130 protein-coding genes and 6 pseudogenes (1 of these 136 running past the window's edge) are annotated in these 115,343 nt (G+C 37.3%); 107 read left to right on the top strand and 29 right to left on the bottom strand.

Going from position 1 to position 115,343, the window contains the following annotated elements:
* The 49 genes and pseudogenes from QM923_RS03290 to QM923_RS03050 all read left to right on the top strand — a co-directional run.
* On the top strand, positions 1-108 hold the 3' portion of the coding sequence (locus QM923_RS03290; RefSeq protein WP_414290860.1) for a VRR-NUC domain-containing protein. 174 nt of this gene lie to the left of the window's left edge; the window shows 108 of its 282 coding nt (coding positions 175-282); its start codon lies beyond the left edge, outside the window; it ends in the stop codon at positions 106-108.
* On the top strand, positions 89-1,456 hold the full coding sequence (locus tag QM923_RS03285; RefSeq protein ID WP_414290859.1) for an SNF2-related protein: 1,368 nt from the start codon (positions 89-91) through the stop codon (positions 1,454-1,456). The genes QM923_RS03290 and QM923_RS03285 overlap by 20 nt, the downstream gene beginning before the upstream one ends.
* A gap of 1 nt (position 1,457) precedes the next feature.
* Positions 1,458-1,940 (top strand): hypothetical protein, encoded by a 483-nt coding sequence (locus QM923_RS03280; RefSeq protein WP_414290858.1) that lies wholly within the window; start codon positions 1,458-1,460, stop codon positions 1,938-1,940.
* Positions 1,941-2,136: 196 nt separating this feature from the next.
* Positions 2,137-2,364 carry a DUF7678 domain-containing protein gene (locus QM923_RS03275; RefSeq protein ID WP_006153903.1) on the top strand — a complete coding sequence of 76 codons (228 nt, stop codon included), beginning with the start codon at positions 2,137-2,139 and terminating at the stop codon, positions 2,362-2,364.
* 55 nt (positions 2,365-2,419) lie between these two features.
* Positions 2,420-2,614, top strand: coding sequence for a DUF6900 domain-containing protein (locus QM923_RS03270; protein ID WP_414290857.1), 195 nt, complete (start codon positions 2,420-2,422; stop codon positions 2,612-2,614).
* A 49-nt stretch (positions 2,615-2,663) separates the two neighbouring features.
* On the top strand, positions 2,664-3,701 hold the full coding sequence (gene metK / locus QM923_RS03265; protein ID WP_414290856.1) for a methionine adenosyltransferase: 1,038 nt from the start codon (positions 2,664-2,666) through the stop codon (positions 3,699-3,701).
* A 1-nt stretch (position 3,702) separates the two neighbouring features.
* Complete coding sequence (locus QM923_RS03260) at positions 3,703-4,068, top strand: HNH endonuclease (RefSeq protein ID WP_102210790.1); 366 nt, start codon at positions 3,703-3,705, stop codon at positions 4,066-4,068.
* A 262-nt stretch (positions 4,069-4,330) separates the two neighbouring features.
* Positions 4,331-4,762, top strand: a complete 432-nt coding sequence (locus tag QM923_RS03255; protein WP_414290855.1) for a helix-turn-helix domain-containing protein — start codon at positions 4,331-4,333, stop codon at positions 4,760-4,762.
* Between the two features lies 1 nt (position 4,763).
* The gene (locus tag QM923_RS03250) at positions 4,764-6,020 is read left to right on the top strand and encodes a site-specific DNA-methyltransferase (protein WP_414290854.1); all 1,257 of its coding nucleotides are present in this window, start codon (positions 4,764-4,766) and stop codon (positions 6,018-6,020) included.
* Positions 6,017-7,189, top strand: coding sequence for a DNA cytosine methyltransferase (locus QM923_RS03245; protein ID WP_061421035.1), 1,173 nt, complete (start codon positions 6,017-6,019; stop codon positions 7,187-7,189). Before QM923_RS03250 ends, QM923_RS03245 begins: the two co-directional genes overlap by 4 nt.
* 59 nt (positions 7,190-7,248) lie before the next feature.
* The gene (locus tag QM923_RS03240; protein WP_061421034.1) at positions 7,249-7,461 is read left to right on the top strand and encodes a DUF4314 domain-containing protein; all 213 of its coding nucleotides are present in this window, start codon (positions 7,249-7,251) and stop codon (positions 7,459-7,461) included.
* A gap of 2 nt (positions 7,462-7,463) precedes the next feature.
* Positions 7,464-7,694, top strand: a complete 231-nt coding sequence (locus QM923_RS03235; RefSeq protein WP_045615996.1) for a hypothetical protein — start codon at positions 7,464-7,466, stop codon at positions 7,692-7,694.
* Positions 7,695-7,738: 44 nt separating this feature from the next.
* The gene (locus QM923_RS03230; protein WP_414290853.1) at positions 7,739-8,212 is read left to right on the top strand and encodes a phage terminase small subunit P27 family; all 474 of its coding nucleotides are present in this window, start codon (positions 7,739-7,741) and stop codon (positions 8,210-8,212) included.
* Positions 8,209-9,801: a terminase large subunit gene (locus tag QM923_RS03225; RefSeq protein ID WP_414290852.1), complete on the top strand. Its 1,593-nt coding sequence runs from the start codon at positions 8,209-8,211 to the stop codon at positions 9,799-9,801. Before QM923_RS03230 ends, QM923_RS03225 begins: the two co-directional genes overlap by 4 nt.
* A gap of 65 nt (positions 9,802-9,866) precedes the next feature.
* The gene (gene relB / locus QM923_RS03220; RefSeq protein ID WP_045615998.1) at positions 9,867-10,160 is read left to right on the top strand and encodes a type II toxin-antitoxin system RelB/ParD family antitoxin; all 294 of its coding nucleotides are present in this window, start codon (positions 9,867-9,869) and stop codon (positions 10,158-10,160) included.
* On the top strand, positions 10,153-10,491 hold the full coding sequence (locus QM923_RS03215; protein ID WP_414291046.1) for a type II toxin-antitoxin system RelE/ParE family toxin: 339 nt from the start codon (positions 10,153-10,155) through the stop codon (positions 10,489-10,491). Before relB ends, QM923_RS03215 begins: the two co-directional genes overlap by 8 nt.
* Positions 10,492-10,560: 69 nt before the next feature.
* Entirely contained in the window at positions 10,561-11,847 is a 1,287-nt protein-coding gene (locus QM923_RS03210; RefSeq protein ID WP_414290851.1) for a phage portal protein, read from the top strand.
* On the top strand, positions 11,840-12,538 hold the full coding sequence (locus QM923_RS03205; RefSeq protein ID WP_195594102.1) for a head maturation protease, ClpP-related: 699 nt from the start codon (positions 11,840-11,842) through the stop codon (positions 12,536-12,538). Before QM923_RS03210 ends, QM923_RS03205 begins: the two co-directional genes overlap by 8 nt.
* Positions 12,539-12,556: 18 nt before the next feature.
* Positions 12,557-13,762: a phage major capsid protein gene (locus tag QM923_RS03200; RefSeq protein WP_414290850.1), complete on the top strand. Its 1,206-nt coding sequence runs from the start codon at positions 12,557-12,559 to the stop codon at positions 13,760-13,762.
* 2 nt (positions 13,763-13,764) lie between these two features.
* Complete coding sequence (locus tag QM923_RS03195) at positions 13,765-14,022, top strand: head-tail connector protein (RefSeq protein WP_049520291.1); 258 nt, start codon at positions 13,765-13,767, stop codon at positions 14,020-14,022.
* Positions 14,022-14,375, top strand: a complete 354-nt coding sequence (locus tag QM923_RS03190) for a phage head closure protein (protein WP_414290849.1) — start codon at positions 14,022-14,024, stop codon at positions 14,373-14,375. The genes QM923_RS03195 and QM923_RS03190 overlap by 1 nt, the downstream gene beginning before the upstream one ends.
* Positions 14,353-14,721: an HK97 gp10 family phage protein gene (locus QM923_RS03185; protein ID WP_045616005.1), complete on the top strand. Its 369-nt coding sequence runs from the start codon at positions 14,353-14,355 to the stop codon at positions 14,719-14,721. The genes QM923_RS03190 and QM923_RS03185 overlap by 23 nt, the downstream gene beginning before the upstream one ends.
* Before the next feature lie 7 nt (positions 14,722-14,728).
* Positions 14,729-15,055 (top strand): hypothetical protein, encoded by a 327-nt coding sequence (locus QM923_RS03180; RefSeq protein ID WP_000172711.1) that lies wholly within the window; start codon positions 14,729-14,731, stop codon positions 15,053-15,055.
* A gap of 2 nt (positions 15,056-15,057) precedes the next feature.
* A complete protein-coding gene (locus QM923_RS03175) occupies positions 15,058-15,627 on the top strand; it encodes a major tail protein (protein WP_045616007.1) in 570 nt (189 codons plus the stop codon).
* Between the two features lie 11 nt (positions 15,628-15,638).
* Positions 15,639-16,058: a hypothetical protein gene (locus QM923_RS03170; RefSeq protein ID WP_006153800.1), complete on the top strand. Its 420-nt coding sequence runs from the start codon at positions 15,639-15,641 to the stop codon at positions 16,056-16,058.
* 182 nt (positions 16,059-16,240) lie between these two features.
* Positions 16,241-19,294, top strand: a complete 3,054-nt coding sequence (locus tag QM923_RS03165; protein WP_414290848.1) for a phage tail tape measure protein — start codon at positions 16,241-16,243, stop codon at positions 19,292-19,294.
* Positions 19,291-20,013 (top strand): phage tail protein, encoded by a 723-nt coding sequence (locus tag QM923_RS03160; protein WP_049501427.1) that lies wholly within the window; start codon positions 19,291-19,293, stop codon positions 20,011-20,013. The genes QM923_RS03165 and QM923_RS03160 overlap by 4 nt, the downstream gene beginning before the upstream one ends.
* Positions 20,014-24,360 (top strand): phage tail spike protein, encoded by a 4,347-nt coding sequence (locus tag QM923_RS03155; protein ID WP_414290847.1) that lies wholly within the window; start codon positions 20,014-20,016, stop codon positions 24,358-24,360.
* On the top strand, positions 24,314-24,520 hold the full coding sequence (locus QM923_RS03150; protein WP_001090723.1) for a hypothetical protein: 207 nt from the start codon (positions 24,314-24,316) through the stop codon (positions 24,518-24,520). The genes QM923_RS03155 and QM923_RS03150 overlap by 47 nt, the downstream gene beginning before the upstream one ends.
* Positions 24,520-24,771 (top strand): hypothetical protein, encoded by a 252-nt coding sequence (locus tag QM923_RS03145; RefSeq protein WP_001162702.1) that lies wholly within the window; start codon positions 24,520-24,522, stop codon positions 24,769-24,771. Before QM923_RS03150 ends, QM923_RS03145 begins: the two co-directional genes overlap by 1 nt.
* Before the next feature lie 12 nt (positions 24,772-24,783).
* The gene (locus QM923_RS03140) at positions 24,784-25,212 is read left to right on the top strand and encodes a phage holin family protein (RefSeq protein ID WP_195916272.1); all 429 of its coding nucleotides are present in this window, start codon (positions 24,784-24,786) and stop codon (positions 25,210-25,212) included.
* Entirely contained in the window at positions 25,202-26,146 is a 945-nt protein-coding gene (locus tag QM923_RS03135; RefSeq protein WP_414290846.1) for an N-acetylmuramoyl-L-alanine amidase family protein, read from the top strand. The genes QM923_RS03140 and QM923_RS03135 overlap by 11 nt, the downstream gene beginning before the upstream one ends.
* Before the next feature lie 177 nt (positions 26,147-26,323).
* Complete coding sequence (locus tag QM923_RS03130; RefSeq protein WP_080980497.1) at positions 26,324-26,431, top strand: putative holin-like toxin; 108 nt, start codon at positions 26,324-26,326, stop codon at positions 26,429-26,431.
* Between the two features lie 348 nt (positions 26,432-26,779).
* Complete coding sequence (locus QM923_RS03125; protein ID WP_414290845.1) at positions 26,780-28,021, top strand: recombinase family protein; 1,242 nt, start codon at positions 26,780-26,782, stop codon at positions 28,019-28,021.
* Entirely contained in the window at positions 27,909-29,270 is a 1,362-nt protein-coding gene (locus QM923_RS03120; protein ID WP_462217785.1) for a recombinase family protein, read from the top strand. Before QM923_RS03125 ends, QM923_RS03120 begins: the two co-directional genes overlap by 113 nt.
* A gap of 96 nt (positions 29,271-29,366) precedes the next feature.
* A complete protein-coding gene (locus QM923_RS03115; protein WP_269796879.1) occupies positions 29,367-29,747 on the top strand; it encodes a hypothetical protein in 381 nt (126 codons plus the stop codon).
* Between the two features lie 45 nt (positions 29,748-29,792).
* The gene (locus QM923_RS03110; protein WP_269796880.1) at positions 29,793-30,416 is read left to right on the top strand and encodes a GTP pyrophosphokinase; all 624 of its coding nucleotides are present in this window, start codon (positions 29,793-29,795) and stop codon (positions 30,414-30,416) included.
* Between the two features lies 1 nt (position 30,417).
* A complete protein-coding gene (locus QM923_RS03105) occupies positions 30,418-31,095 on the top strand; it encodes a response regulator transcription factor (RefSeq protein WP_255777579.1) in 678 nt (225 codons plus the stop codon).
* A gap of 13 nt (positions 31,096-31,108) precedes the next feature.
* On the top strand, positions 31,109-32,332 hold the full coding sequence (locus QM923_RS03100) for a sensor histidine kinase (protein WP_414290844.1): 1,224 nt from the start codon (positions 31,109-31,111) through the stop codon (positions 32,330-32,332).
* A gap of 393 nt (positions 32,333-32,725) precedes the next feature.
* A pseudogene (locus tag QM923_RS03095) lies at positions 32,726-33,194 on the top strand (sensor histidine kinase); the annotation flags it as partial.
* Positions 33,195-33,311: 117 nt separating this feature from the next.
* Positions 33,312-34,433: pseudogene (locus QM923_RS03090) on the top strand (AI-2E family transporter).
* Positions 34,420-35,715, top strand: a complete 1,296-nt coding sequence (locus QM923_RS03085) for a hypothetical protein (protein ID WP_414290843.1) — start codon at positions 34,420-34,422, stop codon at positions 35,713-35,715. Before QM923_RS03090 ends, QM923_RS03085 begins: the two are co-directional and overlap by 14 nt.
* A gap of 4 nt (positions 35,716-35,719) precedes the next feature.
* A pseudogene (locus QM923_RS03080) lies at positions 35,720-35,818 on the top strand (tRNA-specific adenosine deaminase); the annotation flags it as partial.
* 765 nt (positions 35,819-36,583) lie between these two features.
* A complete protein-coding gene (gene aac(6') / locus QM923_RS03075) occupies positions 36,584-37,012 on the top strand; it encodes an aminoglycoside 6'-N-acetyltransferase (RefSeq protein WP_414290842.1) in 429 nt (142 codons plus the stop codon).
* Between the two features lie 57 nt (positions 37,013-37,069).
* Positions 37,070-37,192: pseudogene (locus QM923_RS03070) on the top strand (Type 1 glutamine amidotransferase-like domain-containing protein); the annotation flags it as partial.
* Between the two features lie 185 nt (positions 37,193-37,377).
* The gene (locus QM923_RS03065; protein WP_414290841.1) at positions 37,378-38,130 is read left to right on the top strand and encodes a CPBP family intramembrane glutamic endopeptidase; all 753 of its coding nucleotides are present in this window, start codon (positions 37,378-37,380) and stop codon (positions 38,128-38,130) included.
* 88 nt (positions 38,131-38,218) lie between these two features.
* Positions 38,219-38,710 carry a phosphoribosylanthranilate isomerase gene (locus tag QM923_RS03060; protein WP_225750355.1) on the top strand — a complete coding sequence of 164 codons (492 nt, stop codon included), beginning with the start codon at positions 38,219-38,221 and terminating at the stop codon, positions 38,708-38,710.
* A gap of 258 nt (positions 38,711-38,968) precedes the next feature.
* Positions 38,969-39,775, top strand: coding sequence for an alpha/beta hydrolase (locus QM923_RS03055; RefSeq protein ID WP_414290840.1), 807 nt, complete (start codon positions 38,969-38,971; stop codon positions 39,773-39,775).
* 11 nt (positions 39,776-39,786) lie between these two features.
* Positions 39,787-40,611 carry an ADP-ribosylglycohydrolase family protein gene (locus QM923_RS03050; protein ID WP_414290839.1) on the top strand — a complete coding sequence of 275 codons (825 nt, stop codon included), beginning with the start codon at positions 39,787-39,789 and terminating at the stop codon, positions 40,609-40,611.
* 226 nt (positions 40,612-40,837) lie between these two features.
* Here QM923_RS03050 and QM923_RS03045 read toward each other — a convergent pair whose 3' ends face one another.
* From QM923_RS03045 to QM923_RS03035, 3 genes are read right to left on the bottom strand one after another with little or no spacing between them, the layout of a single operon-like run.
* Positions 40,838-41,554, bottom strand: a complete 717-nt coding sequence (locus QM923_RS03045) for an ABC transporter permease (protein ID WP_414290838.1) — start codon at positions 41,552-41,554, stop codon at positions 40,838-40,840.
* Positions 41,551-42,366 (bottom strand): ABC transporter ATP-binding protein, encoded by an 816-nt coding sequence (locus QM923_RS03040; protein WP_414290837.1) that lies wholly within the window; start codon positions 42,364-42,366, stop codon positions 41,551-41,553. The genes QM923_RS03045 and QM923_RS03040 overlap by 4 nt, the downstream gene beginning before the upstream one ends.
* A gap of 2 nt (positions 42,367-42,368) precedes the next feature.
* Positions 42,369-43,166 carry a MerR family transcriptional regulator gene (locus tag QM923_RS03035; protein WP_414290836.1) on the bottom strand — a complete coding sequence of 266 codons (798 nt, stop codon included), beginning with the start codon at positions 43,164-43,166 and terminating at the stop codon, positions 42,369-42,371.
* A gap of 265 nt (positions 43,167-43,431) precedes the next feature.
* Here QM923_RS03035 and QM923_RS03030 point away from each other — a divergent pair, with 265 nt between their 5' ends.
* From QM923_RS03030 to QM923_RS02990, 9 genes are all read left to right on the top strand, one after another.
* Positions 43,432-43,929: a hypothetical protein gene (locus QM923_RS03030; RefSeq protein ID WP_414290835.1), complete on the top strand. Its 498-nt coding sequence runs from the start codon at positions 43,432-43,434 to the stop codon at positions 43,927-43,929.
* A gap of 126 nt (positions 43,930-44,055) precedes the next feature.
* Entirely contained in the window at positions 44,056-44,310 is a 255-nt protein-coding gene (locus tag QM923_RS03025) for a hypothetical protein (RefSeq protein ID WP_414274681.1), read from the top strand.
* 100 nt (positions 44,311-44,410) lie between these two features.
* Positions 44,411-44,977 carry a hypothetical protein gene (locus tag QM923_RS03020; protein WP_414290834.1) on the top strand — a complete coding sequence of 189 codons (567 nt, stop codon included), beginning with the start codon at positions 44,411-44,413 and terminating at the stop codon, positions 44,975-44,977.
* Between the two features lie 105 nt (positions 44,978-45,082).
* Entirely contained in the window at positions 45,083-45,325 is a 243-nt protein-coding gene (locus QM923_RS03015) for a phosphohydrolase (protein WP_414290833.1), read from the top strand.
* A gap of 258 nt (positions 45,326-45,583) precedes the next feature.
* Positions 45,584-45,970 carry a hypothetical protein gene (locus QM923_RS03010; protein ID WP_414290832.1) on the top strand — a complete coding sequence of 129 codons (387 nt, stop codon included), beginning with the start codon at positions 45,584-45,586 and terminating at the stop codon, positions 45,968-45,970.
* A 45-nt stretch (positions 45,971-46,015) separates the two neighbouring features.
* Positions 46,016-46,897: a diacylglycerol/lipid kinase family protein gene (locus tag QM923_RS03005; protein WP_414290831.1), complete on the top strand. Its 882-nt coding sequence runs from the start codon at positions 46,016-46,018 to the stop codon at positions 46,895-46,897.
* 55 nt (positions 46,898-46,952) lie between these two features.
* Positions 46,953-47,831 (top strand): DUF4300 family protein, encoded by an 879-nt coding sequence (locus tag QM923_RS03000; RefSeq protein WP_414290830.1) that lies wholly within the window; start codon positions 46,953-46,955, stop codon positions 47,829-47,831.
* Between the two features lie 13 nt (positions 47,832-47,844).
* Complete coding sequence (locus tag QM923_RS02995; protein ID WP_004252868.1) at positions 47,845-48,027, top strand: hypothetical protein; 183 nt, start codon at positions 47,845-47,847, stop codon at positions 48,025-48,027.
* Positions 48,028-48,031: 4 nt separating this feature from the next.
* Entirely contained in the window at positions 48,032-48,343 is a 312-nt protein-coding gene (locus QM923_RS02990) for a hypothetical protein (protein WP_414290829.1), read from the top strand.
* A 61-nt stretch (positions 48,344-48,404) separates the two neighbouring features.
* On the opposite strand, the gene QM923_RS02985 is transcribed toward QM923_RS02990, so the two are convergent.
* The gene (locus tag QM923_RS02985; protein ID WP_414290828.1) at positions 48,405-49,424 is read right to left on the bottom strand and encodes a hypothetical protein; all 1,020 of its coding nucleotides are present in this window, start codon (positions 49,422-49,424) and stop codon (positions 48,405-48,407) included.
* Positions 49,425-49,545: 121 nt separating this feature from the next.
* Here QM923_RS02985 and QM923_RS02980 point away from each other — a divergent pair.
* From QM923_RS02980 to QM923_RS09635, 26 genes and pseudogenes are all read left to right on the top strand, one after another.
* Positions 49,546-50,052: pseudogene (locus tag QM923_RS02980) on the top strand (YfbM family protein).
* Positions 50,053-50,100: 48 nt separating this feature from the next.
* Complete coding sequence (locus QM923_RS02975; RefSeq protein ID WP_414290827.1) at positions 50,101-50,505, top strand: hypothetical protein; 405 nt, start codon at positions 50,101-50,103, stop codon at positions 50,503-50,505.
* A gap of 132 nt (positions 50,506-50,637) precedes the next feature.
* Complete coding sequence (locus QM923_RS02970; RefSeq protein WP_414290826.1) at positions 50,638-51,489, top strand: CbrC family protein; 852 nt, start codon at positions 50,638-50,640, stop codon at positions 51,487-51,489.
* A gap of 18 nt (positions 51,490-51,507) precedes the next feature.
* Positions 51,508-51,990, top strand: a complete 483-nt coding sequence (locus QM923_RS02965) for a hypothetical protein (protein ID WP_414290825.1) — start codon at positions 51,508-51,510, stop codon at positions 51,988-51,990.
* 17 nt (positions 51,991-52,007) lie between these two features.
* Positions 52,008-52,562: a hypothetical protein gene (locus tag QM923_RS02960; RefSeq protein ID WP_414290824.1), complete on the top strand. Its 555-nt coding sequence runs from the start codon at positions 52,008-52,010 to the stop codon at positions 52,560-52,562.
* Between the two features lie 10 nt (positions 52,563-52,572).
* Positions 52,573-53,070 (top strand): hypothetical protein, encoded by a 498-nt coding sequence (locus QM923_RS02955; protein ID WP_414290823.1) that lies wholly within the window; start codon positions 52,573-52,575, stop codon positions 53,068-53,070.
* 48 nt (positions 53,071-53,118) lie between these two features.
* Complete coding sequence (locus tag QM923_RS02950; protein ID WP_414290822.1) at positions 53,119-53,913, top strand: DUF4261 domain-containing protein; 795 nt, start codon at positions 53,119-53,121, stop codon at positions 53,911-53,913.
* Positions 53,914-53,956: 43 nt separating this feature from the next.
* Entirely contained in the window at positions 53,957-54,424 is a 468-nt protein-coding gene (locus QM923_RS02945; protein ID WP_414290821.1) for a hypothetical protein, read from the top strand.
* Positions 54,417-55,433: a hypothetical protein gene (locus tag QM923_RS02940; RefSeq protein WP_414290820.1), complete on the top strand. Its 1,017-nt coding sequence runs from the start codon at positions 54,417-54,419 to the stop codon at positions 55,431-55,433. Before QM923_RS02945 ends, QM923_RS02940 begins: the two co-directional genes overlap by 8 nt.
* Before the next feature lie 595 nt (positions 55,434-56,028).
* Positions 56,029-57,483, top strand: coding sequence for an aminotransferase class I/II-fold pyridoxal phosphate-dependent enzyme (locus tag QM923_RS02935; protein ID WP_414290819.1), 1,455 nt, complete (start codon positions 56,029-56,031; stop codon positions 57,481-57,483).
* The gene (gene speE / locus QM923_RS02930) at positions 57,484-58,344 is read left to right on the top strand and encodes a polyamine aminopropyltransferase (RefSeq protein ID WP_178895034.1); all 861 of its coding nucleotides are present in this window, start codon (positions 57,484-57,486) and stop codon (positions 58,342-58,344) included.
* Positions 58,341-59,600 carry a saccharopine dehydrogenase family protein gene (locus QM923_RS02925; protein ID WP_074325005.1) on the top strand — a complete coding sequence of 420 codons (1,260 nt, stop codon included), beginning with the start codon at positions 58,341-58,343 and terminating at the stop codon, positions 59,598-59,600. Before speE ends, QM923_RS02925 begins: the two co-directional genes overlap by 4 nt.
* A complete protein-coding gene (gene nspC / locus QM923_RS02920) occupies positions 59,600-60,727 on the top strand; it encodes a carboxynorspermidine decarboxylase (protein WP_414290818.1) in 1,128 nt (375 codons plus the stop codon). Before QM923_RS02925 ends, nspC begins: the two co-directional genes overlap by 1 nt.
* On the top strand, positions 60,724-61,809 hold the full coding sequence (gene aguA, locus QM923_RS02915; protein WP_414290817.1) for an agmatine deiminase: 1,086 nt from the start codon (positions 60,724-60,726) through the stop codon (positions 61,807-61,809). The genes nspC and aguA overlap by 4 nt, the downstream gene beginning before the upstream one ends.
* 9 nt (positions 61,810-61,818) lie before the next feature.
* A complete protein-coding gene (gene aguB / locus QM923_RS02910) occupies positions 61,819-62,694 on the top strand; it encodes an N-carbamoylputrescine amidase (protein WP_414290816.1) in 876 nt (291 codons plus the stop codon).
* A 142-nt stretch (positions 62,695-62,836) separates the two neighbouring features.
* Entirely contained in the window at positions 62,837-64,294 is a 1,458-nt protein-coding gene (locus tag QM923_RS02905; protein WP_414290815.1) for a type I restriction-modification system subunit M, read from the top strand.
* Positions 64,295-64,306: 12 nt separating this feature from the next.
* Positions 64,307-64,867 (top strand): restriction endonuclease subunit S, encoded by a 561-nt coding sequence (locus tag QM923_RS02900; RefSeq protein WP_414290814.1) that lies wholly within the window; start codon positions 64,307-64,309, stop codon positions 64,865-64,867.
* Entirely contained in the window at positions 64,864-65,955 is a 1,092-nt protein-coding gene (locus QM923_RS02895; RefSeq protein WP_414290813.1) for a restriction endonuclease subunit S, read from the top strand. Before QM923_RS02900 ends, QM923_RS02895 begins: the two co-directional genes overlap by 4 nt.
* Before the next feature lie 59 nt (positions 65,956-66,014).
* On the top strand, positions 66,015-66,251 hold the full coding sequence (locus tag QM923_RS02890) for an AbrB/MazE/SpoVT family DNA-binding domain-containing protein (RefSeq protein ID WP_000260607.1): 237 nt from the start codon (positions 66,015-66,017) through the stop codon (positions 66,249-66,251).
* Positions 66,248-66,661, top strand: a complete 414-nt coding sequence (locus QM923_RS02885; protein WP_414290812.1) for a type II toxin-antitoxin system death-on-curing family toxin — start codon at positions 66,248-66,250, stop codon at positions 66,659-66,661. Before QM923_RS02890 ends, QM923_RS02885 begins: the two co-directional genes overlap by 4 nt.
* A gap of 114 nt (positions 66,662-66,775) precedes the next feature.
* Positions 66,776-67,741, top strand: coding sequence for a site-specific tyrosine recombinase/integron integrase (gene xerA, locus QM923_RS02880; protein ID WP_414290811.1), 966 nt, complete (start codon positions 66,776-66,778; stop codon positions 67,739-67,741).
* A gap of 22 nt (positions 67,742-67,763) precedes the next feature.
* Positions 67,764-68,357, top strand: a complete 594-nt coding sequence (locus QM923_RS02875; RefSeq protein WP_414290810.1) for a restriction endonuclease subunit S — start codon at positions 67,764-67,766, stop codon at positions 68,355-68,357.
* 28 nt (positions 68,358-68,385) lie between these two features.
* Entirely contained in the window at positions 68,386-71,736 is a 3,351-nt protein-coding gene (locus tag QM923_RS02870; RefSeq protein WP_414290809.1) for a DEAD/DEAH box helicase family protein, read from the top strand.
* A 19-nt stretch (positions 71,737-71,755) separates the two neighbouring features.
* Positions 71,756-72,532, top strand: a complete 777-nt coding sequence (locus QM923_RS02865; protein ID WP_414290808.1) for a nucleotidyltransferase domain-containing protein — start codon at positions 71,756-71,758, stop codon at positions 72,530-72,532.
* Positions 72,533-72,540: 8 nt separating this feature from the next.
* Positions 72,541-73,593, top strand: a complete 1,053-nt coding sequence (locus tag QM923_RS02860; protein ID WP_414290807.1) for a hypothetical protein — start codon at positions 72,541-72,543, stop codon at positions 73,591-73,593.
* A 17-nt stretch (positions 73,594-73,610) separates the two neighbouring features.
* Positions 73,611-73,727, top strand: a pseudogene (locus tag QM923_RS09635) (tetratricopeptide repeat protein); the annotation flags it as partial.
* A gap of 93 nt (positions 73,728-73,820) precedes the next feature.
* Here the strand turns inward: QM923_RS09635 and QM923_RS02855 are convergent.
* Genes QM923_RS02855 through QM923_RS02845 form a run of 3 tightly spaced genes read right to left on the bottom strand, consistent with a single transcriptional unit; the run spans position 73,821 to position 75,679 of the window.
* Positions 73,821-74,636 carry a TIGR03943 family putative permease subunit gene (locus tag QM923_RS02855; protein ID WP_414290806.1) on the bottom strand — a complete coding sequence of 272 codons (816 nt, stop codon included), beginning with the start codon at positions 74,634-74,636 and terminating at the stop codon, positions 73,821-73,823.
* Positions 74,633-75,538, bottom strand: coding sequence for a permease (locus QM923_RS02850; protein ID WP_414290805.1), 906 nt, complete (start codon positions 75,536-75,538; stop codon positions 74,633-74,635). Before QM923_RS02850 ends, QM923_RS02855 begins: the two co-directional genes overlap by 4 nt.
* Complete coding sequence (locus QM923_RS02845; RefSeq protein WP_414290804.1) at positions 75,539-75,679, bottom strand: SPJ_0845 family protein; 141 nt, start codon at positions 75,677-75,679, stop codon at positions 75,539-75,541.
* Positions 75,680-75,834: 155 nt separating this feature from the next.
* Here QM923_RS02845 and QM923_RS02840 point away from each other — a divergent pair, with 155 nt between their 5' ends.
* From QM923_RS02840 to QM923_RS02830, 3 genes are read left to right on the top strand one after another with little or no spacing between them, the layout of a single operon-like run.
* Entirely contained in the window at positions 75,835-77,964 is a 2,130-nt protein-coding gene (locus QM923_RS02840) for a Tex family protein (protein WP_414290803.1), read from the top strand.
* Positions 77,951-78,400 (top strand): SprT family protein, encoded by a 450-nt coding sequence (locus QM923_RS02835; protein WP_414291045.1) that lies wholly within the window; start codon positions 77,951-77,953, stop codon positions 78,398-78,400. The genes QM923_RS02840 and QM923_RS02835 overlap by 14 nt, the downstream gene beginning before the upstream one ends.
* Positions 78,401-78,460: 60 nt before the next feature.
* The gene (locus QM923_RS02830; RefSeq protein WP_414290802.1) at positions 78,461-78,733 is read left to right on the top strand and encodes a PspC domain-containing protein; all 273 of its coding nucleotides are present in this window, start codon (positions 78,461-78,463) and stop codon (positions 78,731-78,733) included.
* 55 nt (positions 78,734-78,788) lie between these two features.
* Here QM923_RS02830 and QM923_RS02825 read toward each other — a convergent pair whose 3' ends face one another.
* Positions 78,789-79,484: a VIT1/CCC1 transporter family protein gene (locus tag QM923_RS02825; protein WP_016465853.1), complete on the bottom strand. Its 696-nt coding sequence runs from the start codon at positions 79,482-79,484 to the stop codon at positions 78,789-78,791.
* A 188-nt stretch (positions 79,485-79,672) separates the two neighbouring features.
* Here QM923_RS02825 and QM923_RS02820 point away from each other — a divergent pair, with 188 nt between their 5' ends.
* Together QM923_RS02820 and radC are read left to right on the top strand one after the other, a co-directional pair.
* Entirely contained in the window at positions 79,673-80,953 is a 1,281-nt protein-coding gene (locus QM923_RS02820; RefSeq protein ID WP_414291044.1) for an O-acetylhomoserine aminocarboxypropyltransferase/cysteine synthase family protein, read from the top strand.
* 63 nt (positions 80,954-81,016) lie between these two features.
* Positions 81,017-81,697: a RadC family protein gene (gene radC, locus QM923_RS02815; protein WP_414290801.1), complete on the top strand. Its 681-nt coding sequence runs from the start codon at positions 81,017-81,019 to the stop codon at positions 81,695-81,697.
* 23 nt (positions 81,698-81,720) lie between these two features.
* Here the strand turns inward: radC and QM923_RS02810 are convergent, their stop codons facing one another.
* The 7 genes from QM923_RS02810 to QM923_RS02780 form a co-directional block, all read right to left on the bottom strand.
* The gene (locus tag QM923_RS02810) at positions 81,721-82,410 is read right to left on the bottom strand and encodes a gamma-glutamyl-gamma-aminobutyrate hydrolase family protein (RefSeq protein WP_414290800.1); all 690 of its coding nucleotides are present in this window, start codon (positions 82,408-82,410) and stop codon (positions 81,721-81,723) included.
* A 15-nt stretch (positions 82,411-82,425) separates the two neighbouring features.
* The gene (locus QM923_RS02805) at positions 82,426-83,067 is read right to left on the bottom strand and encodes a redox-sensing transcriptional repressor Rex (protein WP_004252929.1); all 642 of its coding nucleotides are present in this window, start codon (positions 83,065-83,067) and stop codon (positions 82,426-82,428) included.
* 87 nt (positions 83,068-83,154) lie between these two features.
* Entirely contained in the window at positions 83,155-83,364 is a 210-nt protein-coding gene (locus tag QM923_RS02800) for a DUF4649 family protein (RefSeq protein WP_414290799.1), read from the bottom strand.
* 9 nt (positions 83,365-83,373) lie between these two features.
* The gene (locus QM923_RS02795) at positions 83,374-83,721 is read right to left on the bottom strand and encodes a DUF1831 domain-containing protein (RefSeq protein ID WP_414257427.1); all 348 of its coding nucleotides are present in this window, start codon (positions 83,719-83,721) and stop codon (positions 83,374-83,376) included.
* A 5-nt stretch (positions 83,722-83,726) separates the two neighbouring features.
* On the bottom strand, positions 83,727-84,842 hold the full coding sequence (locus QM923_RS02790; RefSeq protein WP_414290798.1) for a cysteine desulfurase family protein: 1,116 nt from the start codon (positions 84,840-84,842) through the stop codon (positions 83,727-83,729).
* A 15-nt stretch (positions 84,843-84,857) separates the two neighbouring features.
* Positions 84,858-85,808: a ribose-phosphate diphosphokinase gene (locus QM923_RS02785; RefSeq protein ID WP_006148522.1), complete on the bottom strand. Its 951-nt coding sequence runs from the start codon at positions 85,806-85,808 to the stop codon at positions 84,858-84,860.
* A 122-nt stretch (positions 85,809-85,930) separates the two neighbouring features.
* On the bottom strand, positions 85,931-86,500 hold the full coding sequence (locus QM923_RS02780) for a CYTH domain-containing protein (protein WP_414290797.1): 570 nt from the start codon (positions 86,498-86,500) through the stop codon (positions 85,931-85,933).
* 133 nt (positions 86,501-86,633) lie between these two features.
* Between QM923_RS02780 and QM923_RS02775 the strand changes: the two genes are divergently transcribed.
* The 14 genes from QM923_RS02775 (at position 86,634) to QM923_RS02710 (ending at position 96,529) form a co-directional block, all read left to right on the top strand.
* Positions 86,634-87,305, top strand: coding sequence for a GTP pyrophosphokinase (locus QM923_RS02775; RefSeq protein WP_004252944.1), 672 nt, complete (start codon positions 86,634-86,636; stop codon positions 87,303-87,305).
* Entirely contained in the window at positions 87,289-88,107 is an 819-nt protein-coding gene (locus tag QM923_RS02770; protein ID WP_414290796.1) for an NAD kinase, read from the top strand. Before QM923_RS02775 ends, QM923_RS02770 begins: the two co-directional genes overlap by 17 nt.
* A complete protein-coding gene (locus QM923_RS02765) occupies positions 88,104-89,003 on the top strand; it encodes an RluA family pseudouridine synthase (RefSeq protein WP_414290795.1) in 900 nt (299 codons plus the stop codon). The genes QM923_RS02770 and QM923_RS02765 overlap by 4 nt, the downstream gene beginning before the upstream one ends.
* A 15-nt stretch (positions 89,004-89,018) precedes the next feature.
* Positions 89,019-89,993, top strand: a complete 975-nt coding sequence (gene pta, locus QM923_RS02760) for a phosphate acetyltransferase (protein ID WP_195184378.1) — start codon at positions 89,019-89,021, stop codon at positions 89,991-89,993.
* Between the two features lie 148 nt (positions 89,994-90,141).
* Positions 90,142-90,993: a ribosome biogenesis GTPase YlqF gene (gene ylqF / locus QM923_RS02755; RefSeq protein WP_414290794.1), complete on the top strand. Its 852-nt coding sequence runs from the start codon at positions 90,142-90,144 to the stop codon at positions 90,991-90,993.
* A complete protein-coding gene (locus QM923_RS02750; protein WP_414290793.1) occupies positions 90,980-91,759 on the top strand; it encodes a ribonuclease HII in 780 nt (259 codons plus the stop codon). The genes ylqF and QM923_RS02750 overlap by 14 nt, the downstream gene beginning before the upstream one ends.
* A 15-nt stretch (positions 91,760-91,774) precedes the next feature.
* The gene (locus tag QM923_RS02745) at positions 91,775-93,325 is read left to right on the top strand and encodes a ClC family H(+)/Cl(-) exchange transporter (RefSeq protein WP_414290792.1); all 1,551 of its coding nucleotides are present in this window, start codon (positions 91,775-91,777) and stop codon (positions 93,323-93,325) included.
* A 152-nt stretch (positions 93,326-93,477) separates the two neighbouring features.
* Positions 93,478-93,921 (top strand): hypothetical protein, encoded by a 444-nt coding sequence (locus QM923_RS02740; RefSeq protein WP_414290791.1) that lies wholly within the window; start codon positions 93,478-93,480, stop codon positions 93,919-93,921.
* A gap of 99 nt (positions 93,922-94,020) precedes the next feature.
* Positions 94,021-94,452: a hypothetical protein gene (locus QM923_RS02735; RefSeq protein ID WP_414290790.1), complete on the top strand. Its 432-nt coding sequence runs from the start codon at positions 94,021-94,023 to the stop codon at positions 94,450-94,452.
* Between the two features lie 100 nt (positions 94,453-94,552).
* Complete coding sequence (locus tag QM923_RS02730; protein ID WP_414291043.1) at positions 94,553-94,987, top strand: hypothetical protein; 435 nt, start codon at positions 94,553-94,555, stop codon at positions 94,985-94,987.
* Positions 94,987-95,262 carry a hypothetical protein gene (locus tag QM923_RS02725; protein ID WP_414290789.1) on the top strand — a complete coding sequence of 92 codons (276 nt, stop codon included), beginning with the start codon at positions 94,987-94,989 and terminating at the stop codon, positions 95,260-95,262. Before QM923_RS02730 ends, QM923_RS02725 begins: the two co-directional genes overlap by 1 nt.
* A 28-nt stretch (positions 95,263-95,290) precedes the next feature.
* Positions 95,291-95,716: a hypothetical protein gene (locus tag QM923_RS02720; RefSeq protein WP_414290788.1), complete on the top strand. Its 426-nt coding sequence runs from the start codon at positions 95,291-95,293 to the stop codon at positions 95,714-95,716.
* A 104-nt stretch (positions 95,717-95,820) separates the two neighbouring features.
* On the top strand, positions 95,821-96,255 hold the full coding sequence (locus QM923_RS02715; RefSeq protein ID WP_414290787.1) for a hypothetical protein: 435 nt from the start codon (positions 95,821-95,823) through the stop codon (positions 96,253-96,255).
* Positions 96,233-96,529 carry a hypothetical protein gene (locus tag QM923_RS02710; protein ID WP_414290786.1) on the top strand — a complete coding sequence of 99 codons (297 nt, stop codon included), beginning with the start codon at positions 96,233-96,235 and terminating at the stop codon, positions 96,527-96,529. The genes QM923_RS02715 and QM923_RS02710 overlap by 23 nt, the downstream gene beginning before the upstream one ends.
* A 769-nt stretch (positions 96,530-97,298) precedes the next feature.
* Here the strand turns inward: QM923_RS02710 and QM923_RS02705 are convergent.
* Positions 97,299-98,312: a hypothetical protein gene (locus tag QM923_RS02705; RefSeq protein WP_414290785.1), complete on the bottom strand. Its 1,014-nt coding sequence runs from the start codon at positions 98,310-98,312 to the stop codon at positions 97,299-97,301.
* Positions 98,313-98,631: 319 nt separating this feature from the next.
* On the opposite strand from QM923_RS02705, the gene QM923_RS02700 reads away from it, so the two are divergent.
* The 3 genes from QM923_RS02700 to xerS all read left to right on the top strand — a co-directional run bounded on the left by QM923_RS02700 (position 98,632) and on the right by xerS (position 100,403).
* The gene (locus tag QM923_RS02700; protein WP_414290784.1) at positions 98,632-98,820 is read left to right on the top strand and encodes a zinc-ribbon domain-containing protein; all 189 of its coding nucleotides are present in this window, start codon (positions 98,632-98,634) and stop codon (positions 98,818-98,820) included.
* 57 nt (positions 98,821-98,877) lie between these two features.
* Complete coding sequence (locus tag QM923_RS02695) at positions 98,878-99,045, top strand: zinc-ribbon domain-containing protein (protein WP_414290783.1); 168 nt, start codon at positions 98,878-98,880, stop codon at positions 99,043-99,045.
* 287 nt (positions 99,046-99,332) lie between these two features.
* The gene (gene xerS, locus QM923_RS02690; protein WP_414290782.1) at positions 99,333-100,403 is read left to right on the top strand and encodes a tyrosine recombinase XerS; all 1,071 of its coding nucleotides are present in this window, start codon (positions 99,333-99,335) and stop codon (positions 100,401-100,403) included.
* An 85-nt stretch (positions 100,404-100,488) separates the two neighbouring features.
* Here the strand turns inward: xerS and QM923_RS02685 are convergent, their stop codons facing one another.
* The 13 genes from QM923_RS02685 to pynA all read right to left on the bottom strand — a co-directional run bounded on the left by QM923_RS02685 (position 100,489) and on the right by pynA (position 113,256).
* Positions 100,489-101,136 (bottom strand): hypothetical protein, encoded by a 648-nt coding sequence (locus QM923_RS02685; protein WP_414290781.1) that lies wholly within the window; start codon positions 101,134-101,136, stop codon positions 100,489-100,491.
* Positions 101,137-101,245: 109 nt separating this feature from the next.
* Positions 101,246-102,235, bottom strand: coding sequence for a lipoate--protein ligase (locus tag QM923_RS02680; protein WP_006151770.1), 990 nt, complete (start codon positions 102,233-102,235; stop codon positions 101,246-101,248).
* A 58-nt stretch (positions 102,236-102,293) separates the two neighbouring features.
* Positions 102,294-103,997, bottom strand: coding sequence for a dihydrolipoyl dehydrogenase (gene lpdA / locus QM923_RS02675; RefSeq protein ID WP_414290780.1), 1,704 nt, complete (start codon positions 103,995-103,997; stop codon positions 102,294-102,296).
* A 38-nt stretch (positions 103,998-104,035) separates the two neighbouring features.
* Positions 104,036-105,079, bottom strand: coding sequence for a dihydrolipoamide acetyltransferase (locus QM923_RS02670; protein ID WP_414290779.1), 1,044 nt, complete (start codon positions 105,077-105,079; stop codon positions 104,036-104,038).
* Positions 105,080-105,402: 323 nt separating this feature from the next.
* On the bottom strand, positions 105,403-106,395 hold the full coding sequence (locus QM923_RS02665) for an alpha-ketoacid dehydrogenase subunit beta (RefSeq protein WP_006152177.1): 993 nt from the start codon (positions 106,393-106,395) through the stop codon (positions 105,403-105,405).
* Positions 106,396-106,411: 16 nt separating this feature from the next.
* A complete protein-coding gene (locus QM923_RS02660) occupies positions 106,412-107,380 on the bottom strand; it encodes a thiamine pyrophosphate-dependent dehydrogenase E1 component subunit alpha (RefSeq protein WP_414290778.1) in 969 nt (322 codons plus the stop codon).
* A gap of 181 nt (positions 107,381-107,561) precedes the next feature.
* Positions 107,562-108,902, bottom strand: a complete 1,341-nt coding sequence (locus QM923_RS02655) for an MATE family efflux transporter (protein WP_414290777.1) — start codon at positions 108,900-108,902, stop codon at positions 107,562-107,564.
* 43 nt (positions 108,903-108,945) lie between these two features.
* Complete coding sequence (locus tag QM923_RS02650) at positions 108,946-110,214, bottom strand: dihydroorotase (RefSeq protein ID WP_414290776.1); 1,269 nt, start codon at positions 110,212-110,214, stop codon at positions 108,946-108,948.
* 12 nt (positions 110,215-110,226) lie between these two features.
* Positions 110,227-110,691, bottom strand: coding sequence for an NUDIX hydrolase (locus tag QM923_RS02645; protein ID WP_001135775.1), 465 nt, complete (start codon positions 110,689-110,691; stop codon positions 110,227-110,229).
* A 9-nt stretch (positions 110,692-110,700) separates the two neighbouring features.
* On the bottom strand, positions 110,701-111,354 hold the full coding sequence (locus QM923_RS02640) for a uracil-DNA glycosylase (RefSeq protein WP_414290775.1): 654 nt from the start codon (positions 111,352-111,354) through the stop codon (positions 110,701-110,703).
* 13 nt (positions 111,355-111,367) lie between these two features.
* Complete coding sequence (locus tag QM923_RS02635; protein ID WP_414290774.1) at positions 111,368-112,123, bottom strand: DUF4336 domain-containing protein; 756 nt, start codon at positions 112,121-112,123, stop codon at positions 111,368-111,370.
* Positions 112,124-112,246: 123 nt separating this feature from the next.
* Positions 112,247-112,540, bottom strand: coding sequence for a hypothetical protein (locus QM923_RS02630; RefSeq protein ID WP_414291042.1), 294 nt, complete (start codon positions 112,538-112,540; stop codon positions 112,247-112,249).
* Positions 112,541-112,563: 23 nt separating this feature from the next.
* Positions 112,564-113,256: a pyrimidine 5'-nucleotidase PynA gene (gene pynA, locus QM923_RS02625; RefSeq protein ID WP_414290773.1), complete on the bottom strand. Its 693-nt coding sequence runs from the start codon at positions 113,254-113,256 to the stop codon at positions 112,564-112,566.
* 445 nt (positions 113,257-113,701) lie between these two features.
* On the opposite strand from pynA, the gene QM923_RS02620 reads away from it, so the two are divergent.
* On the top strand, positions 113,702-115,343 hold a 1,642-nt coding region (locus tag QM923_RS02620; protein WP_414290772.1), incomplete at its 3' end, for a glycoside hydrolase family 16 protein.

The following is a 115,343-nucleotide window of genomic DNA, read 5'->3' as shown; positions in this document are numbered from 1 at the left end:
TTACAAGTACTAAGGCATAAATTATTTCAAAGATTAGGGTTTAAAGTTCATGTTTTAGACAGAGTTGAAAAGATTGGAGAATTGTTAGATGAAATTGAAACTGCATGACTATCAAGAAGTCACCAAAGACTTCATCATAAAAAATCCTTATGCAGCAGTCATTTTAGACATGGGGATGGGAAAAACAGCTACAACCTTATCAGCTATTAATGAACTGATGTTTGATCGCTATGAAATTCATAAAGTACTGGTAATTGCTCCACTTAGAGTCGCAAATACAGTATGGAGTGACGAAATAGAGCAGTGGCAAGAACTGTCTCATTTGAGATATTCAAAAATTGTAGGCAGTCCCAAACAACGGCAAGAAGCACTCCATAAAGATGCGGATATCTACATCGTAAATCGTGAAAATATCCCTTGGTTAGTTGAACAGTGTCAGCCTCATTTCAAGTGGGATATGGTTATCATTGATGAATTAAGTTCATTTAAATCATGGCAATCAAAACGTTTTAAAGCTTTTATGGCAATGCGCCCTTACATGAAAAGAGTAGTAGGTTTAACAGGCACGCCGAGTTCCAACGGATTGATGGATTTGTTTGCGGAGTTTAAAGTCATTGATGGTGGTGTCCGTTTGGGACGTTTTATTGGAGAATATCGAAGTCGGTATTTTAGAGAGGGACGTAGAAATGGAAATGTCGTTTATGAATATATTCCAATGGACTATGCAGAGTGTCAGATCTTTGACAAGATTGATGACATTACAATTTCTATGAAAGCAATGGATTATCTACAAATGCCAACATTAATCTCAACGAAAAAATTAGTCCATCTCACAAAATCAGAAGCAAAAAGATATGAAGTGTTTAAAAAGGAATCAGTTCTCCCTGACTCAAACGAGATTGAAGTAACTGCAGCAAATGCTGCTAGTTTATCCAATAAACTGGTTCAAATGGCAAATGGTGCAGTTTATTCTGATGATCATAGAATTATCAAGTTACATGATCAAAAACTAGATGAACTTGAAGATATTATCGAAGCAGCAAATGGAGAACCTGTGTTGGTTGCTTATTGGTTCAAACATGATTTACTTCGTATTCAAGAACGATTGAACAAGCTTAGGATTCAAAGTACAGTTCTTAAAAGTGAAACTGATATTCATGAATGGAATAAAAGGAATATCTCTGTGGGTTTGCTACACCCAGCTAGTGCAGGACATGGTCTAAATTTACAAAAGGGAGGTCATCACTTAGTGTGGTTTGGGTTAACTTGGTCTCTTGAACTTTATCAACAAACCAATGCTCGACTTTGGCGACAAGGGCAACAATCAAACACAGTGATTATTCAGCATATTGTAACGGAAGGTACAATTGATGATGATATTCTAAAAGCTTTAACTGCTAAGGATGCACAACAATCACGTTTGATTGAAGCAGTAAAAGCACAAGTAGGAGGTTGATATGGATAAAGTAGACTACTATTTTCAACACTATCAAGATGCAAAAAGAGATTTAACAATTGCAAAGGACTTGATTGAAAACTATAAACCCATTTCAGAAGATGCTTTTCTCTATTCTCTTGCTACTAGACAGACAAATGAAGAACGTGTTAAAACGAGTAAAACTAATGTTAGGACAGAAAATATGGCTCTATCTTTTCATGATAAGTTCTTAGCAGAGGAAAGAGAATATCAGGAGTCGCTGTTTGAAAAGTACTGTCATTTAAAAACCGATCTCGATTTCTTTGAACTTGCTGTTTCTTCTGTTGATGAAATTATGAGGGATGTAGTAGTTGATTTAGTCTTAGTTGGATTGACATGGGATGAGTTACTACCTAAGCATAATGTTTCTAGAATGACAGTTAGTCGATATAGACAAAAAGCCTTAAAACAAGTAAAAGAATATTACCGTTTTGCTGGGAAAACCTTGAGTATAAATGGCTAATGATACTAGGGTGTTACTAAGGTGGTACTAAGGTGGTACTACCCTGTTACTAAGTTGTTACTAAGATGGTACTGCTTTTTAAAAATGACTGTGATATACTTAAGATGTCAAAAAAGATAGAAAATCGGCTAATTTCACTGGATAAAATTCTGGTTCTACGGTAATATACACCTAGAAAAATAAGAGGAGAATAACTATGTGGACCAGAGGTCAGATTCATTATCACGAACAAATAGTTGATTACATAGCAAAAGTCAGTGACCAACCTTCTGATGTAGGTATTGATTTAGGATGTGTATTCAAATTAGAGGTTGATGTTGCTGAAAATACTATCATTTCTTATGACAGAGGATGGGATATCTATCCAGAATCTGATGAACAAGAAGCTATTCTTGAAGTGATTTTGAAAACTTTAAAAGTTTAAAATATCTTTAAAATAATGCACAAATGACTGGATATATCCGGCTCTTAGAGGTAATATGGTTACAACAAAAAAGAAAGAGGATAAAGCCATGAAGAAAGAGGATATTTTAACAAAAATCGCAAAAAATAGAATTGGCGCTGAAACTCTAGAAACGAGAAATAGCGACAGCCTTGACTTTTATGACATCAGCGTTTGGGCATTGAAAGAAATGCTTGAACAAGCCTATGAAGCAGGTAGAAAAGCAAAATAAATAAACAGAGCCTTACCCAAATGGGAAGGCTTTTTTCGTGGAGGAAATAATGATTATTACGAGTGAACAAGTATCTAATGGCCATCCAGATAAAATTTGTGACCAGATTTCAGATGCAGTTCTAACAGTATGTTTAGAACAAGATAAGAATAGCAGGGTTGCAGTAGAAACTCTTATCAAAGATAATCATATAGTGGTTGCTGGTGAAATGAAAACAACAGCCTTATTTGATTTAAAAACTGTTGTTCGAAATGTCGTTAAACCACTAGGAATGGAAAATATCATTGTGACGAATCTTATCGGTTTACAAAGTGATGATATTTCTCAAGGTGTTGATACAGGTGGTGCTGGAGACCAAGGGATGATGTATGGCTATGCAACTGATGAAACTGACGAATGCTTACCACTTCCATACGTTTTAGCAACTCGTGTTCTTGAGAATCTTATGGAACTTCAGCATCCGATCTTAGGGAAAGACGCTAAGGCACAGGTTTCTTATGATTATGACAATAAAAGAATTACAACATTCTTAGTATCAATTCAGCATAGCGATGAAATGACAATTGAGAATTTAAGAGTAATTGTTAAAGAATCTATGATGAAAGTTGCTAAACGGTATAGACAAAACCTTGATTTTAATATTTTGGTGAATCCAACTGGTCGTTTCGTTCTTGGCGGTTCTTATGCAGATGCTGGAGTTACTGGAAGAAAAATTATCGCTGATACCTATGGTGGATTTGCGCATCATGGTGGTGGTGCATTTTCAGGAAAGGATCCAAGTAAGGTGGATCGCTCAGGAGCTTATATGGCGCGTAGGATTGCAAAAGACATCGTTCGTGAAGGATATGCTAAACGATGCGAAGTTCAATTAGCATACGCTATAGGAGTCGCAGAACCGGTTTCTATTCATGTAGAAACATTTGGAACAAGTAACTATACGAGCAAACAATTGGTAGGAATGATTAAAGAACGGTACGATTTAACACCGAAAGGGATTATCAAGGAGTTGGATCTTCTAAACGTAGACTACACTCAATCTACATGTTTTGGACATTTTACGAAACCAACTCTTCCTTGGGAGCAGTAAAATGCCACGTAGACCAAGAACTCCCTGCAAGCAGAATGGTTGTCCAAACCTTGTGACCTATGGAAACAGGTACTGCGATGACCACAAGACTAACCACGCACTTGATGCCAAGACAACCAAAGCTAAAGGTTACAATTCAAGGTGGAACAAAGCACGGATTCGTTACTTAAAGCTGAATCCCCTCTGTGTTTACTGTCAAAGAAATGGTCGACTGACCAAGGCGACAGTGGTTGACCATATCAGTCCCCACCGAGGTGACCAAGAACTCTTTTGGAATCAATCCAACTGGCAAGCTCTTTGTAAATCTTGTCATGATAGAAAGACCAAGACGACTGACAGATATGTGGAATATACCTATCGGTTTTAATATTGTAGATTCGTTCTAAAAGTATTTATTTTTTTCTCTCTGGGGTAGGGGGGATAAAATCTCTAAACCCTTGTCCGTAAAAGACCGACGCCCCCTTAAACGTAAAATTTCGCAAAATTGATAGGGTGGGATATAAAAATCAATTCAAAATAGTAAAGAATCCAGTAAGAATATAGAATTAAGTGAGTGTTATTTTCGTAAATTTGTTTAAATTTAGGTACGAAAATAACCTTATTTTTTAGTATAAAAGTGAGGAACAGGTATGAATAACTTTCAACGAGAACAAATTTGGTTACTTAGAAAAAATGGCTTAGGATACGGTGAAGTTGCTAAAGCAACTGGTCTATCTAAGGACTCTGTTAAGAAGTTTTGTAAAAGATATCCTGAGTTAAAGGGACAAGGGACATTACCGTATTTGATGGTTGAGAAACGAGTTCAAGATGGTACAAACTGTCCTCAATGTTTTCAACCTATGGTTCCTAATAAAACTGGACGACCGAAGAAATTTTGCTCAGATAGGTGCAGAATAAATTGGTGGAAAAATCATCAAGAGGAGCATGATAAGGAACAAACTGCATATGAAGAAATGACTTGCCAATGTTGTGGTAGGTCATTTTTATCTTATGCCAATCCCAATAGAAAGTATTGTAGCCATGCCTGCTACATACAGATAAGATTTTACAAAGGAGTCTAAAATGACGAACCAACCAACAATGGAAATAAAAGAACTTCCTCTGAAAGAATTAAAGCCTGCAGCTTATAATCCTCGAAAGAAACTGAAAAAAGGGGATAAAGAATATGAAAAAATTAAACAGTCGCTTCTTAAGTTTGGATATGTTGACCCTATTATTGTCAATGAAGATTTAACTGTAATTGGGGGTCATCAACGCTTGACAGTTCTTAAAGACTTAGACTATGAAACTGCTAAGTGCGTCATCGTTGATTTACCCAAAGAAGATGAGAAAGCATTGAACATTGCACTCAATAAGATTACAGGTCAATGGGATGAAGCTCTCTTAGCGGACTTACTTTTAGATTTACAGGAGTCTGATTTCAATCTAGACCTTACTGGTTTTGAGCCACCAGAGATTGATGACATCCTCTCAAATGTCCATGACAAGGAGTTGTCTGAAGATGAGTTTGATGTGGAAGAAGAATTGAAGAAACCTACGGTATCAAGACGTGGTGATGTTTGGCAGCTCGGAAAGCACCGAGTCATTTGTGGTGATTCCACCAAATCAGAAACCTACGACCAATTACTAGGTGATAAGAAAGCTAATTTAGTTGTAACAGATCCGCCTTATAACGTTGACGTTGAAGAGACAGCTGGGAAAATCCTAAATGATAATATGTCTGACAGAGACTTCTATCAGTTTCTCCTTTCTATGTTTACTCAAGTAGAAAATCACATGGAAGATGATGCGTCTATCTATGTTTTTCATGCAGATACGGAAGGACTCAACTTCCGTAAAGCTTTTAAAGATGCTGGTTTCTATTTGAGTGGGTGTTGTATCTGGAAAAAGAACTCACTTGTATTAGGTCGTAGCCCATATCAATGGCAACATGAACCTTGTTTATATGGGTGGAAGAAAAAAGGAAAGCATCAATGGTTTAGTGATCGGAAGCAAACTACCATTTGGGAATATGACCGTCCTAAGTCTAGTAAAGACCACCCAACCATGAAACCAATTCAACTTATGGCTTACCCTATTCAAAACTCTTCTATGCGTGGAACAATAGTTTTAGATCCATTTTTAGGTTCTGGTTCTACTTTAATAGCTGCAGATCAGACTGGACGTGTTTGTTATGGAATCGAGCTAGATGAAAAGTTTGTGGATGTCATTGTTAAACGCTATATAGAAGTTACAGGCGATACTGAAGTAACCGTACAACGTAATCATGAGGTTTTAACTTATAACCAAGTGTTAAAGGAGTTGGAGGAACAAGTATGACATTAACGTTTCTAGATTTCTTTTCCGGAGTTGGTGGCTTTCGACATGGGCTAGAATTAGCAGGAATGAAGTGTATAGGATTTTGCGAAAAAGATAAGTTTGCACGCAAATCTTATGAAGCAATGTATGATACGAAAGGAGAATGGTTTCATGACGATATCACAACAATCGATCCAACACGATTACCAAAAGCAGATCTCTGGTGTGCGGGAAGCCCTTGTCAAAATGTGTCTATCGCAGGGAAACGAGCCGGCCTATACGGTGAGCGAAGTGGACTCTTTTTTACATTTGTTGAACTCATCAAAAGCCAAAAAGAAGAAGATAAACCCGAATGGGTTCTCCTTGAAAATGTTAAAGGACTTTTATCAAGTGGTGGGGGAAGAGATTATCTCGACTATCTCTCTATCTTGGATGAATCAGGGTACGACCTTGAATGGCAAGTGTTCAACTCAAAAGATTACGGAGTACCACAAAATAGAGAACGCATCTATACTATTGGACATCTTAGAAGAAAAGGTCGACGAAAAGTACTACCTCTCAGTAGAGAAAGCAGTAGCCATCTTAAGCAACTTATAGGCGGTATGCAAAGCTACCGTGTCTATGACCCCAGTGGTATTGCAACAACACTTGTTGGAGAGGGTGGTGGACTAGGAGCTAAGACAGGTCTATATCTGATTGACCAATCGCTAACTGGACCAAAGTTAACTGAAGAAGCAAGATGTATAACTGCTCGTTATACTGCTGGTGCAACAAAGCGTACAGCAATGAACTCTGGAGTGCTTGAGATCCAACCAATTTTGACACAAGGTATCAAGGTTAGGAACGGAACAAAGCAAGGTTACCAATTGGCGGAGATCGGTGACTCAGTTGATCTTTCTTATCCAAGTTCATTAACGAGAAGGGGAAGAGTAGGGAGAGGAATAGCTCACAACCTTTCATGTAGCTGCCAGATGGGCGCAGTAGTTTGGAATGGTCGTGTTGTCAAAATTAGAAGGCTTACTCCAAAAGAGTGTTTTAGACTTCAAGGTTTCAGTGATGACTTATTTGAAAAGGCAAAAGCTGTAAATTCAGATGCACAACTTTATAAACAAGCAGGAAACGGAGTCACAGTACCAGTTGTTTATGCTATTGGTTGTGCTATATTATCTTCAAAATATCATCAAAAATAACTGGATAAAGATGAACTTTAGAGTTAATATGTACTAAAAGAAAGAGAAGAGGTTGTATTATGGATGGCTTAAAAGTCAAGACTTTGAAATCATTGTATCCAAATGGGACTCGAGTCAAATTACTCGAAATGGAGGATCCATTTGCACCACCTATAGGTACTCTCGGTACGGTAATTGGTGTTGATGATATTGGTTCAATTTTAGTAAGTTGGGATAATGGACAAAGTTTAAATGTACTTTACGGAATTGATAAAATAATGAAATTGGAATAGTTATGTGGGAAATGATAACTAGAGAATTCAATGGTCGGCACTATCATATTGAGTTTCTTAGGGAATATAGTACCTATGACCGACATATTGATGGCGCTTGGATAGCAATCCTAAAAATTAAACGAAATAAAGAAATAGTTTTTCATTATGAATATGGTAAAATCACTGACCGAATGGATGATTTTGATAAAATTATCTATCAAGAAATAGTGGATACATACAATAAATTATAATTTGGAACTCGATGTGAGTTCTTTTTATTTTAGGAGGTGAATTAGTGGCAATTAGAGGACGTAAACCGAAACCTACAAATTTAAAAGTTCTAGAAGGTAATCCTGGTAAACGGCCTCTCCCAACGAATGAAGTAAAACCTCAAAAGAAGGCTCCACGTTGCCCCCAGTGGCTTGAAGAAGATGCTAAGAGGGAATGGAAGCGGATGGGAAAAATATTGGAACAAATGGGATTACTGACGGAAATGGATATGACTGCATTTGCAGGTTATTGTCAAGCTTACGCACGGTGGAAAGAAGCAGAGGAGTTTTTATCAAAACATGGTTCTATCTTAAAGACACCAAATGGGTATTTACAGCAAGTTCCACAAGTTTCAATTAGTCAAACTAATTTAAAAATCATGCTGAAGTTTTGTGAACAATTTGGTCTAACCCCATCCGCTAGGAGTCGTTTAGCTACTATGGATTCAGAGGTTGGTAACGGTGACGAAATGGAAGATTTGTTGGGAGGTTTACTATGACTTTTCATTATGAACCAACTCCTTTTATGCTAGCTACATCACATTATGATAAAAGTAAGGCTGATAGAGCAGTGACTTTTATTCAAAACCTTTGTCATACTAAAGGAAAATGGGCAGGTCAGAAGTTTATACTTTTACCTTGGCAGGAACAGATAGTACGAGATTTATTTGGGATTGTTAAAGAAGATGGGAATCGTCAATTTCTAACTGCCTATATTGAAATTCCAAAAAAGAATGGGAAGAGTGAACTAGCAGCAGCAATCGCTCTTTATCTACTTTATGCAGATAATGAAGCCAGTGCAGAAGTTTATGGTGCTGCATGCGACCGAAATCAAGCCTCTATTGTATTCGATGTAGCAAAACAAATGGTACTAATGAGTCGACCTTTAGAGAAACGTTCAAAAATAATGGGTGCTACGAAACGAATTGTTAACTACTCTAATGCAGGTTTCTATCAAGTTTTATCCGCTGAGACTGGTACAAAACATGGTCTCAATGTTTCAGGACTCGTGTTTGACGAAATTCATGCGCAACCCAATCGCCACCTCTATGATGTCTTAACTAAAGGTTCAGGGGATGCACGAGAACAACCCTTATTTTTTATCATTACTACTGCAGGAACAGATAAGAATTCAATTTGTTACGAGTTACATACAAAAGCACTTGATATTTTAAACGACAGAAAGAAAGATACATCTTTTTATCCTGTCGTTTATGGTTTATCTGATGAAGAGGACTGGAATGACGAAAGTAACTGGTTAAAAGCTAATCCGTCATTAGGTCATACCATTGGCTTAGACCGTGTCAGAGAAGCATATAAACAAGCACTTGATAATCCTGCTGAAGAAAATGTATTCAAGCAACTACGGCTAAATATGTGGACAAATTCTACGGTTGCTTGGATTCCAGAACATGTATACGACAAAGGGGATGCACCAATCAATTTTGAAAGCTTGAAAGGTCGTGAGTGTTATGCAGGACTAGACTTGTCAAGTACATCCGACATCACAGCCTTTGTTTTAGTTTTTCCACCTAGGAATGAACTAGAAAATTACATCATTCTACCCTATTTCTGGTTACCAAAAGATACTCTTGAACTTCGTTGTCGTAGGGATCATGTTTTGTATGATGTATGGGAACGGCAAGGTTATCTAAAGACGACAGAGGGTAATGTTGTTCATTATGGCTTTATTGAGAAGTTCATTGAGGACTTATCAAAGCTATACAATATAAAAGAAATCGCCTATGACAGATGGAATGCAACACAAATGGTGCAGAATCTAGAAGATATGGGACTGACGATGATTCCTTTTGGTCAGGGGTACAAGGATATGAGTCCACCGTCAAAGGAATTATTCAAACTAATGATGGAAGGTCGCATCCAACATGGAGGACAACCAGTTCTAAAATGGATGTCGCAAAACGTAGTCATGAGACAAGACCCAGCAGGAAATATCAAGCCAGATAAGGAGAAATCAGTTGAAAAAATTGATGGAATTGTTGCTCTTATAATGGGGATTGATAGATGTATTCGACACCAAAACAATGATAGTAGTATCTATGATGAGCGAGGGATATTGAGCTTTTAGTTGAATTTTAAATATAAAGATGATACAATGTATTTACAAATCATCTTTACAAAGAGGTATTAATCATGGCAAGTACTCAACCTGTTAATTTTAGAGCAGATTCGACTTTTTACCAACAAACGAAAGAAATCTTAGCTGATGAAAAGTTAACCCTGTCAGATATTTTTAATGCTGCACTTCGTAAAATTGCGACAGGTGCGGTTGACCCTAAAGAGTTCGTATTTAGTGATTCACAAGAGACTCAATATCAGGTTGCTTTTGAAGATTTGAAAAAGGAAATCTTGTTGGGACATCAAGAAATTGAACAAGGTAAACTAACGTCTTTAGCAGATGTAAGAAAGGAATTTGGACTTGAATAATCATAAACGTTACCATGTTTCTCTTACGGATCAAGCTAAGAAAGACTTGAGAGAAATACATGATTATATTGTACTGAATTTTTACAGCCAACAATCTGCTGATAGTAAACTAGACCTTATTTTAACGGCACTAGAAACTTTAGAAACCTTTCCAGAAGCATGCCCTTTGGTATCGAGTCGAGGTTATGGTGAATTAACAGATGACGGAAAACGTTATCGATATATGCCAATTGAAAATTACTTAGCTTTTTATTATATCGACAAATATGAGGTTTATGTCTCAAGAATTTTAAATTCCAAGCAGAATTGGGCTAAGTTATTCTATAAGTAAATTCAATTTTAATTCGTAGAGCATCTCACAAATGAGGTGCTTTTATTGTACTCAAAAATGGAGGATTATATGGGATTTTTAGATTTTATTGGAAGAAAAAGATCACGAGATAAACCGCATAATAGCTATGAGGGACAGGACTTTTCCTATCTCTTTGGACGAACTTCTAGTGGTGAAAATGTAGATGAATTTAAAGCAATGCAGACTACAGCTGTTTATGCTTGTGTTAGAATATTAGCTGAAGCTGTCGCTTCTCTACCCATTCACATATACGAAAGAACGTCTAATGGGAGAGAGAAAAAATTTCAACATCCTCTATATTTCTTACTTCATGATGAACCAAATCCAGAGATGTCTTCTTTTGTCTTTCGAGAAACTTTGATGACTCATCTTTTAATATGGGGAAATGCATATATTCAAATCATAAGGGATAAGAGCGGTCAGGTTATCAGTTTGTATCCCTTATTACCAGATAAAATGTCAGTACACCGTGATGAAAATGGGAAACTTTACTACAAATATCAACGTCAGACCGAAGAAAATCCAAATTTCAAGGATAAAGGCAGTGTTATTTTAAAACAAGAAGATGTCCTTCACATTCCCGGACTTGGTTTTGATGGATTGATTGGCTATTCTCCCATAGCATTAGCAAAGAACGCAATTGGAATGACCTTGGCTACAGAGAATTACGGAGCATCATTCTTTAAAAATGGTGCGAATCCAGGTGGTGTATTGGAACATCCAGGAATTCTAAAAGACCCAAAAAGAGTACGTGATTCTTGGAATGCGGTTTATAACGGTGTCACAAATGCACATAAAGTTGCAGTTCTAGAAGAAGGAATGAAGTACACTCAAATAGGTATTCCTCCAGAAGAAGCGCAATTCTTACAGACTCGGAAGTTTCAAATTAATGAGATCGCACGTTTGTATAGAATACCACCACATATGATTGGTGATTTAGAAAAATCTTCATTTTCAAATATCGAGCAACAATCACTAGAATTTGTCAAATACACATTAGACCCTTGGGTAGTTCGTTTAGAACAGGCCTTCAAGAGGTCTCTTTTTTTACCTGAAGAAAAGAAGAAGTACTTTGTTAAGTTCAACGTAGATGGTTTATTACGTGGAGATTATCAAAGTCGTATGAGTGGGTATGCTATTGCAAGACAGAATGGCTGGCTATCTACAAATGATATTCGAGAACTTGAAGATTTAAATCTTTTAACAGATGAAGAAGGAGGAAACCTTTATTTGATTAACGGAAATATGACTAAATTAAAAGATGCTGGTGGTTTTATGACAAAACAGGCAATTGAACAACCTCAAGAAAAACCAAAGGAGGAAGAAGATGCGTAAATTTTGGAGTTTTTCAGACGAAGGGAATATTCGCACTCTTCGTATTGAAGGACAGATTGCTGATGAAACATGGTTTGGAGATGAAGTTACTCCACAACTCTTTAAAAATGATTTAAATGCAGGAAAAGGTGATATCACCCTCTGGATTAATAGTCCAGGGGGTGATGTTTTTGCTGCAGCACAAATCTATAACATGCTGATGGATTACAAGGGAAATGTGCATGTCATAATTGATGGTCTTGCCGCTAGTGCTGCCAGTGTCATTGCCATGGCTGGAACAACAGTATCCATGAGTCCTGTTGCAATGATGATGATTCACAATCCATGGACAATTGCACAAGGTGAAGCAAAGGATATGGAAAAGGTCATTGAAATGCTGGGGGAAATCAAAGAGTCTATTATGAATGCCTATGAGTTAAGAACAGGATTATCTAGGACAAAAATCTCACATTTAATGGATTCTGAATCATGGTTTAATGCGAGAAAAGCAGTTGAACTTGGCTTTGCGGACAAGATTTTATTCAGTAAAGATGAACCTAAAGAAGAACTAGAACTAAGCAGTTATTCATTTAGTAGAGCCACTGCGGATCATAACCTTGTTGTTAAACTTCAAGCCAAAATAGATAGCTACAAACCTTTATCAACGACTCCTCTCAATCAGTTAAGAAAACGATTAGATTTATTGAAATAATGAAAGGAAAACTAACCTATGTCTAAATTACTTGAATTAAAAGAAAAACGAAATCAAGCTTGGGAACAAGCAAAAACTTTCCTAGACTCAGTGCGAACTGAAGATGGTTTAGTCTCAGAAGAAGATTCTCAACGCTATGATGAAATGGAAAGTAAAATCAATCGCTATAATCAAGAAATTACTCGCTTAGAACGACAAGAAAAGATTGATTTAGAACTTGCTCAACCAACTTCTCAGGCTTTGACAAGACAGCCTACCACTGTCTTAAAAGATAGTGAGGTAGAAGATGAGAAGAAGGGAACTAAGTCTGATGTCTACTCCAAAACCTTTTGGACGAATGTCCGTAAGCGTAACTTCTTTGATGTTAAGGATGTTCTTCGTGTTGGAGAAGATACAGAGGGTGGCCATTTAGTACCTGATGAGTATGAGAAAAAACTAGTTCAAGGTCTTCAAGAAGAGAATTTCTTCCGAAGTCTAGCAACTGTCATTAAAACATCAAGTGGAGAGCGGAAGATTCCAGTTGTTACAGGGCACGGAACTGCGTCGTGGATGGATGAAAATGGACTTTATCCTGAAACTGATGAGACATTTGGTCAAGTAACACTCGATTCGCATAAGATTGGGACAGCTATTCGAATCTCAGAAGAATTGTTAAATGACTCAGTATTTGATTTAGAATCCTATATGACTAGTGAGTTTGCACGACGTATTGGTACAGAAGAAGAGAAATCATTCCTTATTGGAGATGGCTCAAAGAAACCAACAGGAATCTTTACGCAAGCAAATGTTACAGGTCCTACAACGACGACTAAAGACATTATGTTTGATGACATGATTGAATTGTATCATACTCTTCCTGCTCCGTATCGTAAAAATGCAGTATGGATTCTTCATGATACAACTGTTAAAGCAATCCGTAAACTGAAAGACAATAACGGAAATTATATTTGGCAACCGTCTACACAAGCTGGACAACCAGATTTAATTCTTAACCGTCCATACTATACATCTACCTTTGCACCCCTACCTGAACAGGGGAATAAAGCCATTGCATTTGGTGATTTCTCTTATTACTGGATTGCAGATCGCCAAGGACGTACTTTTAAACGTCTCAATGAACTTTATGCTAATAATGGTCAAATTGGTTTTCTTGCATCTCAACGTGTTGATGGGAAATTAGTATTACCAGAAGCAGTGAAAATTTTAACTGTGAAAGCAAAATAATCATGATAAGTCTAGAAGAGGCAAAACTTTACCTTAAGGTAGAAAACACAGATGAAGATGACTTGATTAGGCAATTGATTGATACGAGTAAAAAACTCTGTGAAGAAACATTAAGGCAGAATACTTACAGTGAGGTTCTAAGAATGGCAATCCTGTATGGGGTTGCCTATCTTTATGAACACCGTGAAACAGCTAATTATAAAGAGTTAAAACAAATGTTATATCACCTACTATTAGCTGATAGGAAGGATATCTTTTGATGAAAATTGCTCCGTTACGTGACCGTCTTACATTTGAAGTGCGTAAAATTGTGGTTGATGAAATTGGAAATGAATCTTCAGTTTGGAACACGGTTTTCCAAAGATGGTGTTCTAGTCGGCCATTGACCTTGGCAGAAAATGAGGGGAGTGTGTCTAAACTCCTTTATAACAAAATTCAATTTACACTAAGGTACGACAAAGCGGTACTAAATCTAAGTTCATTAAAAGCTCGGATAAGATACAGAGACGTCTACTTTACGATAGATTCAATTGATGGTGATAGCGTTCCTAGGCAATTGATTTATATTGTAGCAACTAAGGAGAATGACTATGAACAGGATAGGAATGGATGAGTTGGAAAAAGTAATTGATCAAGAGTTGGGTGATTACATTAAAGAGACGACATCTGCAATGCGAGAGGTAGTAGAAGAAGTAACAGACAGTGCTGTAGATACTTTAAAGATCTCTTCTCCACGAAAAACTGGTAAGTATGCACGAGGTTGGAAAAGCAAGTCAACAAGTGACAGTCCTACAGGCTTAACAAAAACCATTCATAACCGAACACCAGGCTTAACTCATCTCCTAGAAAATGGTCACGCTAAACAAAATGGTGGTCGAGTAGAAGGGCAAAAACATATTGAAATCGTTGAAAAAAGTGCCGTTAAGTCACTTGAAGATAGGCTGAGACAAAGATTGTGAGGATTTCATGACATTAAAAGATTTCTATAACATTTTAATAAAATCAAAGTTGCCAGTAGCTTATCATCATTTTGAAGAAGGAAGAAGTCCAGCACCACCATTTATTGTATATCTTGTTAAGGACTCAGAAAATGCTGGAGCTGATAATTGGAGCTATCATAAGACTCTTAATCTTCAAGTGGAACTCTATACCTTAAAGAAGGACTTAGAAATCGAAACTAAGATGGATGACTTATTCGATAGTCATTCAATTTTTTTTGACAAAGTAGAGACTTATATCTCAACTGAAAAACTCTATCAAATTACATATTACATTTCATTAAACGGAGGATAGTTATGACTGAAAAAAATAAAGTTACCTTTGGATTACAAGATGTTCATTGGGCAGAAGTTACAACTGAAGCTTCAAATGGCGCATTGACTTATGGGACGGTTGAACGATTACGAGGTGCAGCAGAACTAACCTTGGAACCGACTGGTGACAAAGGTTCATACAAGGCAGATAATATCAACTTTTATACTTCGGAATCAAATGATGGTTATGAGGGAACATTGAAGCTCGCCTTATTAACCCAAGAATTTTTAACTCGTGTCTTAGGAGAAAAATTAGATCCAACAACTAAAACAATTTCTGAAATCGCAAATGCTGAAAAGAAGAATTTCGCTCTGATGTTTCGTTTTGAAGGAGATAAGAAAGAAACACTTCATGTTTTGTATTACTGTTACGCATCACGTCCGTCAATGGGATCAAAAACAAAATCTGGTTCAGATATTAATGAGGTTGAGCTAAACTTTACTGCAAGTCCTCGGCCACTTGATAAGGTGGTTCGTCGCAAAACGACAGAAGAAACAAGTGATGAGATTCGTCAGAATTGGTTCAAGGAAGTCTTTGAACCTCGTGAATAAAGGAGTTACAGATGAGAGATAGTATTACAATTTCAGGAAAGACCTATGAATTAGCTACTAATGCCTATACACCGATTGCTTATAAAGAACAGTTTGGTAAAGATTATTTTCAAGACTTGTTTTCAATGGTGAGTACGCAGTCAATTCTCGATAAGATTGAACACCTAAATGAGGAAGAAAAACTCGAAACTGGTGACATTGATCTATCTATCCTGACCAATTTTGATATGACTTTTTTTCACAGAATTTTTTGGGTATTTGCGAAATCTGCTAATCCAAGAATTAAACCATTCAAAGAATTCTTTATGGAGATGGAGGAGTTTCCAGTTCAAGAAGTAGCAACTATCTTAATGAACATGCTTAACCAAGGGATGAATACAAGAAAAAAGCAGATCAAACAGAAACAGCAAGTGAAGAAATCTTTACGGTAGAAAGCTATTTATTTTGTTGTAAGGAAACTGGCTTATCCATAGACGACTTAAAACATATTTCAATTGGGATGGCTCTTGATTATCAAACTGATTATGTAAACTTGCGGACAAATGAAACAAGCAACACAAGAAAAGCAAATCAAAGTGATTTTGATAATTTTTAATAGAAAGGAGATGTGAACATGGCTGGAAATATAAAAGGTATCACAATAGAAATTGGTGGTGATACACAACCCTTGCAAAATGCCTTAAAAGGGGTAAATAAACAAGCCGCTGAATCAACTAAAGAATTGAAACAAATTGATAAGGCTCTTAAGTTTGATACAGGAAATGTCACACTCCTTACTCAAAAACAAGAAGTGCTTGCTAAACAAGTTGAAACCACTAAAGAAAAATTAACTACCTTAAGGCAGGCACAAGCCCAAGTTGAAGCTCAATTTAAGTCAGGTAATATCGGGACGGAACAATATCGAGCCTTTCAAAGGGAAGTAGAAACTACTCAGACAGTACTGAAAAGTTATGAAAGCAAACTAGAGGGTGTCAATCAAGCCTTATCGGAAAATGGAAATCGAATAGGTACTACTAAAAGTCAATGGGATAGCTTGAAACAAGAACAAGCTCGTCTAGCTTCTGAGAGTGAAAAATTAACGAGTCAATTTAAATTACAAGAAAGTGAACTTTCTTCAAGTGCTAGTGAATCTGAAAAGCTAGCTTTAGCTCAAAGAAAAGTAAATGAAAGTTCCTCTTTACTAGAAAAACAGATTCAGAATTTAGAGAAACAGCTAGAACTAACAAAATCTCAGTATGGCGAAAACTCGATTGAAGCCAATAAACTGGAACAGACTCTAAATGATACCAAAACGGCCTATAATCATCTTCAAAATGAGATGGAAGAGATGGGCACTAGTTCAACAAGTGCGAAGGATAATCTATCAGAAATCAATCATCTCTTAAAGGCAGATATCCTAATGGAATTCAGTGATCGTTTAGCAGAATTATCACAAAAATTGATTGATTTTGGGAAACAGTCGCTTGAAGCTTTTAACGAAGTTGATGAAGGGATGGATATCATTGTCACCAAAACTGGTGCTTCTGGCCAAGCTTTAGAAGAGATGACAACTATCGCAAAGAACCTTGCTACAGAAATTCCTACAGACTTTAATACTGCTGGAAGTGCAGTTGGTGAGTTGAACACACAATTTGGTTTAACCGGTGATAGTTTAAAATCAGCTTCAAGTTATCTCATCCAATTTGCATCTATAAATGGGAGTGATGTTACTTCATCGGCTATTTCAGCTAAGAAAGCTATTGAAGCATACGGCTTACAGGCAACGGATTTGTCTAGTGTTCTTGATACTGTCACCTTTACAAGTCAAGCTACTGGAGTGGGAGTTCAAGATTTGATGGATAAGGTTGTTTCTGGAGCACCACAAATTAAGGCATTAGGACTTTCATTTGATGAGGGCGTTGCTTTAATGGGGAAATTTGAAAAGGCTGGTGTAGATTCATCAGCCTCTTTATCATCCTTATCAAAAGCATCTGTGAAGTATGCAGCATCAGGAAAGACTTTGCAGCAAGGTTTATCTGAAACCATCGAAAAAATTAAAAATTCAACTAGCGAAACTGAAAAGTTAACTCTCGCTTCAGATATATTTGGAACTAAGGGTGCTCCACGAATGGTTGATGCTATTAATCGTGGAGCATTATCTTTTGATGACTTGGCTGAAACAGCAAAGAAAGCATCAGGAACAGTCGGCTCAACTTATGAAGCGACACTAGATCCAATTGATAAATTTACAACTGCTCAAAATGAAGCTAAGTTAGCATTTGCTGAAGTTGGAGATGCTATTGCTGTCACTTTTGCACCGATACTAGAGATTTTAGCTGATTTGTTACGTTCAGTTGCAGAGTGGTTCTCTAGTTTATCAACGCCAGTAAAACAATTTATCATTATTGTAGGTAGCCTCATTGCTGGGTTAGGCTTATTACTCCCTATATTTTTAGCACTTCAGGCAGCTGCCTTAGCAATGGGTGTCACAATTGGTGGCTTAATAGCAAGTGTAGCGCCTATTATAGCTATAGTCTTAGGAATTATAGCTGTTCTTGCCTTGTTAATTGTTGGAATAAAAGAACTTTGGGAACATAACGAGGGATTTAGAACAGCAGTAATGGATATTTGGAATGCTATATATTCTTTTATATCTACTATCATTCAAGAAATATCAGACTTTATTTTAAGCATTTGGGGGACTCTAACTTCATGGTGGACTGAGAATCAAGATTTAATTCTTGCAGCTGCAACCACAGTTTGGAATGCAATCTCAACAGTCATAACTACCGTTATGTCAATTCTAGAACCCTATATTCAGGCAGCATGGGAAAACATAAAACTAATCATCAGCACAGCTTGGGAAATCATCAAACAAGTAGTTGAAACGGCAATCAATCTTGTCTTAGGCATTATTAAAGCAATCATGCAGGTTATAACAGGAGATTGGTCTGGTGCATGGGAAACAATAAAGGCAGTTATTTTAACAGTATGGGAATCCATCAAGTCAATTGTAAGCTTAGTTCTAAATACTATTAGTCAACTTATATCAAACACCTGGAATGGGATTAAGAACACAATTAGTAATCTCTTATCAGCAATTAGTAACGTTGTCAGTACAATTTGGAATAGTATCAGTTCAACTATTTCAGGTATTCTAAATGGAATCTCAAGTACAGTGTCCAATGTTTGGAATGGAGTAAAAAATACGATTTCAAATGCAATCAACACTGCCAAAAATGCAGTTTCAACTGCTATAACTGCTATCAAAAATCTCTTTAATTTCAGGTTTCAGTGGCCACACATTCCTTTACCTCATTTTAGTGTGTCAGGATCTGCAAACCCTCTGGATTGGTTAAAGGGACAAATTCCTAGAATCGGAATTGAGTGGTATGCAAAAGGGGGAATTCTAACCAAACCAACTGCCTTCGGAACAATAGGGAATTCCCTAATGGTAGGAGGAGAAGCAGGAAACGAAGCGGTACTCCCTTTAAATGAATCTACTCTTGGGGCAATCGGAAGAGGTATTGCAAGAACGATGGATTTAAGAATGCCAGACATCAACATTTCGATAACTGGAAATATTATCCGAGAACAGGCAGATATTGAAAAAATAGCAAATGAAGTAGCAAGTCGAATCGCAGAAGAATTAGCACGTCAAAAACAATTGAGAGGAGCCACTATATGATTAAAAGAAACGAGTTAGTCATAGATGGAATTGGAACTTCTAGTTTTCCTTTTAAGGTGATTGTCCACGAATCGCCTTCTGTTATTCTAGCGGAGAGTAAGACGAGTTTATTAGAACATAAAGGAATGAGTGGCGCTCTTTCGCAAACAAATCGGCACCGTGATTTAATTGAAAAATCATATACGATTTACATTGTTAAGCCCTCAGAAGAACAACTCCATCAATTTATGGGTCTATTTATCAAGGAGCAGTTTTGGCTTGAGAGTGAACGGATGAAAACCACACGTCTTTGGTGTTACCGAGTAAAATGTACTGAGGTAAAACAAGAGAGAGATGGTGTGTATGCGACGAAAGCTACCTTTATTTGTCATCCTACAAAGTTTTTTAAATCAATTGATAGACAAACTTTGACATCAAACGGTGTACTTAGAGTTCAAGGGACGTCTCTAGCGTTCCCCAAAATAACGATAATGGGGAATTCGGCAACTGAGACTCAGTTTACGATTGGAGATCAGGTTATTAAAATTGAAAAACTTACAGAACCTCTTGTGATGGTAAACGAACCAAATAGTCCAAGTTTTCTAACGGTTAGCAAAAAGTACATAAAATGGTCTGGTGATTTTATCACTATTGATCCAAGCGCTAAAAAAGAAGTAGGTGTTGTTCTTGGTAGAGGTATTACTTCTTTAAGCTTTGAAACAAATTGGGGGTGGGCTTAAATGTTATTTTTGTTGAACAAAGATATTAGAACTGCAAAGTGGAATGGATTACCTCTTCATGAAACTAGCTCTGCTATTGTAAAAGAGACCCTGAACGGTGATTTCACCTTATCTATTCGCTATCCAATTACCGATTCTGGTATCTATAAACAAATAAAAGAGGATATGCTTATCAAGGCTCCTGTGCCTGTCTTAGGATTCCAGTTATTTCGTATTAAAAAGCCAATTGAAAACGATGATAGTTTGGATATAACCGCCTACCATATTTCAGATGATATTATGCAACGGTCTATCGAACCAATTAGTGTTGCTAATCTTACTTGTGGTATGGCCTTATCCCAAATGGTACAAAATACTAAGACTAATCTTGGTGATTTTTCATTTACGAGTGATGTTACAGATCGCCGTACTTTCAATACAGATGAGGTAAAAACACTTTATGCCGTCTTAATGGATGGTGCTCATTCTATTATAGGAACTTGGGAAGGGGAGTTGATTCGTGACAATTTGGCTCTGACAATCAAGAAGAATAGAGGTGAAAATAGGGGTGTTGTCATAACAACACATAAGAATCTAAAGTCTTACAAGAGAACAAAATCAACTCAATCAATCATTACTCGTATTCATGCAAAATCAACATTTAAACCAGATGGTAAAGATAAAGACCAGACAATTAAAATTACTGTCGATAGTCCTCTAATCACTTTCTATCCATATATCAATGAAAAAGAGTACGAAAATAATACTCTTAAAAGCATTGAGGAGTTAAGGAAGTGGGCTGAGGCTAAGTTTAAGAATGAAGGAATTGATAAGTTATCGGATGCTATTACGATTGAAGCCTATGAACTCGATGGGCAGGTTGTACATTTAGGGGATACCGTAAATATCAAGAGTTTGAAACATGAAATTGATATTCCAAAAAAGGCTGTCGCTTATGAATTTGACGCACTGACACAAGAATATATCTCGATTACTTTTGATGATAAACCAATGGTAGGTGGTTCAACTTCAAATAGTGGAATTTCAACTGTCGCAAATGCAATTTTAGACTCTGGTTTCACATTACAAGAAGTCGCAATTGAAAAAGCTTTGAGAAATGCGAACACAGCCTTTGATGCCGAATTCACTAAACAAAAAGAATCAATCCTTGATGATATTGAAAAAGTCAAAGCTAGTGCAGAAGTCTACGCAGATGGTATTCGTCAAGAGATTGAAGGAAAGATCGCTGATGTTGATTCTAAAGTTCTATCTAATGAATCACTTAATGAAAATAGATACAACGATGTGTTGGCTAAAGCAAATAGTAGTAGAGATTTAGCAAATCATGCCTTAGATGTTAGTAGAGAAGTTAAAGAGACTACTAATACAGTGTTAACAGATACCTTAAATTATAAAAAAGAAGCTATTGCAGAAGCAAATCGTTTAGTTGAACTCAGCAAGAATAGCTTATTGAATCAAATTACAACAGTAGAATCTTCAATTGATAAGCTTAATGGTGTTATCACTAACAAGGTTTCAAAGACAGACTTTGATGCTATCAAAAATACCGTAGAGCAACAACGAACGGAAATATCACAAGCCAAGGATAAAATAAATCTAAAAGCTGAAAAGACCTATGTAGAAAATATTAAACAAACAGCTAACGAAGCACTCCAAAGAATATCAGAGAACGCATTAGCAATATCTAAAACTAAAGCTGATTTACAAGTTGCTGCCGATGCTATAAAGACTAAAGTATCACAAACAGATTTTAATCAAACGACAAATCGACTTGCTACTACTGAAACAACAATTAAAATCCAAGCAGGTGAAATAGCCAAACGATTGACCAGTAGTCAGGTAGAATCCATTATCAATTTAAAAGGATTTCAAACTAAATCGGATGTTGATAAAAATATTTTAGATAGAGGTTATGTGACGAACTCTAGCGTGCAAAATTTAGTTAGAGAAACATCCAATAGTTTTAGTCGGACTATTAGTGAAACTAAATCATTAATACCAACTAGTGTTTCTCATCGAAACTTAGCATCTGGTTCGAGTGATAGTTGGACTTCATACAAAGAAATAAACTCGAAACTCAATTGGATTCAAACAATAGGTAAAGTTCCTTATGGTGATTCGACTGGCATTTATGCAGGGACAAAAATCAACCTATTTGTTTATATTTCTGTCGATAATGTTGTTTTAGATTCAACTGTTACTCCTAGAATTATTTTACAAGGTCCAGGCTATAAAAAATCAGATAATAGCGCTGTATGGAGTGTTCATTCCAATCCCTTTCATACCTCTTGGTCTAGCGTTTTAAAAACTGGTACAAACTACCATCTTATTAAAATTTCTCGGATCGTAACAGAAGAGATGTTCAATAATTTTAAAAACTTTGAATTACAATTTCGTATTGATGGAGCAAGTTCAGGTAAGTTTCATTGGAGAGCATTAATGATTACTACTGGAGATATTTTTCCAAATTATTGGACAAAGCCTATCGAAGATTTAACAACTGTAACGGCCTTTAACGAAGTAAAAGATACTCTAACTAGTCATACAAGAACTATTAGTGAACAAGGCAAAACAATTAGTCAGGTTGTACAAACATCCGAAGGACTGATTACAAGAGTCAGTGATTTAATTGATACCCAAAACTTAGTATACGATCCAACAAATTTTAGTAAATATAGAGAACGTGAACCGAATTCGAATTTAGTTATGACTGGAACTAATGAATATAAGCTACTAAGAATTGCTCAAAGTGGTAGGACAACAAATGGTTGGCGTGGTTTTCAAATGCCTCTTCATAGTCAAAAATTTGTCGCTGGTGAGAAACTTTCTTATAGGGTCAATTTATGGGTAGATGTACTACCAGATGGAAAGGTTGGCTTTGAAATCAAATCAGGTAACTCAATAGGAAGTTTCACCATCACCCCTACTAGAACAGGGGCAGCTCAAATTTTTACAGGAACTTTTACGATAAGTAAAACCGTGACAAAAACAGATGATTTTGGTCTTCATGTTTGGCTAGAAAAGAACGGCACTGTGGCAGTTGGACAAATTTCAATTGTTCGAGGTAGTCAACCACCTAAAAACTTTGTAGATAGTACATCTTTTCAACAAATTGCAACAGAAAGTCTCGTTCAACAACATCAAGGTTCCTATTCGATTCAAAATTTAACTAATGCTGGCTCTTTAATTTCAGGTATTAATCTAGGCGCAAATGGAATCAATAGAATCATTGGCAAAGCAACGCATATCACTGGGGATACTTTGATTGATAGAGCAGTCATTAAATCAGGAATGATTGATAAATTAAAGACATCAAACTTTGAATCTGGTTCTGTAACTACTATGGTATTAGCATCTAATTCAGTAACTGCAGATAAGATGGTCGTGGATCAAGCCTTCTTCAATAAACTTGTTGCAAATGAAGCTTATTTACGACAGCTGTTTGCAAAGAATGCTTTTATCAATAGTGTACAAAGTGTTAGAATCGATGCTAGTCAAATAAAGTCAGGCTTACTAAGTGGTGATAGAATCCAAGGTGGGACAATAACCGGAACCACAATTTCTGGTGGATTATTAACTGGAGAAACAAGAATTAAGTTAGGTGCTTATGGTTCATTTGACGCTATCAACGGTGGGTTACAGATTAATGTTCCTCGTCAGTTTAATTCTAAAGATGGTTTAGGTGTACAATTTATAGGTTCTTATGGCCGAGGGGACAATGTTCCTTACGGCTTATTTATTTACAAAGATTCAGATTTTACTACTGGAAACACTGCAAGTGATAGTGATGATTTTCTATTGACGGTCGAAGGATACATTAAGGCAAAAGGAATTGGCTGGTTGAAGTACGGCAAAAGCAGCATTAATGGCTCAACTACAGGAACTATTAGTTATTGGAATTCTAATAATGTATCTCTAGACTTTGGTGGATCAGGAAATGATATTTACTACTCATATAACGGAAATGCTTATAACTTATGGCAAATTGTTAACCAACATTTTTCTGATAAAAACTTAAAAGAGAATATAGGCTTATCTAACTATAAAGCACTCGATTTTATCAAAAGATTTCAATTTAAAGAATTTGACTGGAAGAAAATAGGGAATCGTATTCAAAAGGCTCATACCAAAATTGGACTCATTGCTCAAGATGTTCAACAAATTGACTCATCACTAGTGTATGAAAATGGTGGTTTGCTGAACCTCGATAATACAAGATTAACAAATATCGCTTTAAAAGGGATTCAAGAGTTAATACTTGATATTCGAAAATTAAATAAACGATTGGAGATATTAGAAAATGAACACAGATTTAATCCATCAATTAGCAATGGAGTCGTTGACTAAGAAACTAGCACAAACCGAAGGTCAAGCAGCACAAAATGAGGCTCTTTATTTGGTTGTTGCAAGCGAATTGCAGTTAATGAAAGATGTATTAGAATACGACTCAGACCTAAAAGACTTATTTGAGGAAGTAAAAACTAAAAGAGAGAAAGGAGAAAGTTAATGGCATTAGAAATTACTAAAACAACACGTTTGGTTGGAAATTTGAAGATTGGGGATGAAGTAGTTAAGCAGTATACTGTTGATGTCGATGAACATGGTGTTTCTACAGTATCTGAGTTTCTCTATCATTCAGAGCTCTATGCGGAGCATCGTCTCGAAATGAGAAACCAAGAAAAATTGTTCCGTGATAAACGATATGAATTAGAAGATGCTGTTTTAGCTGAAATCGAGTCAAATAAAAAAGAACAATAGGGAGTATTAAAAATGGATATTGAATTGTTTAATTTTTTAAGAAAGCTCATCGAAACAGAAGATGGGCTTATTTTGTATGCGTTAGCGTTGATTGTCATCATGGAAATTGTTGATTTTGCATCAGGAACATTTGCTGCAATTGTAAATCCTGATGTTGAGTATAAGAGTAGAATTGGAATCAATGGCTTAATTCGAAAAGTATTAGGGATTTTTATGTTACTGTTATTGATTCCGATGTCTGTTTTGTTGCCTGAAAAAACTGGATTTATGTTTCTGTATTCGATTTATATTGGATACCTAGTTTTTACTTTCCAATCGTTAATTGAGAACTATCAAAAAGTAAAAGGGAATATTCTGCTTTTTAAACCAATTTTAAAAGCTTTTGAACATCTGACTGAAGAAAAGTCTAACGATGATAAGGAGGATAACCATGGAAGTTGATAAAAGTAGATTACGAACAAATCTTCCTCAAATCGGTGAACAACCCTATCGCCAAGTGCACGCACACTCTACAGGTAACCCTAACTCAACTGTACAAAACGAAGCAGATTATCATATGCGCAGACCAGTTGAATCAGGATTTTTCTCCCATGTGGTTGGGAATGGACGTATTATGCAGACTTGGTTAGTTGACAGGGGTGCTTATGATGTTGGTGGAGGATGGAACGTAGAAGGATATGCTCAAGTTGAACTAATAGAAAGTCATGAATCTAAAGAAGAATTCATGAGAGATTATCGACTTTATGTCAAGCTATTACGTGAGTTAGCTGACGAGGCTGGAATCCCTAAAACTCTAGATTCTAGTAGTCTTGCTGGAATTAAAACTCATCAGTTTTGTACTTACAACCAACCAAATAATGGGAGTGATCATGTAGATCCCTACCCATACCTTGCAAAATGGGGCATTAGTAGAGAACAGTTTAAGAAAGATATTGAATCTGGTCTAACTGAAGGAAACTGGAAACGAAACGAAGTTGGTTGGTGGTGGGAAGAAGCAGATGGCACTTATCCAAAATCTCAATGGAAGAATATCAAAGGAGAATGGTTCTACTTTGATAATAGAGGTTACTGTTTCATCAATAAATGGTTCAATGATGGTAAGGATTGGTTTTATTTAGATAAGCGTGGTGCCATGGTTATTGGTTGGATGCATATCGATCATCGTTGGTACTATTTTAAGTCGGATGGTCGAATGGCTAAAGGTTGGGTAAAATATCGTGAAACTTGGTATTACTTAGATGAAAAAAATGGAGACATGAAATCTAAGCAATTTATCAAATCAGGAAACGGATGGTACTATCTCAAGTCTGATGGTTCTCTATCAGTAAAACCAGAATTTACGATTGAACCAGATGGTTTGATTACTACTAACTAAAAGAGTCTATAGATACTACTCTTAAAATAAATCCTTAAACAAAATAAACCACCGAAGTTGGTGGCTCATGTGGTATAATATCTATTGTAGAAAAGTGAAGACGGTGGCTCCTGATACCGAAAGAGAGGTGATGCCTATGGGTAAATCATCAAAATCTGACGGAAAGGAGGAGCGTGTTTGAGCTCATTTGAAGTCGTTCAGACCATCTTTGGTTTTGGTACTTTTACCATTGCTTTGATTGGTTTGTGCTATAAAATCTTCAAGGACGATGACAAAAAGAAATAACCCGTCCCCACTTTTGACCGAGTTGTTGGACGAGTTATAGTCTGATAATAGAGAGTCACCGTCTTTTTAACGGTTCTACATGGAGCTGAGTTGGCGCTCAGCTCTTTTTCTATGTTTATTATAACATAATGCGATTAAATTTCAAATAAAAAATCTAAGCCTGGTGAATTACATCAGGCTTTTTCTTTTTGATTTTTTCTTAAAACCGGAAAAATCTATCTTGAAAGTACCTATTTAGGTAGGAGGATCTGTAAGCACATTTTAGTAAATTATATGATTGCTGAATACTTGACTAATATTGGATTTAGAGTGATATATAGTGTGTAAAAACTTCTTATTGGAGGAAAAATGAATATAAGAAAAATTGAAGCAAAGAATAACAAAAGAAAAAAGAGAATTTGTGCATATGTTCGAGTTTCGACAACCAACGGAAGTCAAATTGATTCGCTAGAGAATCAAAAAGTCTATTTTGAAAAGTTGTATGCTGAACGTGAAGATGTTGATTTTTTGGGTGTTTTTTGTGACAGAGGGATTTCAGGTTCAAAGTATGAAAGACCTGAATTTCAAACTATGCTAGATGCTTGTAGAAAAGGTCAAATTGACGTTATCCATACTAAGTCAATATCTAGGTTTGCAAGAAATCTGATCGATGTTCTTGAAATCAGTCGAGAATTAAAAACTCTTGGTATTGATATCTTTTTTGAAGAACAGAATATCCACACCTTATCCAATGAAGGTGAAGTTGTCTTGACTATATTAGCAAGTTTGGCTGAGGAAGAGTTACAAAGCATGAGCGGAAACCAACGGTGGAGTTTTCGTAGAAAGTTCCAGAAGGGAGAATTACTCATTAATACTAAACGTTTTTTAGGGTATGATTTAAACGAAAAAGGTGAACTTGTTATAAACAAAGCAGAAGCTCAAATAGTAAGAACCATCTTTTATAGTTATTTAGAAGGAATGGGTACACATAGGATTGCTAAAAAACTTAATGAGGGCAAGGTTCCAACTGTAACAGGAAAGAAATGGTATGATAGTACAATTCGTAATATCTTAAAAAACGAAAAATACAAAGGCTCTTTACTGCTTCAAAAATACTTTCATGATGGTGTAAACGGTCCAAAGAAATTAAATCAAGGACAGTTGGAACAATACTATATCGAAGATAATCATGAAGGAATTGTTTCTAAGGAAATATGGGAGAAGGTTCAGGTAAAAATGAAAAGCCGTTCTCGAATTCAAGGTACAAATAAAACCTATAAATTTTCCAGAATGTTAAAATGCCAATATTGTGGTTCAACATTAAAAAGACAGGTATCTTATAAGAAAAAGATTGTTTGGTGTTGTTCCAAATATATCAAAGAAGGAAAAAATTCATGTAAAGGTATGAGAGTCCCTGAAAGGGATATTGAAGATTGGAAACTTAGTTCACCAGTAATTGTGTTAGAAAGGATTGAAGATGGAGAAAAACATTACAGTTATACCGGCCAAAAAACTTCAGCAAACAGTCAAATCTCAAACTCAGAAAAAGGTCAAGGTAGCCGCTTATTGTCGAGTGTCTACAGACCAAGACGAACAGCTATCAAGTTATGAGAATCAGGTCAATTATTACCGTGAATATATTTTAAAACATGAAGATTATGAGTTGGTAGACATCTATGCAGATGAAGGAATCTCTGCAACTAATACAAAAAAACGTGATGCTTTTAACCGACTAATACAAGATTGTAGAGATGGCAAGGTGGATAGAATTTTAGTTAAATCTATCAGTAGATTTGCCAGAAATACATTGGACTGTATCAAATATGTAAGGGAACTGAAAGAACTAGGTATTGGAGTAACGTTTGAAAAAGAGAATATTGATAGCCTAGATTCAAAAGGAGAAGTACTACTTACCATTCTATCATCACTCGCACAGGATGAATCAAGATCTATTTCAGAAAACTCAACTTGGGGAATTCGTAAGAAGTTTGAGCGTGGTGTAGTTCAGGTAAATACTACAAACTTTATGGGATATGACAAAGATGAAAAAGGAAATCTAATTATAAACTCTGAACAAGCAAAGGTCGTGAGGTATATATTTGATAGATTTCTAGAAGGATACAGTCCAGAATTTATTTCCAAAGAGTTAAGAGAACAGGAAATACCAGGTTGCACAGGTAAAGCAAAATGGTGTCCAAGTGCTATATGGAAAATGCTTCAAAATGAAAAATACAAGGGTGATGCCCTGCTTCAGAAAACCTATACCGTTGATTTCCTGACGAAGAAACGAATAGATAATGATGGACAAGTTAATCAATATTATATTGAAAACAATCATGAACCAATTTTAGATAAAGAGAAGTGGGAGATTGTTCAGTTAGAAATAGCAAGAAGAAAGAGATTTAGAGAACAACATAAGCTCCAATTTTATATCATGCAGAAAGAAAACAATCCTTTTACAACAAAAGTATTTTGCGCAGAGTGTGGTTCAGCATTTGGTAGAAAAAATTGGACGACAAGTCGAGGTAAACGTAAGGTATGGCAGTGTAATAATCGATATAGGATTAAAGGTCAGATTGGATGTTTAAACAATCATATCGATGAAGAAATGCTTGAGAAAGCCTTTATGAAAGCAGTAGGACTGTTTCAAGAGCATAGATCTGATGTGGTAGATAAGTGGCAAAAGCTAGAACAAGGAGCAAATCTTCTCCATAAGCACTATGCAAAGCAGATGTATCAGATACTAGATTTAGATAAATTTGATGGAGTTATCATGAATCAAGTTCTCGACCACATCAGTATTTCAGAAGCTGGACAAATTGTAGTAACTTTCCTTGAAGGAACTGAGGTAGATTTATAAGAGACTGTTACTGGGAAGTTACAGTCTTTTTAGGGGTTTAATGGTATAATGAGATTATAAATGTGGATATTGTTTAAATTCTCTGGAGGACTCATAATGTTGAATTTAGTAAAAGGTCACCAAGTTAGCTTGGTAGAGAACCTGTTTGAATCATTTACAAAGTTACCTGAACATCATTTGACGGCGAATGTACACGCAGAAAAAATATTAGAGGTTTTTCAACACTTTATTGCGATTCATGATGAGCCATTGTTTTTTATTTTAGAATTACCTGTCAGTATTGATAGAGAAAAAGTGATAGCAAAGAATATTATCAAGGAATCCCATAAGGATGTTTATTATATTGATGGTTGTTCAAGAGAGGAATGCATAGCACTGTTGATTAGATACGGTGATTTGCTTGTTAATGATGGACTAAGTAAGTTTGGATTTGGTGGGCATAAAAGTTATAGTCACAATCTCATTCCTTATTTTTAAGACCATCTATGTTATAATGAAGTGAAGCTATTAGAGGAGGTTTACATGTCAACTCAAAGTATTTATGGGGAGTATGCTCAATATCTCCCCAAAATTTTACAAGAAATAACAGACCCCATTATTGCGGCTAATATTGCTAGCAAAAAAGAAACAGGTTTTAAACTCTATGAACATTTCATTTCACGGATTAAGGAAAGCGACTCCATGCGTGTAAAGTGTCGTAGAAAGAATTTGCCTGAGACGAGCCAGTCTGCCCTTAGGGAAATTCGTGACAGCATTGGAATCCGTATTATTTGTGGTTTTGTCAATGATATTTACAAGATCATCGAAGTAATCAAGGCTATTCCTGGTGTCATGGTCTACAATGAGAAGGATTATATTTCAACTGCCAAGCCTAACGGCTATCGCTCTTATCACCTCATTTTGCAAATGGAGACAAATTTTCCAGATGTCCTAGGCAATGATAAAGGGACCTATTTTGTTGAGGTTCAGCTTCGGACCATCGCTCAGGACTCGTGGGCCAGTTTGGAGCATCAGATGAAGTATAAACATGACATCAAGAATTCAGAAATGATTACCCGTGAGCTTAAGCGCTGTGCAGATGAATTAGCTTCATGTGACCTGACCATGCAGACCATCCGTAACTTAATTCAAGAAGGAAGTGACTAGAATGGCTCTGAAAATTTTATTGGCTGAGGACGAGGAAGCCTTATCTCGAGTTTACAAGGCGGCACTTGAGCATCAAGGTTTTGAAGTTGATCAGGCTTTTAATGGTCAAAAGGCAGTCGACCTAGCTGCACAGAATGCCTATCAAGTAATCATTATGGATATTATGATGCCTATCAAAACAGGTATTGAGGCCCTGAAAGAGATTCGCTCCTCTGGGAATACTACTCATGTCATTATGTTGACGGCCATGGCTGAAGTTGATGATCGTGTGACAGGACTTGATGCTGGGGCAGATGATTACCTGACCAAGCCGATTTCCCTAAAGGAACTTTTGGCTCGTCTGCGGTCGCTAGAGCGTCGTGTTAGTGAAACCTTTACTGCCAAAATTTTGACCCTTGGTTCTGTTCGCTTGGACCAAGAGGAGCAGGAGTTGGTAGCTGGCAACGCCATAAGACTTTCAAGTAGAGAGACCAAGTTAATGGCCCACTTCATGCTCAACCCTGCTAAGCAATTAACCACTGATCACCTTTTTAAAACTATCTGGGATGATGAGGAAGATGTGGACGAGTCAATTGTCTGGGTTTATATTTCCTATCTGCGCCAGAAATTGCAAGCTATTCAAGCTGATATCAGTATTCTTGGTGAAAAGGGTGGTGACTTCTGCCTTCTGCAAATTTAGAAAGGAGTAGTCCATGTTTAGACGTTTACGACTTCAGTTTATAACAATTGCTTCTTTGTCTATCCTCTTTATCTTGATCTTTACGGTAGGAATCATCAATGCTGTGAGTTCCTTTCAGACGGAGAAGGAAATTAGCAAGGTCCTCAACACACTCACGGAAAATAATGGAATCTTTGGAAAAACCACAGAAATTGAGACCAATCAAGGACTTGAGATTCCTTCGGACAGTTTTCAATTTTTCAGCGTGACCTTGTCGGGTGATAAGGTTGTTAGCCAGGATACCAGTCATACGTCTCTAATAAACGACGAGGAAGCGGCTAGATATGCCCTGAAAGTTAGTCGCTTGACCAATAATCTTGGAACGATTAGAGAAAAAAATATCAATCTTAGCTATCAAGTTAGCAAGGTCAGTAAAGATAAGATTTTGGTAGTCTTTCTGGACACGACCTATTATTATAATTCTTCCCAATCCTTGTTCAATCTTTCTATTCTTTTATCACTGTTTGCCTTTATCTTTTTTGTCATCATTGTCAGTGCCTTATCAGGAATTGTCATTCGCCCCTTCATTCGAAATTATGAAAAGCAACGGCGTTTTATCACCAATGCCGGTCATGAATTGAAAACACCTTTAGCCATTATTTCTGCTAATACGGAGCTACAGGAACTCATGACTGGAGAAAACGAATGGACCAAGTCTACTAACGACCAGGTGACACGTTTGACCAATCTAATTAATTCTCTTGTGGCTTTATCTCGTCTGGAGGAGCAGCCGGACATTGTTCTTCAAGATGTGGATTTTTCCTATATTACAGAGGATGCAGCCGAGGACTTTAAGGGACCTGTCGTCCGAGATGGCAAATCCTTCGTTATGGATATTACCCCAGATATCCATGTGAAAGCCGAGGAAAAGTCTCTCTTTGAACTTGTAACTCTCCTTGTGGATAATGCTAACAAGTATTGTGACTCTGAAGGAACGGTTACGGTAAGGCTCCGTCAAGTCGGAAGAACACGTAAACGGGCTCGCTTAGAAGTGTCAAATACCTATAAAGATGGTAAGACAGTCGATTATAGTAAGTTTTTTGAGCGCTTTTATCGTATCGAAGAATCTCATAATAACAAGGAAATTAAAGGTTTTGGCATAGGCCTATCCATGGCTCAAAGCATGGTCAAATTATTTAAAGGGCGTCTCTTTGCCTCCTACAAAGATGACACCATCACTTTTACAGTCATTTTGTAAGGATATTTTAAAATTGGAACTAGTAATGGTACCGAAGGGGGCATTATTGATTGTGAATGGCCTTATATCCTGGTTTGGTTTTGTGTTTATGAGAATGTCACAAATTCCAGAGTACTACAAGATTTTATCCTTAATTAAAATTGAGGAGTTGTAAACATGTAAAAAAGTAACGAGGAGCCCCGTGTTAAAATCCAATAAGCTGATTATTTTTTTAATTTCCCTACCTTTTCTGATGCTTATTGTTTTCTATTCGCTTAATGGGCATCCTGGATATAGTGATGATAGTAATTTCATCAGAAATCATGTTGCTGCTATTAATAGTGAGATAATCGCATACTTAGCCAGGAAAAGCAATGCATAAAGTCCGTGACCTTATTGCCAAACACTGCTAGAAGAGAATATGAAAAGCAACGGCGTTTTATCACCAATGCCGGTCATGAATTGAAAACCCCGTTAGCTATTATTTCTGCTAATACGGAGCTACAGGAACTCATGACTGGAGAAAACGAATGGACCAAGTCTACTAACGACCAGGTGACACGTTTGACCAATCTAATTAATTCTCTTGTGGCTTTATCTCGTCTGGAGGAGCAGCCGGACATTGTTCTTCAAGATGTGGATTTTTCCTATATTACAGAGGATGCAGCCGAGGACTTTAAGGGACCTGTCGTCCGAGATGGCAAATCCTTCGTTATGGATATTACCCCAGATATCCATGTGAAAGCCGAGGAAAAGTCTCTCTTTGAACTTGTAACTCTCCTTGTGGATAATGCTAACAAGTATTGTGACTCTGAAGGAACGGTTACGGTAAGGCTTCGTCAAGTCGGAAGAACACGTAAACGGGCTCGCTTATTAGAAGTGGCAGGAGTTGCACGCGATATTGCCGATCCGTGGTATACAGGAGACTTTGATGCGACGTACCGCGATGTGACATTGGGATGCAATGCGCTCTTAGAACAATTAAAAAAGGAGTTATAGTATGGATAAGATTAGAAAAGATTGGGCAGTGATGATTGCTCTGGCGGCTGTTTCGTTACTTGTCGTCTTGAATTTTAGCGCCATCCTCACATGGATTTCCGAATTTATTGGGATGATGTTCCCGCTTATTTTAGGGATGATTTTGGCATTTATTTTAAACGTGCCAATGAAGCGAATTGAACAAGTGTTGGAGTAGATAAACTTCCCGCAAAAGCTGCGTAGAAGTGTCGCAATCCTGAGCATTATTGTGATTCTGCTTCTGATTATTTCGCTGTTGATTTGGATTATTGCGCCGATGATTGCTAAAACCGTGTCGCAACTGGGCGATAGTGTAAATCACTTACTATTTGTGGTTGCGGATTTTGTACAACATTCAAAATTAATGCAATCCAGTGAAGTGAGTCAGATTACCGACTCACTAAGTCAAAGCAATATCGTATCGTCTGTCATTACATTCCTTGGCGGATTTACAACGAATATTTCAGGGCTCTTCTCAAATGTGTTCTCTGTAATTATGGGGATTTTCTTCATGATTAATATTCTCGCAAGTAAGGAAATGCTCGCACGTTTAACGCTTCGCATTCTTAATGTGGTCTTGCCAAAAGATAAAATCGAGCACATTACTTATGTTGGGGAAGTCATCGTGGATACGTATGACCGTTTCTTGATGAGTCACATCATCGAGGCGGGAATCGTTGGGGTTATGATTTTTGCTGGATACTCTCTTGTAGGGTTGCCATATGCAGGACTTGTTGGGGTGCTGTCCGGAGTACTCTCATTCATTCCGTATATCGGGCCGTTTATGGCGTGCGGAATTGGAATGCTTTTCACCTTTACAGAAAGCCCAATCCAAGCACTCATTTCACTTGTCGTCTTTATGATCGTTCAAATAGTGGAAGGAAATGTCGTCTATCCGAAGGTTGTCGGCAGTTCCGTTGGTTTGCCAACGATTCTAACCCTTGCTGCTGCGTTAATCGGTGGAAATCTCTTTGGTTTAGTAGGAATGATTTTCTTCATACCAATTTTTGCCGTGATTTACCGTTTCGTGAAAGAATGGGTGGAGAAACAAGAACAAGCTGCTTCAGTGGTAGCTGTAGGAGGTATAATTGATGAAGAAAATTAGTGAACTAGGGATTACAGGGGAAAAGCTCCTAATTGAAGGGATTGCATTCCTTATTGCTGGGGTGTTGCTCCTAATCTACGGACCAAGCTTCCCAGAATTGATGTTACGTCTGTTTTTAACATTCTTATGGGCTCGTGAACTATGGAATTTCTTGTTCCGTTGGTTTAGTAAGGCGGCGGCAAAAGATCCATTATGGCTGAATGTTGCTAAATTTTTCCTTTACGGATTTTTAGCAGGAAATCAATTTTTTATCTCGCTTCCGATTGCGATTGTCAGTATCTTGATGGGGCTTAACGAAGTGATGAAAGCGGCCACTAGTGGCGTAACGTACTATATTTATGTCAAAGACGGTATCCGTCCGCGACTGCGCTTGCTCATTGATACCATTTGGCTCTCAGTTGTCGGGGTAGCGACTTTACTGGCTCTTGGGGGCGACGGCAACTTACAAATGTTCTTCCTTGCGCTTTATTTCATAGGGCTTGGGACTAGTAACATTCGTGACGGTTGGTTCTTCGAGGCCGAAGTTGGAAAGAAAGTCCTTCGTAGACGCTTGCGTCGAGGGATGCCGTTGGTACTGGCTGCGATTATTCCTCGTGTGACTTTGCAAAAAATCAATGATGCGTTGGAACTTGGAGAAGGCGAAACCGCTTCTGAAATTTACGACCGTGCCAAAGAAAATGCAGAACCAAACTTAGAAATGTTTATTCACGTCACAAAAGACGGATTTGGGGCAATCGGGCATGTCGACCTATGTTATAAGGGACGCATTATTTCATTCGGGAACTACGATACGAATTCGGAGCGCCTGTTTGGAACGATGGGGGACGGGGTACTTTTCAGTGCCGACCGTGAAAAATACATTGAATTTTGTAAACGCGAAAACCATAAGACCTTACTTGGCTATGGCCTAGCGTTATCTCCAGAACAACTCGCGGCCATCGATAAGGAAATCGCCAAATTGATGTCGTTGACAGTACCGTGGGATCCACCGCAAATGGTGAAACCGAAGCGCCCTGGAATCGACAAAGAAGAACCGATGTATGCCTATAAGCTCAAACAAGAAGCGGACGCAAAATTGTACAAGTTCGTCTCTTCAAAATTCAAAACGTATTTTGTGATGAGTACCAACTGCGTATTGCTAGCAGACACAATTGTCGGAACAGCAGGAACCGATATTTTAAGCGCCCGAGGATTTATTTCCCCAGGGACGTATCAAGATTACTTAGATAAGGAGTTTGAGAGACCGCACAGTCTAGTCGTGACTAAGCGCGTCTATCAGTAAGAACATGGAACTTCAGGAAAAAGAATTCTTTATGCGGGAAGCGTTGAAGGAAGCCCAGAAAGCCTATGACCAAGCGGAAGTGCCAATCGGGGCTATCGTGGTCTTGATAAGCTAAGCAAAAGAAATGCTCAAATCAGATTTGATAAACATTATAACTAAGATAGACAAAGATGCTATAAATTAACGTTTTGTTTGACAGGTAAGTTCTTTTTTTATTAAAATAATTGTAAGTAAAAAAAGAGTGGGTATTTTCTAATAAATTTCAAAAATAAAACTTTGATTTGGCGGCATTTCTTTTCTGTCCTTCCCGCAGGCGCGGGAGTAACCCCCTTTTGTTGAGGATTTATACCTTTTTAAATGAAAATAATACAAGTAGGACACTTCTAAAAGTGATCTACTTTTTTTAAATATTTTCATTCTACAGTTTAATTTTAAACAACAACTCACTCATTTTTGTTATATAATATAGATGTTGACTAACTCCACATGTTGAGTGTGTAAGTTTGTTAGTGAAACGTAGCTAAACCTCAAAAGGTTTCCCAAACCTTTTGAGTCCACAAACGCACCATGTTGAGGCGGTATCACTGCTTGTACGAGCTGAGGCATCAGCGAAGTAGAATCAGATGATCTGCCTATGCGACAAGGTGAGACCGAAGGTCTAAAAGGTGCCCTGGGGTATAGGACTCGTTGAATGAGGAGGGAAACTGACGAAATGATACGATAAGTCCGAACCGCTGAGTGTGTGACTCTACTCTTCAGGTATGAGACAGTCGAAAAGTAAAAGGGGTGGTATTGGTATCAATCAATGAGTAACAATGTAACAGCATGATTCGAAACATTTGCTTGTAATTTGCGGAGGAACATCAATATGGATGGAATAACAAAAGATTCTATAAAAACGGCTGAACTAATGAAACAATTATGGCCCCAATTGACCGATAAAGAAGCCATTGATGAAGTAAAAAAATATACGAATGGAAAAAATACTGCAATCTTTACTGAAGTTGAAGGTGACACAATTGTAGGGTTAGCACTATGTTCACTTAGGTTTGATTATGTTGAAGGTTGTAAATATAGTCCTGTTGGATTCTTAGAAGGTATTATTGTCGACGAGGAATATCGTTTAAAGGATATTGCTAAAAATCTCTGTACAAAATGTGAGGAATGGGCGAAAAATAAAGGATGTAAAGAATTTGCAAGTGATTGTACTTTAACGAATACGGATTCTATAAGATTTCATCTCAGTATTGGATTTCAGGAGGCAAATAGAATTATTCATTTTAAGAAAAAATTATAATTTCGAAACGAGAATTAACTTGTTAAAACTTTATGTATCTTTAGGAAGTGTGAAAGATTGGACGAACAAATTTTTTTGATGGGTGGAAATCCGCCGATAAAGAACCATACGATTGTTAATAAAATTGTGTCATCAAGGAAGATCGAAAGAATTGTCATTTTTACAGTTTATCGAGAAAATTGACTAGTTTCAATCATGCGAATCTGAATCTACGAAACTAAAGTATTGACGAAATGAATAATGCAAAGCCTTGATTGTAAGGCTTTTTTTGTGTTTTTGTGATAGAATATAGGTAGTTATAATCGAGAGCAACTAAGAAACAGTAAAAAAGTTATTCATAAAATAATCAAGATAAGGGCGATATAATGACAGAAATTGATAAAAGGAATTTAAAAAATTATCTTTGTTTTACATTTGGAATTACTTATATAGCTTGGGGCCTTCTTGCCGTATTTACTCAATCTCATATTTTGGGATTAGAAACAATTATAGGAAGAACATTACATATAGTAGGTGCACTTGGTCCAGCTATTGCAAGTAGCTTTTATTTGAAAAGGAATAATATAAAATTTCAACATTTTCTATTTAGTAAGAAAGAAAATAGTAGTATTTATTTCATTATTCACCTGTTAGCAATTTTGATACTATTTTCTGTATCTTCCTTAGAATTAAATGAAGTATCAATTTATCTGATGCCATTATTCTTTATACAACTAATTTTTTTTGGTGGTGGACATGAAGAATTAGGATGGAGAGGTATATTACAACCCTTACTTGATAAAAAATATACTTATTGGCAATCTAATTTGATTGTAGGATCAATTTGGGGAATATGGCATCTGCCTTTATGGTTTATAGTTGGAGAAAGTCATCAAGGATTTCCTTTTATTTTATTTTTTATATATACATTATTTTTAAGTTTTGTTTTAGGGCTTCTTTATCGTCAAACGAAATCTGTGGGATACTGTATATTATTTCATGCGTTCGCAAATTTGTTAAATCTCTATTTTGTGTTAAAAATTAATGTTATTTTTATTATCATTTTTATTGCTTATTTAATTTATACAATATTGGCGAGTAATAGAATTAGTAAGGAAAAGAATTTGTATCCAAAATAACTGGATATAGTCTAGAAAATGAAAATGATTTTGTTCAAGGTAATAAAGTAGAAATAACGTACATTTAGATGAAAGGTTTAGAGTAAACATGAGTCTCTTATTTGAAGAATTTAAAACCATTTGTTTCCATTTAAATCGAGTCGGAATTACACCGACACTGATGGGTTCTTTGGGATTGGAGTTTAGAACGAAAGAAAATTGGGGGCCGTCTGACATTGACATTCATGTACCTGGTGACCCTAGAGGTTGGGAAGCACCTGACCATCTCAGAATTTATGACTGGGACAAGATAATGAAAGTGATGAAAGACTTAGGCTACGTCTTAATAGATATTCATGAGCATGAATTCCAAAAGGATAGAGAGAATGTTGAATTTGGAAGTATCGATTCCTTACTTGATTTTGCAGGAGTTTCGGAATCGGATATAGAGCTTATTCACATTGAAGGCATCACTTTTCGTCTTCCAAGTCTGGAGCAGTATCTAAGTATTTACAAAGCTTCTTCTCAAGACTCCTATCGAAATGAACAAAATAACAATAAGGATTTTAAAAAGATCGAGTGGCTGGAAAAACATTTGTAAATTATCATATGAAAAGTAGTAAGTTGTAAGACTGGCTGCTATGTTATTTTTATTGGTTATTTAATTTGTACTATATTGGCTAGTAATAGAATTAGTAATTTTAAAATTTAGATCAGGATATCCATCATTGAAGGTAACGTGTGGTCATTCTAGATAATTGATTTTAGAGATTTTTCTATTTGATGAGGCATCACTGCTTGTTCAAACAGGTTTAACAAGTATTTATCTAGTGAAAGTCCTACAGTAAGGAGTTTAAATATGAAATTCCATGAATTTGGTGATAAGAATTTGCCTTCTATCTTGCTGATACATGGCGGTGGCAGTTCTTGGTGGAATTATCTTCGTCAAGCACGAAACTTATCAGAAGAATACCGTATTATTCTACCCACTTTGAATGGCCACGGAGAGGAATATCAACTCGATTATGTTTCTACTGAAGATTCTGCTTTGGAGATTCTAGACTATATCAGAGCAAACTGTGGTGGGAAATTGTTTGCAATCGGTGGTGTTTCACTTGGTGGTCAAATTGCTATGGAGCTTTTGTCAATAGAAAGAGATATAGCTGAGAAAGCCATCATTGATGGAAGCCTCTGTATTCCACAACCAAGATTAGCTAAAATTAGCATTTTTCTGATACGTCTATTTGGCAATCTGATGTTTAGTAAATTCTCTTGTAAACTTCAGTTAAGCATGATGAACAAACTCTATCCTAAACTGACTTATCCAGAGGAAATAAAAGCTTATTATTTGGAGGATTTGCCAAGGACGCCTGTCAAAACACTGGTGACCATTTACAAAAACTATATGGGGCGTTACAAGCTGAAAGATATGATTTCTGCTAGCAAGGCTCAGGTTCTGTATATCTATGGTGAAAAAGAATTGAACTGCGTGAAAGCATCAGCGAAATTATTTCAACAACTGCATCCAAATACGATTTTGTATGAAGCTAAGAGCTATAACCACGGCTATTTATCAGCTTACCTGCCTCAAGAGTGGATTAATTTGGTAGTGCCATTTTTAAAGAGCGATTCATTGGAAATGTGTAATGAATCTGATATATCATAAGGAGGAATCTGATGCTAGGAGCAATAGTTGGAGACATTGTTGGTTCTGTTTACGAATGGGACAACATTAAAACGAAAGATTTTCCATTATTTCGTGATGATTGTTTTTTCACTGATGATACGGTGATGACCTGTGCCGTTGCAGAAGCAATTATGAACGGCGGACAGAAGGATGACTTCATCGATGCCATGAAGAAGTACGGCAGAAGGTATCCAAACGCGGATTACGGTGCCAGGTTTAACCGGTGGCTTATGACCGACAACCGTGAGCCTTACAATAGTTTTGGGAATGGGTCTGCGATGCGCGTTTCTCCGTGTGCTTGGGTGATGGATGCCACAACAGACGAGTTGCCGTCTGAGGTGAAACGTCTGGCACAACTTTCTGCGGAGGTGACGCATAACCATCCAGAAGGAATCAAAGGAGCAATGGCTACAGCGGATGCGATTTTTATGTGCCGTTATTTCTGTGGTGGTGATGGTAGCGATAACCCTGCGGAGATTAAAAGACGCATCAAGGAACATATCGAGAAAGAGTATGGATATGACCTTTCTAAAACGTTAGATGAAATTCGCCCGACCTATCGTTTCAATGAAACGTGTCAGGATACGGTTCCTCAGGCCATTGTTGCCTTTTTGGAGAGTACAGATTTTGAAGATGCGATTCGAAACGCGATTTCACTTGGTGGGGACAGCGACACTCTTGCTGCAATCACAGGAAGTATCGCCGAAGTAGCTTATGGAATTCCTGAGTGGATTAAGGACAAGGCCTATAGCTATCTTGATGAGCCTTTGAAAGAGGTGCTTAGAAGGTGGAAGAAAGAAGTTTCAATATCATAACATATACTAACTAGTCAATATCAAACTCTGAAGATAAGATTAAGGAAGTTGAGCAAATACAGGGTAAAGAGTTATCACCTTGTGAGAAGAAAAGGCAGAAACAAACTTAACCAAGTCATGAGCTTGACCACTGAAAAACAGCAAAGCGGCGAGATAACAAATAAACCCGTCGCTTTTTACTTTTAAATTAATGGCGCAATTAATCCATTTTGCTTCATTCAACTACTTATTCAGACTTTTGCTTATTCAGTAGTAAGATACCTATCATTACTGCTATACAAGTTAGCAGAATCAAGTACCAAAGATTTTCAAGTCGAAGCCCTTTATCTAACATCAAACGGTATCCCCAATAAGCCGGAAAAACATGGCCGATTACTTGAAGAAAATCAGGTAGCAAACTAATTGGAAACATAATCCCCGAAAGCATAATTGAAGGCAAAAATACAAGTTGAGCTATCATGGTCAGCTTTGCCTGGTTTTTTAAAGTAAGTCCAAGAATACTTCCAATACTCAATGACACAATAATATAGATGGTGAGTGAAAGTAAGAAAATCGGAAGTTGAGTCGGTAGACTTGCTTTAAATAAAATAGGGGCAAGTAGAAGGATCACAATACAGGTCATCATCAAATGGACAAAGGCTGAGAGAAGTATGGTCACCAATCCTAAATAAATAGGGACACCATTAGCATTATAAATCTTTTTAATGTCGCTTCCATAAATTTCAACCAATGAAGGTGGCAAGCCAAGAAAGGCCCCCATTGAGACACTCATGACTATCATAGATTGTATGAGCGTGCTTCCCATTTCAGGCATAACAGAAGTAAAAATACCACCCATGATTAGAAAGAAAATAAGCGGTACAATATAGAAAGTAACCAAGAGAGATTTGCTTCGTATATCTAATTTCCACTGTAATACTAAACTATATAGAAAACAGTTCATTCTGATTCCCTCCTTGCAATTTTGATGAAATGCTGTTCCAAGGTGCCACGATCAACCTTAATATCCAATATTTGGATTTTTTTCTGCTTGCATTCATTCAATAATGAAATTAAGGTATCCTCAATATTAGTCGTTTCAAAAGACTTCACTCCCTCTTGAGTCTTTAAATAGATATAGTATCTTCTTCCAACCTTATTTGTCAGTTCTGAAGGAGTGCCACAAAAGATAATCTTTCCACTGTTCAAAATAGCAATGCGGTCACATAATGTCTCAACTTCAGCCATATCATGACTTGCCAAAATGATTGTTTTCCCTTGTGATTTGAGATTCCGTATGTGTTCGTGGAGGGATAGTCTTGCTTCAACATCAAGTCCCGCTGTCGGCTCATCGAGGAAAATAATATCGGGATTGCCGATAAGTGCAAGAGCGAGATGTAGTCTTCTTTTTTGTCCTGTGGATAATTGCAGATATTGTGATTTCTCAATTTCTTTTATTCCAAGAGCCTTCAGCATGGCATTATCAATGCTTGTCTGATTCCATTTTGCAAAGACTTTTATCGCCTCCATAGGTTTGATATGAGCTGGCAAAGAAGATGACTGCAGTTGAATTCCCATTTTGCCGTTTACAACAATAGCGCCTCCATCATATTTTCTCAGACCTTCAATACATTCAAGCGTTGTTGTTTTCCCAGCACCATTCACACCAAGTAAAGCGAAAATTTCTCCCTTTACGATTCGAAAATTAAGACCTTTTAGGACCATCTTACTTCCGTATTTTTTCTCTAATCCACGAACCTCTATTGCGTATTTCATGGCTACACCTCCTCAAAGGGATTAGTTCCAAGTCTTGAAAAATAAACTTGCAAAGCGGGCTCTAAATATGAGTTAACGATTTTTTGCTTTTCCTCCCAAGCGTTAGTAGCGGTGTCAATATTACCGACTTCCATCAACTTCGGAAGCATAGTCATATCTCCATTTGTAAACTCCATGATCAAGCTCCAGTATTCTTGTACAACTTGTTGGCATTTTTCGCTTTCAGCTGGTACCTTTTCTTTTTGGAGCTGCACAATTTCATCGCTTAGGTGATTAAATCTGTCCATAAAGTCTGATCCGCTTTTCTTGTCAAATCGACTGCGTATGCGGTCCAGCGTATCATCATCAAAGCGCTTAATTAAAGAGTATGACTCATTCTTCATCTGTAGATTAACAATAATATCAGCATACTTCTTAAAATTAACCGTTTGCATCTGTAAAACTTCTGTTTTTAACTGTTCTATTGCGGCCAAAGAATCCTTAAGTTGTTTAATATTTATACGTATAGCATCCGCCTGCTCGGTAAGAGCATTTGCGACATCATCAGGTGTTTTCAAAGAGTTCAAACGCCCCTTTATGTCCTTCAGAGAAAAACCAAGCGATTTCAAGGATATAATCTGATGAAGCATAACTAGATCTTTATCGGTATAAAGCCTACGTCCTCCCTCACTTTCTGCAGACGGGGAAAGCAATTCTTCTTTATCGTAGTATTGTAGAGTTCGGACTGTAACTCCCATTTTCTTGGCAACTTCCCCAACTGTCATAAACCCTTCTGGGATTGCTCTGAGTTTTGCCATCATTCTCACCTCCTAATATATATTATACATCATGACGTAAGGTCATGAGCAAGCGCTTTATAAAAATTATTGATTAACGATTTTTCTATCGACCTCATACAGTTAATATAATTAAAAATGCTTGTAGAAACACCTATTTTAAGGTGACAAAAAGGATTTGAAAGAGAAGTCCCAAAACAATTACTTGCATTTAGTATATCTTTTTGCTTTGTTCAATGATTGGTGCTATAATGTAGTTAAAAAGTAAAGAAAACATAGGAGATAGATGATGAATACAATGTATATTATCGTAGGATTTGTTGTTTTTTGGTTCTTGCTATTTGTTGTTTTTATGATTGCAAATGGTAATAGAAAGAAAAAAGCTGTTAGCTTTGTTAGTGATAATAGTGATAAAGCTATTGTTCATTTATACTGTTCAAAAACTAAAATTAATGGACAGAATCTTGCTGACTTTAATCCAATAACTGGAGAAAACCTAGAAAAGGTAGTTGCTTTAGTTCCAGGGAGATATACAATTGAGGGCGTTTATAAAACGACTGAGACTCGACTGAATCAAACAATCAATATCAAATCAGAAAATATCAGTATGGATCTTGACTTGGAGGCTGGGAACACCTATTCAATAGCTATGTACCTATACTCTCCTGAAGAAAGACAAGAGTATGAGAATGGCAAAACTGATGGAGTTGTTTTGAGTGTTCCGTTAACCATTGTCGTGGGTAGTGATTTCATCAAAGCATACATTATTTGCTACAAAGAAAAATGATTATCTAAGAGGCTGGGCTTAAGTTTGTTACTGGCCTCTTTTCTAATATTAAGTCAAGCTATGAGCAGGATCATTTTGTCAAGTAGGCTTGCTAATTAATCCAAATTTATGTGGGAGATAAATATTATGAAAAAGAGTACCTATAATCTATTAACTAAGATTCCTATATACGGAGTTTTATTAAAACAATCGAGTAAAGGTGAGATGAGGCTATGCAGTCCATTCCTTCAAGATTTGGCGGAAGAAGGGATTAGACCAATTGAAATTTATGAACTTCTAGAAGAGAAATATCCAGGTGAAGTGGTAACAAGAGATCGTTTTTATGAAGGTTATAATAAAATACTTGAATTAAAGTTTAAGAAGGAGATTGACAAAATTTAATGTCTTACTTTTATTTTTCAACAGTAGTACCACCTGAGAATGAGTAATAACGTAAAAATGATTAGAGTTAATAGAAACAGTTAAGATTTGAGGATGATAGATGGTTATATTGGAATTGTACCAAAATGATTTTTCTAAAGATTTAGTCGTGTTTGATTCTTTAGAGGAGGGGAAAGCCTTTGTAGCTCAAATCCCTGGATATACTTTAGAAACAGAAGATGAGTTTGAAGTTGAGTATTTTAACCCTAAACACTTGCCCGATTATATGGAAATTGTCTTCAATGGGAATATTGTCCCTTTATCTGGATTCTCATTTGAACCTGAAGAAAATGTCGAGATTATTTGGAAAGAAATTTCGAATCTATCCGAACCAAACGATAAAGTGATTGAAGGCGCTACAAAAGTGGATGCTTATGTCGTGAATAACGATGAAGTGAAAGCTTATGTCGAAGCCAGAGAAGCAAACTTCTGCAAGGCAAAAGCATTCTTAGGAAACAAAGGGTATGATGTCGATAGAAGCTTTTTCGGAAGTGAAGACGGCGAAGCGATCCTCTACAGAAAAAGCGGCACCGAAGATTGGCACTTCTTATGCCACTTAGACCCGCTGTTTGTAGAGGTTGAAGATGTCGAAGGGTATGTGAAGGAAGTGATGGAAGATATTCAATAGTCAACCAAAGTTCTTTGTGAGCGTATGCCACTGCTTGAGTAGACGGATTGAGCAGTAAAGAGAAACATCTAGCACTATCTAGCTTCTTAAGGAGAAATATCTATCATGAAAATGGAAATCGGGAAAACCTATCTTGTAAAAAAAGATATTTTTGGTTTAAAAAAAGATGAACTTTGGACTTTAGTTGATAAGGGTTATCAGGCTTATTTTGGTGAACATAATTTCGTATTTGTCAATGATGAGAAAGTGAGGGTATTTGCAGTTTTACAAGATAGTTCAGAAGAAGATATACAAATTTACCATCATCTGGATGACTATCTTGAAGAAGTTACTCACGAAAATTTCTGAAGAAGGTGAGCTGCAAATTGAAAATGCCTACTTTTAATTAAGCTTAGACCTAATTACTCAATTTTAAGTTAAGGGTTTATATTTGAAATAGAGTCTTCATAGAGACTTTTTCGTTATAAAAAAACTAGACTGAAACCACGGTGAAAACCGTCTGGTTCAGTCTTTTTTTCTGTTAATGTAGTATAATAAGGGTATAGGAATTCTATTTTTTAATAGGATTTTTCCAAGAATGAAAATTCTTCTAGAAAGAGGAGAAACATGAGGCAATCACTTGAATTTTTAAGAGAAAGAATCACCGATAAGATGCCCTTAGAGGAAATGGTAGCAATCTTTGAAGACTTGTGCCGTGAGCCTATTGAGGATGAGATGATTTTATTTGAAACAGGGACGTTTACAACTATATCTGATAAGCCAATGTTTCAACTATCCTTAGTAAGGCAAGCCCCAAATGAAGATGAAGAGTTTTATCAGGTTCACCTCGATATTTTCTATGAAGCATGTCAAGATAATGAAATATTTCATGAATCGATCTGGGATGAAGATTTAGAGGAAAATATCTTTGATTACATTAGAGCTTCAGAGGTGTTTGCCTATGCTAGAGAGCAGGAATACCAAGCGGTCAAAATTTATCTGGAAGAAACTTGAGATGGTTAGTTAAAGTAAGAAAATCTGATGACAGGAGAACAATAAATGAAAAAAATTATGGTAATCATCAATCCAACCTCTGGAGGGGAAAAAGCCTTAGATTATAAGGTTAAACTGGAAAATAAAGCTAGAGACTATTTTGAAGATGTGGAGATTAAAATTACGGAGAAAGCGCAAGACGCCACAAACTTTGCTGAAGAAGCTTCTCGTAAGCGATATGATGCTGTTCTTGTTTTTGGTGGAGATGGGACTGTCAATGAAGTAATCTCTGGTATAGCGGAAAAAGACTACATTCCTAAACTAGCGATTATCCCAGGAGGAACTGGAAATCTCATTACGAAACTATTAAAAATTAATCAAGATATTGATGGTGCCATTGACGAACTCGATTTTAATTCTACGAATAAGATTGATATCGGAAAATCAAATGGGCACTATTTCGGATACATTTTTAGTATTGGTTCACTACCAGAAGCGATTCACAATGTTGGGATAGAAGATAAAACGAAGTTTGGCATGTTTGCCTATGCGATTAATACCATGAAGTCTGTTGTTACAGATCAAGCATTTAACATTACTGTTGAGACTGAAAAAGGAAATTACATCGGCCCTGCCAGCCATGTCTTGGTTCTCCTTACAAATTATTTCGCTGACAAAAAAATCTTTGATGAAGACAAGGATGGTTATGCCAATATTTTGATTTTAAAAGATGCCTCAATCCTTACTAAATTGTCAGTTATCCCTGATTTATTAAAAGGGGATGTCGTCGTGAATGAGAATATCGAGTATATAAAAGCTCGTCATATCAAAATTTCTTCTGATTCTGAATTAGAAACAGATGTTGATGGTGACAAATCTGATGACCTACCAGTAGAAATCAAGGTGCTAGGTCAGCATATCGAGGTCTATTCTCAACCGAAAGAATAAGATTTTTAAACTTTGACAAGTCTTTTTAACGATATTTTTTAATAAAGGAAAGCCTATGAAAATTAAAAAATTAGCAACTGTTAGTCTTTGCTCAACACTTCTTTTGACCTTAGTAGCTTGTAGTCAAACTCAAAAGACTTCTGATAGTACTGCTGAAACTTCAGTGACTCAATCACAGTCGAATCAAGTTTCCTGGAAAGCAACTTATAGCAATTTGAACAATCAACTGAGTGTAGAAGAAGTTCGGAAAGCCTTGGCTGCACATTTGGATAAAGATAGTGTCGATGCATTTTTCAACCTTGTCAATGATTATAACGCAACTGTCGGTTCAGTGGGTTTAACTGGAGATTTTTCTACATTTACCAAAACAGACTATGATGTTGAAAAGATAAGCAATCTTTGGACGCCTAAAAAGGGTGATTTTGTTGGTACCAACTGTCGTATTAACAGTTATTGTTTATTAAAAAATTCTATCGAAATTCCTAAATTAGAGAAAGATGATTCTCTCTTGTTTGTCGATAATGATGCCATTGACAAAGGAAAGGTCTTTGGTGCAGAAGACAAGAATGCTTTTGATATTTTATTCTCAAGAGTCAAGACCGAAGCAACGACAGATGTCAAAGTTCATGCTGCAAAGATGGAACAATTCCTTTCTCAATTCAAGTTTAATGAAAATGCAAGAATGCTCTCCGTAGTCGTCCATGATGACTTGGATGGTCAATCCCTCTTTATTGGCCATGTCGGGATACTTGTACCAAGTGAGGACGGCTATCTCTTTGTCGAAAAGTTAACCTTTGAGGAGCCTTATCAAGCCATTAAATTTGCGACCAAGGAAGATTGTTACAAATATCTAGATACAAAATACGAAAACTATACAGGAGAAGGTCTAGCTAAACCATTTATTATGGATAATGATAAGTGGGTTCAATTTTAAGGGAGTAGACATTATGGATGCATTGTTTGGACTGATAGTCTTATTCCTAATAGGAGTATGGGCTGTTTGGGTTATCAAAGGAAACCAGCAGAGACCCAGAAAAAATGAAAGGTTTATTGGTTATATCAATCGATATGATGAAGATGGAGAACCTTATCAAGCGGAGATTTGGGAAGTCAGTGAAGATGAGGAGTAGACATATGGAATTACAAGATTTTACGAAACAAGAACAAGAAATGATTAAAAAGGGACTAACTTTCTCTAAGCTGAACGATAAAGAAACTGCTGACAAAATTATCGCGTTGATCCCTCAAGAATACATTAAGCGTATCCCGTTTTTTGTTAGAAAACATGCGATTACGCGTACGATTAAGAGAATCTCTCTTGAGTATCCGGAATTGTACGCTGTTGTTGAACAAGAAGGGCAACTTCCAGAAAAAGAAGCTCAAGAATTGCGACAAATTCTTACAGATAATTTCCAAGAAAAAATGAATAAGCATAAAATCAAGTAGGAGCGCCTAAACGCTCATCTATTTGATTATATGCTTACTAATGACTAAAGCTAACACTCCATCATTCCCACATGCTATGCTGGGCTCTGACTCCATAGCTATCAACCGAACCATCTGAATTGAACTTGGCTTCAATCCTGTACCTTTTCCAGAGATCGTAATCTGCTGTTTGGATGGTTAGGATAAAGTTGTTATCCTTATCAGAGACATTATAATCAGCAGGATTGACTTCAAAGATATCGATTAATTTTCGTGTTTGAAAATCTTGGAGCTTGAGATTTGCTAGCTTGATATGATTGATGGAAATTTCTTCTAGTTGCTTGTTATCCTTAGGTGATCTGTAATAGGTGATGATGCAGTTTTTGAGCTGATCAGTATCTTTACTTGTGGGGGTAAGGCTCATAAAGCCAAAGGTTTGATTATCCCGCTTGACTTCAAGAAGCTGACCGTAGTAAAAGTGGTCGTTTTTGGGATTGGTGATGGAGCTCTCAGCGCCTTTATCTTCGAAGCTAAAGCCTTGGTCTAAAAGCTCGGAAGCCTTGCTCTCACCGATAATGACAGTAGTATCTTGAATGGTTACTGGAACAGGTCTAGCTGGAAGGCCGCTCATCATCATGCAAAACATAAAAACATAACTCGTTAAAAAAGCTGTCCCGATAAAAGCGTTGGTTGATGCATAAACATGACTGTTATGAAAGTTTTTTCTTATAGCCAGTACAACAAATTTACCAATACTTTTTAAAACCATACTAACAATTACGATAAAAAATTGTTTTTTCAAACATTCATAAATAGCTTGAGGAAAGCTATTACCATGATAGTAGAAGACAGCCAATACGAGTAGATTTACGATTAAATAGATTAGCAAGAACCAATGAATCTCTTTAAGGGCATTAGCATCAGTGATTTCTTCATAGTCAACGTGAATTCTTCCTTGAACAGCATGGCCAAGTTTATAAATCCATTTGGGAATGTCTTTGCCTTTTTTAACCGCAACTACAAGTCTAATATAGAGATAGATAGTAAAGGATAAAGATAGAAAGAAAAGAGTATAAAAACCCAAAACAATACTAGTGAACATTACTACTTCCCCCGTTTTTCAATTGCTAGAGAACAATTTTGTTAGCTCCATTATAGCATTTTCTAGGGAAATAGAGCTAGAAATATCCGTATGATACTAACTGATTCAAAGGAGTAAAATCATGGGAATGATTGCCAATTATCAATATTTATCAGATAATGAATTAGAACAAATAAAAGGTCTTTCCAATCAAGAAGATGACTTGTTATACTTTGCTGAGGATTCCGCTGATAGTCATGATATCTTAATAGATATCGACAAAATGTGGGATGCTCTTCTCTTTGTCTTGACTGGATTTAGTAGTTCAGAATTTTTGGATGACAATCCCTTGAGAGAAGCGATTTTATGAGTGACTCCTTTAGAAGAAGTGTCTGAGTACATAGCCTATACTGAAAAAAACAAGATAGCCGAGATCGTAGAAGCTCTAGAAAGTTTTGACATGGACAGAGCTATGGCTAACTTTAGTATGGAAGCATGCAAGAAAGCTGACTTGTATCCTGATATTTGGGATTATCTTGAGGAAGAGGAAGAAATCAAGGATGATATTTTAACCTGCTTTGTCAAAATGAAAGACTTTTACAAAAAGATTCTGGAGCTCAATGGAAATGTCCTGGTCACTATTTGTTAGAAAGTTTATTAAACATTCCTAAAAGAATAAAACTGCTTGAGGTAATAAATGAACAAAGAAGATTTATTGGCATTATGGAAGGGAATAAACTGGGAAAAACATGATTCGGGGATCTATTTTCTAGGACGATATCTAAATAAAGACATAAATATTTATTTTACAGGTTACTGTGAACAGGATTTAGTCTTATTATCAGATGATTTGATGACTAGTTTATATAGAAACTTAGAACACCTTGATAAAAAAGCTCAAAAGGTTATCCATGATAATTGGCCTGATAAAGCAGTTACAGAACTGGAATTAAGGGAGTTAATCTTGGATAAAAGTGGTTCTTATGGCGAATTTGCTCTAGGTTATGATGCCGGTGTCTCTCCAGCTGGATCCCTTTATCTTTTAGTGAAATTCGACAAATATTTTCAAGCTGATAGAGAGCTTGTGTATGAAATTTACTAACTGTCTGACAATAAGAGGTTAAAATCAGGTGATGAAATGAAAGATTTATATAAAGCAATGTTAGGCTTAAATGGTATTTTCCTTATTACCATTTGTTAATCAGAATTTATCCATGTAAGAAAAGGTAGTCAGATGAATCCATATTTACAAGAATATATCACCCGGACAAGGGAATACCATGCTAAAGATGGAAATCCTTCAAGTGTTGCAGCCCTTTATGATTTGGCTGATGAATTAGCTAAGTCTGAGGATTTAGAAGCTAAAAAAGTTTTAGTTGACCTCTATGAACAATTGGGTCTCTACACTAGTGCCTATAGCTTATTTACCGAAATCTTAGATAAGCCTGATCGAAAACAGATAAAGAAACTGAGCCGTTTACAAGAAATGAGTCAGAGTCATGGCGATCGTTTTGCCCTTCCTCGTCCTCTAAGAAAAGAAGAGAAGAAGCAAAGACAGAAGCTATTACAGTCTTTACCACATTTTATCTATCATCCAGACCCGTTAGCTACAGGTTCATTTGTTGAAGGAGAAGCCAAGCTTTGTCCATCTTGTGGGAAAGAAAGCAATGTTTATTATGCTCTTAGACCCTATAGTATCGAAGAGATAGAACATCTCTGCCCAACTTGCATTGCAAACGGTCAAGCAGCTAAAAAATTCGATGCAGAATTTATCCAAGATGCCGAGTGGCAGGGTGAATTGGATCCAGAAAAGAATCAGTTGCTTTTTTGTCAGACCCCAGGCTACTCTAGTTGGCAGGGGGAATATTGGCTTTCTTGTTGCCAAGATTATTGTGCTTACTTGGGTACAGTTGGAACTCGAGAATTGAAGGCCATGGGAATCGCTGAGCAAGTCTTGGCAGACTATGAAGCGCGTGAAGAATATCAAGAGGTAGAAGACTACTTGGTCAAAGACGGGCCTATCTGTGGTTATTTGTTTAGATGTCTCCATTGTCAAAAATACCAAATCTGGGTTGATGCAGATTAAATCGAAATGTGATTAGCTATGAAAATTAAAGAGAAGACTATGGAAAAACTAGAATTATTCGAAGCAGCCTCCAAAGATTTATTTGATACTATGCAGGGATTTAAAGACAATCTATCTGTTCAATTTCCCCTATTAGATAGTGATAACTGGCAGTATGATAAGGGATCGATAAAAGTTTGTAAAGCTGATGAATCAGGATTCAAAAAAAGATGTAGGGTCGGAATCAGCTACAACTTGAAGGTCTCCCTATTAAACGAAGATGCAGAGCAAATCTGGTTACTGTTTAGAGACTGGTTCAATACTAGCAGATTGGGTCAAGTTGAAAGAAATCCTAATAATGAGGATTTGGGAAGATATGTCTTCTCAGCAAGTTCTCCTCTTGGAGATCAGGTAGATTGTTCCATTTATTTGCCTAATGAGTGGAATATCCCTCAGATTAGCTTTTCAGGCTATCTAACAGCTCGTTACAGAGCTTGTGATCTTGATAAATTGAAAGAATAAGATGGAGGTTTTTAGAGATGAGAAAGATTGATTGGGACAAGATAAAGACTCGCTTAGATGCTTTGCTAGTCATTGACGAATATCTGACAGATCCGAGTGAGGATTGGCTCAGACTCGTGATTAAGACTGAGGAAGACTATGGAGTCCGATATCTTATTGACAATGGCTCAGGTGATTCTTTAGATGTGATTTTGACTGATAAAATGATCCTTATAAAAGGCTTTGATCATGAAAGTAGTTTAAGCCAGTTTGCTGCTGATGAGTGGAATCAAGATATCATTGATAGTTTTTATAATGGACTGGATGAAAAGTATCTCTCACTTTATTCAGAAGAACAAAAAGATGAAACAACCTTCTTTATCTGGTATGACGGTCAGGCGTATCAACAGACTTACCAAGATCAGGATGGTGGAGAATGGTTGCTTTCTTACATTTTTGATAGCTTTGAGAGATTTCATGAGTTTGTGACTGACTATTATGAAATTACCGTAGATAAAGATTTACTTAGGAAACTCTACATGGATGGACAACTTTCAGACATAGAAGTAAAGCAATTAATCCAGGAGAGTTAAGAGAGTTATCATGAGAGTGAACTATAAAAATACCCCTGAAAACTATCGAGCTATGGCGGAAATAATCATCCCACCCTTGCTTGATTTACTCAAAAGTTTAACCTTGTTAGAAGAGGAAATTTTTGAGCGTAACAGAGCACTGGATAAGGAAAAAGAAGGCCTTGGCATCCCAGCAAATCAAATTCATCCCAAGTGGAATGATCTTATGGATGACTATTTTCAGAGGCAAATGCAACTTCTAACTGGACGAGTGACTCAAAATTACTTGGAAGGAGGAGTTCGAATTTCTTATAGCTCCCCAAGTGAGTATAACTATGTTAAAACGAATGATTTTTCTGTAGCTTTTATCATGACAAAAGCTGAAGAAGCAAGAGTCATCACTCATTATCAAGAAGCTTTAGAAATGAAGCATCAGTTTGTACTTAGATTGGTGGATGGAATTTGGCTACTTGATGAGAAATTTTACGGTTTTGAGGATGAGGAAACTTGGTATGGCGACTTACTTTGAGTAAGAGAGCTTTGCTTTCCAACTGATATGAAAAAAAGGAGAAGTCCTGTGAATTTTTTAAAAAATCTATTTACTAGTAAGAAAGAAAAGTCAGAGAAGAAAAAACAACTGAACTTGTCCATGCCTCTCTTCAAAGGCCAGCAAGCCTATTCTCTAGACCAGGTCGTTCAGGAATTGAAATCTCACTGGGGGCTTGAAATTTCTGAAGTTTCTGGGGATGATTCTAGTGCAACTTTTGTGATTGATGGTGCTCTCGTTGCGCTGGCTTTAATGGATTTGCCTATCCCAAGTCAAGAATTTGAAGAATTGTATGCCTATTCTTACCTCTGGCAGGATGTTGAGAAGGATACACAGGAGCACACACAGCATGCTATTGTTTCTATTTTGTCTGACAATCTTTCGCCAGTAGAAACCTATTCCCTATTAACTAAAGTCAATGCCTCTATCCTAAAAACTAGTCAATCAGCTATTGGTATTTATCAGGGGTCTGCCACCTTGCTCTTGCCCAAAGATCTTTATCTAGACCTGGCTGACCTTTTGAAAGAAGAAATGCTTCCCCTTCAACTCTGGATTTATATGGGAATTATCAACCAGGGAGATAAAACTAGTATTTACACTTATGGTTTGAAAGAATTTGGAAAAACTGAGATTGAAATTATCGAGTCTTCTATGAATAGCGATGACTTATATTATTTCCTCTTGTCTATTCTTCAGTATGTTTTAGGCATTGATGTCACCTTAAAGGACGGTGAAACCATTGGCTTTTCAGAAGATCAAAAAATCAAAATCACTGAGTCAAAAGCCGTCTATTTGGAAGGAAATTCCTTGAAATTAGATGTTTAAACTATGATTTATAATTGAGTGTCCTTCCTAGATTGGGGGTTTTATGAAGCGTGATATAAAGAAGTATTATCTCTACCGATTTCTGGTCTATAGATTTGAAAAACTCTCTTGTAAGAATGCAAGTCTAAAAAAAATAAAGCCAGAGAAGAGAGAAAAAATCGTTATAGAGGCTACTCGAACTAGTCAAAAGATTATTCTAGTTCTTGGAATTCTCTACATCCTTTTAAATTCAGCCCTCTTCATTTATCTAAGGATAAGTGATTTTCACCCACCTTTATTTACTTGGTTTACTGACTATATCGACTATTTGGGTGGACTGATAAACGGAGAATGGGGCGGTAGTTGGCGTCAAAAGAAAGCTAGTTTTTTGATGATTGCTATTATGGCTATTCCTATTGTGATCATAGAAGGTGGTCCCTTCTTCTTGCTAGTTTTATTAGTTGGGAATTGGGAATTAAAGAGAAAGATAAGATTTGAGAGAGAACATAAAGGAGTAGAGAACCATGGGTAGAACGGTGATTATAGGTACTTTAATAGTTTTTGCAATCTTTAATCTGCTGCTCGGTCTGGGCTTTTATCTCTTTCTAAAAAAGAGGAAAGAGAATGGGCAGTCATTGTACGAAACTCCTGTAAATCAACAAACTCGAACAGAAAAACTGGGGCTAGGTGAGATTTTGGTCTACCTGACACTGATTGCAATCGCGGGGATGTTTGCTTTTCAGACCTTAAATCGAGGTGGTGTGGGGAATTCTATTTTAGCTAAAATGATCCTCCTCCCAGCTATAATGGCTCTTTTCAATGCAAGAAAAAGGACTGGAAAGTCTTTACTTGCCCTCCTTATAACCTTTATGGTCTTTCTAGTAGGAGTTATGTTTCATATCACGATTGGTTTGCCACCTCAAACCCCAATTTTGCAAATTAATGAAAGTAAAATCATTTTAGCAGAAACCAAAGCAAGTGATCTGATGGAAGCTGGGTTTGATATCTATGTAAGACAAGGTGATGGTGGTAGCGACTACGAAGACCTCCTGACAGATGGCAGTTTCCAGAAGTATTCGTGCAATAAAACAGTCACTATCGAAAAAGGCTTCAGACTTGATAGCAATGCAGTCCCTTACGCTCCCTATCTCCTGGCAAAAGATGACATAGTACTGGGCAGTATTTCCTTTTACGGTGCTGAGGACCAGAATGTGGCTTTAGAAGATTCTAAGATTATTCAGCTTCGATTTAACAAGGACAGTATTGAAGAAGCAAAGAAACATTCTATCACTTTCAAGTTAGATGAACTCGACTTGACTAGTCGACTGGACCTTCCACTTGTTCAAGAAACATTCAAAAAGCATCTATGGTCAATCCCCCCATCAAATACAAGTGATGTCACTCAATTGTGGTATGGATTACAGTGGTCAAGTAACAGCGACTCTCTATTTTGGAATGAGTATTATAGTCTTATCCGTCTAGATGAAAATTATTTGATGACTGATTTTGAACTAGCTGCCAAAGTAGCGCGTGATGAGTAAATACGATTTTGAATAGTTGAGTTTGCTTATGCCTATCTAAAGGAATTAATTTATTTAGTTCCTATTTTATTATTTAAAGGCAAATTTGAAATAGTTTTCAATTTTTGGGTATAGTAAAAATACGAACAAAAATGTAAATAATTTATAAAGTTTCCCCAAAATACTTTACAAACTTTTGTAAACATGATATAGTTATAAGGCTTAGAAAATGAGATGATGTTTTCTAGTAAATATAAACCCGAGTAAAAAATGCCTACGGACAGGCAGGGTTGAATGCCGAAGCGTGGTTGAAAAGCCGCATTATTGATAGGGTTAAAAGCCTACTTTTATAAGTTGATGTTAGGACACTCGTCCTAATTCGTAAAGATTTGTTAGTGTGGTGAAAGCACACGTCATCTTGTGAAACGATCAATAAAGTACGTAATATTTGCTACTAGAGAGTTAGGAAACATCAGGAACAGACATACTCAAAAGAAACAAACATAAACACGTCAGTAGATTGTAGAGCAGGTGCCAACCTGCTCTTTTTTCATAAGTATCCTTTAGAACCTTGCATAAGGTGAAAATAACTATGATAAAGGAGTATGTCTCTAAAATGTTAAATCAAAACCAAGCTCCTATTTATGAGGGACTGGTCAAGTTACGAAAAAAAAGAATTGTACCTTTCGATGTACCTGGTCATAAGCGTGGCCGTGGGAATCCAGAGTTGGTTGAACTTCTGGGTGAGAAATGTGTTGGGATCGATGTCAATTCTATGAAGCCCTTGGATAATCTAGGACATCCCATTTCGATTATCAGAGAAGCGGAAGAGCTAGCAGCAGAAGCATTTGGTGCTGCTCATGCCTTTCTAATGATTGGTGGGACAACCTCATCCGTGCAAACCATGATTCTTTCCACCTGTAAATCCGGTGATAAAATCATCCTTCCTCGAAATGTTCATAAGTCAGCCATCAATGCTCTAGTTTTATGTGGTGCTATTCCTATCTATATCGAGATGAGTGTGGATCCAAAAATCGGTATTGCTTTGGGGCTTGAAAATGAGCGTGTTGCCCAAGCGATTAAGGAACATCCGGATGCCAAGGCTATCCTAATAAACAATCCAACCTATTATGGGATTTGTTCAGACCTTAAGGGGTTAACAGAGATGGCTCACGCCGCAGGAATGAAAGTCTTAGTAGACGAGGCGCACGGTGCTCATCTGCACTTTACAGATAAACTTCCTCTATCCGCTATGGATGCAGGAGCAGATATGTCAGCTGTATCTATGCATAAGTCCGGTGGTAGCTTGACTCAAAGCTCTCTTCTTTTAGTTGGCGATCAGATGAATCCTGAGTACGTACGTCAGATTATTAACCTGACACAGTCAACATCAGCATCTTACTTGCTAATGGCTAGTCTCGATGTTTCTCGTAGAAACCTTGCCCTTCGTGGGAAAGAGTCGTTTGAGAAAGTTATTGAGTTATCTGAGTATGCTCGTCGTGAAATCAATGCCATCGGTGGCTATTACGCCTATTCAAAAGAGTTAGTAGACGGAGTGTCCGTTTGTGATTTTGACGTGACTAAGTTGTCCGTCTACACTCAGGGAATCGGTCTAACAGGGATTGAAGTTTATGATCTCTTACGGGATGAATATGACATTCAGATTGAGTTTGGTGATATCGGGAATATCTTGGCCTACATTTCGATTGGTGACCGTATCCAAGACATTGAACGTTTGGTTGGTGCTTTGGCTGATATCAAGAGACTATACTCACGAGATGGGAAGGACTTAATCGCTGGAGAATATATCCAGCCAGAGTTGGTGCTATCTCCTCAGGAAGCCTTCTATTCAGAGAGAAGAAGCTTAACCTTGGACGAGTCCGTTGGACAAGTCTGTGGGGAATTTGTCATGTGTTACCCTCCTGGGATTCCAATCCTAGCGCCAGGTGAACGCATTACAAGAGAAATTGTGGATTATATCCAATTCGCCAAGGAACGTGGTTGTTCCCTCCAAGGTACGGAAGATCCAGAGGTCAATCATATCAATGTCATTGAAAGAAAGGAGAACTAGATGGATTTATGGTTTTCTGAAGTTCATACTCCAGATGTGAAATTATCATTGAGAACAGCCAAACAGCTGTATTCTGGTCAAAGTGAATGGCAGGATATAGAAGTATTGGATACACCAGCTTTTGGAAAGATTTTGATTTTAAATGGCCATGTTTTATTCTCAGATGCGGATGATTTCGTCTACAACGAAATGACAGTTCACGTTCCTATGGCTGTCCATCCCAATCCAAAGAAAGTCTTGGTTATTGGGGGTGGTGACGGTGGTGTTGCCCAAGTATTAACACTCTATCCAGAATTGGAACAAATCGATATTGTAGAACCAGATGAGATGCTGGTTGAGGTTTGTCGAGAATATTTTCCAGACTTTGCTGCAGGACTTGATGACCCTCGCGTCACCATTTACTACCAAAATGGACTGAGATTTTTGAGAAACTGTGAAGATGATTACGACATCATCATCAACGATGCGACAGATCCATTTGGCCATACGGAAGGGCTCTTTACCAAGGAATTTTACGGCAATAGCTATAGAGCCTTGAAAGAAGACGGAATCATGATCTATCAGCATGGTAGTCCCTTCTTTGACGAAGATGAGTCTGCTTGCCGTAGTATGCACCGCAAGGTCAATCAAGCCTTTCCAATCAGCAGGGTTTACCAAGCACATATCCCAACTAGTCCTGCTGGCTATTGGTTGTTTGGATTTGCATCGAAAAAATATCACCCTGTCAAAGATTTTGACAAGGAAGGCTGGAAAAAACGCCAGCTTTTCACAGAATATTACACTGCAAACTTACATGTGGGTGCCTTTATGTTGCCTAAGTATGTAGAAGACATTTTAGAAGAAGAGGAAGGAAAAAAATGAGTCGTTTATTAGTTATTGGATGTGGGGGAGTTGCCCAAGTTGCTATTTCAAAGATTTGCCAAGATAGCGAAACGTTTAAAGAAATTATGATTGCTAGCCGTACAAAGTCAAAATGTGATGACTTGAAGGCTAAATTAGAAGGCAAAACAAATACTAAGATTGAGACAGCTGCTCTTGATGCTGACAAGGTAGAAGAAGTCATTGCCTTGATTGAAAGTTACAAACCAGAAGCTGTTTTGAACGTAGCTTTACCATACCAAGATTTGACCATTATGGACGCTTGCTTAGCAACGGGAGTTCACTATATCGACACAGCCAACTATGAGGCTGAGGACACAGAAGATCCTGAATGGCGTGCTATTTATGAGAAACGTTGTAAGGAACTTGGTTTTACAGCCTACTTTGACTACTCATGGCAATGGGCTTATCAAGAAAAATTCAAGGAAGCAGGCCTGACTGCCTTGCTTGGTTCTGGTTTTGACCCAGGTGTAACCAGCGTCTTTTCAGCTTATGCACTCAAACATTACTTTGACGAAATCCACTATATCGATATTTTAGACTGTAATGGTGGTGACCACGGTTATCCATTTGCAACAAACTTCAACCCAGAAATCAATCTACGTGAGGTTTCTGCACCAGGTTCTTACTGGGAAGACGGAAAATGGGTAGAAGTCGAAGCTATGTCTATCAAACGCGAGTATGATTTCCCTCAAGTTGGACAAAAAGACATGTACCTTCTTCACCATGAAGAAATCGAATCATTAGCAAAGAATATTCCAGGTGTCAAACGCATTCGCTTCTTTATGACTTTTGGTCAATCTTATCTAACGCATATGAAATGCTTGGAAAACGTTGGTCTCCTTCGTACAGATGCTATTAATTTTAACGGACAAGAAATCGTACCAATCCAATTCTTGAAAGCCTTGCTTCCAGATCCTGCAAGCCTTGGCCCACGTACTGTTGGTAAAACTAATATTGGATGTATCTTTACAGGTGTCAAAGATGGCGTTGAAAAGACAATCTATATTTACAATGTTTGCGACCATCAGGAGTGCTATGCAGAGGTTGGTTCACAAGCCATTTCTTACACAACAGGTGTTCCAGCCATGATTGGGACAAAATTAGTGATGGATGGTACTTGGAAACAACCAGGAGTTTATAACCTTGAAGAGTTGGATCCAGACCCATTCATGGAAGCTTTAAATAAATACGGTTTGCCATGGGTTGTGGTAGAAAACCCACAAATGGTGGACTAATGAAGCTAGAACAAGTACCAACGCCAGCCTATGTCATTGATTTAGCAAAACTAGAAGAAAATTGTAGCATTCTGCAACAGGTTCAGGAAAAAACCGGCTGTAAGGTTCTACTAGCTCAAAAGGCTTATTCTCTCTATAAAACCTATCCTTTGATTAGCCAGTATCTATCAGGTACGACAGCTAGTGGACTCTATGAAGCGAAGTTAGCTAGAGAAGAATTCCTAGGGGAAGTCCATGTATTTGCGCCTGCTTTCAAGGAATCAGATATGGAAGAGCTACTGCAAATATCGGATCATATTGTTTTTAACTCAGAGAGACAACTACGAAAATATGGTCAACATTGTCGCGAAGTTGGTATCAGTGTGGGTCTTCGCATCAATCCTCAATGTTCAACGCAGGGTGACCACGCGCTTTATGACCCTTGTGCTCCTGGCTCTCGTTTTGGAGTAACTTTGGATAAGATACCAAGTGATTTATTGGATTTGGTTGACGGACTTCATTTTCATACCCTCTGTGAGCAAGGGGCAGATGATTTACAAACGACTTTGAAAGCAGTAGAAGAGCAGTTTGGAGCTTATTTGCACCAAGTTAAATGGCTCAATATGGGTGGTGGTCATCATATTACGAGAGATGACTATGATGTGGACTTACTGATTTCTGAGATTAAACGCATTCGAGAAACTTATAACCTTGACGTCTATGTCGAACCAGGTGAAGCTATTGCCCTTAATGCGGGCTATCTAGCGACAGAAGTCTTGGATATTGTTGAAAACGGGATTGAGACCTTGGTGCTAGATGCCTCAGCAAGCTGCCATATGCCAGATGTTCTTGAGATGCCTTATCGCCCCCCATTGAGAGATGGATTTGAAGCGCAAGAAAAACCTTATACTTATAGACTCTCTTCAAATACTTGCCTGACAGGGGATATCATTGGGGATTACAGCTTCGAAAAACCGATTGAAATCGGCGATCGCCTCTATTTTGAAGACATGGCTATTTACTCATTTGTCAAAAATAATACCTTTAATGGCATTGGGCTTCCAAGTTTGTATCTCATGGATAAAGAGGGTGAGTGCAGTCTAGTCAAAGCCTTTGGCTACCAAGACTTTAAGGAGAGATTATCATGATGGACAGTCCAAAGAAATTAGGTTATCGTATGCCTGCAGAGTATGAACCCCATCATGGAACTCTCATGATATGGCCAACTCGACCCGGATCTTGGCCTTTTCAAGGAAAGGCTGCAAAACAAGCATTTAGCCAGATTATCAAAACCATTGCCCAAGGGGAAACAGTCTACCTTTTAGTAGACCAGGATTATCTATCTGAAGCGCAATCCTATCTAGGAGACAAGGTTGTCTATTTAGATATTCCGACAAATGATGCCTGGGCTCGTGATACAGGTCCAACTATTCTCCTCAATGATCAAAGGGAAAAGTTGGCGGTAGATTGGTCTTTCAATGCCTGGGGTGGTGCTGTTGACGGTCTCTACCAAGACTATGAAGCAGATGACCAAGTAGCCAGTCGCTTTGCAGAAATCTTAGATATACCTGTTTATGATGCCAAACCTTTTGTACTGGAAGGCGGAGCTATACACAGTGACGGCCAAGGAACGATTCTTGTTACAGAAAGCTGCTTGCTCAGTCCTGGTCGTAATCCTCACCTGACTAAAGAAGAGATTGAAAAAACCTTACTAGAGAGCCTTGGTGCCGAAAAAGTCATTTGGTTGCCTTATGGTATTTATCAAGACGAGACAAATGAACACGTCGACAATGTTGCAGCCTTTGTTGGTCCTGCAGAGCTTGTTTTAGCTTGGACGGACGACCAAGATGATCCTCAGTATGCCATGTCTGTAGCAGATCTAGCTCTTTTAGAGAAGGAAACCGATGCAAAAGGCCGTAGTTTCACTATTCATAAACTTCCAATCCCAGCTATTCATCAAGTAGTTACAGAGGAAGATTTGCCGGGCTATACTTATGAAGAAGGCGAAGAAGAGCGTTATGCAGGTGAAAGACTAGCAGCTTCCTATGTGAATTTTTACATTGCTAATAAGTCTGTATTAGTGCCGCAATTTCAGGACGTAAACGATCAAGTGGCCTTGGATATTCTGAGCCAGTGTTTTCCAGACCGTGAAGTTGTCGGAATTCCTGCAAGAGATATTCTTTTAGGTGGTGGAAATATCCACTGTATTACCCAACAAATTCCAGAATAGGAGAAAAAGATGAGAAATGTAACGGTTGCAGCTATTCAGATGCAATGCGCTAAGGATGTGGAAACCAATATCCAAACAGCTGAACGTTTAGTTCGACAAGCTGTAGACAAAGGAGCCCAAATTATTCTCTTGCCTGAATTATTTGAACGTCCCTATTTCTGTCAGGAACGTCAGTATGACTACTACCAGTATGCCCAGTCGGTGACAGAAAATACGGCTATTCAGCATTTTAAAGTGATTGCCAAGGAACTAAAGGTCGTTTTACCGATCAGTTTCTATGAAAAAGATTGTAATGTCTTATACAATTCTATTGCTGTCATTGATGCGGATGGAGAGGTATTAGGAGTTTATCGTAAAACTCATATCCCAGATGACCATTATTATCAGGAGAAATTCTTTTTCACACCTGGAAACACAGGCTTCAAGGTCTGGGCCACTCGCTATGCCAAGATTGGTATCGGGATCTGTTGGGACCAATGGTTCCCTGAAACTGCCCGTTGTCTTGCGTTAAATGGTGCGGAATTACTCTTTTATCCAACTGCCATTGGATCAGAGCCGATTTTGGATACAGATAGTTGTGGTCATTGGCAACGTACCATGCAAGGACATGCAGCAGCAAATATTGTGCCAGTTATCGCAGCCAATCGTTATGGTTTAGAAGAAGTCACTCCTTGTGAAGAAAATGGAGGACAAAGTTCCAGTCTTAACTTCTACGGTTCGTCCTTCATGACCGATGAAACCGGAGCTATTCTAGAGCAAGCTGAAAGACAAGCTGAAGCTGTTCTGTTAGCTACTTATGACCTAGACAAGGGAGCAAGCGAGCGCCTAAATTGGGGCTTGTTTAGAGACAGAAGACCAGACATGTATAAAGATATTGTTAGATGATAAAAAGCCTACTATAGGCTTTTTATTTATATACTATATTAATTTTTGATAAAGTATTAGAAATCTGATAAAATAGGGTATAAGAAGTTTTAAAAATTTAAATGACAGTTTTTTAAAATTGAAACATTTTGAGAGGTAAAATATGATTACAGGCGAATTAAAGAATAAGATTGATCAGCTATGGGAAATGTTATGGACAGAGGGAAATGCGAATCCTTTGACCAACATTGAGCAATTGACTTATCTTTTATTTATGAAGGATTTGGACAGAGTTGAACTTGGACGAGAAAATGATGCTGAATTTCTAGGTATTCCCTATGAGGGAATTTTCCCAAAAGATAAACCCGAATATCGTTGGTCAACCTTTAAGAACTTAGGAGATGCGCAAGAAGTTTATCGCCTGATGTCACAAGAGATTTTTCCATTTATTAAGAATCTGAAGGGGGATACTGACGATACAGCTTTTTCACGTTATATGAGGGATGCTATTTTTCAAATCAATAAACCTGCTACCTTACAAAAAGCGATAGCTGCTCTGGATGAGTTACCTACGGATATAAAAGATATTGGAGACATTTACGAGTATCTATTGTCAAAATTATCTCAGGCAGGGGCAAATGGTCAATTTCGTACTCCTCGTCATATCATTGATATGATGGTTGAGCTCATGCAACCGACAATTAAAGATATTATTTCAGATCCTGCCATGGGGTCTGCAGGATTTTTAGTTTCTGCAAGTCGCTACCTAGATCGAAGAAAAGAAGAGTGGCAAACAAATATTGACAGTGTAAAGCATTTCCACAATACTATGTTTCATGGGAATGATACGGATACGACAATGTTGAGACTTGGTGCTATGAACATGATGCTCCATGGAGTTGAGAATCCACAAATTAGCTATCTAGACTCGCTTTCTCAAGATAATAAAGAAGCTGATAAATATACTCTAGTTTTAGCGAATCCACCTTTCAAAGGATCTCTTGATTATGATTCAACCTCTGGTGATTTGTTGGCTACGATAAAGACTAAGAAGACAGAGTTGCTTTTCCTTGCCCTTTTCTTACGCACTTTGAAGCCAGGTGGACGTGCAGCTGTTATTGTACCGGACGGTGTCCTCTTTGGTTCCTCTAAAGCTCATAAAGGGATTCGTCAGGAAATCGTTGAGCACCATAAACTAGATGCAGTTATTTCAATGCCAAGTGGTGTTTTCAAGCCCTATGCAGGGGTTTCAACCGCTATCCTTATCTTCACTAAGACTGGAAATGGTGGAACGGATAAGGTTTGGTTTTACGATATGAAAGCAGACGGTCTGAGTTTAGATGATAAACGCCAGTCTATCAACGAAAATGATATTCCAGATATTATTCAACGATACCATCAATTAGATAAAGAAGTAGAACGTAAGAGAACAGACCAGTCCTTCTTTGTTCCAGTTGATGAGATTAAGGAAAATGATTTTGATTTGTCCATCAATAAATACAAAGAAATCGAGTATGAAAAAGTTGAGTATGAACCAACAGAAGTCATCTTAAAGAAAATCAATGAACTAGAAAAAGAAATTCAAGCTGGCTTAGCAGAGTTAGAAGAATTACTAAAGTAGGGAGATGAACGTATGAAAAAAGTGAAGTTGGGGGAAGTTTGTGAAATAAGAATTGGCAAGACACCAAATCGTTCTCAAACTTTATATTGGGGAGGTGACTATCCTTGGTTATCCATTTCTGATATGAAAGGGAAAATATTATGTACTACTAAGGAAAAAATAACTCAAGAAGCTGTCGAAAAAGAAAAAATGCAAATTGTTTCAAAAGGGACAGTTGTGATGAGTTTTAAGTTATCTATTGGCAAGGTTGGGATTCTTGCTGAAAATATGTACACAAACGAAGCAATAGCTAATTTTGTGGTTAAAAATAATAAGATGCTTTTTAATGAATATCTTTACTATGCACTACAAGGAATGAATTTTGATAGTTTAACAGACAGGGCTGTGATGGGTAAAACGTTAAACAAGGCAAAGTTGAATAACTTATCTATTGTATACAACGAGCCTTTTATGCAACAGCAAATTGTTTTAAGATTAGATGGTGTTAACAAATTAATTGAATCTCGTAAACAACAACTATCTGAATTATCAAAACTCGTCAAATCCCGATATTTCGAGGAGGTAGTTGCGTGAAGAAAGTGAAGTTGGGTGATCTTGGAAAAATTATTACAGGAAATACACCTAGTAAAAAAACATTAGAATTTTATGATAGTAATGATATCCCTTTTATAAAACCAGATGACTTTAAAACTATAGATGAAATTTCGTCATCAAAAGGAAATAAAAACTATGTATCTGAGAATGCACGAAACAGTGCCAGAATCGTCCCCAAAAATTCGGTATTAGTAACTTGTATAGGTATAATTGGTAAAGTTATGATTTCTGAATCTGAATTATCATTTAATCAACAAATTAATGCAATTGTTCCGAATGAATTAATTTTATCTAAATATTTAGCATATTTATTGCTATATAATAAACCTAAATTAGATTTTATTTCCAATGCACCCGTTGTCCCAATAATCAATAAAACTCAATTTTCGGAGTTTGAAGTTACGTTCCATAAAGATATTGATATTCAAGAAAAGATTATTCAGAATTTAGAGAATTTAGATAATCAGATTTTAAAAAGAAGACATCAATCTAGATTACTCTTAAATCTTGTAAAATCCCGATTTAACGAGATGTTTGGTGATCCTATAAATAATGACAAGAAATTTGCAGAGAAAACGGGACAGCAGTGTTTTAAATTTTCAAGTGGAAAATTTCTTGATAAAAATGATAGAATTTTTGAAGGTTACCCTGCCTATGGTGGAAATGGTATTGCTTGGAAAAGTCGGAATTATTTAATTGATAATCCAACTATTATCATTGGTCGTGTAGGTGCATATTGTGGTAATGTAAGAACTACTCACGGTAAGGTATGGATAAGTGACAATGCTATATATATAAAAGAGTTTAAAAATTTAGATTTTAACCTTGTATTTTTATTAGAATTAATGAAAGTAATTGATTTTAGTAGATTTGCTGATTTCTCAGGTCAACCAAAGATAACTCAAAAACCATTAGAAAAACAGAAATATATCCTCCCCCCTCTTTCTCTCCAAAACGAGTTCGCAGACTTTGTGGCTCAGGTAGACAAATCACAATTGGCAATTCAAAAATCACTAGAAGAACTTGAAACTTTGAAGAAATCTCTCATGCAGGAGTATTTTGGCTGATATTCTATCATTGTAATTACGGTAATTATTTGTTATAATACTTCAAAGGAGGAAATCAGATGGTAGTAAAAACAAGAAAACAAGGAAATTCAATCACCATCACCATTCCAAGCGAATTCAATATTCCAAGTGGTGTAAAATACGAAGCGAAATTGTTACCAAGTGGTGAAATTATCTTTACTCCCGAAGAGTCTGGGCATCAGATTTCTTATGTATCTGATGATGCCTTTGACTTAAATTTGGACAAAATTTTTGACGAATACGATGATGTTTTCAAAGCTTTGGTGGAAAAATGACAGTCTATCTGACAGAAAGGCAAATCGAGAAAATCAATGCTCTAGCAATTGAACGGTATTCACCTAATGAAAAAATTCAAACAGTTAGTCCTTCTGCCTTAAATATGATTGTCAATTTACCAGAACAATTTGTCTTCGGTAAACCTCTTTATCCGACAATTTTTGATAAGGCAACGATACTATTTGTCCAATTGATCAAGAAGCATGTTTTTGCCAATGCTAATAAACGAACTGCTTTCTTCATTTTAGTGAAATTCCTACAGTTAAATGGTTATCGTCTTTCTGTAACAGTTGAAGAAGCGGTCGCTATGTGCGTTACTATCGCAGTAGAAGCATTGACAGATGAAAAGTTAGCTTCCTACACCAAATGGGTATCTGAAAATTCATTTAGAGTTAATGGCAACAATTAAGTTTGGATGTTTAAATCCTATAAGTAAAAAATAGACAAACAGACAGTATTAGAATTCTGTAATGCAGAAAACTAATATTGTCTCTTTTTATTGAAATAATGAAAGTGAGAAAATATGGAAACAAAAGTGACAATCATCATTCAAGAAATGCTCCCCATTTTAAACAATGCACAATTATTAGCATTGCGGGAGAGTTTAGAGCGCCATTTAGTAAATGGTGTAAATCAACAGAAGTATACGAATAATTCCTTGTTAGCTTTGTTTATTACTGCTAAACAGGTGGAGGGGTGTAGTGCAAAAACCATTCGTTATTATCAAAGGACCATTGAAAACTTATTTACAAGCATAAAGCAGTCTGTAACACAACTGACAACAGATGATTTGAGAAGTTATCTAGCTCAGTATCAGTCAGAAAAAGATTGCAGTAAAGCAAATTTGGACAATATCCGACGCATCCTGTCTTCGTTTTTTGCTTGGCTTGAGCAGGAAGAATATATCATCAAAAATCCTATTCGACGGATTAAAAAGATTAAGACCGAACAAACTGTGAAAGAAACTTATACCGATGAACATCTTGAAATCATGCGAGACAATTGTGAAAACTTAAGGGATTTAGCAATGATCGATCTACTAGCTTCAACAGGAATGCGTGTGGGAGAACTTGTGCAGCTGAATCGCTCAGATATTGACTTTGAAAATCGTGAATGTGTTGTATTTGGCAAAGGTAAAAAGGAGAGACCTGTTTATTTTGATGCTCGTACGAAAATCCATTTAAAAAACTATATCCATAGCAGAGAAGATAATCATCCAGCTCTTTTTGTTACCTTGCTTGGAAAAGCCCAGAGACTCGGAATAGCTGGTGTTGAGATTCGATTAAGAAAGTTAGGTCAAAAGCTTGGAATCCAAAAGGTCCACCCACATAAATTTAGAAGAACACTAGCAACAAAGGCAATTGATAAGGGAATGCCTATCGAACAAGTCCAAAAACTGCTAGGTCACAGTAAAATTGACACAACCTTAGCCTATGCTATGGTCAACCAAAGTAATGTAAAACATTCCCATCAGAAATTCATCTCTTAGGAGCAAATCCCGATTTAACGAGATGTTTGGGGATATTTCGAAGTTTGATGTAGAAAGATTAAATAATTCTGTAAAAGAAATGTTTATTGGCCCTTTTGGTAGTTCTTTAAAAAATGATTATTTTGTTTCAAAAGAAAAAGCATATTGCATGGTATATGAACAAAAACATGCTATAAAAAAAACGATGAATTTAGAAACTAGATATGTTGATGAAAAAAAATATAAAGAGTTAAAGAGGTTTTCAATTTATGGTGGAGATATAATAGTCAGTTGTAGAGGAACAATCGGAGAAATTTTTCAAGTACCCAATAATGCCCCTCTGGGTATTATGCATCCTTCCATTATGAAAATTCGATTAGATAATTCTAAGTATAATCCAATTTTCTTTAAATTTATGCTAAGTGACTATATGGATATAGAAAAGATTAAGTCAAAAGGTAGTGGAGTAAAAATGGCAATAACTGCATCGGAACTTGGAAAAATAGGATTCCCCCTCCCCCCTCTTTCTCTCCAAAATGAGTTCGCAGACTTTGTGGCTCAGGTTGACAAATCACAATTTGCTTGTCAGAAGGCTATAAAACTGTGGAGAAATAGCCTGAAATCTAGTATAATATAGGTATCTATTTAATCAAAGTGAGAGAAAAATGGGAAATTTTGATTTTCTTTTAAATAACGAGGAGTATGGATCTTTTTCAAAGCCCTGTATAGAAGCTGAGAATATGATTGGGACATCTACTGTAGCGACAGCTTTCATGGCACGTCGTGCCTTGGAGCAGGCTGTTCATTGGATTTATAGCCATGATTCTTATTTGGAAGCCCCTTATCGTGCTACTTTGTCATCATTGGTGTGGGATGATGACTTTAGAGAAATCGTAGATCCAGAGCTTCATAGTCAGATGGTTCTCTTGATACGTTGGGGCAATCATGCTGCTCATGGTGGGGAGATCAAGGAACGTGAAGCGATTTTAGCCTTACATCATTTGTACCAGTTCGTAAACTTTATTGATTACTGCTACAGCAATGAGTTTGTGGAACGTTTTTTTGACGAGAAGTTATTGCCAATTTCAGAGAATGTCAAGAAAAGAGAAACACCACAAGCCATGGTGGAACTGCAAGACAGTTTACCTCTTATGCCTGACTTTCATGAACAAATGGCTGTACAGTCCTTGGAAGTTCAAGAAAATTATACAGAAAAACGTGAAACTGCTGCTCAACGGCAAGAGGTTTCTTTTCATATCGATCAGTTATCTGAGGCTGAGACGAGAAAACTCTTTATTGACATTGATTTACGCTTAGCGGGTTGGACATTTGAAGAAAATTGTCGAGTTGAAGTCGCTGTTAATGGACTGAAACACGGATCGGGAACAGGTTATTGTGATTATGTCCTTTATGGTAAAAATGGAAAGATTTTAGCAATTATTGAAGCCAAAAAGGCTGCAGTTAATCCAGAAGTTGGTGAAGTACAAGTTAAGGAATATGCTAAAGCGCTAGAGGAAAAAATAGGTTACCAACCGATTTGTTTTATTACAAATGGCCTCAAGCACTACATTCTTGATGGTGTAAATCGTCGCCAGGTCGCAGGATTCTATTCGCAAGAAGAATTGCAATTATTGATGGACAGACGACACTTGCAAAAACCACTTGAGGATATTTCTAGTAAAATCAGAGACGATATCTCTGGAAGATATTACCAGAAACATGCGATTGCAAGTGTTTGTGAGTCTTTTTCCAACAATCGAAGACAAGCTCTTTTGGTAATGGCAACTGGTTCTGGGAAAACTCGAACAGCAGTCTCTCTTGTTGATATCCTATCACGTCACAATTGGGTCAAAAATGTTCTCTTTCTAGCTGACCGGACATCTCTTGTAAAACAAGCCTATGATTCATTTAGGAAATTACTTCCAGATCTTTCGGTTTGTAACTTTTTAGAGGATAAAGCTGGGGCACGATCAAGTCGTATGGTGTTTTCTACTTATCCGACCATGATTGGAGCTATTAGTGATCAGGAAGAAGTCATTCAACGCCCTTTTACTGTTGGTCATTTTGATCTTATCATTATTGACGAGTCCCACCGCTCCATTTATCAAAAATACAAGACTATTTTTGATTATTTTGATGCTAGAATCGTAGGCTTAACGGCCACACCTCGTCAGGATCTTGATAAAAATACTTATGGATTTTTTAACTTGGAGAATGGTGTTCCAACATACGCATACGACCTGGAAGAGGCTGTAAAAGATGGTTATTTAGTAGCTTATCATTCGATTGAAACTAAGTTAAAACTACCAACGGATGGGCTTCATTACGATGATCTATCCCAAGAAGATAAAGAATATTTTGATAGCCAATTTGAAGATGATAGTCTAGAAAAAGACATTGATGCTGGAGCTTTTAATTCCTTTATTTTTAATCAAGGTACAGTAGAGATTGTTCTAGATGAACTAATGACGAGAGGGATTCAGACGGCTTCGGGTGATGATATTGGAAAAACTATCATCTTTGCAAAGAATCATCATCATGCTGAATTTATTAGAGAGATTTTTAATAAACGATATCCTGAAAAGGGGAGCGACTATGCTCAGGTGATTGATTACAGTATTAAACATTATCAGACCTTGATTGATGATTTTAAAATCAAAGAGAAATACCCTCAAATTGCAATTTCAGTTGACATGTTGGATACAGGTATTGATGTTCCAGAGGTTGTCAATTTAGTCTTTTTCAAGAAAGTGCGATCAAAAACAAAATTTTGGCAGATGATTGGTCGTGGAACCCGTCTCTGTAAAGATTTGTTTGGACCTGATCAGGATAAGGAAAACTTTTTGGTATTTGATTATGGTGACAACTTTGAATACTTCAAAGCAGATCCTAGAGAAGGAAATGGACGTCATATTGTTCCCTTGGCACAGCGTTTGTTTAATATCAAGGTGGACTTGATTCATGAACTGCAAGACCTTCACTATCAAGAGGATCCATTTGCAAGAGAGTATCGTCAGCAACTCGTCTCAGAACTTCATAGCCATGTAGAGGACTTGAATGAGTTAGACTTTAGAGTTCGTATGGTCTTAGATATGGTTTATACCTATAAAAAATTAGAAAATTGGCAAAATCTTACAACGATTTCATGTGAAAATCTTCATACTCATATATCTCCTCTCATGTTTAATGAAGATAATGAAAATGAAATGGCTAGACGCTTTGATTTATGGATGTTAGAAATTCAAGTAGGACAACTAACCTCCAAGCCATCAAGGATTCATATATCTCAAGTTATGAAAACTGCTCAGGCCCTTGCTTCTGTCAGCAATATCCCTCAGGTCTTTGCACAGGCTGAAATTATCAGGAAAGTACAAGAACCTGAATTTTGGGAGGAAGTAAGCTTGTCTGAACTTGAAAAAATACGCCTTGCGCTTCGAGATTTACTACAGTTTTTGGATAAACAGGAACGCACTATATATTATGTCAATTTTGATGATCACATTCTTTCCACTGTCCATGATACTAAGCCATATTTACAAGTCAATGACCTGCGATCTTATAATGAAAAAGTTGAACATTATTTGAAAACTCATCTAGATGATGAAGCAATTTCTAAGTTATACCATAATGAAAAATTGACCTCTCAAGATTTATTAGCATTAGAAACTCTATTATGGGAAAAATTAGGAAGTAAATCTGACTATCAGCAGCACTATGAGAACAAGGCTATTCCTAGATTAGTTCGTGAGATTATAGGTTTGAATAGAGAGGCTGCTAATCAAGTATTTTCTAAGTTCTTATCAGATGAAAGTCTTAATGCTAAGCAAATTTCTTTTGTGAAATTGATTGTCGATTATGTCGTTGAAAATGGTTATATGGATAAGTCGATGCTGACACAAGAACCGTTTAAATCTTATGGATCCGTACAAGTACTATTTCAACATCAAATACCAGTATTGAGGAATATTGTCCAAACAATTGACTTAATCAATAATCGCGCTGAAGAAGTAGCTTGAATATAGAAAGAAAATCACCATGCAAACACAAGAAGAAATGAATGTTCTGGTACCTGAAAAACTTGCAGAAATTGAGCGTGATTATGATGTTACAGTTTTATGGGCAATTGAGTCTGGCAGTCGAGCTTGGGGCTTCGAGTCTCCTGATAGTGACTTTGATGTGCGTTTCGTATACAAGCACAAGCAAGATTTTTATCTAAGCTTGAACGATCATCGAGATGTCATCGAACTACCAATTGACGATACATGGGATGTGAGTGGTTGGGATTTGGACAAGGCTTTAAAGTTGCTTTATAAGTCAAATCCAACCCTCTTTGAGTGGTTACAGTCGCCAATCGTTTACCAGCAAGACGAAAGCTTTATTGACCGTATCCGTCCGCTTGTCAGTCAGTATTTTTCCGAGAAAAAGATGCTCCACCATTACTTGAATACTGCTAGAACTCAAATGAATAAGTATCTTTCAGGAGACATGGTCAAACCTAAAAAGTATTTCTATGCACTTCGTCCCATTTTAGCTTGTCGTTGGATTGAAAAACATCATTCTGTTCCACCGATTTTGTTTGATGATTTGGTCAAAGAACTCCTCCCTGATGAAATGAAAGAGCATGTGTCTAGATTGCTTGATATCAAGTTAAAGGGACCTGAAGGAATGGAAATTGAGCCGATAGAGCCAATTCAGGACTTTATCATCAAAAATATCCAAGAGCTGGATGACTACGTCCAAAGTGTTACAGAGGAAAAGAAAGACTGGAAAGCTCTCAATCAATTTTTCATCGAAGAATTAAGTAGTGACTGAGGTTAATTATGGGAAAATGGACTTGTAGATGTGGGCAAGCAATGAACGACCACAAAGCCCCTGATCCAAATGCTTATTCGGTTTATTCGGATGAGTTGCTTGAAGATATTTTTAACAATACTGACGAACATGATAGAATTTCCTATGAAGACATTTCGGAGGCTTCCTTTTATATGTGGAAGTGCCCAAATTGTGGTAGTTTTATGGTCTTTGGCGAAGAGGATAATCCAAATTGTTTCACTTTTTATGAGCGCCAGACCAGTGCAAAAGCTGAACCACTTTTCGATCCTGATCAAGAGTTAAATATTGTAGTTGTTGAGTTTCAAGAAGGTGGAAATGGTTATACTTATATCTGTGACGACCCAAATATCCATATTGGACATGCTGTGATTGTTCCAACCGGGAAGGAAAATACCGAAAAAACTGCTTTAGTTGTCCAGAAGTATCATGCCCTACCAAAGGATATCACTTTTCCCGTCGAAAAGTTAAAACGTGTCATTCGTAGGTATACAGATTTTGATCCACTGACTTCTACAATAGTTTGTACAAATATAGTTAAACATGGAAGGATTTTAGATGCTTGCTTGAAAAAAGTAAAAGTAGATTCTAAACAAATCTACAATGGAATCAAAACTCCCTTGGGACATTTTTGGTTAGAGTTAAATGGAGTTCCTATTCCAATGAAAATCTCACAAATACAAGCCAGAGATAAAAAGTATCAGGTGGATGGTGCCTTTTATATTAAGCCCGCCAAAGTAAACTATAGAAAATTCTTTACTTTAGAGTTATGTGCAGATTTTGATATTGATGCCTCTCGTTGGATTGATGTTCTATCAGACGAAAATGTTTGGGGAAATACCTGGGAAATGAATGGTCTTCAATTTGGAATTACTGCAGGAGAGTCCCCAGAATTTGAAGATGAAGTAGTTGCAAGAAAATTTAGCCGTATCCCACTTTATTATGACTGGCATCCAGAATTTGAAGACTATTATGGCTTCAGTTTAGCTTGGAAAAAATACGAGTCTGATAGCGATTTGTCAATATTTTTCTATACGACATGAGCTAGAGGTGAATAAGCATGAATCAAGCCTGGGAATTATTGTTTGAGGGGAAGATTGAAGAGGCCAAGAAATTAGTCTCAGAAACTTTCTCGTTAGAAACTTGCAAGGATTACAGCCTTCTCAATTTATGGGGCCTATCAAGCTCTTTAAAAAGCAGGAGATCAAATCGGAGCCCGGGAAGTTAAAAACTTAATAAACAAGAAAAAGTAGCCCTCTCAGGCTACTTTTTAAAATTCTTTGTAAACATAAGTATTTTCGGGTTTGTCCACTTTGATGAAGGACTGGACTTCAAGGGTTGGGAGGACTTGGTTGAGTTCTTTGTGATAGTGATTGCTAATCTTACCTTTGACTTTCACCCAGGTGTTATTTTCGTAGTGATTAGTGTTTCCTGTAGTCAAAAGTCCAAAAACGCCTGAATCAGCGATACAGTGCATAATACCAAAGCGAAAAACAAATTGACTATTGGTATGATTTGGATCGTTGTAGACAAAGCCAATAAACTCGATTTCCTTGCCTTCAAATTCATTTGGATAATCATAGATAGCTTCCATGACCTCCAGGTAATTTTCATCATTGATAACTATACTAGATTGAGCTAAGTATTTATCAGCACTCTTTCGAATAATATTTTCATGAGCTGTTTGTGAATAAAATCTGCTCGTATCCGGCTTAAGAAACTGACTGCTCGTTCCTTCACTTGCTTGGATTGCCTTGTCAGTTCCTTCCGACAAAGGGAAATAATATCCTTTTGCCGATACTGTTTGTGAATCCAGAGTGACAGTTGGAAAGGTAAATCCAACTAACAAGGGTAAACTTAAGAGGAAAAAACTAGCAAGCTTGGCTGAAAAACTATGTAAGTGACTATGTTCTTTAAAACGCTTGAAAGAAATATAAGCCTGAACAATGGCTAGTAACAAAGATAAAAACATAGTGATATAAGCCAGATATGAGTAGTGGAGGTTTATATACTGATTGAGCTTACCTGATAGGTGCAGATAAAGGGTTAAGATAAAATAGCCAAATAAGATAAGAAATCGAATCATAGCATCACCCCGACTAGATAAGAATAGACAAGAACAACAAGAGTTACAATTGTCATGAATTGCCAAATGAAGCGTGTCTTGAGATAATTCTTCATCATGAGTAAGTTCTTGACATCAAGCATGGGACCTATAACCAGAAAGGCAAGCACTGGAGCAAAGCCAAAACTTGATAGAAGAGAAGATCCGATAAAGGCATCCGCTTCACTACAGAGGGATAGTAGGAAAGATAAGACCATCAGAAGAACAATCGCAAGTAGTGGTGATGCGCTGATAGATGTCAGGATACGAGTTGGAACATAGACTTGGACTATACTTGCAAAAAGACAGCCAAAGACCAAGTAACGCCCCATATCAAAGAATTCATCAATAGCTTGGATAAAGACCTGAAGCAGTTTTTGACTTTTAGTCAAGTGAGAAAAATCATGCTCATGGCAAGCCAATCTGTTTTCTTTTTGGATAGGTCCCTCCCAGACAAAACCAAGAAAGATACCCAATATAGTAGCAACTAGAATAGCGCCCAAAGCTCGGAGTAAGACCATTTGAATTGAATTACCAAAGGCTGAATAAGTCGCAAAAAGTACGATGGGATTAATGATAGGAGCCGTTACTAGAAAAGGTACCGCTGTATAGCTTGGAACCTTTTTTTCTAAAAAGCGATTGATGATAGGGATAATTCCACACTCACAAGAGGGAAAGAGGAAACCGATGAAGCTACCAAAAAAGATTCTCCCCAAGCGATTTTTAGGGAGAAATTTATAAACCTTCTCAGGAGTGACATAGACTTCAATGGCACCAGAGATGATACTACCGATTAAGACAAAGGGTAAAGCTTCAATGATAATTGAAAGAAAAATGGCACCAGCTTGTAGCACACTAGAAGGTAAACTTTGAAAGAGTGTCATCTATTTTTTCTTTTCTGCCTTCTCTTTCTTCTCTTTCTTCTCCTTGTCATCTGGAAATGTTACTTGCTTCAAATCAGGTAGTTTAGCGAATTCTTCGAACATCTTATCTAAGTCATCAGTTTTTGTAAATTTAACAGCCATAAGGCATACCTCGATTCTTTTAGTTAAGACTATTATACTATTATTTCTAAGAAATGGTTGGATTTTAAAATAAACATGGCTTTTATCTTTATAAAGTTTAAATAAAGCAACAAATTAATGAAAACAAGCTTTCTTCCTTATGGTATAATAGTTTCATGGATAAAAAATATGAAAAAATTTCCCAAGATTTGGGTGTAACTTTAAAGCAGATTGATACTGTCTTGTCTTTGACAGCAGAAGGAGCAACTATCCCCTTTATCGCCCGTTATCGGAAAGATATGACCGGAAGTCTAGATGAGGTGGCCATTAAGGCTATTATCGACCTCGATAAGAGTTTAACTGCTCTAAATGATCGTAAGGAAGCGGTCTTAGCAAAAATCAAAGAGCAAGGCAAGCTAACTAAGGAGTTAGAAGAAGCAATTCTCTCAGCTGAAAAACTCGCAGATGTAGAAGAACTCTATCTTCCCTATAAGGAGAAACGTCGCACCAAGGCAACGATTGCGCGTGAGGCTGGACTTTTTCCACTTGCTCGTTTAATTTTACAAAATGTTTCTAACCTAGAAAAAGAAGCAGATGCATTTGTCTGTGAAGGTTTCGAAACTCCTCAAGAAGCTTTGGCTGGGGCTGTAGACATCTTGGTTGAAGCACTATCTGAGGATGTTCATTTACGTTCAATGACATATCAAGAGGTACTTAGACGTTCTAAGATTACTTCTCAAGTCAAAGATGAGAGTCTTGATGAAAAACAAGTCTTTCAGATTTATTACGATTTCTCAGAGACAGTTGCAAACATGCAAGGTTACCGTACGCTTGCCCTTAATCGTGGTGAGAAGCTAGGCATTTTGAAAATTGGCTTTGAGCATGCGACTGAGCGTATTCTATCTTTCTTTGCTGCTCGTTTTAAGGTTAAGAATGCTTATATAGACGAAGTTATTCAGCAATCTGTTAAGAAAAAAGTCTTACCAGCTATTGAGCGTCGTATTCGCACTGAGCTAACAGAAAAGGCAGAAGAAGGAGCTATTCAACTCTTCTCAGACAACCTTCGAAATCTTCTCCTTGTTGCTCCTCTTAAAGGGCGAGTGGTCCTTGGATTTGACCCTGCCTTTCGTACAGGTGCCAAGCTTGCAGTTGTAGATGCAACTGGGAAGATGCTAACAACGCAAGTCATTTATCCCGTCAAACCAGCTTCAGCTCGTCAGATTGAAGAAGCAAAGAGAGATTTGGCAGATTTGATTGGCCAATATGGTGTGGAAATCATTGCTATCGGTAATGGTACTGCTAGTCGTGAGAGCGAAGCCTTTGTCGCTGAAGTACTTAAAGATTTTCCTGAGGTCAGCTATGTCATTGTCAATGAGAGCGGGGCATCTGTCTACTCAGCTAGTGAACTTGCTCGTCAAGAGTTTCCAGAGTTAACTGTTGAAAAACGTTCTGCTATTTCTATTGCTCGTCGCTTGCAAGACCCACTTGCTGAATTGGTTAAAATTGATCCCAAATCCATCGGTGTCGGTCAATATCAGCACGATGTTAGTCAGAAAAAACTGTCTGAAAGTCTTGACTTTGTTGTTGATACAGTAGTTAACCAAGTCGGTGTCAATGTCAACACAGCCAGTCCAGCGCTACTTTCCCATGTTGCAGGGCTTAACAAAACGATTTCAGAAAACATCGTTAAGTATCGTGAAGAAGAAGGTAAAATCACTTCACGCGCCCAAATCAAGAAAGTCCCTCGATTAGGTGCTAAAGCGTTTGAACAGGCTGCAGGTTTCCTCCGTATCCCTGAAAGTAGCAATATCCTTGATAACACAGGTGTTCACCCTGAAAACTATGCTGCAGTCAAGGAACTCTTTAAACGTTTGGATATTAAGGACTTGAATGAAGAAGCGCAAGCTAAGCTAAAGTCTGTATCAATACAGGATATGGCTAAAGAGCTAGACCTCGGTCAAGAAACTCTTAAAGATATTATTGCAGATCTTTTAAAACCAGGTCGTGATTTCCGTGATTCTTTTGATGCTCCAGTCCTACGTCAGGATGTCTTGGATATCAAAGACTTGAAAGTTGGCCAGAAGCTTGAGGGCGTTGTTCGTAACGTCGTTGACTTCGGTGCCTTTGTTGATATTGGTATTCACGAGGATGGCCTGATCCATATCTCTCATATGAGCAAGAAATTCATCAAGCATCCAAGTCAAGTCCTTTCAGTTGGTGATTTGGTAACCGTTTGGGTAAAGAAAATCGATGTCCAACGCGAAAAAGTAAATCTGTCGCTCCTTGCACCAGATGAATCTAACTAATTACGTTCGACAAGTTTCTTTAGAAGACTTTGGGAAACCTTTTAAACACCAAGCTCAATGGAATACTCGCCTACGGTCGACAGGTGGGCGATTCTTTCCAAAGGATGGGCATTTGGATTTTAATCCAAAAGTCTATCAAGAACTTGGTTTAGAGGTTTTTCGGAAAATTGTCCGTCACGAACTCTGTCATTATCATCTATACTATGAGGGCAAGGGATATAAACATAAAGATGTAGCCTTTAAGAAACTGTTAAAAGAAGTAGACGGACTCCGCTTTGTTCCTCCCTTACCAAGTGTTAGTCAAACACCAGTTCTAGTCTATACTTGTCAGACTTGTCACCAAACCTATCAACGAAAGCGACGAATTAATACCAAACGTTATCGTTGTGGTCTCTGTCGTGGCAAACTCATTTTGCAAAATCCGCCTAAGGACTGATGCAAGTAGTTTTTATTTCATGTTATACTTATTTCAAGAATACCGAAAGAGGTACAAACTATGAATAAAAAATTTTATAAAATGAGACGAAATCGTATGATATCAGGAGTACTTGCTGGACTCTCTGATAGATGGGACCTTGATGTTACTCTTGTGCGCTTCATTTTTGCTATCTTTACAATCGCAAACTTCGGACTTGGAATCATCATCTACATTATCCTCGCCTCTATCTTGCCAACAAAAGAAGATATCGAAGCTGATATGTACGGAACTGGCCCACGTAAGATGAAACAAGCTGAGCCAATCGATGATAATGAAGGTTGGTTTTGGTAGTTTTACTTAATTATTTATGTTTGGATAATAAAAAAGATACCGTACGGTATCTTTTTTAAATGCTAAACAACTGACCCAATAGATAGGTCACTCCCATGGTTAACAAACCGATACAAAGGTTACGAATCATAGCTGTTTTGGTTGGGGCTTTCCCGAGTTTGGCACTGGTGTAACCTGTAATCAATAGAGAAATCGCAACGATAAAAACAGTAGCAGGGATTCGATAGTCACTTGGAAAGATGGTAATGGATAGCATTGGTGGTAGACTACCAAGAACAAAAGCGATGAAGCTAGATGCTGCAGCATGCCAAGGATTGGTAAACTCTTCATACTCGATTCCGTATTTTTCCTCAACTAAGGCTTTAAGTGGATTTTTAAGAAAAGCTTTATTGACTAAAAGTTGAGCTGAAGTTTCACACTCACCATTTTGAAGATAAGCAGCATAAAGAGATTTCTTTGCGGCTTCGATATCCTTATCCAAAAGTAATTGTTCACGGGCTACAGCGGCTTCTTCAGTGTCTTTTTGAGTAGATACTGAAACATATTCACCTCCAGCCATAGAGAAGGCACCTGCTAAGATGGCAGCCAAACCTGAAAGAAAGATTATCCAGATATTACTGGTTGCACTGGCAACCCCGATAACAACTCCAGCGATGGAAATGATCCCGTCATTGGCTCCGAGCACACCAGCACGTAAAATATTTAAACGACCGGCAAAGTTTGAATCAATTTCATGTGTAATTTCTGACATAGTCTTCTCCTTTTTATCCATTATAAAGTATAGGAATAGCGAATACAAACTTTTTAAACTATCTGAAAAAAGTTCTACAATTTTAATAATTGCCATAGCTATTTCTTATCCTATATAATAAAGTTTTATTTGTAACTGACTGCCATAGATGATACAATTAATTTAATGAAATCTTTGGAGGTCTGATGATGACTCGTGAATTTAAATTTGAAACTCTTCAATTGCATGCAGGACAAGTGGTAGACGCTACTACCAAGTCCCGTGCTGTACCAATTTACCAAACAACATCTTTTGTATTTGAAGATACACAGGAGGGGGCAGACCTTTTTGCCCTTCAAAAAGCTGGAAATATCTATACTCGTATTACCAATCCAACAACTTCAGCCTTTGAAGAGCGTATTGCAGCTCTTGAAGGCGGAGTAGGTGCACTTGCCACAGCTTCTGGAATGGCAGCTCTTACTTATACTATCCTTGGACTAGCTCACGCAGGTGATCATGTGGTTGCAGCTTCAACAATCTACGGTGGGACCTTTAACCTGTTGAAAGAAACCCTTCCTCGTTACGGAATCACCACAACTTTTGTTGATATTGATCATTTAGAAGAAGTGGAAGCAGCGATTAAAGACAATACCAAACTTGTTTTGATTGAAACTTTGGGTAATCCAGTTATCAACATTCCTGATATTGAAAAAATAGCTGAAATTGCCCACAAACATCAAATTCCTTTGGTTGCTGATAATACTTTTGCAACACCATATCTCATTAATGTCTTTTCACACGGTGTAGATATCTCAGTTCACTCGGCTACTAAGTTTATCGGAGGACACGGTACAACAATCGGTGGTGTTATCGTTGATAGTGGGAAGTTTGACTGGGCAGCTTCAGGGAAATTCCCTCAATTTGTCAATGAAGATCCAAGCTACCATAATTTGAGCTATACTCGAGATGTAGGTGCTGCAGCCTTTATCGTTGCTGCTCGCGTGCAATTGCTTCGCGATATGGGAGCTGCCCTTTCACCATTTAACTCATTCTTGCTCCTACAAGGTCTTGAAACACTATCTCTCCGTGTTGAACGCCATGTGCAAAACGCTGAGAAAATCGTTGATTTCCTTGTGAACCATCCGAAAGTTGAAAAAGTTAATTATCCAAAATTAGCTGATAGCCCTTACCATGCCTTAGCGGAGAAATATTTACCAAAAGGTGTTGGTTCAATCTTTACCTTCCACGTTAAGGGCGGAGAAGCAGAAGCTCGTAAGGTAATTGATAGCTTAGAAATCTTTTCAAACCTTGCAAACGTAGCAGATGCCAAATCATTGGTCGTTCATCCAGCAACTACAACGCATGCTCAATTGTCTGACTCTGATCTAGAAGCAGCAGGAGTAACTAAAAATCAAATCCGTCTTTCAATCGGTCTTGAAAATGTCGACGATTTGATTGAAGATTTGCGTCTTGCACTTGAAAAAATCTAAAAATAACTAGTTTTTATCGAATTAAGGATCCTTCTCACGAATAATTAAGTGAGGAGGATTTTTATGTATAGTATTTCATTTCAAGAAGATTCACTTTTACCAAGAGAGAGACTAGTAAGAGAAGGAGTAGAAGCACTCAGCAACCAAGAATTACTGGCTATTTTGCTAAGGACAGGAACGAAACAAGCCAATGTTTTTGAAATAGCACAGAAGGTATTAAATCAGCTAACCTGTTTAACTGACCTAAAAAGAATGAGTCTACAGGAATTGCAGACTCTATCGGGTATTGGACGTGTTAAGGCTATCGAATTACAAGCTGTTATCGAATTAGGCTACCGTATCCATAAAAGGGAAACAGTGGAAATGGAGAGTATTCTTAGCAGTCGTAAATTAGCTAAAAAGATGCAGGCTGAGCTTGGAGATAAAAAACAAGAGCACCTAGTGGCGCTCTATCTGAATACTCAAAATCAAATCATTCACCAGCAGACCATTTTTATCGGGTCTGCCACGAGAAGCATTGCTGAACCGAGAGAAATTCTCCACTACGCTTTGAAGCATATGGCAACATCTGTGATTCTGGTTCATAATCATCCATCAGGAGCAGTAGTTCCTAGCCCCAATGATGACCATGTTACGAAGCTTGTTAAAGAAGCCTGCGAATTAATGGGATTGGTCTTATTGGACCATTTAATTGTCTCTCATTCTGATTATTTTAGTTACCGTGAGAAGACAGATATGATATAAAAAACCTGTAAATGATACAGGTTTTATAATTCATTGACGACATAGTCGAAAAGTGTTTTATCTTTGGGGCGATTTTCAAAGAGAAATTCAGGATGCCATTGAACCCCAAGATAAGGGAAGTCATCCGTAGTTGTAACAGCTTCGATAATACCATCCTTAGGATCATGAGCTACAACCTTAAGATTAGGAGCTAAATCTTTGATGCTCTGATGGTGGAAAGAATTGATATGAGAGATTTCTCCATAGATTTCTCTTAGAATAGTATCTGGTTCGGTGACAAGTCGCTGAGTGGTGTATTCAGCGGAAGTATCTTGCCAATGATCTTCGATATCTTGATAAAGAGACCCACCCATGGCTACGTTAAAGAGTTGAGTACCACGACAGACAGAAAAAATAGGTTTATTTTGCTTGATTGCTTCATTAATGAGGGCTAACTCAAAAATATCACGTTGAAGGTGGTAATCGTCGCTATCAATAGCTTTGGGCTCACCATAGTATTTAGGGTCAACATTTTGTCCACCAGTTAAAATAAGTTTATCAATTAAACTAATGTAGTAACTGGCCATTTCTTCATCGCCAATCGGTAGGATAATGGGTATACCTCCAGCTTCCTTAACTCCTTCAGCAAAGCCTTTTGCAGCATAACTCATCATAAGCTCATCATCTGGATGCGGGGTTTCATTTCCTGTAATCCCAATAACTGGTTTTTTCATAAATCAATTCGCTTTCTAATCCTCTTTTCGCATGAAATAGAGGAGGGTTTGAAGTTCGCTAGTAAGATCGACATACTGAACAACTACGTCTTTAGGAAGATGTAGGTGAACAGGAGAAAAACTGAGGATACCTTTGATACCAGCATCAACTAAAAGTTCAGCAACTTCTTGAGATTTAACACTAGGAACAGTAAGAATAGCAGTTTTAACATCACTATCCTTAATTTTGTCCTTTATTTGAGAGATTCCATAGATTGGAACACCGTCAGGTGTCTTGGTACCAACCTCAGGATGATCATCTAGGTCAAAAGCCATGATGATTTTCATCTTGTTACGCTCATGAAAGCGGTAGTGGAGGAGGGCATGTCCCATATTCCCAATACCTACAAGCATAACATTGGTAATAGAATTATCATTTAAAAGATCAGCGAAAAAGTTCATGAGCTTTTTGACATCATAGCCAAATCCACGACGTCCAAGTTCGCCAAAGTAAGAGAAGTCACGACGAACAGTGGCAGAATCAATTCCAATCGCTTCTGCAATTTGTTTGGAATTAGCTCTTTCAATTTTCTCGGCATTAAATCTTTTAAAAATACGGTAATAGAGAGAAAGTCTCTTTGCTGTTGCTTTTGGAATAGCAGACTGTTTTTCTTTCACAAAATCACAACCTTTCTAACTACTATTTTATAGAAAGCTTGTGAAAATTGCAACAATAACGAAAAAAAACTAAGAAAAAATCTTAGTTTATGTATTTTCGTGATAGGTTGTTAAAAAACGATAAAGATTTCCAAGAAGACCTTGATAGATTTCAACCCCATTGTGGGTCAGTGATGTGACAACAGTCGTATCAGGAAGCGTCACACAGCCTGATAGAGAAAGCATAAGAGCTTCATAGTCTTCGTATTCTTGAATACGCTCTACTTGATAGGCATCTTTATAAGTTAATCGAAACATAACAACCTTCTATCTTTCGCTTTTTGTAAATATTCCACGTTCAACCAGGCTATCCATCAAAAAGTAGAATTTCTCTTGGTGGATATGAGTTTCTTCTGATTTGAAGATATCAACTAAACGTAAACCAAATTTATCAGTGATATTGATTTTTACACCAGTTAAGTCTTTGTTGATGATAATCTTAAGTTGGAATCCTTCACCACTATTTGGAACTTTTTCAAGTAGACGCGTTAATTCATAGTTACCAACTTTAGTTTCAAAAAAAGTATTATCTTTAAGCGTAAATTTTTTAACAGTTGGACTAAGTGTGTAATCGTAACGACAATTTTTAAGTTTAATCGTTTGTTCAAATGCCATTAAGTTTATCCTCCGATGATATTTTTAATAGTTTTAGCAAGAGTTATCATTTCTTGTTCTGTATTTTGAGGTGAAATGCTGACGCGTACAGACTCGTGTAAGCGAGGAGATTCTTCTCCGTAGAAGGCTTGAAGAACATGACTGACCTGAACAACACCAGCTGTACAAGCAGAACCCGTTGAAATAGAAATACCTTCAAGGTCTAAACGAAGTAGTAGTAGATCGTTGCGTTGTCCCGGAAATCCGATATTTAGGACATAAGGGAGTTGCTCTTTACCTTGATTGAGATAATAGGTTGATCCAGCCATTTCAGTTAGAAAAACTTTCTGTAGTTTTTGAACTTTATTAAAGTTAGCCTCTAGATGATCTATATCGTCCTTAAGCGCTGCAACCATACCTATAATTGCGGGAAGATTTTCTGTCCCTGCTCTTTTTTTCTGTTCTTGATCTCCACCATGTAGGTAAGGATCAAAATTTGTAGAAGCAGCGTATAGGAAACCGATACCCTTTGGACCGTGAAATTTATGAGCAGAAGCACTGAGGAAATCTATTCCTAGTTTTTCAGGAAGAATCTCTAGCTTCCCGACAGCTTGAACAGCATCTACATGATAAGCTGCTGAATGGACTTTTAAAATCTGACCAATTTCAGCGATTGGTAAAAGAGTACCTGTTTCATTGTTAACATACATAGTTGAAACGAGAATAGTATCTTCACGCAGTGCATTTTTGACTTGATCTGCAGTGATTTCTTGATTATCAGGTTTTAAAATAGTCACTTCAAACCCAAAATTTTCCACCAGATATTCAATTGGTTCAAGCACAGCGTGATGCTCGATAGCAGTAGTAATAATGTGTTTTCCTCGATTTTGATGACGAAGACAGTAGCCGATAATAGCTGTATTATTACTTTCTGTACCACCAGAAGTGAAGAAAATGTGTTGGGGCTTTGTACCTAGTAAACCTGCTAACCCTTGACGGGCTTCACGTAATAATTTTCCTGCTTGACGCCCATGACCATGAATACTAGAAGGATTGCCATAAGTCTCCTGCATGACTTGAGTCATTGCTGAGATAGCTGCAGATGACATGGGTGTCGTAGCAGCATTATCTAAATAAATCAAAAACTCACCTAATTTCTATTTAAATTTAAATAGTGGACTAACTGGTTTTCTTTCATGAATACGAACCATGGCATCACCAATCAGTTCGCTTGCGGTAATATATTGTACATTCTTAGGTTTTTTACTTTCTGTCAATACAGAATCTGTAACCAAGACTTCCTTGATATTAGCTGCATCCAACAACTCCGCAGCACCGTTGACGAACAATCCATGGCTGGATACCGCGTAGATTTCAGTAGCACCATCGCGTTCCAAAATTTTAGCAGCTTCAGAGAAAGTACGGCCTGTATTAAGAATGTCATCGATTAAGATTGCTTTCTTACCTTCAACCTCTCCGATAATGTAACCTTGGCTACGTTCAGAATCATCTTGAGCATAGTCAATGATAGCAATCGGAGCATCAAGGTATTCAGCAAGGCTACGAGCACGTTTTACACCTGAGTTTTTAGGGCTGACAACAACCACATCTGGACCAGTTAAACCTTTATCAATGTAGTGTTTTGCAAATAGCGGAATTGTATAGAGGTTATCTACAGGAATATCAAAGAAACCTTGTACCTGAACAGCATGAAGGTCAAGCGTCAATACACGGCTAACCCCAGCCTTTACTAACATATTTGCAACAAGTTTAGCCGTAAGAGGTTCTCGAGAAGAAGCAATACGGTCTTGACGAGCATAACCAAAGTATGGAAGCACAACGTTAATGGTATTTGCGCTAGCACGAACACAGGCGTCAACCATGATTAATAGTTCCATCAAGTGGTTATTTACAGGGTAGCTGGTTGATTGGATGATATAAACATCATACCCACGAACACTTTCTTCGATGTTAACTTGAATTTCACCATCTGAAAATTGTCGTGATGATAATTTTCCTAGTGGAACACCTGCAGCATCCGCAATTTTTTGTGCAATTTCATGATTTGATGAAAGTGAAAAAAGCTTCATATTCTTTGTATCTGACATTGATAAACCGTCCTCTATAAACTAAGTAAATCGGTGAAAAAACATTTTTTAAGGAAAGTATTTTCTTTCACAGATTCTATTATTTTTTATCTCTTCTATTTTATCAAAAAAAGTTGATTATTTCAGTTATTTTTCATATTTTCTATAAATCTTACTAATTTTGAAGGTGCTTTCTTGTAATGGATATCATTGGCTTGTAAAAACTCCTGAAAATCAAGACTTCCTTGGTCACCATTTTCAACTTCTAGCTCTAGTTCATAATCTACAATATCGAAGTAGCGGCTTTGATCAAGCGCCATGAGTCCAATTGCTGTTTCTTTTTCGTAACGAACAGTAGTTAGGCAACCTAAAACCACCCAACCACTTGTTGAAAGTCCACGGCTAGTTAGTTCTTCTAGAATCATCCCCTGAGGAAGTTTACAATTTTCAAGACAATATTTTGCTTCCTCAAGAGTAAGGGATTGGTTGTATTCCATATTTCCGACTTCTTGAGGAATCTTAATAGTCAGTTCGGCGCTTGTATCGAAAGTACGAATGCGCATAGCAATTTTATGATGTCGAAGATAAAAATCAGGCGTATCTAAGTAGTAATTTTTTTGTGTAACAGGAGTGACTTCTGAAAATTGAGCTAGCAATCGATTATATTCTTCTTCACTGAGAAGTGTTTTCATTTCTATTTCTAAATGTTTCATTTTTACAACCTTTTCTTTATATTTGAAAGCGATTTATGGTATAATAAGCATTGTATTTATTGTATATGATTTTCATGAGAAAATCAAAAACTAGATAAATTAAACTGCATAGAGAATTGGACGTAAGAGTTATATGATTACAGAATGGGAAGAATTTTTAGATCCTTACATTCAAGCTGTCGGAGAATTAAAAATAAAACTCCGAGGAATCCGAAAACAATACAGAAAACAAAACCGACATTCTCCAATCGAGTTTGTCACGGGTCGGGTTAAACCGATTGAAAGTATCAAAGAAAAAATGGCACGACGGGGTATTGGCTATGACACACTTGAACAGGATTTGCAAGATATTGCAGGTTTACGTGTCATGGTTCAATTTGTAGACGACGTAAACGAGGTTGTCTCTATCCTTCGTAAAAGACAGGATATGAGAGTTGTTCAAGAACGTGATTACATTACTCATCGAAAGGCATCGGGTTATCGTTCTTACCATGTGATTATTGAGTATATGGTTGATACGATTTACGGTGCAAAAACCATTCTAGTTGAGATTCAAATTCGTACCTTGGCTATGAACTTTTGGGCTACAATCGAGCATTCTCTCAATTATAAATATCAAGGAGATTTCCCAGAGGAAATCAAGGAACGACTTGAAATTACAGCCAGAATTTCACATCAGCTAGACGAAGAAATGAGTAAAATACGTGCTGATATCCAGGAAGCACAAGCACTCTTTGATCCTTTGCACAGAAAGTTAAATGACGGGGTAGGAAACAGTGACGATACCGATGAAGAATACAGGTAAACGAATTGACCTAATTGCCAACCGTAAACCTCAGAGTCAGAAAGTTCTATTCGAGTTAAAAGACCGATTAAAAAAGAATAATTTTATCCTAAATGATAAAAATCCAGATATCGTCGTCTCTATTGGTGGAGATGGGATGTTGTTGTCTGCTTTTCATAAGTATGAAAACCAACTGGATAAGGTTCGTTTTGTTGGGGTTCATACAGGACATTTAGGTTTTTATACGGATTATCGTGATTTTGAGTTGGACCAATTAGTTACAAATTTACAGTTGGATAATGGTGCTCAAGTGTCTTATCCACTCTTAAGTGTCAAAATATTTCTCGAAAATGGTGAAGTCAAGTCTTTCCGAGCACTAAATGAAGCTAGCATTCGTCGAGCGGATCGAACTATGGTTGCTGATGTCATTATTAACCATGTTCCCTTCGAACGCTTTCGTGGTGACGGCCTAACAGTTTCAACGCCAACAGGCAGCACAGCCTATAATAAATCACTCGGTGGAGCAGTACTGCACCCGACCATAGAGGCCCTACAATTGGCTGAAATTGCTAGTTTGAACAACCGAATCTACCGCACACTTGGTTCATCAATTATTGTTCCAAAAAAAGACAAGATAGAATTGATACCAACACGAAATGACTATCACACAATCTCAATTGATAATAGTATTTATTCTTTCCGAAATATTGAGAAAATAGAGTATCAGATTGATCACCACAAGATCCATTTTGTAGCTACGCCAAGCCACACCAGTTTTTGGAATCGTGTCAAAGATGCCTTTATTGGTGAGGTGGACGAATGAGGTTTCAGTTTATTGCCGACGAACATGTCAAGGTCAAAACCTTTCTGAAAAAACATGAAGTTTCAAAAGGGTTACTTGCCAAGATTAAGTTTCGAGGTGGTGATATTCGAGTAAACGGGCATCCGCAGAATGCAACCTATCTCTTAGATATCGGAGATGAAGTCGTCATTGATATTCCGCCAGAGGAAGGATTCGAGACACTTGAAGCAATTGATTATCCTCTAGATATTCTATTTGAAGATGATCATTTCTTGATTATCAACAAACCCTTTGGAGTCGCTTCAATCCCTAGTGTCAATCATTCCAATACCATTGCCAACTTTATTAAGGGCTACTATGTAAAACAAAACTATGAGAATCAGCAGGTTCATATTGTGACTCGGCTTGATAGAGATACCTCTGGATTGATGCTTTTTGCTAAACACGGCTATGCGCATGCCAGATTAGACAAGCAATTGCAAAAAAAAGCTATTGAAAAGCGTTATTACGCCCTAGTTAAGGGAGATGGTCATCTGGAACCTCAGGGAGAAATCATCGCTCCGATAGCCCGAGATGAAGATTCTATCATCACTCGACGAGTAGCAAAGGGTGGAAAATATGCCCATACATCCTATCAAATCGTGGCAACTTATGGGAATATTCACTTAGTTGATATTCGTCTCCACACCGGGAGAACCCACCAGATTCGGGTTCATTTCTCGCATATTGGATTTCCATTACTTGGAGATGATCTTTATGGGGGAAGCTTAGAACATGGCATAGAGCGCCAGGCTCTACATTGCCATTACTTATCGTTCTATCATCCTTTCTTAGAAGAGCAGTTAGAGCTAGAATGCCCGCTGCCGGATGATTTCGACACACTTATTACACAGTTATCAAATAATAATTTATCTTAAAAGGAGTCAAAACTCATGGAAGTTTTTGAAAGTTTGAAAGCCAACCTAGTTGGTAAAAATGCTCGCATCGTTCTACCTGAAGGTGAAGAACCACGTATCCTACAAGCAACGAAGCGTTTGGTTAAAGAAACAGAAGTTATCCCTGTACTCCTAGGAAACCCTGACAAGATTAAAATCTATCTCGAAATCGAAGGAATTACAGAAGGTTACGAAGTCATCGATCCAGAACATTACCCACAATTTGAAGATATGGTAGCTTCACTTGTTGAACGTCGTAAAGGAAAAATGACAGAAGAAGAAGCGAGAGAAGTACTCATCAACGATGTTAACTACTTTGGTGTGATGTTAGTTTATATGGGCTTGGTTGATGGTATGGTTTCAGGAGCTATTCACTCTACAGCTTCAACAGTTCGTCCAGCTCTTCAAATCATTAAGACTCGTCCGAATGTGAGCCGTACATCAGGTGCGTTCCTTATGGTTCGTGGTAGTGAACGTTACTTGTTTGGTGACTGTGCTATCAACATTAACCCAGATGCTGAAGCCCTAGCTGAAATTGCGATTAACTCAGCTATCACTGCAAAAATGTTTGGTATCGAACCTAAGATTGCTATGCTTAGCTATTCAACTAAAGGCTCAGGTTTTGGCGAAAGTGTTGATAAGGTAGTGGAAGCTACTAAAATCGCACACGACTTGCGTCCTGACCTTGAAATTGATGGTGAGTTGCAATTTGATGCAGCCTTTGTTCCCGAAACTGCAGCTCTTAAAGCTCCTGGAAGCAACGTAGCTGGACAAGCTAATGTCTTCATCTTCCCTGGTATTGAAGCAGGTAACATTGGTTACAAGATGGCAGAACGTCTGGGTGGATTTGCTGCAGTTGGACCAGTTTTGCAAGGACTTAACAAACCAGTAAATGACCTTTCACGTGGATGTAACTCTGACGATGTTTACAAACTAACTCTAATTACAGCAGCGCAAGCTGTTCAACAATAAGAATGGTATCCCTCTTTCCCTCATGGTAAAGGGGGATTTCCCTTTTTTAAAGACATCATTCATCTGCAAAATTAGCCAAAATATGGTAAAATAGTCAGTAATCATCTATGTTTTATAGAATAAGTTTGTATGAAGAAAAGGAAATAAAATGGCAACTATTCAATGGTTTCCTGGACACATGTCCAAAGCACGTCGTCAGGTTCAGGAAAATTTAAAATTTGTTGATTTTGTGACAGTTTTAGTAGATGCACGTTTGCCCTTGTCTAGTCAAAATCCGATGCTGACTAAAATCATCGGGGACAAACCAAGACTATTGATTCTAAACAAGGCAGACCTTGCAGACCCAGCATTAACAAAAGAGTGGCGTCAACACTTTGAATCACAAGGTATTCTGACACTTGCTATCAACTCTAAGGAACAAATAACAGTAAAAGTAGTAACGGATGCTGCTAAAAAACTCATGGCAGATAAGATTGCTCGTCAAAAAGAACGTGGAATTCAAATTGAGACCTTGCGTACCATGATTATCGGGATACCAAACGCTGGTAAATCGACTCTGATGAACCGATTAGCTGGTAAGAAAATTGCTGTAGTTGGTAATAAACCAGGTGTGACAAAAGGTCAACAATGGCTCAAAACAAATAAGGATCTTGAAATCTTGGATACTCCAGGGATTCTTTGGCCAAAATTTGAAGATGAAACTGTTGCTCTTAAACTTGCACTCACTGGAGCAATCAAGGATCAGTTGCTTCCAATGGATGAGGTAACGATTTTCGGTCTCAATTACTTTAAAACGCATTATCCTGAAAAGCTTCAAGAACGTTTCAAACAAATGAATCTGGACGATGAGGCTCCAGAAATTATCATGGATATGACGCGTATCCTTGGTTTCCGTGATGATTACGATCGTTTTTACAATCTCTTTGTCAAAGAAGTTCGTGATGGAAAACTTGGTAACTATACCTTAGATACATTGGATGATCTCAATGGCAACGATTAAAGAAATAAAAGAAGTATTAGCAAAGATAACTGATCTTGAAAGTCCCTTTTTTAGGGAATTTGAAAAAGATTCTCGTTTAGGTGTACAAAAGGAAATTGAAAAGCGTAAAAAGGCTATCCAAGCAGAAATGGATGAAAATCTTCGCTTAGAAGCTATGCTTCGATATGAAAAAGAACTTTACGTTCAGGGGATTAACCTAATTGCAGGTGTAGATGAGGTTGGACGTGGTCCGCTAGCTGGTCCAGTGGTGGCTGCTGCAGTGATTTTACCTCAAAATTGTAAAATTAAAGGTTTAAATGACAGCAAAAAAATTCCTAAGAAAAAACACGAGGAGATTTTTCAAGCCGTTAAGGATAATGCTTTAGCAATCGGTATAGGGATTATGGACAATAAAGTCATTGACCAAGTCAATATCTACGAAGCGACTAAAGTAGCCATGAGGGAAGCTATCTCTCAGCTTGAACCTCAGCCAGAGCACCTCTTGATTGATGCTATGAAATTGGATTTGCCAATCACACAGACATCTATCATCAAAGGGGATGCCAACTCCTTATCTATTGCAGCAGCATCTATCATTGCTAAGGTTACAAGGGACAAGATTATGGCTAACTATGACCAGGAATTTCCAGGTTATGATTTTTCTCAAAACGCTGGCTATGGAACTGCTAAGCATCTAGAAGGAATTGAAAAGCACGGTGTCACACCCATTCATCGCACCAGTTTTGAACCGATTAAAACGATCGTTTCAGAAACTAATAAAAGATAATTAAAGGAGAGAATTATGGAGGAACAATCGGAAATACTTAGTTCCAAGAAAGAATTTGCCTTTGCGTCCAGTACGATCTTAGCTCAAGTAGGGCGAGGTATTATTGTCGGATTAGTCGTAGGAATTATTGTAGGATCATTTCGATTTTTGATTGAAAAAGGCTTTCATATCGTTCAAGGATTTTATCAAGACCAAGAAAATCTGATACGGAATCTATTGATTATTTTATTGTTTTATATGCTCATTTGCTTAGTTAGTGCCAAATTAACACGTTCAGAAAAAGATATCAAAGGTTCTGGTATTCCTCAAGTTGAAGCGGAGTTAAAAGGTCTCATGTCTCTCAATTGGTGGAGTGTCCTCTGGAAGAAATACATTCTAGGTATCTTGGCCATTGCGAGTGGGCTCATGCTCGGTCGTGAAGGTCCCAGTATTCAACTAGGTGCCGCTGGAGGAAAAGGAATTGCCAAATGGCTCAAGTCTAGCCCTGTTGAGGAGCGTTCTTTGATTGCTAGTGGAGCTGCTGCTGGACTCGCTGCAGCCTTTAATGCACCGATTGCGGGCTTATTATTTGTAGTAGAAGAAGTCTATCACCATTTTTCACGATTCTTCTGGGTTTCTACCTTGGCTGCTAGTCTAGTAGCAAACTTTGTTTCCCTTCTCATCTTTGGCTTAACACCTGTGCTTGATATGCCTGATAATATTCCTCTTATGAGTTTGAGTCAGTATTGGATTTATCTGGTTATGGGGATTTTTCTTGGTTTTTCAGGTTTTCTTTATGAAAAAGCCGTTCTGAATGTCGGGAGAGTTTACGATTGGATCGGTCAAAAAATTCATCTAGATAAGGCCTATCATCCTATTATAGCTTTTCTTCTTATCATTCCAGTAGGAATCTTCCTACCACAAATACTTGGAGGGGGCAATCAAGTTGTCTTATCCTTAACAGAACAAGATTTTAGCTTCCAAATTCTCTTAATTTACTTCATCATTCGCTTTATCTGGAGCATGATTAGTTACGGAAGTGGACTTCCTGGTGGAATTTTCCTACCTATTTTAGCTTTAGGATCCTTACTTGGAGCTCTAGTCGGTGTTATTTGTGTCAATCTTGGCCTTGTTACCCAGCAGCAATTTCCAATATTTGTAATTCTAGGAATGAGTGGCTATTTTGGTGCTATCTCAAAAGCACCTTTGACAGCTATGATTCTTGTGACTGAGATGGTCGGTGATATCCGCAATCTCATGCCTTTAGGGATGGTAACCCTAGTTGCCTATATTGTTATGGATCTGCTCAAAGGGGCGCCCGTCTATGAAGCCATGCTGGAGAAAATGTTACCTGAATCAGCAACTGATGACGGAGAAGTTACACTGATAGAAATCCCAGTTTCTGATAAGATAGCTGGTAAGCAGGTACATGAACTCAATTTACCACATAACGTACTTATCACAACTCAGGTACATAACGGTAAAAGTAAGACAGTTAATGGTTCTACAAGGATGTATCTAGGTGATATGATCCATCTCGTGATTCCAAAAAGTGAAATTGGAAAAGTGAAAGATTTATTGTTGTAGAATTAGTTGTTTACATAACTTATGTTATGTCATAAATATAATTGGTCATTAAACATGACATTCGAAAACCGATTCTCAGTGCTGAGAATCGGCTTTTTATTGCTTTTTTCATAATAGATTATTGTATAATAAGAAAAAGGAGAAAAGCTCAAATGAATAATTCTAGCATTAAAAAACGTCATAAAAGGTTACTGATCGTTTTGTCACTCGCAATCATCACAGCAGGAGGTGTTTTTATGTTTAGCATGTTAGGGAAATCCCAAGAAGAGCGTCGGAATAGAGAGTATGAAGTTAGTTTGGTAAATGCCTTAAAGAATTCCTACCAAGGGATTAAGGAGATTAAGATTATGGATCCGTACTATAATGACAAACCGAGTTCGTGGTCTTGTGATATTTCAGTACAGTTCAATGATAGTCAAACTATTACTTATGGAATTAATCACAAATTAACCTATAAAGAAAACCATGATGGTCTTATGAAAGGAAATACTAATGAAGAAATTGATCAACAATGGTCTATACTTCAAAAACACATTGGTAAAACAGAATCTACAATATTAGTACGATATTCAAATGGTGAAACAGGAGAGCAATAATGGTATTTAATTATACTGATAAACAACTTAATGAATTGAATCACGGGAAGAATGTATACAGTGTAAATTCTGAGTATGCTGAGAGAAATGGAGATAACAATGAGTAAAGACAGATTAAGAAAAAGCTATAAACCATTATTCATAGTTTTTCTACTCGCAACTATCACAGCAGGCGCTATTTTTATGTTTACTATGTTAGGAAAATCTCAAGAGGAGCGTCAGAATAGAGAGTACGAAGTTAGTTTGGTTAAAACTTTAAAAGATAGTTATGAGGGTATTGAAGAAATAAGATTTTCTAATGCAAACTACACAAATCCGCCAGGAAGTTGGACTTGCGTAGTTGAACTATATTTTAATGAGAGAAGCATAAAATATAAAATAAATTATTCAAAAAATTATAAACGAATTTCTGATGTATCTTTAGAGAGAGAGAATAGAAAAGAGGACCGAGAATTTTTAAATAATCACTTGGGTAAGACAAGTAAACTCACAAAAGTTATTTATTCAGATGGTTCAGGGGGAGAATATTAATGGTATAAATTTAAACTAATAAACAACTCAATGAATTTAACCATGGAAAGAATGTATATAGTGTCAATACTGAATAAACTAAGAAAAAGAGGAAATGATGATGAGTAAAGACAGATTAAGAAAAAGCTATAAACCATTATTCATAGTTTTACTACTCGCAACAATCACAGCAGGAGGTGTTTTTATGTTTAGTATGTTAGGGAAATCTCAAGAAGAACGTCGGAATAGAGAGTACGAAGTAAGTTTGGTAAATGCCTTAAAGAATTCTTATCAAGGGATAGAAGAGATTAAGATTTCCAATCCAGAATATACAAGCCCTCCAGGTTCGTGGTCTTGTGATATAGAAATTAAGTTTAAAGATGAAAGAAAAATTAAGTATGGTATTGGATATTCTCTAGACACTGAAGAAATAACAGATGCTTCATTGGAATGGGAAAATAGAGTGATAGATAGACAATTTTTAAATGAGAACAAAGGTAAAACTGCTTCAAAAATTAGGGTAACTTATTCTAATAATGATGAAGGAGAGCAATAATGTCATTTAGTTATACAGATAAACAGCTTAATAATTTAAATGGAGATACTGCAGTTTACAGTGTGAATTCAGAGTTTGCTAGACGAAAACATAAAAAGCTTGTTGTTAGTAAATCTGATTCTGAATTAGCTAGTTACGAAACCAACACCATAACCACCTCTGACGGTCAAGAATTCCGTGTTGTTGCTACTAAGTCTCACAAAGGAACTGGTTTTAATGGACTTGTTTTAGATGCATTTTTCTCTATTCTAGTGTTATTTATCTTTAAATTATAGTAGAATGAAGAAAAGGAGAAGAGCTTAAATGAATAATTCCAACACTAAAAAAAGTCATAAAAAGCTGCTAATCGTTTTGTTACTCGTAGCCATCACAACAGGAGGTGTTTTTATGTTTAGTTTGTTAGGGAAATCTCAAGAGGAGCGTCGGAATAGAGAGTATGAAGTTAGTTTGGTGAATGCCCTAAAAAATTCCTACCAAGGGATTGAGGAGATTAAGATTTCTAATCCAGAATACACAAGCCCTCCGGGTTCGTGGTCTTGTGATGTAGAAATCAAATTTAATGATGAAAGAACTCTTTCATATGGAATTAATCATCATTTAAACTATAAAACCAATTATGGCGGACGTCAAGAAACAAACGAAGATTGGCAGTATTTAGAAACTCATAGAGGGAAAACTTTAAAGTCAGTGAAAATTACTTATTCTGATAGTGAACAAGGAGAACTATGATGAATTTCCATTATACTGATGAACACTTGAATAATTTAAACCAAGATTAGACTGTTTATAGTGTGAACGAAGAGTTTTCAAGGAGAAAAAGGAGAAAAGCTTAAATGAATAATTCCAACACTAAAAAAAGTCATAAAAGGCTACTAACCGTTTTGTCACTCGTAATTTTCACAGCAGGAAGTGTTTTTGTGTTTACTATGTCAAGGAAATCTCAAGAAGAACGTCGGAATAGAGAGTATGAAGTAAGTTTGGTAAACGCCTTAAAGAATTCTTACCAAGGGATTGAGGAGATAACGATTACGAATCCATCGTACAGCTCAATTCCTTCAGACGCTTGGGGGGCGGATGTGAAACTAAAATTTTTTGATGGAACATCTAAAGAACATGTTTTAGCTTTTGATATAAACTCGAATAAAATTAGGATTGGATTATTTAATAAGAATGATGAAGAATTTCAACGTTTTTTAAATTCTAGGCGAGGTTCTACTAATTCAAAAGTTAAAGTTAAATATTCGAATGGTTCAGAAGGGGAGCTATGATGAGTATTATACTGATGAAGAATATCAAAGCGCATTGAAACAAATGTATCGGATGATGGAACGAAACCGAATCCTTGCAGAAGCTAAGTTAGCCATTACAGCAAAAAATCAATTAAAAGATAATTTTAAAAAAGAAGCTAAAAAGATAGCTACAGAAACTAAATCAACCATTACAAGCATAAATAACCAAATGGACACTGCAATTCAAGGTAAAGTTCGCAAGAGTCTTGAAACAAAGATTCCTAACATATTGCTCAAGTATGATGAAATATAGAAAATACTCTAAAGAATTTTTTGTTACCTTTTAAAACTAAAATTTTATGTACAATTGACTTAACATGAACTAAACCATTGATACAACTGAATTAGAAGCTTAAAGTATATTCTTTAAAAAGTGGACTTCATTTTTATTTTGTATATTTTCTAGTTCATAACATCATCTGATTTAAGGAATTGATTTGTACATTTTTACTCTAATAGGTGCAGAAGAAGTAGTGGTTCAATTGTACATTTTTTGCTACTCATTTAAGGTCTTATTGATAGTAAGATATAGATTTTTACTCGTGGTGCTAGTTAATCTCAAAGTATCTCAGATTATAAGTAAGTACAATTTGCTGCATTCTCAACTGAAGAATATGACGAGCTACTTGAAGCAATCAAAAAATCCCTATAAAGGGATTTTTTTATACCTATAATACCTTGTGCAAAATAGTCGTATATATCAAAATCAGAGTCCCGTTACCTACTATTAGACCAAAAGTCGCAAGCAAGGTCTTTGCTGTACCCGGCTTAAAATCTGCACTAATCAAATATGGCCAAAAGCAAACTATTGGGAAAATGGCTATTAACACGCATACATAGGTAGGAAAGCTTGTCCAAAGAAAGCGTGTCGTCTCTAACCAGTGACCCCATGAAGGTATCACTATTTTGCTTATAGTGAAAAGTATGCATATAAGGTGGACCACTAGAAGATAAATAGCATACTTTGTCTTACTTATTACTTTTTGATTTTTCATTTTGCCTAATTATCCCTGCAAATTCTTCTATCGCTCTGCTGCAATATTAGAACTAAAATTAAAATGAACTATATCATTATTCGAATCAAGGTCTAAATTCATAAAGTAATGATTCCAAAAGAATTCATTGTTACCTGCGCCCCACTGCACGCCATAATGACTCAAATATTCATCTCTTGGCTCGCTTGGAGTCAGCCATATTTTTTTCCCAAATACTTTCGTGAACTCGTTTTCGTCAAGCTTCTTTAGCAAATCTATACCATCTATATTATATGAGATTCCATATTTTTGGGCAACAGCTGTGCAATCAGAATCAAAGCAAACCTGCGTAACTACACAGTCCTTCAGCTCCGTATTCTTTTTCTTATCTCCGTAAACACCTATACATCCGAGAACTACATTCTTCTTTACAAGAAGATAGGTAGATCGCGTAACTGCTGAGTCATATGACTTAAAGCCGTTTGGTACACTAACCTCAGTTCCTTGGTATTTAGTATAGCTTCCCTTTGTCAAAAGCTCGTTATAATTAGGATAATCATGTCTACCATTTGACACATAAATGTCAAACCCCTTGTCTATCAAATCCGAAATCTTAGTCTCTGTAAGATGAATTTCAGTTCCGTCAATTCTAAGTGGAGGTGCGTTATCAGGTAGACCTATAATTATATATACAAACATCAAAAACACGAATACCATAAGCACTGCAACGATACCCATCCAAGATTTCCCGGTTCTCCTTCGTGCATTGAAAAGCGACATTATAGAAGGCGTGATTATAGCAGCACCAATTGGCGCCGCCCCATGACGGAACATGCTCATGACCTTAAAGGCAATTACAGCGCTAATTAGTATTAAAATTATGTGCACTGCATACTCTCCTACGCTTAGCTTACTCGTCCTAGTCTGATTATTTGCTGGGGCATCGTACATTGAAACACCGTTCTCAAAGGTGTTCTTCATTCTAAAACGAAGCCAAAACAATATTCCAATAAACACAAATGCCAAGAACACTAGCATTCCGATAAAAACTAATTTTTCCATCTGTAACCTTTTCTCTGACCTAATTATCGTCCATCAAAATTCATATCTAGTCTACCACATTTTGAAATTGTTTTACAATATTTACATACTTGTGCACGAATCAAAAATGTATACAAGCTTTTCAGAGTATTTATTCTTTACACCTCTTTTTCGCTATGTTAAAATTGTATAGAGTTTAATACTTGTGTTCAATTCCAATTAGAAGAGAAGTGCCTAATACTTGTCCATATTGCAATAACGAACAAGCATTAAAAGGCTATAATACAGCTCCAGATATTTATCCTGAATTATATGATTATTGGAGTAGCAAGAACTTAAAATGTCTTCAGTAAGGGTTAATTCAACATATACCGCATGGTGGAAATGTCCTGTATGCACTGGAGAATATCAGCAAGTAATTAAAGAAAAATTTTACAGAGAAAATTCTTGTCCATATTGTAGGAATCAAAAAGTTTTAAAAGGATTTAAAGACTTGGCAACAACTCAACAAAGTCTAATGAATGAGTAGGATTATGTAAATAACCTCCTAATAACAAATCCAACTGAAATCACAGAGTTGAGTAATATGTCTGTATGGTGGATATGTCAGGAAAATCCAGAACATCGTTATAAAATTCAAGTTAAAGAAAGAATGGCGTACAGAAAACGAAATAAAAAGGCATGTTCGATTTGCAAAGGTTACAGAAGAAAGCAAGAACACTTTGTACAGTATAAAAAAATAAAAACACTTTAAGTAATATAAAGTGTTTTTATTTTGTCAAAATGTACAATTGAAAAATTTTTAGTTTTCACTTAAATAAAGTACATATTACAGTAGATGGACAGCTTTAAAAATTTCCAGTGTTCACTTAAATAAAGAACATAATTGAGTATAATTGGCTTAAAAAAATTTTTGGTTACTTGCTTTAAGTTATCTATTCCTAAATCTCCCCTATAACATCTTTCCGAAAAACTATAATTTTCTTGAAAAAAATATATAGCTATGCTATACTACTAGTATAGAAAGATTTGGAGAAAAATATGAAACGCGAGATCTTATTAGAACGGATTGATAAACTCAAACAAGTCATGCCCTGGTATGTTCTAGAATACTATCAATCGAAACTGGCTGTTCCATACAGTTTTACGACCTTGTACGAATACTTAAAGGAATATGATCGATTTTTCACCTGGGTCTTGGAATCTGGTATATCGGATGCTGACACCATGGCCAATATTCCCTTAGACGTTCTGGAGCACATGACCAAGAAAGACATGGAATCATTTATCCTTTACTTGCGTGAACGTCCTCTGCTCAATGCCAATACGACGAAAAACGGGGTATCTCAAACAACCATTAACCGTACCCTTTCGGCACTTTCTAGTCTCTATAAGTATTTGACTGAGGAGGTTGAAAATGAACAAGGTGAACCTTATTTCTATCGCAATGTCATGAAGAAGGTTGCTACCAAGAAAAAGAAAGAAACTTTGGCTGCACGAGCTGAAAATATCAAGCAAAAGCTCTTTTTAGGTGATGAAACAGAGGGATTTTTGAATTATATAGATGAGGAATACTCTAAAACTCTCTCAAATCGTGCCTTATCTTCCTTTAATAAGAATAAAGAGCGAGATTTAGCCATTATTGCACTCCTTCTTGCCTCTGGTGTCCGTCTCTCCGAAGCAGTTAACCTAGATCTTCGTGATCTCAATCTCAAAATGATGGTCATCGATGTTACTCGTAAGGGCGGAAAACGTGACTCGGTTAATGTCGCTGCCTTTGCTAAGCCTTATTTAGAGCAATATCTTGCTATTCGAGACAAACGTTATAAGACTGAAAAGACCGATACAGCCCTCTTTCTGACCTTGTATCGAGGCGTTCCAAACCGGATTGATGCTTCTAGTGTTGAAAAGATGGTGGCCAAGTATTCAGAAGACTTTAAAGTCCGCGTAACTCCCCACAAACTGCGCCATACTCTTGCAACACGTCTCTATGATGCAACCAAATCCCAAGTTTTGGTCAGCCATCAACTTGGACATGCAAGCACGCAGGTAACGGACTTGTATACGCATATCGTTAATGACGAACAGAAAAATGCCTTAGATAGTTTATAAGACACATAACATAAATTATGTAATGTTTTAGTATTAAAAAAAGAGCGTAGATTTTTTTATGGAATCTTACGCTCTTTTATTCTTTCTATAAAAATTCGATCCAATAATTACGGTGTGGCTCAATAATAACAGGTTTTCCCCAAAATGATTTTAGATAGGCCAAGTTTGCAGGGGTGACAGGTCTTTTTTCACCATTGAACTTCTCTGCGCTCTCTTCCGTTAGAAAGCATTTAACTGCTTCATATGGTGTACCATCGCCCGCTATTCGATCAATTCCTAAATAAGCAATTTCATCACCGGCTTTTGGAATATCTGTAAATAGTTTACCAATAAAATAAACCGTCTTATCTTTCATTAATTCATAAGCCTTACTATTTTCCAGTCTGTTATTCGCTGCAGCGTACATAATACAAAAACTGTCCACAATATCTTTCAAAGGCATTAATTCTTCTTTGCTGACTATAATTTCGTCGGGAGCAAGTCCACCAAGGATTAAGTTTTGATAATGAGGTTGCTGGATGATATTATCTAAAGCCATTCCCATTCCTAATGGTAGTTGGACAGCTTGATAGCCTAATGGTTCTAGCTCTTGCTTTTTCTGGTCAAGGTGTTCTTGTGTAATACTGATATTCAAATCATATGGACTTGAAGGTTGTTGCTTGCTAAAAAAAGCCACTACTATACGATCTAACTGTTCAAATAGACCAAGATTATCAACTGGAATTTTCATCATCGAATATGATCCCCTTTTTTGTTCAGATTTCCTCTTTATTCTACTCTCATTATTTTTGAATATCAAGTCTAAGATAAAAGATATCCATTTAACATGGATATCTTTTACTTTATTCAACAACAGCTTCAGCAATTTCTTCTGCAGTGATTCCTGCGAAGTAACGACCTAAGTTAATGGTATGAAGGGCTTTGAGGACATCTTCACGTTCGTATTTGACACCACGAAGGACATCTTCTACTGCTGCAACATCTTCGATACCGAAAAAGTCACCGTAAATCTTGATGTCTTGGATTTTTGACTCGATAACATTAGCAAAGATTTCAACCTTTCCGCTAGGGAATTTAGTTCCACGACGGACATTGTATTCAGGTGATTTCCCATAGTTCCAGTCCCAAGTTCCAAACTTAGTTTCTTTGATGCGATTGATTTCAGCCAATTCTTCATCTGAGAACACATACTCAGTCATCTCAGGGTATTCTTTTTTCATGTATTCCAAGAGTAAATCACGGAATTCTTCAACAGTAATTTTTTCTGGCAACTCATCGATGATATTCGTTACTCGAGCACGGACTGATTTAACCCCTTTTGATTCAAACTTATCTTTAGACACTTTAAGTGCGTTAGCTAGGACTGACAAATCCACGTCAAAGAGAAGACAACCATGGTGCATGATACGGCCATTGATATAGGCTTGTGCATTTCCACAGAATTTCTTACCGTCTATTTCCAAGTCGTTACGGCCTGTAAATTCAGCTTTAACACCAAGTTCAGCCAAAGTATTGATAACTGGAGTAGAGAAGCTCTTGAAGTCAAAGGCCTTGTTTTCATCTTCTTTTGAAATGATGGTATAGTTAAGGTTGTTCAAATCATGGTAAACAGCTCCACCACCACTGATCCGACGGACTACTTCAATACCATTTTCACGAACATAGTCACGGTTAATTTCTTCGATGGTATTTTGGTGACGTCCTACAATAATAGATGGTTTGTTGATCCAAAGAAGGAAGATTTGATCTTCATCAAGAAGATGTTTAAAAGCGTACTCCTCTAAAGCAATATTAAAGGCAGTGTCGTTTGAATGATTGATAATGTATTTCATAAGATACCTTCTAATACGATAGAGACTGGAAAACAATTCCAGTCTAGTCTATCTATTTTTATTTTTTCTTAGGTGAATGGATAGCCATTCCAAGAACATCCGCAAATGCTTCGTACATAACTTCAGAGTATGTTGGGTGTCCGTGGATTGTCTTAAGCATTTCTTCAACAGTGATTTCCATTTCGATGATGCTTGACGCTTCATTGATCAACTCTGCAGCAGCAGGACCAATGATATGAACACCAAGGATTTCACCATATTTCTTGTCTGCAATGACTTTAACAAATCCTTGAGCTGCATCTGATGCAATGGCACGTCCGTTTGCGGCAAAGTTGAATTTACCGATTTGGACATCATATTTCTCACGAGCTTGTTCTTCAGTCAAACCAACTGCTGCTACTTCTGGAAGTGTATAGATAGCTGCAGGAGTCAAGTTCAATTTGGCAACAGCGTGGTTTCCTTTAAGGGCATTTTCAGCAGCTACTTCACCCATACGGAAGGCAGCGTGAGCCAACATCTTAGTACCGTTGATATCACCTGGTGCATAAATACCAGGAACAGAAGTTTCCATGTACTCGTTAACCTTGATACGACCACGGTCTAACTCAAACTCAACTTCTCCGATTCCTTCAAGGTCTGGAACACGACCGATTGAAAGAAGTGCTTTATTTGCGATGATATCATCTTTTCCTTCAACCTTGATACGAAGTTTGCCATCTTCTTCAATAATTTCTTGAAGTTTAGTACCTGTCAAGATAGTCATACCTTTACGCTCAAGAATCAAACGGAGGTTTTTAGATACTTCTGCGTCCATTGCTGGGACAATGCGATCCATCATTTCGATAACAGTAACTTTTGAACCAAATGTCATGAAGGCTTGACCAAGCTCGATACCGACAACTCCACCACCAATGATCACAAGGCTTTCTGGTACTTCATTCATTTCAAGGATGTCATCACTAGTCATTACAAGAGATGATTCCATACCAGGAACGTTAATCTTGCTTACTTTTGAACCACCAGCAAGGATGATCTTCTTAGTTTCAAGCAATTCAGAACCATTTACCAAGACATTCTTATCTTTAGTAATAGTACCGATACCTTTATGAACATCAACTCCATAGCTACGAAGAAGTCCTGCAACACCACCTACAAGGGTATTGACAACTTTAGATTTTGTTTCTAAAAGTTTGTCCATATCAACTGTAAAGTTAGGGTTTTCAATTACGATACCACGATTTGCTGCATGACCGATATTTTCAATGATTTCAGCATTGTGAAGGTAAGTCTTAGTTGGGATACATCCACGGTTCAAACAAGTTCCACCAAGTTCAGATTTCTCAACAAGAGCAACCTTACCACCTAATTGAGCTGCTTTAATGGCAGAAACATAACCAGCAGGTCCACCACCAATAACAACGATATCATAAGCATCATCGCTCTTACCATCATCGTTCGAAGCACTTGCTGCAGGTGCTGGGCTAGCTTCTGGTGCAGCTGCTCCAGCTGTTGGGATATTTTCCCCTTCTTCACCAAGATAACCGATAACTTCAGTAACAGGTACAGTCTCGCCGTCCCCTTTCAGGATAGCGATCAAGTAACCGTCTTCTTCTGCTTCCAATTCCATGCTGACTTTGTCAGTCATGATTTCCAAAAGGATTTCTCCTTCTTTTACAAATTCTCCGACTTTTTTATTCCATTGGACGATTTGTCCTTCTGTCATATCCACGCCGGCTTTTGGCATAATTACTTCTAAGGCCATATCTTACTTCCTCTATCTATATTTCTAAAACAAATACTTTAAACCAACATTGAGATTGGGTTTTCAATTAAAGCTTTCAAGTCTTTCATAAACTTAGCACCAGCCATACCATCTACGACACGGTGGTCAATTGTTAAACCAAGACTCATAATTGGACGAATCACGATTTCACCATTTACTACAACTGGTTTCTCAATTGTTGAGCTAACCCCAAGGATTGCTGAGTTCGGTTGGTTAATGATTGGACCAAACGATTGAACACCAAACATTCCCAAGTTACTAATGGTGAAGGTTGAATTTTGCAACTCGCTAGGAGCTAGTTTACCATCCAAAGTACGTCCGATAACATCTTTAAAGGCAACTACCAACTCAGACAAACTCAATTTTTCAGCATTATAAACAACTGGCGTCATCAAACCATTATCCATTCCTACAGCCATCGCAAGGTTGACATAGTTGTGAGTGATAATTGTCTTACCATCTTCAGTTAATGACGCATTGATGTATGGGTGTTTCATAAGAGTCTTAACAACTGCAAGTGAAAGTAGGTCTGTAACGGTAATTTTCTTACCAGTTGCTTCCATGATTGGATCAAGGACTTTCTTACGAAGGGCAAGCAATTCAGACATATCGACATCATAGTTAAGCGTGAAGGTTGGTGCAGTCAAGTAAGATTCAACCATACGTTGAGCAATAACCTTACGCATTGGTGTCATTGGAATACGCTCGATTTCCCCATAAGGAGTTACGTTATCTGGAACTTCTTCCACTTTTTCAATCTGAGAAGGTGACTTAATCGTATCGTTTTCAATATTTTCAGGAAGGAAAGCTAAAACATCCTTCTTCATAATCTTGCCACGATGACCAGTTCCTTGGATTTCCTGCCATGCAATGTTATGTTCAAGGGCAATTCGTTTTGCAAGTGGTGAAATGCGAACCACATTAGTGTCTTTAAATGTTTCCACGTCTTCTTTGTGGACACGACCGTTTGCGCCTGAGCCAGAAATATCGTAGAGATTAATTCCTAAATCATCCGCTAATTTTCTAGCTGCAGGAGTCGCTCTTAGCTTATCATCAGCCATGACCTCTCCTATTCTATACTAAGATATTAAGGACGAAGAGGGCAATGAAAAAATAGGAGATTGACGATGTGTTCGATGAACACAAGGAAATCTATCTTTTTTTCACAGACCTCCGTCCGAATTCAATTACATGATGCAAAGGGCGTTTAAAAGCGACCGAAAAATAGGAAATCAACGTAGACTTCGATGAAGTCAAGGAGATTTATCTTTTTTCCGAGCTTTTAGCCCGTGCTCTAATCTAAGATATCAAGTACTTAGAGAACTTTGCATCTATTAGATACAAAGCTTCTCGTCTGATTTATTTACATAATTTATTTTATGTATTATTGTTTGTTGTGAGTTTTACGGATTGCATCTTTGATGCTTTCAACTGTCGGAATCATTGCATTTTCAAGATTTTGTGCGTAAGGCATTGGTACATCCTCACCTGCACAACGGCGAATAGGTGCATCTAAATAATCAAATGCTTCTGATTCTGAGATAATAGCTGAAATTTCACCGATAAAACCACTTGTCTTGTGGGCATCATTGACAAGAACTACTTTTCCTGTTTTCTTGACAGAGTTAATGATGATGTCTTTATCAAGTGGAACCAAGGTACGTGGGTCTACAACTTCTACTGAGATGCCTTCTTCAGCCAATTCTTCAGCTGCTTGCATGACACGACGAAGCATTTTACCGTATGTTACTACAGTTACATCAGTTCCTTCGCGTTTGATTTCTCCAACACCAAGTGGGATAGTATAGTCTGGATCAACAGGAACTTCACCTTTTTGGTTAAATTCTGATTTGTATTCAAGAATGATAACAGGGTTGTTGTCACGGATAGAAGACTTAAGAAGTCCCTTCATATCAGCTGGTGTACCTGGAGCTACAACCTTCAATCCTGGGATATGAGTAAACCAAGATTCCAATGATTGTGAGTGTTGTGCTGCAGAACCTACTCCGTTACCAGCGGCACAGCGGATTGTAATTGGTACTTGACCTTTACCACCAAACATGTAACGAGTTTTAGCTGCTTGGTTGACGATATTATCCATGGCAATAACAGAAAAGTCCATGAAAGTCATATCAACGATTGGACGAAGTCCAGTCATAGCAGCACCAGCAGCTGCTCCAGAAATAGCTGCTTCTGAAATCGGACAGTCACGAACACGTTCTGGTCCAAATTCCTCAAGCATACCTACAGATGTACCAAAGTCTCCACCAAAGACACCGACATCTTCACCCATCAAGAGTACATTTTCGTCGCGACGCATTTCCTCAGACATTGCAAGGATAATGGTATCGCGGAAAGACATTAATTTTGTTTCCATATTTCTCTACTTCTCCTTAGTCTGCGTAAATATCTTCAAAAGCTGATTCTAGTGGAGGGAATGGACTTTCTTCTGCAAACTTAACAGATGCTTCCACTGCTTCCTTGACTTGCGCTTGAATTTCTTCGAGTTCTTCTGCACTAGCAATTTTATTTGCAACAAGGTACTTGCGAAGATTTTCGATTGGATCTTTTTCTTTCCACTCATCGACTTCTTCACGTGTACGATATTTACCAGGGTCTGATGATGAGTGACCAAGCCAACGATAGGTTACACTTTCAATCAAGACAGGACCTTTACCAGAACGAACATGGTCAACTGCTTTCTTAAATCCTTCGTAGACATCGATAACATTGTTACCGTCTTCGATAAACATTCCAGGAATACCGTAAGCAGCACTACGCTCATGGATATGCTTGACATTTGTCATTTTCTTAATATCGGCAGAGATACCATAACCGTTATTGATACAGTAGAAAATTACCGGAAGATTCCAAATTGAAGCCATATTAACAGCTTCGTGGAATACACCTTCATTCGTCGCTCCATCACCAAAGAAGCAGACAACAATCTTACCAGTGTTTTTCATTTGTTGAGTAAGGGCAGCCCCTACTGCAATCCCCATACCACCACCTACGATACCGTTGGCACCAAGGTTACCTGCATCAAGGTCGGCGATGTGCATTGATCCACCTTTACCCTTACAAGTTCCAGTATACTTACCAAGGATTTCAGCCATCATCCCATTAAGATCGATTCCCTTAGCAATGGCTTGTCCGTGACCACGGTGGTTCGATGTTATGAGGTCGTCTTCGTTTAGAGCTAACATAGCCCCAACGTTTGCAGCTTCCTCACCAACAGAAAAGTGCGTCATACCTGGCACTTTTCCTTTTTTTACTAATTGAGCAATCTTCAAGTCCATACGACGAATTTCTTCCATCTTACGGAACATCTCAAGCAAAAGATTTTTATCTAAAGTTGACATAATCTTGCCTTTCTAAGTTTAATTTCTTATAGTTCTATTCTAACTTATAGGTTAACTAGAGTCAAAGATTATGCTTGATAATTTTTCACAATATAAAAAAAGAAAAGTCAATGAAATCAAGACTTTCCTTTACGTAAAATGACTATTTCACAAAGTGATTTCCATGGATATTTTCAACAAATTATTTGAATCTTTTCATAATAACTTGTAAACGCCACTGATAAAGTAATCCGCTGACAACTAAACTTACGATAAGACCTATCCAATATGAATAAGCATCGAGATTTGTTGAATAATCTAGAAACAAACCAAGAGGTATAGCAACTCCCCAGTATCCAAGGAGACCAAGGTAGAAAGGGATGACAGTATCTTTGTAGCCTCGTAAAATCCCTTGTAATGGTGCCGCAAATGTATCAGCTAACTGGAAAAATAAGCTATAGGTCATAAAACTAGCAGTTAGTTGAATAAACTCTGGATCATGACCATAGAGACTGGCAACATTTTCTCTAAAAACATACAGAAAAAAAAGCGTTAAAATTGCGAATGCCATAGCTGATAGTCGTCCAATTTTTATGTATTTCTTAGCATCCTCTAAACGTTTAGCACCAACTTCGTAAGAAACAACAATAGCCATTGCTGTTGAAACACTCATAGGAAAAGCGTACATGAGAGATGAAAAGTTCATGGCAGACTGATGACTAGCTATTATCAATGATGAAAACTTCGCCATAATCAAGCCAACGGCTGAAAAAATAGCAACTTCTGCAAATACAGTTCCACCAATAGGTAACCCCAGTTTTATCGCTTCTTTTATTTTATTCCTGTCTAAAGGTAGTCGGTTTTCTAAATGTAGTTCTTTTAATTTTTCTTGTTTAAGAAGGACTAGTATAGATATACCCAACAAGACCCAATAAGCCATAGAGGTCCCAAGTCCCGCTCCAGCTCCTCCCAACTCAGGAAAACCAAAGGCACCATAAATCAATAAATAGTTAAAACCACTATTGAGGGGGAGTAATAAAAGCATCAAATACATGGACAACCTTGTTAACCCAAGCGCATCCAGTAATGAACGGATAACACTAAAGAGTAGGAGAGGAATAATCCCTATTGCTAAAAACCATAGATAACGAACTGCTATATTTGCTACCGCTGCTTCTAATCCCATATTATTTAGAACTAGAGGAGCAACTAGAAAAACTAAAACAAATAGAAAAATGGATAAGCCAAGCGAAAGATAAAGAAACTGATAGAAATCAGAAGCCACTTCTTCTTTTTTTCCACGTCCTAAATGATGGCCAACTATAGGGACTAAGGCAGAAACAATACCTGTTAAAAAAGTAAAGAAAGGATTCCACAAGCTAGTAGCCATTGAAACACCAGCTAAATCAATCGTATTATATTGGCCGGTCATGGTCGTATCAACAAAGGAAGCCGAATAATTTGCGAATTGATAAACCAAAATAGGGAAGAAAATCTTAAGAAATAAAATGAACTTGTCTTTAAAATGATGGGTTGGATACATACAGACTCTCTCTAAATTTAAATTTTATAGAGCAGTATTTCATCTAGTTTTTATAAACAATCTGTCCATTACAAATAGTGTATTTTACCTGCCCTTTTAAAGTTTCACCGATAAATGGTGAATTAGCTGCTTTAGAAGCAAAATGTGTGTCTACAATTCGGCCAGCTTTATCATCAAAGATGGTAATATCAGCTGGACCATTTTCAGCCAAATAACCTGCTTCAAAATGATACAATTTTGCTGGGTTTACTGTCATTTTTTCTAACAACTGCATTAAGTTTAATTCTCCAGCTTCTACTAGGTAAGTTAAACCAAGTGACAAAGAAGTTTCAAGTCCGGTCATACCTGATGGTGCTTTAGTGATATCCTCGACATTCTTCTCATCTACATGGTGAGGAGCGTGGTCAGTCGCAATCACGGAAATAACTCCTGACTTAAGTCCTTCAATAACAGCCAAGCGGTCTGATTCCAAACGAAGCGGAGGATTCATCTTGGCATTGCTTCCTTGTGTTAAGAGAAGAGCTTCGGTTTTAGAGAAATGTTGCGGTGCAACTTCTGCTGTTACTTGCGCACCTAAACCTTGAGCGAACTCCACAACCTTAACACTTTCTTCCTTGGATAAGTGCTGGATATGAACATGGGCTTTTGTTGCATAGGCAATCATGACATCACGTGCAATCATTGCATACTCTGCAACCCCTGTAGCGCCACAAATATGGAAGTGTTCTTTAGCAATATTTTCATTAAAACCTAGCGTACCATTCAGATCAGGATCTTCCTCGTGTAAGCTGATAAAGGTGTTGAGTTTTTTAGCCTCTTCCATAGCTTCCTTGACCACTTTACTGCTTTCAAGAGGAATACCATCATCTGAAAAACCAACTGCACCAGCTTCTAAAAGCGCCTTAAAGTCAGTCAAGTCTTGGCCATTAAAGTTCTTGGTAATCGTTGCTACAGACTTAACGTTAATTTTTTCCTTGGCTGCAGATTGAAGAACTTCTTGCAAAGTCTCAACATCTGAAATGGTTGGGTTGGTATTAGCCATCATGACAACTGTCGTAAAACCACCAGCTGCTGCTGCTAGTGCACCTGTATGAATATCTTCTTTATGAGTTTGACCAGGTTCACGGAAATGAACATGGATATCCACCAAACCGGGTGCAACTACAAGACCAGTTGCATCAATGACCTCTGCATCTTTTTCACTAATTTGTGGTGCAATTTTGACAATTTTACCGTCTTCAACCAAGACATCACACACTTGATCCAAACCAGACTTAGGATCCATTACTCGACCATTTTTTATTAGTAACATCTGCTTTCTCCTTTATTCGTAGAAATCCACTTGGGTATCCAATAATTTATCACCATCATAAACAAACTTTGCTGAAAAGAATGGTTTATCTTCTAAAAGCCACTCTACGAAGGTGTGGTCTCCTTCCCAGGTTGGTTTGCTTAAAACCTCATCGTAAGGAACCCATTCTAAGGTCCCTTCATTACAGTCAATCAACTCACCTTCGAACTCAGTTACCTTAAACACATAGGTGTACCAGTCTAAATCTGGTGTGAACTCAGGAAAGGTGATTACACCTTTAAGAACTGGCTTAGCCTTCAATCCTGTTTCTTCTAAAATCTCGCGGGCCGCACATTCTTGTGGAGTTTCTCCACGCTCTAACTTTCCACCTACACCGATCCATTTTCCTTCATGGACATCATTAGGCTTTTTATTGCGATGAAGCATGAGCAGTTCTTTTCCGTTATCAATGTAGCAAATCGTCGCTAACTGAGGCATATTCTCTCCTTATCTAAGCCAATCAATCGGCTCTTGTCCTGTCTCTGTTAAGAATGTATTAGCCTTGGAAAAAGGCTTGGAACCCCAAAATCCTCTGTAAACGGAAAGGGGACTCGGATGGGCTGATTCGATAATCAAATGCTTAGGATTGGTCACCAATGATTTTTTCTTGCGTGCATAAGCTCCCCAGAGGACAAATACTACTGGTCTATCAAGATTATTGACAACCTTAATTACAGCATCTGTAAAAGGCTCCCATATTTGACCAGCATGACCGTTGGCCTCTCCTGCCGGAACTGTAAGACAAGCATTAAGAAGCAAAACGCCCTGCTCAGCCCAAGCTGTCAAATCATGGGTTGCTTTAACTCCAATATCATCAGCAAGTTCCTTAAGAATATTTTGCAAGGAAGGAGGTGCTGGGATATTATCTGGAACAGAAAAACTCAAACCTTGAGCCTGACCAGGACCATGATAAGGATCCTGACCAAGAATCACCACTTTAACCTCTTCAAGAGGAGTTGTCAAAAGAGCCTGAAAAACCTTTTCTTTAGGTGGATAAACAGTTCCTTGAGCGTAAACCTGCTCCATAAAGTGATTGATTTTCCCAAAATAACCCTCAGGTAATTGCTCTTTAACCAAAACATGCCAAGATGAGTGTTCCATTGATTTCTCTCCTTTACCATATCCATCGAAAAGCACGTCTTAATTCATCCGTACCATTTTTAAAAAAGCATAAACCATGTGCAAGTATGATTTTATCAGGTTTCCAGTTTAACATACGGGAAAAGGAAGTCTTTGCTTCCCTTTGTCTTCCTATGAAAGTCATCCGATAATCGATAGGAGTTTGTCCATCAGGGGATGTTACACGAGCTAAACGATAGAATCTTCTGCGGATTGGATTAGCTATCTTTTCCGGTTCAAAATTCTCTATGAGGTCTGTCACAATCAGTGTTTTAGTTGATTTATGAAAAAACACCACCTCTTCAATGACTGAACTTCCCCTAAAAATGAGTTGATCAATCTCATCAGACCATAAGTCAGGAGCCTTATCTGTTAAGGGAGCATCAAATACAACCTTGACTTTCTGACTTTTCGCTCTCTCTTCTACTCCTGGACTAGACCATGCTTGCGCATGAGGATATCTTTGTTTCCAATCTGCAATATAGGCGTAGTGAATCTTATTTGGTGAAATCAAGTAAGCGACTTTGCCCAAAGCGTCCAGTTCAGTGAAAAGTTTCTCATTTGGCGCAATAGGAGAATGAATCCAAAGTTTGCCATCATTTAGCTTAATCACCGTCATACGTGTCTGAAAAGGAAGTTTGAATATCTTCATGTCCATTTGAATCAAATCACCATCTACTATCCAGATATTTTGATCAACTTCCTTTAGTGTATACAATGGTTCATAAAGAGAAAGTTCTGCCCTTAACATCGTTATCTATTCCTTATTTCTTACTGCCTCTATTATAGCAAAAAGTGGCTATGGAAACCACTTTTTTACAGTTCTTATATATACTGTTATTGACTCTATTATTTGACATGAGTATTTACAGTATCAATCAGCCATTAAAAACTTTCCGATTGTATCAATAGCATACGAAAGTTGATTATTTACAGACATCATATGTTCACGATTGGCATCCATATAGTAGAGTTCAGATAAGCCACCCCTAGGAAGAAAGAGTGAATAGTGGATATTCATCTTCTCTCGAGTACTTAACTCTATATGATTGCTTATGATATACTTTAATTCTTTTAACGAGTTTACTTGAGCAACCACACCTTTTAGCTGATACTTCTCAATGAGGTTTAGCAAGTTGTCAATCTCTTCAATGACTTTAATTTCCATATCAGCACATCTTAGGAAAATCACTACAATGCATCCAAACAATCTAGTAAAGCTTGATAAGAGTCGATTTCATAAGTTGGCTGGGCTAAGCTCTTATTTTTTAGATGATGAGGATTGTACCAGATGGTATCAATGCCAGCATTATTTCCACCCTGAATATCAGCTGACAAAGAATCACCAATCATAAGGGCATATTTTTTATCAAAGTTAGAGATGCGAGCTCCTATTTTCTCATAAAATGCTGCATCTGGTTTTTGGGTATGGAGTTGCTCAGAAATGAAGATCTCCTTGAAAAATGTTGCGATACCAGATTGCTCCAAACGACCTGCCTGAATTGTAGTTATCCCGTTGGTGGCAGCGTAGAGTTCATATCCCTGATGTATCAAATTTTTTAATAAATCTTCCACACCTGGGAAAATCTGTCCCTGTTTTGATAGGAAAAACTGGTAGCGCTCTGCTAGATAGGCACCATCTTTTTCAACGCCAAAGTGAGCAAACAAACGTGAAAAGCGCGTGTTAACCAGCTCTTGTTTACTGATTTTTTTTTGCTCTAAATCCTTCCAGAGGGCCTTGTTCATAGGAACGTAATAATCTTTGTAGACTTGAATCTCCTCGACTCCTTCTTCTTTAAGAAGATGTGTTAAAGCTATATCCTCAGCAGCATCAAAATCAAGCAAGGTGTGGTCGAGGTCGAATAGTAGAAATTTGTAAGACATCAATTTACTAACCTCTATAGTTCCTTCAAATGTATTTGATGCTTATGAGTATATCATAAATTATTAAATTATCCAATAAGGATATTATAAACATTACTATTTATTTTATGCGATATTAATCAAAAATTTGCTAATATTTGTACTTTACAGCCGAGCAATAATTAAAAATATTAAGAAGTGTAAAATTATTAATAAATAATAGACAAGATAATTGAAAATAGCTTTCTTTATGGTATAATTTATAAATGGATATTTGTTTTAATTCATAGCTTAGAAGGAGGGGCTTGCTTCGATTATTAGTTTGAAAAATATCCAGTACCAATGATGAAATAATCCAGTTTATTGTTTGGAAGAATGCTCATCATAGGATACTAAAAACAATAAAAATTTTATAAATTATTTATTAGATTATATCTAATAAATTCTAAATATTAGGAGGAATATTATGCGTAATGTGCAGAAAAAGCACAAAGTCTTTGGTGCAGGATTAAGCATTTTAGGGGCAACTACAGTTCTATGTAGCAATTTTTTATCCCCGTTAAACACGGTTTATGCTGAATCTGGCGCTAGTGAATTAATGCCACCAGAAGGGGTACCTAGTAACTTTAATATTGTTTGGAGAGATGAATTTAACGGGAATAAGGTTGATCAAACAAAATGGGCCTTTGCCTATTCAGGTTTTGACACTGCTGCAGATACTCAAATGCACAATACTGATAACCCGGAAAACGTTTCAGTTTCTGATGGAGTTTTGCATTTAACAGCGCGCTACTCACCGACACGGGAACGTTGGAACTCAGCTACTAAACAAATGGAAACAGTTCCGCGTACAAATACTAAAAAAGACAAGAATGGAAATACCATTACTTATCCCGCACCATTTACATCCGGTGCACTTAATACATTCACCGACAAAGGTAAAGTAAAAGCATCTTTTAAAGGTGATTTCTATGCTGAAGCTCGTATCAAGTTACCAATGAGTGAATCATCATGGTCCTCTTTCTGGTTAACTGGTACTAATGGCAAGCAATGGCCACAAAATGGTGAAATTGATGTTTTTGAATCAAAAGGATATGATCCAAGCTTTCTACAAGCCAATACTCATACACCTAGATCAGAAAAGGATCTTACCCATAGCAAACAAACACAACGTCAGCTTTCTAATAATGGTGACACGCAGACCGACTTTCACACATACGGAGTCTTAAAGACTAAGGATAGCATTACCTTCTACTATGATGGAAAGGTTAATAAAACTGTTCCACTAAAAGACATCAAAGACCCAAATCCATTTCTTGATCCAGACAATGCTTTGGCTTTACGTTTAAGCCATATGGTCGGAGGTTCATTCCTAAAAGATGATAAGGGGAATGATTACACTGATGCAACTAAGCATATCGAGAGTTACCGTGATGGTTCTCGCTCAGATATGCTAGTTGACTATGTTCGTGTCTGGCAAGAAGGCCCAGAAGTAACAACTACAACTACTACAACAACAGAAGAGCCAACGACTACTTCTACAACTACTACAACAGAAGAGCCTACTACGACTACTTCTACAACTACTACAACAACAGAAGAGCCAACGACTACTTCTACAACTACTACAACAGAAGAGCCAACGACTACTTCTACAACTACTACAACAGAAGAGCCAACAACTACTTCTACAACTACTACAACAACAGAAGAGCCAACGACTACTTCTACAACTACTACAACAGAAGAGCCAACGACTACTTCTACAACTACTACAACAGAAGAGCCAACAACGACTACTTCTACAACTACTACAACAGAAGAGCCAACAACTACTTCTACAACTACTACAACAACAGAAGAGCCAACGACTACTTCTACAACTACTACAACAACAGAAGAGCCAACAACTACTACTTCTACAACTACAACAGAAGAGCCAACAACGACTACAACAGAAGTTCCTGTAACTACAACAGAAGCTCCTGTAACTACAACAGAAGCTCCTGTAACTACAACAGAAGCTCCTGTAACTACAACAGAAGCTCCTGTAACTACAACAGAAGCTCCTGTAACTACAACAGAGGCTCCTGTAACTACAACAGAAG

This window comes from Streptococcus infantis (genome assembly GCF_047463275.1).
Classification (GTDB): Bacteria; Bacillota; Bacilli; order Lactobacillales; family Streptococcaceae; genus Streptococcus; species Streptococcus infantis_AF.
This window is presented reverse-complemented; position numbering and strand designations above follow the sequence as displayed.

Excerpts from the sequence above, each read along its gene's own strand:
- QM923_RS03285 (WP_414290859.1), top strand. The coding sequence starts at position 89 with ATGAAATTGAAACTGCATGACTATCAAGAAGTCACCAAAGACTTCATC.
- QM923_RS03280 (WP_414290858.1), top strand. The coding sequence starts at position 1,458 with ATGGATAAAGTAGACTACTATTTTCAACACTATCAAGATGCAAAAAGA.
- QM923_RS03275 (WP_006153903.1), top strand. The coding sequence starts at position 2,137 with ATGTGGACCAGAGGTCAGATTCATTATCACGAACAAATAGTTGATTAC.
- QM923_RS03270 (WP_414290857.1), top strand. The coding sequence starts at position 2,420 with ATGGTTACAACAAAAAAGAAAGAGGATAAAGCCATGAAGAAAGAGGAT.
- metK (WP_414290856.1), top strand. The coding sequence starts at position 2,664 with ATGATTATTACGAGTGAACAAGTATCTAATGGCCATCCAGATAAAATT.
- QM923_RS03260 (WP_102210790.1), top strand. The coding sequence starts at position 3,703 with ATGCCACGTAGACCAAGAACTCCCTGCAAGCAGAATGGTTGTCCAAAC.
- QM923_RS03255 (WP_414290855.1), top strand. The coding sequence starts at position 4,331 with ATGAATAACTTTCAACGAGAACAAATTTGGTTACTTAGAAAAAATGGC.
- QM923_RS03250 (WP_414290854.1), top strand. The coding sequence starts at position 4,764 with ATGACGAACCAACCAACAATGGAAATAAAAGAACTTCCTCTGAAAGAA.
- QM923_RS03245 (WP_061421035.1), top strand. The coding sequence starts at position 6,017 with ATGACATTAACGTTTCTAGATTTCTTTTCCGGAGTTGGTGGCTTTCGA.
- QM923_RS03240 (WP_061421034.1), top strand. The coding sequence starts at position 7,249 with ATGGATGGCTTAAAAGTCAAGACTTTGAAATCATTGTATCCAAATGGG.
- QM923_RS03235 (WP_045615996.1), top strand. The coding sequence starts at position 7,464 with ATGTGGGAAATGATAACTAGAGAATTCAATGGTCGGCACTATCATATT.
- QM923_RS03225 (WP_414290852.1), top strand. The coding sequence starts at position 8,209 with ATGACTTTTCATTATGAACCAACTCCTTTTATGCTAGCTACATCACAT.
- relB (WP_045615998.1), top strand. The coding sequence starts at position 9,867 with ATGGCAAGTACTCAACCTGTTAATTTTAGAGCAGATTCGACTTTTTAC.
- QM923_RS03210 (WP_414290851.1), top strand. The coding sequence starts at position 10,561 with ATGGGATTTTTAGATTTTATTGGAAGAAAAAGATCACGAGATAAACCG.
- QM923_RS03205 (WP_195594102.1), top strand. The coding sequence starts at position 11,840 with ATGCGTAAATTTTGGAGTTTTTCAGACGAAGGGAATATTCGCACTCTT.
- QM923_RS03200 (WP_414290850.1), top strand. The coding sequence starts at position 12,557 with ATGTCTAAATTACTTGAATTAAAAGAAAAACGAAATCAAGCTTGGGAA.
- QM923_RS03195 (WP_049520291.1), top strand. The coding sequence starts at position 13,765 with ATGATAAGTCTAGAAGAGGCAAAACTTTACCTTAAGGTAGAAAACACA.
- QM923_RS03190 (WP_414290849.1), top strand. The coding sequence starts at position 14,022 with ATGAAAATTGCTCCGTTACGTGACCGTCTTACATTTGAAGTGCGTAAA.
- QM923_RS03185 (WP_045616005.1), top strand. The coding sequence starts at position 14,353 with ATGAACAGGATAGGAATGGATGAGTTGGAAAAAGTAATTGATCAAGAG.
- QM923_RS03180 (WP_000172711.1), top strand. The coding sequence starts at position 14,729 with ATGACATTAAAAGATTTCTATAACATTTTAATAAAATCAAAGTTGCCA.
- QM923_RS03175 (WP_045616007.1), top strand. The coding sequence starts at position 15,058 with ATGACTGAAAAAAATAAAGTTACCTTTGGATTACAAGATGTTCATTGG.
- QM923_RS03170 (WP_006153800.1), top strand. The coding sequence starts at position 15,639 with ATGAGAGATAGTATTACAATTTCAGGAAAGACCTATGAATTAGCTACT.
- QM923_RS03165 (WP_414290848.1), top strand. The coding sequence starts at position 16,241 with ATGGCTGGAAATATAAAAGGTATCACAATAGAAATTGGTGGTGATACA.
- QM923_RS03160 (WP_049501427.1), top strand. The coding sequence starts at position 19,291 with ATGATTAAAAGAAACGAGTTAGTCATAGATGGAATTGGAACTTCTAGT.
- QM923_RS03155 (WP_414290847.1), top strand. The coding sequence starts at position 20,014 with ATGTTATTTTTGTTGAACAAAGATATTAGAACTGCAAAGTGGAATGGA.
- QM923_RS03150 (WP_001090723.1), top strand. The coding sequence starts at position 24,314 with ATGAACACAGATTTAATCCATCAATTAGCAATGGAGTCGTTGACTAAG.
- QM923_RS03145 (WP_001162702.1), top strand. The coding sequence starts at position 24,520 with ATGGCATTAGAAATTACTAAAACAACACGTTTGGTTGGAAATTTGAAG.
- QM923_RS03140 (WP_195916272.1), top strand. The coding sequence starts at position 24,784 with ATGGATATTGAATTGTTTAATTTTTTAAGAAAGCTCATCGAAACAGAA.
- QM923_RS03135 (WP_414290846.1), top strand. The coding sequence starts at position 25,202 with ATGGAAGTTGATAAAAGTAGATTACGAACAAATCTTCCTCAAATCGGT.
- QM923_RS03125 (WP_414290845.1), top strand. The coding sequence starts at position 26,780 with ATGAATATAAGAAAAATTGAAGCAAAGAATAACAAAAGAAAAAAGAGA.
- QM923_RS03115 (WP_269796879.1), top strand. The coding sequence starts at position 29,367 with ATGTTGAATTTAGTAAAAGGTCACCAAGTTAGCTTGGTAGAGAACCTG.
- QM923_RS03110 (WP_269796880.1), top strand. The coding sequence starts at position 29,793 with ATGTCAACTCAAAGTATTTATGGGGAGTATGCTCAATATCTCCCCAAA.
- QM923_RS03105 (WP_255777579.1), top strand. The coding sequence starts at position 30,418 with ATGGCTCTGAAAATTTTATTGGCTGAGGACGAGGAAGCCTTATCTCGA.
- QM923_RS03100 (WP_414290844.1), top strand. The coding sequence starts at position 31,109 with ATGTTTAGACGTTTACGACTTCAGTTTATAACAATTGCTTCTTTGTCT.
- QM923_RS03085 (WP_414290843.1), top strand. The coding sequence starts at position 34,420 with ATGAAGAAAATTAGTGAACTAGGGATTACAGGGGAAAAGCTCCTAATT.
- QM923_RS03065 (WP_414290841.1), top strand. The coding sequence starts at position 37,378 with ATGACAGAAATTGATAAAAGGAATTTAAAAAATTATCTTTGTTTTACA.
- QM923_RS03060 (WP_225750355.1), top strand. The coding sequence starts at position 38,219 with ATGAGTCTCTTATTTGAAGAATTTAAAACCATTTGTTTCCATTTAAAT.
- QM923_RS03055 (WP_414290840.1), top strand. The coding sequence starts at position 38,969 with ATGAAATTCCATGAATTTGGTGATAAGAATTTGCCTTCTATCTTGCTG.
- QM923_RS03050 (WP_414290839.1), top strand. The coding sequence starts at position 39,787 with ATGCTAGGAGCAATAGTTGGAGACATTGTTGGTTCTGTTTACGAATGG.
- QM923_RS03045 (WP_414290838.1), bottom strand. The coding sequence starts at position 41,554 with ATGAACTGTTTTCTATATAGTTTAGTATTACAGTGGAAATTAGATATA.
- QM923_RS03040 (WP_414290837.1), bottom strand. The coding sequence starts at position 42,366 with ATGAAATACGCAATAGAGGTTCGTGGATTAGAGAAAAAATACGGAAGT.
- QM923_RS03035 (WP_414290836.1), bottom strand. The coding sequence starts at position 43,166 with ATGATGGCAAAACTCAGAGCAATCCCAGAAGGGTTTATGACAGTTGGG.
- QM923_RS03030 (WP_414290835.1), top strand. The coding sequence starts at position 43,432 with ATGAATACAATGTATATTATCGTAGGATTTGTTGTTTTTTGGTTCTTG.
- QM923_RS03025 (WP_414274681.1), top strand. The coding sequence starts at position 44,056 with ATGAAAAAGAGTACCTATAATCTATTAACTAAGATTCCTATATACGGA.
- QM923_RS03020 (WP_414290834.1), top strand. The coding sequence starts at position 44,411 with ATGGTTATATTGGAATTGTACCAAAATGATTTTTCTAAAGATTTAGTC.
- QM923_RS03015 (WP_414290833.1), top strand. The coding sequence starts at position 45,083 with ATGAAAATGGAAATCGGGAAAACCTATCTTGTAAAAAAAGATATTTTT.
- QM923_RS03010 (WP_414290832.1), top strand. The coding sequence starts at position 45,584 with ATGAGGCAATCACTTGAATTTTTAAGAGAAAGAATCACCGATAAGATG.
- QM923_RS03005 (WP_414290831.1), top strand. The coding sequence starts at position 46,016 with ATGAAAAAAATTATGGTAATCATCAATCCAACCTCTGGAGGGGAAAAA.
- QM923_RS03000 (WP_414290830.1), top strand. The coding sequence starts at position 46,953 with ATGAAAATTAAAAAATTAGCAACTGTTAGTCTTTGCTCAACACTTCTT.
- QM923_RS02995 (WP_004252868.1), top strand. The coding sequence starts at position 47,845 with ATGGATGCATTGTTTGGACTGATAGTCTTATTCCTAATAGGAGTATGG.
- QM923_RS02990 (WP_414290829.1), top strand. The coding sequence starts at position 48,032 with ATGGAATTACAAGATTTTACGAAACAAGAACAAGAAATGATTAAAAAG.
- QM923_RS02985 (WP_414290828.1), bottom strand. The coding sequence starts at position 49,424 with ATGTTCACTAGTATTGTTTTGGGTTTTTATACTCTTTTCTTTCTATCT.
- QM923_RS02975 (WP_414290827.1), top strand. The coding sequence starts at position 50,101 with ATGAACAAAGAAGATTTATTGGCATTATGGAAGGGAATAAACTGGGAA.
- QM923_RS02970 (WP_414290826.1), top strand. The coding sequence starts at position 50,638 with ATGAATCCATATTTACAAGAATATATCACCCGGACAAGGGAATACCAT.
- QM923_RS02965 (WP_414290825.1), top strand. The coding sequence starts at position 51,508 with ATGAAAATTAAAGAGAAGACTATGGAAAAACTAGAATTATTCGAAGCA.
- QM923_RS02960 (WP_414290824.1), top strand. The coding sequence starts at position 52,008 with ATGAGAAAGATTGATTGGGACAAGATAAAGACTCGCTTAGATGCTTTG.
- QM923_RS02955 (WP_414290823.1), top strand. The coding sequence starts at position 52,573 with ATGAGAGTGAACTATAAAAATACCCCTGAAAACTATCGAGCTATGGCG.
- QM923_RS02945 (WP_414290821.1), top strand. The coding sequence starts at position 53,957 with ATGAAGCGTGATATAAAGAAGTATTATCTCTACCGATTTCTGGTCTAT.
- QM923_RS02940 (WP_414290820.1), top strand. The coding sequence starts at position 54,417 with ATGGGTAGAACGGTGATTATAGGTACTTTAATAGTTTTTGCAATCTTT.
- QM923_RS02935 (WP_414290819.1), top strand. The coding sequence starts at position 56,029 with ATGTTAAATCAAAACCAAGCTCCTATTTATGAGGGACTGGTCAAGTTA.
- speE (WP_178895034.1), top strand. The coding sequence starts at position 57,484 with ATGGATTTATGGTTTTCTGAAGTTCATACTCCAGATGTGAAATTATCA.
- QM923_RS02925 (WP_074325005.1), top strand. The coding sequence starts at position 58,341 with ATGAGTCGTTTATTAGTTATTGGATGTGGGGGAGTTGCCCAAGTTGCT.
- nspC (WP_414290818.1), top strand. The coding sequence starts at position 59,600 with ATGAAGCTAGAACAAGTACCAACGCCAGCCTATGTCATTGATTTAGCA.
- aguA (WP_414290817.1), top strand. The coding sequence starts at position 60,724 with ATGATGGACAGTCCAAAGAAATTAGGTTATCGTATGCCTGCAGAGTAT.
- aguB (WP_414290816.1), top strand. The coding sequence starts at position 61,819 with ATGAGAAATGTAACGGTTGCAGCTATTCAGATGCAATGCGCTAAGGAT.
- QM923_RS02905 (WP_414290815.1), top strand. The coding sequence starts at position 62,837 with ATGATTACAGGCGAATTAAAGAATAAGATTGATCAGCTATGGGAAATG.
- QM923_RS02900 (WP_414290814.1), top strand. The coding sequence starts at position 64,307 with ATGAAAAAAGTGAAGTTGGGGGAAGTTTGTGAAATAAGAATTGGCAAG.
- QM923_RS02890 (WP_000260607.1), top strand. The coding sequence starts at position 66,015 with ATGGTAGTAAAAACAAGAAAACAAGGAAATTCAATCACCATCACCATT.
- QM923_RS02885 (WP_414290812.1), top strand. The coding sequence starts at position 66,248 with ATGACAGTCTATCTGACAGAAAGGCAAATCGAGAAAATCAATGCTCTA.
- xerA (WP_414290811.1), top strand. The coding sequence starts at position 66,776 with ATGGAAACAAAAGTGACAATCATCATTCAAGAAATGCTCCCCATTTTA.
- QM923_RS02875 (WP_414290810.1), top strand. The coding sequence starts at position 67,764 with ATGTTTGGGGATATTTCGAAGTTTGATGTAGAAAGATTAAATAATTCT.
- QM923_RS02870 (WP_414290809.1), top strand. The coding sequence starts at position 68,386 with ATGGGAAATTTTGATTTTCTTTTAAATAACGAGGAGTATGGATCTTTT.
- QM923_RS02865 (WP_414290808.1), top strand. The coding sequence starts at position 71,756 with ATGCAAACACAAGAAGAAATGAATGTTCTGGTACCTGAAAAACTTGCA.
- QM923_RS02860 (WP_414290807.1), top strand. The coding sequence starts at position 72,541 with ATGGGAAAATGGACTTGTAGATGTGGGCAAGCAATGAACGACCACAAA.
- QM923_RS02855 (WP_414290806.1), bottom strand. The coding sequence starts at position 74,636 with ATGATTCGATTTCTTATCTTATTTGGCTATTTTATCTTAACCCTTTAT.
- QM923_RS02850 (WP_414290805.1), bottom strand. The coding sequence starts at position 75,538 with ATGACACTCTTTCAAAGTTTACCTTCTAGTGTGCTACAAGCTGGTGCC.
- QM923_RS02845 (WP_414290804.1), bottom strand. The coding sequence starts at position 75,679 with ATGGCTGTTAAATTTACAAAAACTGATGACTTAGATAAGATGTTCGAA.
- QM923_RS02840 (WP_414290803.1), top strand. The coding sequence starts at position 75,835 with ATGGATAAAAAATATGAAAAAATTTCCCAAGATTTGGGTGTAACTTTA.
- QM923_RS02835 (WP_414291045.1), top strand. The coding sequence starts at position 77,951 with ATGAATCTAACTAATTACGTTCGACAAGTTTCTTTAGAAGACTTTGGG.
- QM923_RS02830 (WP_414290802.1), top strand. The coding sequence starts at position 78,461 with ATGAATAAAAAATTTTATAAAATGAGACGAAATCGTATGATATCAGGA.
- QM923_RS02825 (WP_016465853.1), bottom strand. The coding sequence starts at position 79,484 with ATGTCAGAAATTACACATGAAATTGATTCAAACTTTGCCGGTCGTTTA.
- QM923_RS02820 (WP_414291044.1), top strand. The coding sequence starts at position 79,673 with ATGACTCGTGAATTTAAATTTGAAACTCTTCAATTGCATGCAGGACAA.
- radC (WP_414290801.1), top strand. The coding sequence starts at position 81,017 with ATGTATAGTATTTCATTTCAAGAAGATTCACTTTTACCAAGAGAGAGA.
- QM923_RS02810 (WP_414290800.1), bottom strand. The coding sequence starts at position 82,410 with ATGAAAAAACCAGTTATTGGGATTACAGGAAATGAAACCCCGCATCCA.
- QM923_RS02800 (WP_414290799.1), bottom strand. The coding sequence starts at position 83,364 with ATGTTTCGATTAACTTATAAAGATGCCTATCAAGTAGAGCGTATTCAA.
- QM923_RS02795 (WP_414257427.1), bottom strand. The coding sequence starts at position 83,721 with ATGGCATTTGAACAAACGATTAAACTTAAAAATTGTCGTTACGATTAC.
- QM923_RS02785 (WP_006148522.1), bottom strand. The coding sequence starts at position 85,808 with ATGTCAGATACAAAGAATATGAAGCTTTTTTCACTTTCATCAAATCAT.
- QM923_RS02780 (WP_414290797.1), bottom strand. The coding sequence starts at position 86,500 with ATGAAACATTTAGAAATAGAAATGAAAACACTTCTCAGTGAAGAAGAA.
- QM923_RS02775 (WP_004252944.1), top strand. The coding sequence starts at position 86,634 with ATGATTACAGAATGGGAAGAATTTTTAGATCCTTACATTCAAGCTGTC.
- QM923_RS02770 (WP_414290796.1), top strand. The coding sequence starts at position 87,289 with ATGAAGAATACAGGTAAACGAATTGACCTAATTGCCAACCGTAAACCT.
- QM923_RS02765 (WP_414290795.1), top strand. The coding sequence starts at position 88,104 with ATGAGGTTTCAGTTTATTGCCGACGAACATGTCAAGGTCAAAACCTTT.
- pta (WP_195184378.1), top strand. The coding sequence starts at position 89,019 with ATGGAAGTTTTTGAAAGTTTGAAAGCCAACCTAGTTGGTAAAAATGCT.
- ylqF (WP_414290794.1), top strand. The coding sequence starts at position 90,142 with ATGGCAACTATTCAATGGTTTCCTGGACACATGTCCAAAGCACGTCGT.
- QM923_RS02750 (WP_414290793.1), top strand. The coding sequence starts at position 90,980 with ATGGCAACGATTAAAGAAATAAAAGAAGTATTAGCAAAGATAACTGAT.
- QM923_RS02745 (WP_414290792.1), top strand. The coding sequence starts at position 91,775 with ATGGAGGAACAATCGGAAATACTTAGTTCCAAGAAAGAATTTGCCTTT.
- QM923_RS02740 (WP_414290791.1), top strand. The coding sequence starts at position 93,478 with ATGAATAATTCTAGCATTAAAAAACGTCATAAAAGGTTACTGATCGTT.
- QM923_RS02735 (WP_414290790.1), top strand. The coding sequence starts at position 94,021 with ATGAGTAAAGACAGATTAAGAAAAAGCTATAAACCATTATTCATAGTT.
- QM923_RS02730 (WP_414291043.1), top strand. The coding sequence starts at position 94,553 with ATGAGTAAAGACAGATTAAGAAAAAGCTATAAACCATTATTCATAGTT.
- QM923_RS02725 (WP_414290789.1), top strand. The coding sequence starts at position 94,987 with ATGTCATTTAGTTATACAGATAAACAGCTTAATAATTTAAATGGAGAT.
- QM923_RS02720 (WP_414290788.1), top strand. The coding sequence starts at position 95,291 with ATGAATAATTCCAACACTAAAAAAAGTCATAAAAAGCTGCTAATCGTT.
- QM923_RS02715 (WP_414290787.1), top strand. The coding sequence starts at position 95,821 with ATGAATAATTCCAACACTAAAAAAAGTCATAAAAGGCTACTAACCGTT.
- QM923_RS02710 (WP_414290786.1), top strand. The coding sequence starts at position 96,233 with ATGGTTCAGAAGGGGAGCTATGATGAGTATTATACTGATGAAGAATAT.
- QM923_RS02705 (WP_414290785.1), bottom strand. The coding sequence starts at position 98,312 with ATGGAAAAATTAGTTTTTATCGGAATGCTAGTGTTCTTGGCATTTGTG.
- QM923_RS02700 (WP_414290784.1), top strand. The coding sequence starts at position 98,632 with ATGTCTTCAGTAAGGGTTAATTCAACATATACCGCATGGTGGAAATGT.
- QM923_RS02695 (WP_414290783.1), top strand. The coding sequence starts at position 98,878 with ATGTCTGTATGGTGGATATGTCAGGAAAATCCAGAACATCGTTATAAA.
- xerS (WP_414290782.1), top strand. The coding sequence starts at position 99,333 with ATGAAACGCGAGATCTTATTAGAACGGATTGATAAACTCAAACAAGTC.
- QM923_RS02685 (WP_414290781.1), bottom strand. The coding sequence starts at position 101,136 with ATGATGAAAATTCCAGTTGATAATCTTGGTCTATTTGAACAGTTAGAT.
- QM923_RS02680 (WP_006151770.1), bottom strand. The coding sequence starts at position 102,235 with ATGAAATACATTATCAATCATTCAAACGACACTGCCTTTAATATTGCT.
- lpdA (WP_414290780.1), bottom strand. The coding sequence starts at position 103,997 with ATGGCCTTAGAAGTAATTATGCCAAAAGCCGGCGTGGATATGACAGAA.
- QM923_RS02670 (WP_414290779.1), bottom strand. The coding sequence starts at position 105,079 with ATGGCTGATGATAAGCTAAGAGCGACTCCTGCAGCTAGAAAATTAGCG.
- QM923_RS02665 (WP_006152177.1), bottom strand. The coding sequence starts at position 106,395 with ATGGAAACAAAATTAATGTCTTTCCGCGATACCATTATCCTTGCAATG.
- QM923_RS02660 (WP_414290778.1), bottom strand. The coding sequence starts at position 107,380 with ATGTCAACTTTAGATAAAAATCTTTTGCTTGAGATGTTCCGTAAGATG.
- QM923_RS02655 (WP_414290777.1), bottom strand. The coding sequence starts at position 108,902 with ATGTATCCAACCCATCATTTTAAAGACAAGTTCATTTTATTTCTTAAG.
- QM923_RS02650 (WP_414290776.1), bottom strand. The coding sequence starts at position 110,214 with ATGTTACTAATAAAAAATGGTCGAGTAATGGATCCTAAGTCTGGTTTG.
- QM923_RS02645 (WP_001135775.1), bottom strand. The coding sequence starts at position 110,691 with ATGCCTCAGTTAGCGACGATTTGCTACATTGATAACGGAAAAGAACTG.
- QM923_RS02640 (WP_414290775.1), bottom strand. The coding sequence starts at position 111,354 with ATGGAACACTCATCTTGGCATGTTTTGGTTAAAGAGCAATTACCTGAG.
- QM923_RS02635 (WP_414290774.1), bottom strand. The coding sequence starts at position 112,123 with ATGTTAAGGGCAGAACTTTCTCTTTATGAACCATTGTATACACTAAAG.
- QM923_RS02630 (WP_414291042.1), bottom strand. The coding sequence starts at position 112,540 with ATGGAAATTAAAGTCATTGAAGAGATTGACAACTTGCTAAACCTCATT.
- pynA (WP_414290773.1), bottom strand. The coding sequence starts at position 113,256 with ATGTCTTACAAATTTCTACTATTCGACCTCGACCACACCTTGCTTGAT.